Genomic DNA, 113,101 nt, shown 5'->3' on the forward strand with positions numbered 1-113,101 from the left:
CGCATGGTCAACCGGTTCAGGCAGCCACCGTGGTTACTGCCAGCCAACTACGCACTGAGCGGCACGCGGACGCAGGAACTGAAAGGGTTTCAGGCCAACCAGATCGTCGCCGACGACACGCCCGGCAAACTTCAGGTACAGGTCAGCAGCGACCATGCGCAGTCACGGCTGATCGTCGGCTACAACACGCGCATCGACGGCAACAAGGGGCGCACGGAAGCGCGGGGCGAAGGCTGGGAACTGGCGACAGACGCATGGGGCGTGGCGCGCGCCAACAAGGGCTTGCTGGTTACCACCGAGACGCGATCAGGTGCCACCGCTCCGGTAAAGGACATGGGCGAGACCGTGCAACGGCTCACGCAGGCGCGCGAACAGCATGAGGACCTGGCGCAGCTCGCGCAGCAGCACAACGCGCAGTCACCCGGCGCGAGCCAGCACGACGCCGCGAAAGCCATCAAGGCGCAGAACGATGCGATCCGGGGCGGCGAGGTCCGCACGCGTGAGAATCCGTTCCCCGAAATGACGCGGCCCGATCTTGCGCTCGCGAGCGCGGCGGGCATCGGCATGACCGCCACGCAGGGAACGCACATCGTGAGTGGACAGGATCATGCCGTGACGGCGGGCCGCGACGTGAGCGTGTCATCGGGTCGCTCCCTGTTCGCGTCGGTGCGCGGCGCGATCTCGATGTTCGCCTACCAGCTCGGGCTGAAACTGATCGCCGCGAAAGGCAAGGTCGAGATACAGGCACAGAGCGACCAGATGGCGCTCGCGGCCCTGAAGGACATCACGATCAGCAGTACGGACGGCAGGATTGTCATCACGGCATCGAAGGAAGTCTGGATCGGCGCGGGTGGCTCCTATATCCAGATCAACGGCAATGAGATTGTCAATGGTTCGCCGGGGCCGATTCTGGAGAAGGGGGCGAGCTGGGACGTACCGGGACCGGATTCGAGGCGCATGCCGTTGCCTGATCTGCCTGGCGAGAAAAGTTTCAGCGCGCAGTTCGTGATTCAGGATCGCAGCGGCGCCATCCTACGCAACTACCCGTATCGGCTCGATGCAGAGAACGGGCCAACCTGGTACGGCATCACGGACGAAAACGGCTTGACCCAGCGCGTCTGGACTGCCAGTGAGCAGAATCTCAGGGCGCATCCGCACGAGGCGCAGCAACCGGATGATGCCCCGCCTGACGACGATCCCCACGATTGCTGAGCATTCCCTCTCACCAGAGAAAAGGACGATAAATGACTGGCCCGAATCAAACCCCGATCGGCACCATGATGTGCGGACCGAACATGCCGACACAGACTGCGCAATGCATGACGCGCAAAGTGAGCTTTACTTTTTATTGCGCGCCGCGAGACGATTCTGGCAATCCTCTGTATAACGCTGTGTACCCTAATGACGACACGCACAAAGGTGTCACCGACTCCGCGCCGTACCTGAATGGAATGCCGTACGTGGTGGTCGATGCCGATACGCACGCGGTGATCTATCCGTACAACAGTACAGATGGCAGGACCGCAACCTTTCCGGCCAAGGTGTCGACGAACACCCTGCATGATGGACAGCGTTTCAAACATTCACTGCCCCCGATCAATATTCCTGATCACGTCACCCGCATTGCGCTGCACATTGCTAACGATGCCCATGCACAGCACCGCAACTTCCAGCTTTTTGCCTGGACAATGCCGGATGCCGCCCATACCAAGGTCCATGTTTACGAGGTCAGATCCGACCTGCAGGAGCGGTTTTCAATAGAAAACCATTTTGGTGCCCCGCCAGCCGAAAACACACTTGGACTCAAACCCGGAACAACTGACGAATATCAGGGATATCTGAACGGTGACCTGTGGCTGCGGATTAGCCATGAATTCACGGATGATGAAATTACCAGGCTTTGCCCACCGGAAACGCTGACGCGTTCCCTCCTTCCCGGACAACATCCGGCGGCCCCGCAGGGCAGTGCGGGAAACGCCATTCCGCCTGTGCCCCCAGCAGCAGCGCCGGGAACGCAGGGCGTGCAACCGAACCAGCAGACCTACGCCGGACCCGTCCCCGGCGGACCGCATCCCGCTTCTCCATTACCGCAGGCACAACCACAAACGTCGCTCCAGGCGGCCGGCAACACCCAGTCGCTGAATGTTAACTGGCGAGAGGTGCTTCAGCCTATCTATGGCGCGGGCGCGGGTTCCCGCTCAATGGCCGCTTTTAGCGTCCGGGTGGATGCGCTGGGCATCACTGTGAGGTTCACCGCGCGGGCCGTCGCCAATGCGGTGAATACCAGCAATCGCACGACCGTCCAGCAGGCGTTGCGCCGGACCTCTCCGCGCGCATTTGCAGCTGTTCTGAAGGCGGCGTGGCGCCTTCACATCAGTTCGGTTGATTTTTCCAGTTCATGGCGGCCCATGCTGGGTTCCAAGCTGCACAGGATGGGCGTTGCGCTGGATGTCACGCATTTTGATGATGCCGATGAGAACATTCATTTTACGGTTCACAATCACGACCATTACGATAGAAATCATCCGTTCCCGACTGATCCGGGAGGCCGGAAACTTGCAGCCCTGTACGGTGAGTTGAGAACGGACCAGCAAGTGACGCCAGCAGCGGTTTATACGCCATGGCTTAACTGGGTTATTCCGCATGACGCGCATATGCATGTCACAGTTAAATAATAATTAACGTTCTATAGTAGAAAAATGGATTGTTATGACTTTCAAAAAGGTAGGAATTTTTTTTCTTGCAGCATGTACCGTTTTGGGAATTTATCGCGTTGGCGTAACAGCCGAAAGAGCAGTATTTTATAACGGAACCAAGATACACTTCGATGATGATGCGGCTTATTTGCAACCACGATGTGCGTTGCTCCTCCGGCATCAACCTGCGGACTCGAAGAGTCGTTATGCGATGGTATCTAACGATGTATGTAAAAAATACCAAGCAACACAGGATGAAAACTACTCCTTTCCCGGCGCCCAAGGCGAGGCTCCCGTAAAGACTGCTAAGAGAGACTTCGTTACACTTGACGAAATCCCATTGTGGAAAGGGAAGCCCCCTGTCCGGGCTAAATTTAATATCAGCTTTGCGGTTGACGATCCCGATCCTGATATTAACCCGTCCTATCTACCCTATATTCGGACGAACAAAATCAGTGATTATATGTTGATAGACGAAGAAAACTATGAAACAAGTCTCGCAACGGGAAAGCGAACAGGCTACCGGTTTTATCAATTCGAGAACATGTGCTTTCTGGCAACAGAAAAGAAGCCACGGCTGTTTAAATTTGAAACCGCATGCGTGCATGCCGGAAATCTTAACTACGCGTTTCCAAAAGCTGTTGATACGGTCAGCCATCCTTGGATTAACATCATGGAGCGCAATACGATCGAACTGGATGAACGTATGCCAGCTGATAATGTAGAGATCGACGGTTCGTCACCCGTCAAGCCGCTGATTTACTCCGATTTCCCGATCAACGACAGTGGTCGGGTGACTCAAGGGCGTGCAATGTGCATGGCCGATTGTGCGCCGGGCATGCTGTTTCGGGTACTTCACAAAGGCCAGAGTATCTGGGGCGCTTCGGGCAAACCGCCTGCTGTCGAGCGATAAGGGACGGGCCAATGATTGATCTAATCCGACTCGGTGACACCACCGACCACGGCGGCGAAGTCATCACCGCCTCCGAGACCATGCGCTACGGTGGGAGGCGAGTAGCCCGCAGGGGCGACCATGTGAGCTGTCCGATGCATCCCCAAGTGAATCCGAACATTATCATCGAAGGCGACGACAAGATCACCGATCGCGGCGTTCCAGTCGCCCGGCAAGGTCATGCATGCCACATGCGGCTGCCACCTTATTTCGAGCCTGCTGTGATCAGGTCGCCGACGACATGGACACGACACTGACCGGCATTGCGCGGGCAAAGGAGGAGTCACCTGCCGGCCACCCGTTGCAGGCGCCGGGTCCCGCGCGAAAGCCGAAGGTCTATCGCAAGCCCGCGATACCGCAGCAGGAAGTGGAACACGCCCTTGCCGGCATCGATCCGCTGCGCCATCTGCCTGTACAACTGCACGGGCAGGCGCTCGCCTTTCTGGCATGGCTGGGCGCGATATCGGACAGCGAGCCGGACGGATGCCCGTACTGCGGCAGCACGAAACGCAAACTCCGTTTCCGCAAGGGGCCGAAAGCCCCACGCAACCTGTACGGCTGCCTGAACTGCCTGGGCGCATACAACGTGCTCACAGGTACACCGCTGGCGGGGATGCGCAATCCGCATCTGTGGCGCGCCTTCATGACGCTGCGTCTCGCGGGCTGGTCGATCTGGCCGATCAGTCTGCATCTTCATATCAGCACCCGGGGCGCCTGCGGCTGGGATCGCCAGTTTCTGCTCCTGATGGAGGAGCATGCCCCTGAACTGCAACGCTGGTGGCAGGCTCACCAGGATCGCATCGATATTGGGATGCCCGAGCCGTTGCAACGGCAGGCGGACCAGTTCGTCGCGTGGGTGGAGCGCATGTCGCGGACGCCCGGGCGGCTGGAAGGCACACCGTTCCAGTACATGGCCTTCCGGGCTGATTGGGCGCGCTATGCGCGCCTGCTGCTTCAGGGCGTGAGTGATACTGATGCCGCGAGCGAGCTGGGAACGAGTCACGCGACCGCGGGCAAGTGGAGACGGCGCTTCGAACAGGCACTTGAAAAGCGTCACCCCGAACTGACCGGATGGGTGCGATGGCAACGCGCACGGCGCTACAACGAGGTCAGCGAAAAGACGCGGCGCGAAGCTCACGAACAGGCATGCGCGGGGGCGACGACGAAGCGAACCGTACGACCTGTAAATCGCGGCGTCTGATTCTAGGCTGTGCGGCAGCGCTGGTTCGACTGTGCGTTCACCCTATCACCGCATCCCGTGGGGAATACCATGGCTTCACCCAGACGGCGCGCAGCGCAGCATGCACAAGTCACCTGTGCGAACTTTAGACAAGCCACTTGTCTTGTAAGTCCCCACGAGGGACCGCTGTTAGCTTGAATCTCAAACGAGACACATGTCTAATATGTAGGGCAGTCCCCAGGTGGGGGGACGAAGGTTTCCCCGCACCGCAGCGTATGGGGAAACGTGGGGGAATGGATGTTTGAGGGCGCGAGGGGAAAGAAATTTTCCCCACACGTCGCCCGGAAAGTCCTGTGCAGCGTGGCTGTTTATCACAGGGTGTGATTTGTCCACAGATTTGTCAACACAAACTGTGGATAAGTTTGTCTCGCGACGCACTGCAAACGAAGACTTTAGGCTGCAAGGATGTCCGGCAGCGGAGCGACACGCAGTACAAGGTCGAACGCGAGCGATCCCCACGCGGACTTGTCTCGCGCCGCCCGTGAGACAGGTTCATCCATGGCATTCACCGAGTGGTCAGGCGGAAGGACCGGCCAGCGGATGAAATCCCGCATCCGTGATCTCGTAGCCATCCTGCAGTGTCATGTTCGATTCACGCGGCAGTCCCAGCATGTTAAAAGCGGACAGCCTTGGGTAAAGGTTCTCAGTTCTGCACCGGAAGTTCTCCGGGTTGAACAGCGGGCTGATATGCCACCACAGCCTGTATCCCTGCTTCCACAGATATTCGATGAGCGCAGGCGAGTGGGCAACCTTGTCATTCTCGACGTACAGCACCGGACGATCACGGGCGAGAATCTGCTGCGCGCCTTGCAGTACCTGCAATTCGAATCCCTCAACGTCAATCTTCATGAGCCGCACGCCCCGTGCACCAGTCATGTCGTCCAACCGGACGCAGGGTACTTCGACACCTTCCGGTATTTCCTCTGCCTGTACGGAGATACCACCGAAGTTGTTCGAGCGGCTATAGTCCAGATGAGGGAGCCATACGGACCCTTCCTCTGCAGCACAGGCGAAAGGCCAGGCGGCTACATTGCTGATTCCATTCAATGCCAGATTCGCGCACAGATTCTGGAATACGAACGGTTGCGGCTCAAATGCCATGACGACGGCACCGACTGTTTTGGCAGTCTTTGCCAGAGCGATGGTCTGACTGCCGACATTCGCTCCGACTTCCAATATCGTACCTGGCCGGTTGATGAACTGCAGCAGAAATTGGGTTTCCAATTCGCAGTATTCGCCGTATTCGATCAGTGCGTGGCCAATGTAGACATCGTATCGATTGGCCAGCATCGTCCCGTGTCTCGTAGTCACGAGATCATACGGGTCAGCGATCTGCATCGTGTGGATAGTCTCATTCGTCACAGTCTGTTACCTCTTTCATTGCCATCGGATGGCGCGAATATATCACTGTGCTCATGGCGATCTCCGGAGCTCAATCGGGAAGCACCGGACTGCAACCCGCACGATCTGCTGCACGCCCCCCATCTTTTTGCTCATCTAGTCTCGTGTCAGTGCGCCCTAAACGTGCTGGGACGGGCAATGTGCCTTTTGCAGGCTGACGTCAGATGGATGACAGGCGTCGGGTTATTTTCCTACATCACATGTGGGCGTGGACGACGGCAAACATGTTCATGTGCAAGGCAGGCGTAATTTTAGGAATATTCGGATTTTCTGTTCATTGCAGTCCCGATAGAGGGCTCTGGCTCGAGCCAAGTACCACCAATCAGGATAACTATGAAAAGAAACAGAAGCAAAGAAACTGCAACTGGAATGGCGGCCCGCCTGCTGGCAGCATTCATGTTGCTCCTGGTGGCGTTCGGCGCCAATGCCGAGAGTGGAGACGGAGTTTGCGCCCCACTATATGTCAGGTCCGGAGCGATACAAGGAACCTCGACCTGTTTCGCAAATGCATGGGGAAACACACCCATCAATCTGTCCAACCACTATTGCGTCAACGAGCCGGCGCGAATCACGCGGTGGTGTGGGACGCCGCCGGACGACACGAGTGCAGATAATAGTTGTCCGGTGGCTGACCCGGTTTATGCAGCTTCAGGTGCAACGACGATCAGGGAAGTTGATTTTCATAGCGGCGACGACCGGCCTTTTATTTTCAGCCGCACTTACCGCGCTCGTCCGGTTGCGCGACCAGATTCCGGCTTTGGGTCTCTTTGGGTTCACAACTGGCAGCGCCAGTTAAATCTTGCGAACGTAAATGGTGTTCCGTCGCGGGTCACTGCTTACCGTGAAGATGGGAACCCGGTTGTATTTAATAAAGCTTCCGGCGGATGGCGGTCCGCGGACGGAAAACCGCTAACGTTGACGCAAAGCGCTTCATCGTGGACGCTTGATGACTTGACCAATGGCAACCGAGAAGCCTATTCCGCACAGGGAATACTGCTGTCTGTTACCCAACACGATGGTCGGGTGGCTACGCTGACATACAGCGATGCGAATACCCCCGTCTCCGTGGCACCGGCAGTGGGCCTGCTTGTCGCGGTTACCGAACACGCAGCCGGAACAAATTCCTACTACGATCTGACCATCCGTCTGACTTACGATGCGAAGTACCGTATTACTCAGTTCGCGGATTCGACCGGGAATGTAACGCAGTACGGTTATGACGGATTTAGCAACCTTGTTTCTGTTACCTGGGCAGATGGGAGCGTCCGCCGTTACGCCTATGAGGACACGCGCTTCACCAGTGCCCTAACTGGCGTGATTGACGAGACAGGCACTCGTGTTGCGACCTGGGCATACGATGCGATGGGCCGTGCCACGTCGGTAACCCATCCGAACGCGCAGCAGAATGTGTCATTTGCCTACGGTGCAAACACATCCACGGTGACCAGCAACCAGCGCGCGACGACCGTGAACTTCTCCTCGATCGGGGGAATGTCGCGCGCGACAGGAAGTGACGCTGGCTACAGCATGGGTTGGGACACTGGAGGCAAACTGACCAGTGACATCACACCATTTGGGAAGAACGTCCAATACAAATATGACGAGGCTGATCGTCCCATCCAGGCGACTTCGATCAGTAATTCAGGCGGTATAGCGATTACAACGGTGCGCTACGCTGATTCCGTGAGTCTGCGTCCCTATATGGTCGCAAAACCAGGATGGCTCCGCACATATGTATATGACGCGAACGGCAATGCGACGGGCGTCAGTGAGCGACGGACCACGGATGCAACAGGGGCGGATGGTTTGGCCGCGGCCTTGGCTGACGGCCCGACCCGTACCTACGGAATGGTGTATGACTCGTCGAACCGTTTGACGTTTGCCCAGATGTACGACGACGGGCAGTTGACGGGTGAATGGGGGATAACGCAAGACGCGACCGGCAACCTGCGATCGGTTAGCGACAGGAAGACTGGAAACATACTTATAGTTTCCCAGCGAGATTCAGCGCACCGGGCGATCAAGTTCAACAGCCCAGGCTTCACTGCGAATCCCTATTACGACGCACGTGGACGGCTGATCGGTTTCCAATACTTCGAAGATGCAAGTCCGCTAAACGGAAATGTTCAACGCGCCCTCAAAGTCAACTACACGTACGCTGCGGATGGAACTCTGGTGGCGCGTGCAGGTACTGTGTCGACAAATCTCGGCCCCGACTTTTCCATCAGTGATGATGAGATTGACAAGTGGCTTGAGAATGTCGAGTCTGGAGTCTTGCCCGCAGGGCCATCGCTTAACCTGCTCGGTATGGTTAGGGGGCTGCAGTTCGTGCAGGAGCCGGGACTGGAGCCGGTGTGTCCTGAGTGCGCAATCGCTGCAGGCGCTCGTTTTGCCTGGCTTGTATTCCAGCTTGCCAAAGACCCGATGTGGGCCAGCAAGCAAGGCATTCAGCAGGCGACGGAAGCGAAGCAGTGCAAGCCAACGGGCGTGAATAGTGCCGGAGACCTTACTTTCAAGACGGGTCACTATGCCTCCCGTTTGGAAGCGGAGGGTGTAAATGTCGCAAACGCAGAGGGCCAGGTTGCAGATGCTGTGACCGGTATGATGCCGGACATGCTTCCCAATACAAGCGCGGTTGGCAGAATGACCGTTGACGGCGTCCTGGTTGAGTACCGGGTGCGTATCCTGCCGAATGGCACAGCGAGTGTGGGAACTATTTTTCCTGTGAAAGGATACTGATGTGATTCGCGCACTTACCGACGACGAAAAATACTTCATCCGTGGCGTAGCATCACGGCTTGACAGTGAAGCGCGCAACAGGCTGATGAATGACCTGGCAATCGCACAGGTAGAAGCCGAACTGGCGGACGGAGAATTGATCCAAATCTGCCTTGAAGGATATCAGCATCCACATGGTGGCGGCCAGAGCCTATACCCGGTTGAGGGAGAAGTGAGCGACGAGGATGGCTCGTTGATATCCCTGCTTTTGTTCGCCGATCCGGCCGACCGTTTGTATGAGCTTGAATATTTGCGGTGGGGCGATGGACCATTGCAACAACCAAATTGGTCGACACTTAGGTTTATACCTGATGTGTCTCCTGCCGATCACAGCGCCGAGTAACGAGGATGCGAGCAACGAGGATCGACTTATCAGGACGTCTTCGCTCGCGCGCCAAAGCTGTTTGACGCACCCATCAAAATTGAGTCGCCTACTGACTACCCCTGAACAGGGCAAAATCGCCGCACGATATGCACCGGCCCGGCACGGGGGCACGAACAGGACTGTCTGGATTTTAGACAAGTCACGTGCTTTGTTGGTCGCCATTGAAGGACAGCGTTGGCTTGAATGGCAAACGAGACACAAGTCGCGGCGCCAACGCCGCTGCATCCACCGGCACCTCAAGCAACAAACCCCTTCGGCTCGAGCACTTAAGCGTGTAGCCCCGGAGTTATCAACAACCCTGTCAACCCAAACTGGGGATAACGTCGAGGCATCCCAGGTTCTTCGTTCCGTGAAAAAGCTACCGCTCCGGGCCTGCTGGTTCATTCCGTACCGCCTGCACAATTCCCCATGCGTTCAAGGTGTTAGCCTGCTTGTCAGATAGTTTTCAACAGGCTCATCAACAAAAAGTGGGGATAAGTCCGCGGCGATCAGTACGGAATCCCAGGTTTGGCTAGTCGGCGATGCCCGCGTTCGCTGCCCGAATCGCCGAGGCCGAGGCCGAGGCCGAAGTCGAAGCGGACGCGGATGACGCAGCCGGCTCCATCGGCGGATTCCCCATCGCCTGGAACAACGCCGCCGTATCCGTCAAACGCGCGCTCGTATAGCGAATCTCATCGAGTTGCGCGTTGCGAAACTGCTGCTCACTCGAACGCGCTGACGCGATAGGCAACGCGCCCAATCGATAGCGCCCCGAGGTTTCGTCGAAGATGCCTTGCGCCGAACGCGCGGCAACGTTCGCGGCGTCCAGCGCCTGCGAGTCGTGCTCCAGCGCGGCGAGCGTGTCGGCGACATTCTGGAATGCGGCGAGTACCGTCTGTTTGTACTGCGAGACCGTCGCATCGTACGTATCGACCGCTGCGCGCCGTTGCGCGAACAGGGCGCCGCCGTGAAACAGCGGCTGTGACAGCGATGCGCCGATGCTCCAGATCGCGCCCGCGCCGGACAGCGCCACCGGCCAGCTAAAGCCGCCTTGTCCCATCGACGCGCTCAACGACAGGCTCGGGAACATCTGCGCCGTGGCGACGCCGACATCGGCCGCCGCGGCCTTCAAGGCGGCGTCGGCGGCCTGAATGTCGGGACGCGCGCGCAGCAGTTCCGACGGCACCACCACGGGCACCTGTTCAGGCACATGCAACTGGGCGAGTTCGAGATCGTCCGGCGCGGCATCCGGTGTGCGGCCCAGCAGCACCGCGAGCGCGTGACGCGTGCTCAGCCATTGCTGCTTCAGCCCCGGCAAGCTCGCCGACAGACTCGCCGCGCTCTGTTGCGCGCTCAACTGGTCGGCATGCGAAACGGCGCCCAATGCATAGCGCCGCTGCGTGTCGCGAGCCTGATCGTTGGCGATCGTCACGAGCCGTTCGGTCGTTTCGATCTGCGCACGCAGCGCGGCGCTCGTGATCGCGGCGCTCACGATATTGGCGGCCAGCGCCCGGCGCGCGGCGTCGAACTGATACGCCTGCACGTTGACGCGCGCCGCGAGCGCCGCGTCGGCCAGACGCGCGGCGCCGAACAGATCGAACGTATAGTGCGCCTGCAATTGACCGACGAAGATGTTGTACAGAAACGTGTTCGGTCCGATCTCGGGGATCGCCAATGCGCGGTTGCGCGTCGCCTGGCCGCCGAGATCGACGGTCGGCAGCATCGAGCTGCCGATCTGCGCACGCAACTGCTCACGCGCGGCGGCAAGACTCTTGTCCGTCGCGGCGAGCGTCGGACTATTACGCAGGCCTTCGTCGACGAGCGCGTTCAGCGCGTCCGACTGATACAGCTTCCACCATTCGGGCACCGGCTTCGCGCCGACCACGAACTGCTGCGTGACGCCTTGCGCGGGCACGGTTTGCGTCGGCTGTGCTTCGGCGCCGTAGTGTGCTGGTTGCGGCATCGCGGGCGGCTCGCCGCTCGGCCCGAACGAGCAGGCGGCGAGCGCGCATGCCATGCCGGTGAGCGCGGCGATGCGCGGGTAAAGGGAGAGTGCGAAGGTGGCCATGCTCAATTCCCCGTATGCGTCGCGCCGGACGCGGACGGCGTCTGCGGCTCGCGTTCATCGACACGCACGCGGAACGACGCGGCGTACAGCGCAGGCAGATAGAACAGTGTGAGGATCGTGGCGCTCGTAATGCCGCCCATCAGCGCGGTGGCCATCGGCCCGAAAAAGTTCGAGCGCAACAGCGGAATCAGCGCGAGCACGGCGGCCGCCGCGGTCAGCGTAATGGGCCGGAACCGCCGCACGGTCGCGCCGACGATCGCATCGAAGCGCTTATGCCCCGCGGCAATGTCCTGCTCGATCTGATCGACCAGAATCACCGAGTTGCGCATGATGATGCCGAACATCGCGATCACGCCGAGCATCGCGACAAACCCGAACGGCTGGCCGAACAGCAGCAGCGTGAGCACCACGCCGATCAGCCCGAGCGGCGCGGTCAGCACGACCATCAGCACGCGCGCGAAGCTTTGCAACTGGACCATCAACAGCGTGAGCACGGCGATGATCATGATCGGCATCTGCGCATTGATCGACGTCTGGCCTTTGCCGCTTTCCTCGACCGAGCCGCCGATTTCGATCCGGTAGCCGACCGGCAGCGTAGCGCGAATCTGGCTCAGCGCTTTGTCCACCGCATGCGTGACGTCGATGCCTTGCGCGCCGGGCGCGACGTCGGACTGCACGGTGATGGTCGGCTGACGGTCGCGTTCCCAGATCACGCCGTATTCGAGGTCGTTGCGCAAATGGCCGAGCGTACCGAGCGGCACGGGACCGTTCGGCGTTGGCATGGCCAGCGTGACGAGCTGCGCGGGGTCGACGCGTTCGGCCTTCGGCGCGCGCAGATCGACGTTGATCAGTTTGTCGCGTTCGCGGTACTGCGTGACGGTGTAGCCGGAGAGCGTCATCGCAAGGAAGCTCGAAATGTCGTCGGAGCTCACGCCGAGTTCGCGCGCTTTTTTCTGATCGACTTCGAAACGCACCGAGCGCTCGGCGGGTTCGTCCCAATCGAACTGGACGTTGCTGGTGCCGCGGTCCGCACGCATGGTCGCGGCTACGCGATCGGCGATCGACCGCACGGTGGCGATATCGTCGCCGCTCACGCGGAACTGCACCGGATAGCCGACGGGCGGCCCATTCTCCAGGCGCGACAAACGCGTGCGAATCGCCGGAAAGTTGTTGCGCAATTCCGGTTCGAGCCATTGCGCGAGTTTTTCGCGATCCTTCACCGACTTCGCCGTGATCACGAACTGCGCGAAATTGGGTTGCGGCAATTGCTGATCGAGCGGCAGATAGAAACGCGGCGCACCGGTACCGACGAAGTCGACCGTATGATCGATTTCCGGGCGGCCCACCAGGACTTTTTCGAGCCGCTGGGCCTGGCGCAACGTGGCTTCGAACGATGCGCCTTCGGGCAGGCGCACGTCCACCAGCAACTCGGGACGGTCCGAACTCGGGAAGAACTGTTGCGGCACCAGCGTGAAGCCGGCCATGGCCAGCACGAACAGCACGACAGTGATCGCCAGCACGACGAAGCGCCGCTCGATACACCAGCCGACCCAGCCGCGCAGGCGCCGGTAAAAACGCGTGTCGTAAATGTCGTGCTCGTGATCGTCGGGCAGATGCGCTTCGTGCGCCTCGCGTTTGCGCTCGGGCAGCAGGTGATAGCCGAGCAGCGGAATCAGCACCACCGCGGCGAGCCACGAGGCGATCAGCGCGATCGCCGACACTTCGAAAATCGAGCGCGTGTATTCGCCGGTGCTCGACTTGGCCAACGCGATTGGCAGAAAGCCGGAGACGGTGACGAGCGTGCCGGTCAGCATTGGAAACGCGGTGCTGGTGTACGCATAGGCCGCCGCGCGCGTGCGGTTCCAGCCTTGCTCCAGCTTTACCGACATCATCTCGACCGCGATGATCGCGTCGTCGACGAGCAGTCCCAAGGCGAGCACCAGCGTGCCGAGCGACACCTTGTGCAGGCCGATATCGAACAGATACATGCACAGCGCGGTGACGGCGAGCACCACCGGGATCGAAATCACGACCACCATGCCGGTGCGCACGCCGAGCGAAACCAGGCTCACCACCAGCACGATCGCCACCGCTTCGGCGACGGCTTCGAGGAAGTCGTCGACCGAACGCGCGACCGCGTCCGGCATGCTCGACACTTCGACTAACTGCAAGCCGGCGGGCAGCGCCCTTCGCAACTGCACCATCTGCTGATCGAGCGCCTTGCCGAGGCGGATCACGTCGCCGCCCGGCTGCATGGTCACGCCGATGCCGAGCACGGCCTTACCGCCCGCCCGCATCTGCGTGACAACCGGATCGTCGTAGCCGCGTTTGATCGTGGCGATATCGCCGAGACGAAACGAACGGTTGTTGATGCGGATCAGCGTGTCGGCAAGCGCGTCGACGTCCTTGAACTGGCCGGTGGGGCGCACGAACACGCGGTCGTCGGTGGTGGTCAGCGTGCCGGCCTGCGACACGCTGTTCTGCGAATTGATGGCCTGGCCGAGCTGCTGCGGCGAGATCCCGAGGCGCGTGAGTTGCGTGTTGGCGATCTCGATGTAGATGTGCTGATCCGGGTCGCCGAAATAATCGACCTTGCCGACGCCCGGCACGCGCAGCAACACCGTGCGCAACTGGTCCGCGTAGTCGTGCAGTTGCGCGGGAGAAAAGCCGTCGCCTTCGAGCGTGTAGATGTTGGTGTAGACGTCGCCGAATTCGTCGTTGAAGAACGGGCCTTGAATACCTTGCGGCAGCGTCGCCGCAATGTCGCCGACTTTCTTGCGCACCTGATACCAGGTCTCGGGCACGTCCTTGACCGGCGCCGAGTCCTTCATGGAGAAGAACATCAGCGATTCGCCGGGGCGCGAGTAGCTGCGCACGAAATCGATGGCGGGCGTCTCCTGCAATTTGCGGCCGATGCGGTCCGTGACCTGTTCCTGCATCTGGCGCGCGGTGGCGCCGGGCCAGAAGGTGCGGATCACCATCACGCGGAACGTGAAGGGCGGGTCTTCGGATTGCGCGAGACGCGTATAGGCGAGGATGCCGAAGACGGTCGCGAGCGCGATCAGGAAAACGACCAGCGCCTGGTGGCGCAGCGCCCATGCGGACAGGTTGAAGCGTCCTTCTTCATGCGTGGTGCTCATGAAGCGAAGTCCTCGGGATGCAGCGGTGCGATCGCGCGGACTTTTTCGCCGGCGGTCACCGTATGCACGCCTTGCAGCACGACGCGTTCGCCGTCCTTGAGGCCGTGGCCGATCACGATGGTGCGTTCGTTGTAACGCGTCACGGTCACGCGGCGCAGTTCCAGCGCGTTATCCGCGGCGCGCACGATCCACACGGCGGGTTGCGTGCCGTCGTGGAACAGCGCGGTGGCGGGCACGGTGAACGAGCCGTGCTGAGTAGCCGAGGCATTAGCTTGCGCGGCGAGTTCGATATCCGCGGTCATGCCGAGGCGCACGTCCGGGCCGGGATTCTCGAGCGTGAGTTTGGCTCGATAGGTGCGGCTTTGCGGGTCGGCGGCGGGCGACAGTTCGCGCACGCGCGCGCTGAACTTGCGTCCCGGCAGCGCGGCGAGCGTGACATTGGCGGTTTGCCCGACCGAGAGCGCGGCGAGCGCGCTTTCCGGCACGTCGCACACCACGTCGATGTCGCCGCTCCACGCGAGGTTGTAGACGGCCTGGCCCGCGGAGACGTTCTGGCCGGTGTCGGCCTGTTCGGCGGTAATCACGCCGGCGTGATCGGCGGCGAGCGTGGTGTATTGCAACTGATCTTTCGACAACGCGGCCTGCTGCGCGGCCTGATCGCGCTGCGCGACGGCGGATGCATACGCATTGGTGGTCTGTTCGAGTTGCGCGGGCGCGATCAGATTTTCCTTGGCCTGCGCCTGATCGCGATCGAGCTGCTGCTTCGCATACACGAGCGCGTGCTGCGCGGCGGCGAGCTGCGCCTGCGCGCTCGCGGCGTTCTTCTGTTGATCAGCCGGATCGAGGCGGGCGACGATCTGCCCGTTCTTCACGACATCGCCGAGACGCACGCGCCGCTCGACGATCTTGCCGCCGACGCGAAACGACAGCGGCGTCGAATAGCGCGCCTGCACCTCGCCGGGCAAGGACGCCGCCTGCGTGGCGCTGCCGTCCGCATGCACGGCGACGGCCACCACCGGACGCGGCTCGGGCGCCGCGGCTTCTTTCTTCGAACACGCGGCCAGCGTGACGACGCCGGCCAGAACCAGCACGAATGCGGCGCGGCGCAGGCGCGCGCGATGACGATACCGATGGGACTGCGGACGCAGCGCGAACGATGCGGGAAGACCGGGACGCTTCACAATTACCCCAACTCGAGACAGCGAACGAACAGGGCAAGCCGCAGCGGCCCGCCAGCGAAGACGCGCCGGCCGTTCATGCAATTGGCATACGCGACTGATTCAGAATGACGATGTGCATTCTAATACACACCTGTATTTGAATGTTGGGGTGAATTGGAATTCTTTTCAGTGCTAGACTTGCGCCCATGAAACGGCAACGACTGACACGCGAGCAGAGCAAGGACCAGACGCGCGAGCGTCTGCTCGACGCTGCGCAAGCGATTTTTATGAAGAAAGGCTTTGTCGCGGCGAGTGTCGAGGACATCGCCGGGGCGGCGGGCTATACGCGTGGCGCGTTCTATTCGAACTTCCGCAGCAAGAGCGAGTTGTTTCTCGAACTACTGCGGCGCGACCACGAGATCATGCAGGCGGGGCTGCAGGCCATTTTCGCAAGCGCGGCATCGCGTGAGGAAGCGGAGGAGCGCGTGCTGCGCTACTACAGCAACCTGCATCGCGAGAACAAGTGTTTCCTGCTGTGGGTGGAGGCGAAGCTGCTCGCGGTGCGCGACGGCCGCTTCCGGATCCGCTTTAACGCATTCGTGCACGAGAAGCTCGAGCAAATGAGCGCGTATATTCGCGAGTTTTCGGCGCGAGTCGGCACGCCGATGCTGATGCCGCCGGAGACGCTGGCGATCGGCTTGATGGGGTTGTGCGACGGCGTGCAGTTTTTCTACACGGTCGACCCGCAGAACGTCCCGGCGGAGATGGCTGAAACGGTGCTGGCGGGATTTTTCGCGCGCGTGGTGTTCGGGCGCGACGCGTAAGCGCGTTGAAACGCGCGATCAGTTGGTCGGCAACTGGGTGCAGGCGTCGGCAACCGGCGTCGCGCACACGTACGAATACTGACCGCTGTAGCGCAGCACTTCTTTGCCCACGTGCAGGACCACCTTGATGTCGGGGCAGCGTTCGTAAGCGATGAAGGCCGAACAGGCGGCGGCGGACCAGCAGACCAGCGAGAACGCGATTTTTTCGAAAAGCTGAAAACGGTGTGTCATAGCGATAGCGATTGATTACTTTCGGGCGCTATGTTACCAGAGTACTAGGGTTTATACCTAGTCAAAATTCGCAATAATGCTCGCAATAAAACCCGCCATAAGTCCGCGAAGGTGACGTGAACGCCTCGCAAACCTGTCCGGATTGTCATGTTCAGGTCAGGGTTGGGACATGATCGGGTCGATACAATCGGATCGTTGGGCAAACCCGCGCGCGCCTTGCCGCACGGGTCGACACAGGCGCGAGGGGTGCGCCGGCCCGGCTTTACCGAGGCAGGAGTCGTCCAATGAACCAATTGCAGTCGATGCGCGTATTCGTCAAAGTGGCCGACCTCGGCAGTTTCGTTGGCGCGGCCGGCGCGCTGGACCTTTCCACCGCGGTCGTCACACGCCATGTCGCCGATCTGGAAGCGCGCCTCGGCACGCGCCTGCTCAATCGCACCACGCGCCGCCTGTCGCTGACGGAGTCCGGCACGACGTATCTGGAGCGCGTGCGCCACATTCTCGATGACCTCGAAGGCGTGGAGCAGATGGTGGTGGCGCGCAATCACGAGCCGGTCGGCACTTTGCGCATCGTCGCGCCGGTGGTGTTCGGGCTGCACAGCCTCGCGCCCGTGGTGCAGTCTTATGCCGCGCGTTATCCGGATGTCGTGCCCGATGTCACGCTCGCGGATCGCCATGTCGATCTGGTGGAAGAGGGCTTCGACGTCGGCATTCTGGTGGCGCGGCACATGCGCAGCGCGAGCATCGTCACACGGCGGCTGACCACCGGTTACTTGACGGTTTGCGCGACGCCTGCCTACCTGGCGCAGCACGGCACGCCGACCCGGCCCGAGCATCTGCTCTCGCATCCGTGCCTGAGCCGGCCGGCCGAACAGGGTGGCGAGGAGCGTGTGTTCACCGGGCCGAACGGCGAAGTCCGCGTGCGCCCCACGAATGCGATCGTCGCGAACAATACCGAGATGCTCAGGCAGTTCGCGCTGCTGGGCATGGGCGTGGCGATCCTGCCGAGCTATCTGATCGGCCGTGACCTGGCGTCCGGGCGACTCGTGCCGCTGCTGCGCGACTACCGTTTGCCGCAGATCGAAATCACGATCGCCTATCCGAGCCGCCTGCATTTGCCGGCGAAGGTGCGCACTTTCATCGATCACCTCGTCGAGTATTTCCAGCAGCCGGGCCGGCAGGCGCGCGATCCGCGTACCGTGGCGCCGGCGCGTTCCGTGACCGAGTCGGCAAAGGTTGTTGCGGACATGGACGACCTGTCGCTGCCGGAATTGGCCGCCGACGCGGCACGTCCTTCGCACAAGTCCGCGCGCTCGCGGATCGCGGCGTCGTCGCCGTTTTGATTTGGCGCGCGAGGGGCGTTGGCGTGTGAGGTGCGGCGTTAGGGTTTTCGGCTGAGACGTGCGCGACTGGGTTATCTTCTTCGATTCGAGGCTCGTGCAGCCGCACGAGTTCGATAACGATAAGACTACCCGGAGAGCCGAACCGCATGAACCTGAGTTTCGCCGGCACGACGTTCGCCGACATCGACACGCTCGTGCACATCCGCATCGCGGCGATGCGGGAAAGCCTGGAGCGTGTTGGCCGCTTCGATGCGGTGCGCGCTCGCGAGCGCTTCGTTGCATCGTTCGATCCGGCGTTTTGCCGGTTCATTCTGATCGACGGCGCGCAAGCCGGATTCGTGCTGTTCAGGTCCCTGGCCGATCACCTCGTGCTGGACCATCTCTACATCGTCCCCACGCAGCAAGGCAGGGGAATCGGGCAAGCGGTACTAGCCGAACTGTTCGCGCAGGCGGATTCGAAATCGCTGCCGATCAAAGTAGGCGCGCTGCGCGACAGCGACTCGAACCGTTTTTATCGCCGCCACGGCTTCGTCAAAACCGGCGAAAGCAAATGGGACATTTATTACGTGCGCGAGCCGCGCGGACGAATCTCGTAGATGAGCCACGTGCCGGCCGACGCCGCGGCGAACTGCGAGATTGATTGCCTAAATCCACACGTCGTTCGCCGCCGTCCGTTCGCTGACTTCCTCGCCGGTATTCTTCACACCGCGCGGCTCGATCAGCAGCAGCTTCACCTCGCGTTCGGCGTACGGTTTGTGCTCGGTGCCCTTCGGCACCACGAACATCTCTCCCGCCGAAATCAGCACGAAACCATCGCGCAGGTCGATGCGCAATTGCCCGTCGAGCACGATGAAGGTTTCATCGGTATCGGCGTGCTCGTGCCAGATGAAATCCCCTTCGATTCGCACCAGCTTGAACTGATAGTCGTTCATTTCAGCGACCACGCGTGCTTGCCACTGGTCGTTGAAGAGCCGCAGTTTTTCGGCGAAGTTGATGGCCTGATACGGCCGTTGAGTGATCTGTGCGTCGGACATCGCAGTGCTCCTCCTGAGCGGTTGTGTCAGGCAGGAGCGTACGGCGCAAGCCGGAGCCGGGTCTTGAACGTTTGTGCGCGCTTGTGCGGCGCGGTACGATCCGGCGCGCCTTCGCTCAGCGCGCGCCGGGCGCCGGCGAGCCGAGCATCTTCAGCCACTGCGCCGGCGCGACGCCCCAGGCGTGCTTGAAGTGCCGCGTCATGTGACTCTGATCGGCAAAGCCGCTTGCCGCCGAGGCGTCGGCGAGCGACACACCCTTGAGCACCAGTTGCCGCACGAGATCGAGACGCCGCATGGTCAGATAGCGATGCGGACTGGTGCCGAACAGCGCGCGAAAATCGCGCGACAGACTCCAGCGGTCGCGGCCCGCGGCGGCGGCGAGTTCGTCGAGCGTGACGGCGCGATCGAGCGACGCAAGCAGGTAGTCGCGCGCCAGCGTCGCCGCGCGGTAATCCACCGGACGTGGTGTATCGGGCGCGCCTGCCACGGTGTCGAGTGCGACGGCCAGATCGTAGAGCGCGCTGTCCTGTTCGAGCGGGTCGATGGCGCTGTCCATCGCGCGCAACAGGCTCTCGGTGGCGGCGAACAGGCGCGGATCGTTCGACAGGCCGCCTTCCAGGAACGGCAGCGGCTTGCCGTCGAGCGCCTGCTGGAACAGCGCCGGATCGACATAGATCATGCGGTAGTGAAAACCGTCGCCGGTGCCGGCCTGGCCGTCGTGCGGTTCGTCAGGATGCAGCACCATCGTGCCGCCCGGCAAGCTGTTGCGGGTGCTGCCGCGATAGCGAAAGCTCTGCACCCCGGCCAGCGTGCGGCCGATCGCATAGGTATCGTGCCGGTGCATCGCGTAGCCGGCCTGATGAAAGAAAGCCTCGATCCGTTCGATTCCGCTCACACCGGCCGTCTGCGGCGAGCGATAAATCCAGTCGGAACCGCGCTTCTGCCCTGACGAAAGCGAAAGCGGAAGGGACGGCGGGGGCGAACCAGTCGGCGATGAAGCCGGTTCCTCGCTCATGCACCGAGCCCCGGACCGTAATTGCCGCTGATGAGGCGCGTCACCGAAGCCACGTCGGCGTAATCCTGTTCCGGCAAGCCGTCGAGCATCGACAGCACTTCGTTGCTCGCGCCGGCTTCGCGCGCGGCGTCGACCAGCGCGTCCTTGTAGGTCGGAAACTGGACTTCGCTCAGAAGGTCGGTGATTTGCAGGTCAATCGATTCGCCGGGAATAGCCGATGCGTTCATGCAAGCGCTCCTGTTGATACGGTTGGACGTGATGGGAACTGGGGACGTGAGTGTTGCCGCTGAATGAGGAGCCACAGCCTGCGCGACCCGTTACTTATCGCTTTAGAAAGTGCACAGCCGCGCTCGCCATCGTCGCCGTTTCAGGGCCACGAAGTCTCACGCATACAACCGGCGCGTACATCTGCGCATGCCGGCGTCAGGTCTGCAAATGCTCGTTCTGTCCGGTAAAGCTTCGATCGAGATGCCGCGATTTGGGCAGCGCGATATGTTGCCATTGTTGCGGACGATTATCGTCCGTGGCGGCGACGTCCGGCGCCGCGGGGGCGACGGGTGCTGCGTTGGCGCGTTCGGCAAGACTATTGGCGTTCGTGCCGTCCGGCGCGGTGTGAACCGGCGCGGCAAAACACGAGGCTGACAGCGTCACCATGGTCAACAGTGTCGAGGTTTTCATCGCCCGACCTCCTAAGCTCATGCGGCGCTGACAGTTGAGCAAGCGCTGTGCCGTCCCCGCGTCGAAAGGACGGCGCATGCTACACGCGGTGTTGCCGAGGTGTCGCAGTGGGCGGCTAACTCGCATCTTCCATCTTAGATGCGCAAACTCTGCAGGGCGCGCACATTTGCGGCAAAACGGTATTGTAGATTTCAGATAATGGCAGAAAGCCGGCAACAACGCAGCAGCGCCGTCGCGAACGGTCGTACTACGGCATGTTGCAGTGCGGCGGACGCCGTTCTAACGCAATATGTCGAAGCGCGTCCACGGCCACGACGGCCGGTCGCGCATATAACCGTTCAGCCAGTTCCACTGCGGATGCCGCTTCATGAACGCCTGCGCGTCGAACGGCCGCCCGCACGGATGTCCCCAGCGCGCGCTGAACGCCATCTCGCGCGCCATTTCGCTGTCGACCACTTTGCCGTCGTTGGCGCCCCACGGATTGAACGGTCCGTGATCGGTGCCGCCAAAGCGCGCGTCGTCCAGTTCCAGATGCCCGCAGATGGTGCGCGAGCAGGGGTTGTCGTTGCGGTCGAGGTAGACGTCGTGATGATCGGCGATCATCTCCTTGGCCAGTTCCACGTCGATCTTGCCGTGATGCATTTCTTCGAGCTGCATGAAGCGCAGGCGCCGCGCGCCGTTCTTACGCACGTCCGTATAGTCCTCGCCTTCGCCGAGGCATTCCTGATTGCGGATCTTCAGGTCGGTCGCGGTGTTATAGCCGCTGTAGAAACCGTCCTTGGTGCTCTCGAATCCGGAGAAGTGCAGGCCCAGTTCGTAGCGCGCGATCTCGCCGGTCTTGGCGTCGCCAAGCAGCCAGCTATTCGCATAGCCGCCGTTGTTGGCGATGGCGAACATTTCGCACCATTCGCCGATGCTGTTCGCGTACTGCGACGCGCGCCGCGAACGATAGAACTCGGGCGCGCCGGCCGCGTTGTAGCCGACGAAGTTGGAGATGGTGGTTTCCGTCACCATCAGCCCGGCGGCGGTGACCCAGAAATCGGTAAGGCTGGAAATGCAGCCGGGCAAGCCTTGCATGAGGATGCGATTGCCCTGGTCCGGCACGATGTCGAAGATCACGTTGAACGCGTCGCCGGCGGCGTAGCGGTCCCACGAGTTATGCGCCATCACGATGCGGCCGTCGCGGGTCGCGCGGCCGGTGGCGATGAACGCGCTGCAATGATGCCCGCGCCGTCCGCGCCACGGCTTCACGCCGAGGTTCGGCTGCTTCTGCGACGCGTGGGTCGGCCACCAGCTTTGCAGCAGATCCATGTAGCCGTTCCACGCCAGCACTTCGGCGAACGGCAGTTGCGCGCCGTCGGCGATGCCCTGGATTTCGTCGGCGAATTCGGTGTCGAGCTTGTTGGCGAACTGGGAGACGGCGGCGTTGACGAAGGTCTCGAAGTCTTCGCCGGTGTCCCACTTCGCGAGATAGCGGGCGGTGTGGATCGCGTTGCGGATTTCGCCGGCGAGCAACTGGCCGTGTTGCTCGCCGCGATCGTACGGCTCGCCTTCAAGGTGCAGGAAAATCCAGCCCGCCTGATCACGGCGCACGGCATCGGGGGACGGTTCGCTCATCTTCGCTCCGATCGAAGGACGGGCGTCTCGGTGCGCCCGTTTTGGCGTAACGCGCGCTGTCGGCGTTCGCCGCAGCGGTCTGTCCATTGTAGAAAATCTGGCGCGCTTTGCACGCGCGCCAAAGGCAGCGCGGGCGCTGCGCGAAGGCGAGTTGTGCGTGGCGACTAACGCGTCGGATTCATGCGGAAATACGCGTCGAGCAGCGAGGTTTTATAGACCACGCCGGCGAGCGTCGGATGCGCGGCGCTTTCGATCACCGGCAGCCGTTCGCCCTGAAACGCGAGGAAGTGCTGCAACGCCACGCCGAGCGGCATGTCCGGCGTGAGCACGTCGAAATGCGGCTGTAGATAATCCGCCGCGGTCTTCGCCGACGTGTCGCTGCCGTCGAGCAGATCGGAGGTGATGTCCTTGAGCGCGACCACGCCGAGAAACGCGCCGGACTCATTGGCCACATAGAGATACTTCACCGGATATTCGAGGAACACGCGCGTCATGTCCTGCACGCTCGCGTTGGGCGGCACGACGGTTTCGGCGGGACGGATCAGCTCGCGCATCTGCGTGGCGCGCAGGCGCGAGCGCTCCTGTTCCTCGTGATTGCGGCGCAAGGTGATTTCATACATGGAGGTCTTGCCGATCGCGCGCGAGACGAAATAGGCGACCACGCAGGAGAGCATCAGCGGCAGGACGACCTGATAGCTGAGCGTCATCTCGAAGATCATCAGGATCGCCATCAGCGGCGCCTGCGTGGCGCCTGCCAGAAACGCGCCCATGCCGACCATCGCATAGGCGAACGGCGCCGACGTGCCGTGCGGCCACAGCGCGTGCATGCCCTGGCCGAACAGCGAGCCGACCACCGCGCCGACGAACAGCGTCGGCGTGAACACCCCGCCGACCGCGCCGGAGCCCGCCGTGGCCGCCGTGGCGACGAGCTTGAACACCAGCACGAGGACGAGCGCGGTCCACGTCCACGGCGAATGCAGAACCGAGTTGACGACGCTGTAGCCGTTGCCCCACACCTCGGGTGTCCAGACCGACAGAATGCCGACCACGAGACCGCCGAGCGCGAGCCTCACGGGCAGCGGCACCGGCAGCTTGCGAAAGCTTTTCTTCGACACGTCGAGCAGCCGCAGAAACTGCGGAGCCGCCGCGCCGCACAGCACGCCGAGCGCGACGAACAGCAGCACTTCGACGCCGGCGACCGGCGGAAACACCGGCATTTCGTACGGCGGCTTGTAGCCGGCGAATTCACGCATGGTGATGTTGGCCACCACCGCCGAGACCACCACGGGCCCGAAGCTTTCCATTGCGATCGAGCCGAGCACGATCTCGGTGACGAAAAACGCGCCCGCGATCGGCGCGCTGTACGCGGAAGTGATCCCGGCCGCCGCGCCGCACGCCACCAGCAGACGCAGCCGCGACGGATCGAAATGCACCCAGCGTCCGATCAGCGACGCGGCGAGCGCCGCCAGTTGCACCATCGGACCTTCACGGCCGATCGACCCGCCGCTCGAGATCGTGAACAGCGACGACACGCTGCGCCACAAGCTCAGCTTCACCGGCACCACGCCGTCGCCGATCGCGACCGCTTCCATGTAGTCGACGTGATTGCATTTGTCCGCGTGACGCTGCGCGATCAGCAGAAAGAAGCCGGCGATCAGGCCGCCCGCCGCGGGCAGCCAGATCCGCACGGTCCACGGCAAACCGCGCGCCATTTCGACGAAGCTGCCGGACTTGCCGACCACCGCGAATTGCAGGAGCGCAATGCCCTCGCGAAAGGCGATCGTCGCGAAGGCGCCCGCGACGCCGACGACGACCGACCAGATCAGCATCGTGTGGGCTTCGGAGAGACGGAACAGATCTTGGGCGCGGGTGCGCAGCTTCAGCAGGAATGAAAGCACGTCGTCGGTACGGGGCGTGAAAGCGGGTGGATAAGCGCGCACGGCAACAGCATCGCGCCCGCTTTGGACGGCGGGCGCGAGACGGTGAGTGAGCGAGGGAAGAAGGCGTGGCTCAAGTCGCCGCCTTGTCGAGTTCAGGGTAGTGCCGGAAGATGCAGGCCTCGTTGTGTTCGATGCGCCGCTCGGACTGCAGATACGCGGCGATGTTGGGCCGCTCGATCACCGCGTCGTGCAAGGCGGCGAGCCGCGGGTAGTGTTCGCCGAAACGCTTGAGCGCGCGCGGAAACGCATACAGCAAGCCGTCGATCAGCTGGAACATCGACAGGTCGACGTAAGTGAGCGCGTCGCCCACCATGAACTGATCGCCGGCGGGATTCTGTTTGAGCACGCGCTCGAAGTACGACATGAATTTCGGAATGCGGTTGTCGATGAAGTCGTGCGCGCGCACTTTGGCGGCGTCTTTCTGGTCTTCGTAGTAAAGCGCGCTGGCGAGCGGATGGTGCGTGTCGTGCGCTTCGGTGACCATGTCGGCGATGGTCAGCTGCAGGCCGTTGCCTACATAGCGCAGGCTCTCCACCGTGGGCGCAAGGTTCAGCCGCGGACCGAGGTAGAACAGGATGTTGGCGGTCTGCGCGATCACCAGGTCGCCGTCCTTCAGAAACGGCGGCGCGAACGGCGGATACGGCTCGTCCTTGCTCTTCATCACCGACATCATCGCGTTCGTGCCGAGACCCTCCGACCGTTCGCCGCGCGCTACTTCCACGTAGTCGGCGCCCGCTTCCTCCAGGGCGAGCCGCACGAATTCGCCGCGGCCTTGCAGGCCATCCCAATAGTAAAGTTCCAGGCTCATCGATCGATCCTCATTCCGGTTGCATTGACACAGACGCAAAGACGGCGCGCAGAAGCGGGCCGCGCAAGCATGCTGCATGAGCTGACGACGCCAGCAACCAGTATGCCGCGCGAGCGCGACGGATGGGTCTCCAGAATGCGCAAAACCCCGCACGCGGCGGGGTGGGTGTGAAGGCGAGGGCGGCTTAGCCGAACAGGTGCTGGACGGTCCATGTAATACCCAGTCCGCCGGCAATCAGCCACACATACAGGATGAAGCCCGTGGTCAGTGCGCGAGGGCCGGCCTGACGGATTTGCGAAATGCGTGTTTCGATGCCGAGCGCGGTCATGGCCATGGTCAGCGCGAAGGTGTCCAGCATGTTGAGCGTGCTGGTCGCGCTTTCCGGCAGCACATGCAGCGAGTTGATCACGACGAAGGCGAGGAAGCCGAGCGCGAACCAGGGAATCGCCAGCTTGCGCGGCGCGTTGCCGTGGGCGCCGTCCATGCCGCCCGCAGCTGAATCGCGGCGCGCCGAGCGGTTCACCCACATGCCGACCACCAGCAGCACCGGCACCAGCAACATCACGCGGGTCATCTTGACGATGGTGGCGATATGCGTCGCTTCCGGGCTCACATTGCTGGCCGCACCGACCACCTGCGCCACTTCATGGATCGTGCCGCCGAAAAAGAGGCCCGCGCCGACCGTGTCCAGATGCAGCCAGCCTGCCTTGAACAGAACCGGGTAAAGGAACATCGAGAGCGTGCCGAACAGCACCACGCTGCCCACGGCCATCGCGCTTTTGTGCGGCTTCGATTGCAGCGTCGACTCGAAGGCGAGCACGGCGGCGGCACCGCAGATCGCGCTGCCCGCGGCGGTCAGCAAGGCGGTGTCGCGGTCGAGCTTCATGATTTTCATGCCGGCCCACGTACCGATCACGAGGGTGCTGACCACGATCAGGACGGATTCCGCGAGGCCGGGCACGCCGACCTGAGCGATTTCCTGCAGGCTCACGCGCAGCCCGAAAAAGGCCACGGCGATGCGCAACAGCTTGCGCGCCGAAAAATTGACGCCGGCAGCCCAACTGGCGGGCATGCCGTCGCGCAGCGCGTTGCCGTAAATGGCGCCGGCCACGATGCCGACGATCAGCGGGCTCAAGCCCAGTCCGGCAATGGCGGGAATCGCGGCGATGCGCGTGACGGCAGCGGCAAACAGCGCGACGAACAGAATGCCGTTGAGCTGCCCGCGGGTGGAAAACCCGGCAGGCGTCGTACTGGCGGCGGTGAGATGAGCGGTGGACATGGAACAGCCCTTTTCTGTGACTGACTAAGATTCGATGGGCTAATCCTAAATTAGATATATCGATATGAAAAATCATGATTTAGAATGTAAGGTATCGCCTGAGCTGATACTTTGACCGTCATGACCCCAGACCAACTTATAACGTTCGCTGCAGTCGCCGAGCATCGCAATATCAGCCGGGCGGCTGTGGCGCTGCATTTGTCGCAGCCCGCCGTGTCCGGCCAGTTGCGGCAGTTGCAGGACGAATTCGGCGAGCCGCTGTATCAGCGCGACGGCCGTGGCGTGCGCCTCACGCCTGCCGGCGAGCAACTCGCCAGCTACGCCACGCGGCTGCGCGACACCTGGCGGCAGGCGCATGCGTACCGCGACGCCTTGCGCGGCCTGGAGCAGGGCACCTTGCGGATCGGCGCGAGCACCACGCCCGCAAGCTATTTGTTGCCGTATCTGATCGCCGACTTCCATCGCCGCTATCCGGACGTCACATTGCATACCGCTGACGGCAACACCACGGAGATCGTCGGTGCGCTGGATTCGGTGGACATCGCGATGATCGAGGGGCCGGTCGGCGTGGATCTGCCGCCAGACACGGCGGTGCATGCGTGGCGCGAAGACGAGATCGTCGCGATCATGCCGCGCTCGCATCCGTTGGCGCAGTTGGGCGACGGCGGCCCCGCAGACCTGGCGGCCTTCGGCGAGCATCCACTGGTGTTGCGCGAGGCAGGCTCGGGCGTGCGGCAGATCGTCGAGCGGGCGTTTGCGCGGGCGGGTGTGCCGATGCGCGTGGCGCTGGAGATTGCCGGCGTCGAAGGCGTGAAGGAAGCGGTGCGGGCGGGTATGGGCATCGGCTTCGTGTCGGCGATGTCGATGCGGCACGAGGACCGCGCGCTGTGCCTGCTGTCGCTCAGCCCGGAGCCGCTCACGCGGCGGCTGTCGATCCTGGTGCCCCATGCGAGCGCGCCATCGCGGGTAGTGGAGCAGTTTCTCGCACTGTGTCTAGCCGAGGGACCTTGAGGCTCGAGGTCCGAGCGCCGTGCCAACCGCGCCTGGGGATTTCCACTATGGTGCATGTCGGCGGCCTCGGCGACTATTCGGGCATCGCAAGCGCCTCGGCGCTTTTTTTCGAAGTGTGTTTGGAACCGGTTCCAAATGCCGATCAAGAAACAGATTTGAGTAAATTCGACATGGCTGACGCAGTGGACGTGGTGATCGTCGCAAGCGCATTCGGGATGGAAGCGGTCCGCACGGACGGTCATCTGAAGTGGGCGCGAGCGAGCAAACAGGCCGGCGCGGCGGGTTTCGAAGTGCGCCGCGAACTGTTCGCCGACGAAACCGACGCCGCTCCGCACAACCTGCGCGCGCTCGGCAAGCAGATCGCGGAACTGGGCTTGTGGTCCGTATACTCCACGCCGGCTGCGCTGTACACGGCGCAGGGCAAGCTCGATGCGGACGCGTTGCGCCTCTCGATCGAAGAGGCGCTTGCGCTCGGCGCGCGCTTCGTCAAGTTGCAGCTCGGCGGTTTCGCCGCCGACGCCAATGCCACTGTGATCGCCGATCACCTGCGCTGCGCGCAATTGCGGCTCGTCGTCGAAAACGGGCAATTGGCCGAGGGCGGTTCGCTCGCGCAGTTCACCGGCCTGTTCGACGCGTTGGCGCGCGAAGGTCACGCCGACGTGCTCGGCATGACCTTCGACATCGGCAACTGGGCCTGGCGCGAGGTCGCGCCGCTCGAGGCCGCCGCGCCGCTGGCGGCGCATGTGGAATACATCCATTGCAAGACGACGATGGGCGAGGGCGCACGACGCTTTCCCGCCGCCCCGGCCGCCGACGATACGCAGTTCGCCGCGGTGCTCGACAAGCTGCCGCGTCATGTGCCGCGCGGCATCGAGTTTCCGTTCGATACGAGCCGTGTCGACACGGACGCGGCGCATTACGTCGCATGGCTGGCCGTCGCGTGAGCGGCAGCAGGACCTGAGAGAAGGCAGCGACACCGGAGACAGCACGCGGCAAGCAGCACGCGGCGAACGGTAAGCGGCAAGCATCCACGCAAAACTCGCAAAACAGGCAGCAAGAGAGATTACGCAGGAGCGAAGCATGAGCAAGACAAGCGCAGCACTCGATGTCATCACCTACGGCGAAGCTATGGCCATGTTCGTGGCCGCCGAAACCGGCCCGCTCGCGGGGGTCGGGCAGTTCACGAAGCGCGTCGCCGGCGCCGATCTGAACGTGGCGATCGGTCTGTCGCGCCTCGGCTTCAAAGTGGGCTGGATGAGCCGCGTCGGCAACGATTCGTTCGGCCAGTACGTACGCGACACGTTGACGAAAGAGGGCATCGACCAGGGCTGCGTGACGACCGACGAGCGCTATCCGACCGGCTTCCAGCTCAAGTCGAAAAACGACGACGGCAGCGACCCGGCGATCGAGTATTTCCGCAAGGGTTCGGCGGCGAGCCATCTGTCACTGGCCGACTACTCGGCGGACTATGTGCTGCCGGCGCGTCATCTGCATCTGACCGGCGTGGCGCCCGCGATTTCGGCGACCTCGCGCGAACTCGCGTTCCATCTGGCGCGCGAAATGCGTGCCGCCGGTAAGACGATTTCCTTCGACCCGAACCTGCGTCCGACGCTGTGGCCGTCGCGCGCCGCGATGGTCGAAGGCCTGAACGCGCTCGCCGCGCTGGCCGACTGGGTGCTGCCCGGCATCGGCGAAGGCGAGATTCTGACCGGCTACACGCAGCCGGAGGACATCGCGAAGTTCTATCTGGATCAAGGCGCGCGCGGCGTGATCATCAAGCTCGGCGCGCAGGGCGCGTACTTCCGCACCGCTGACGATGCCGCCGTGATCGCCGGCCAGCCGGTCGCGAATGTCGTGGACACGGTCGGCGCGGGCGATGGTTTCGCGGTCGGCGTGGTGAGCGCGCTGCTCGAAGGCAAATCGCTGCCGCAAGCCGTGGCGCGCGGCAACCGCATCGGCGCGCTGGCGATTCAGGTGATCGGCGATTCGGAAGGACTGCCGAGCCGTGCCGAACTCGACGCGCTGGAAGCGGCCGGTGCGCCGTCCATCGCGGCCGCGGCCTGAAGATCCGCGAGCGAGGTCCGCAACCGGCCGCGTTCCGTCAAGCTGCCTCGATAACAGCAAGAGCGCTCGAACAGAGCGCCCCATGACCGTTCATCATTGTTTCGGGAAGCCGTCCAAGGAGACACCCCATGACCTCATCGCTTGCGATTCGCCGTTGGTGGACGATCATGCCGATCGTATTCATCACCTACAGCCTCGCTTATCTGGACCGCGCCAACTTCGGTTTCGCGTCGGCCGCCGGCATCAACCAGGATCTCGGCATCAGCAAGGGACTGTCGTCGCTGATCGGCGCGCTGTTCTTCCTCGGCTACTTCTTCTTCCAGATTCCCGGTGCGATCTACGCGGAACGCCGCAGCGTCAAGAAGCTCGTGTTCTGGAGTCTGATTCTGTGGGGCGGTTGCGCGTCGCTCACCGGCATGGTCAGCAATATCCCGTCGCTGATGGTGATCCGCTTCGTGCTCGGCGTGGTTGAAGCCGCGGTGATGCCGGCCATGCTGATTTTCATCAGCAACTGGTTCACCAAGAGCGAGCGTTCGCGCGCCAACACCTTTCTGATTCTCGGCAATCCGGTGACGGTGCTGTGGATGTCGGTGGTGTCGGGCTATCTGGTGCACTCGTTCGGCTGGCGTCACATGTTCATCGCAGAAGGCGCGCCCGCGATTCTCTGGGCCGTGTGCTGGTGGTTCATCGTGCAGGACAAGCCGCAGCAGGTGTCGTGGCTCACGCAGCAGCAAAAGGACGACCTCGCCGAAACGCTGCGCGCCGAGCAGGCCGCGATCAAACCGGTGCGCAACTATAGCGACGCGTTCAAAACGCCCGCGGTGATCAAGCTGTGCGCGCAGTATTTCTGCTGGAGCATCGGCGTGTATGGTTTCGTGCTGTGGCTGCCGTCGATCCTGAAGAACGGTTCGACGCTCGGCATGGTCGAAACCGGCTGGCTCTCGGCGCTGCCTTACCTCGCCGCGACCATCGCGATGCTTGCAGCTTCGTGGGCATCGGATAAACTCAATCGCCGTAAAGTATTCGTGTGGCCGTTCCTGCTGGTCGGCGCGGTGGCGTTCGCGGCTTCGTACGCGCTCGGCTCCACGCATTTCTGGCTCTCGTACGCATTGCTGGTGATCGCCGGCGCCGCGATGTACGCGCCGTATGGCCCGTTCTTCGCGATCGTGCCGGAACTGCTGCCGAAGAACGTCGCGGGCGGCGCGATGGCGCTGATCAACAGCATGGGCGCGCTCGGTTCGTTCGTCGGCTCGTATGTGGTCGGCTATCTGAACGGCGCGACCGGTTCGCCCGCGGCGTCGTATGCGTTCATGAGCGTGGCGCTGATCGCCGCCGTGATTCTGACGCTGATCGTCAAACCGCAGCCGCAAGCGCAGAACAACGCGCCCGCCGCTCGCCACCCCGTTGCAAGGAAAATAAGCTGATGAAGAAGATCGTCGCCTGGAAGTCGCTGCCCGAAGATGTGCTCGCGTATCTGCAACAGCATGCGCAAGTCGTGCAGGTCGACGCCACGCAGCACGACACGTTCGTGGCCGCGTTGAAAGATGCGGACGGCGGCATCGGTTCGAGCGTGAAAATCACGCCGGCGATGCTCGAAGGCGCGACGCGGCTCAAGGCGCTCTCAACTATCTCCGTTGGCTTCGACCAGTTCGACGTGGCCGACCTCACGCGCCGCGGCATCGTGCTCGCGCACACGCCGGACGTGCTGACCGAGTCCACCGCGGACACGGTGTTCTCGCTGATCCTCGCGTCGGCACGGCGCGTGGTCGAACTCGCCGAGTGGGTGAAGGCGAGGCATTGGCAGCACAGCATCGGCCCGGCTCAGTTCGGCGTCGACGTGCAGGGCAAGACGCTCGGTATCGTCGGGCTCGGACGGATCGGCGGCGCGGTGGCGCGGCGCGCGGCGCTCGGCTTCAACATGAAGGTGCTGTACACCAATCGCAGCGCGAACCCGCAGGCCGAAGAGATGTACGGCGCGCGGCGCGTCGAGTTGGCGGAACTGCTCGCCGTGTCTGACTTCGTTTGCCTGCAAGTGCCTTTGACGCCGGAGACAAAGCACATGATCGGCGCGGCTGAGTTGAAGTCGATGAAGAAGAGCGCGATCCTGATCAACGCCTCGCGCGGCGCGACCGTCGACGAAAAGGCTCTGATTGAAGCGCTGCGGAACGGCACGATCCACGGCGCCGGTCTCGACGTGTTCGAGACCGAACCGCTGCCGGCCGACTCGCCGCTGCTGAAACTCGCGAATGTGGTCGCGTTGCCGCATATCGGTTCGGCGACGCTTGAAACCCGTCACGCGATGGCGCGCAATGCGGCGGAGAACCTGGTCGCCGCGCTCGACGGCACGCTGACCAGCAATATCGTCAACCGCGACGTTCTCGCCAAGTGAGGCGCTCAGTGAGCCGATTGATGAGCCGATTGATGAGCCAATCCACGAGCAGCCGATGAGCACGACGCCGCAGGCCACGCCGCGCCGCGCGACCATCACCGACGTCGCGCGCGAAGCCGGCACGGGCAAGACCAGCATTTCGCGCTATCTGAACGGCGAGATGAGCGTGCTGTCGCCCGAACTGCGCGCGCGTATCGAGGCCGCGATCGCGCGCCTCGACTATCAGCCCAACCAGATGGCGCGCGGCCTCAAGCGTGGCCGCAACCGCCTGATCGGCATGCTGCTCGCCGACCTGACGAATCCCTACACGGTCGAAGTGTTGCAAGGCGTGGAAGCGGCATGCCACGCGCTCGGCCTGATGCCGCTGATCTGCCATGCGGCGAACGAAGTCGAGATGGAGCGGCGCTATCTGCAACTGCTCACCACGTACCGCGTGGAAGGCGTGATCGTCAACGCGCTCGGCGTGCGCGAGGAGACGCTGCGACCGGTGGGCGGCGGCGGGATTCCGGCGGTGCTGGTGGACCGTTCGGTGGATGGGCTCGTCGCGGATATGGTCGGTCTCGACAACCGGGCGGCGGCCGAACTCGGTACGCGGCATCTGCTGGACAATGGTTTCGACGATATCTGGTTCGTCGTTCAGCCTTTCGAGCAGGTGAGCTCGCGGCAATTGCGCGAAGCGGCTTTTCGTGAGGCGATGAGCGAGCAGGGTGGGAACGGCGCCGCACGCGGTCACACGCTAGTGCTGAATCTCGCGGATGCCGTCGACGTCGAGCGCAGCCTCGCCGAACTGGACCGCGCGATCGACGCGGCCGCCCACACGCGCGACGCCGGCGCCACGGGCAACGCCGCGCGCGTCGCCTTGTTCGCGGCCAACGCGCCTGTCGCGCTGTGTCTCGCGTTGCATCTGAAAGCGCGCTACGGCGCCGACTGGCAAGCCCGCGTCGCGCTGCTTTCCATCGACGACCCCGAATGGGCCGAATTGACCGGCGTCACCACGATCCGTCAGCCGACTTACGAGATCGGCTACCGCGCGGTCGAGTTCCTGCACGAACGCATCGAAGGCGTTCAGACCACCGCGCGCGACTGCCTTTTGCCGGGCGAATTGATCGTCCGCGCCTCCACTTTGCGCTGAATTCTCGCCGATCTGCGATCATTCGGGCTGCGGCGCGCAGCGGGTGCGCGCCGGACATCGCAAGGAAACTCATGGTTGTTGCACCGCTTACCCTCTCGAGCCTCGCCGTCGCGACGCTGCTCGTCGCCGCATTACCCTTTCTGATCTACCGCCGTCTGCGCCGTCCGCTCGCGCTCAAGCCGCGTGACGCCATCACCGGCATCGCCGTATTCGCGCTGTTCGCCATGGTGATCGAGCGCGCGCTGAACGACTACGTGCTGCATCGGAACGAAGCGACCGCGAGCTTCCTGTCGAATCCGCTCGCCTTCGTGGTGTACGGCGCGCTGGCCGCGGGTATTTGCGAGGAAGTGGGGCGGTTCATCGGCATGCGGCTGTTGCTCAAGCGCGCGGCGGCGAAGTCGGGCTCGACATCGCTCGCGGCGGGAACGAACGACGGCACCGCGCTGACCTACGGCCTTGGCCACGGTGGCGCCGAAGCGTGGCTCGTCGGCGTGCTGGTGCAGATTCAATGGATCCTGTTCGCGGTCTTCGAAAACCGCGGCGAACTGGACGGCTATCTGAGCAATCTGCCGACCGATGCGGTGATGCGCATCCACCTGATTCTCGCCAGCCTGACGCCGCAGACCGCCGGCATTTTCGCGCTCGAACGCGTGGCCGCGCTGGTGTTCCAGATCGGCTTGTCGGTGTTGATGTGGCGTGGCCTGCGAGCCGGCTGGCGCGGCATCCTGCCGCTCGCGATTGCGCTGCATGCGCTGGTGGATGTGCCCGCCGCGTTGTTCCAGGCGCAACTCGTGCCGCTCGCCGCGGTGGACGCCGTGTATGCCGTGGGAGCGGTGATCGTGACGGGGTTGCTGTTCCGGGCGTTCAGGCGTCCCGCGGTGCCCGCATGACGGCCGCACTTGACGGCGCCGCATGATGCGCATGTCACTTTGAACTGTCGACCGTTCTCTACAATCGGCCTCTTTTCGAGGCCACCCTTTCGGCACACTTCAATGGAAGAAGCTTACCAATACGACTGCGCCAATCCCGAGTTCGAGGAGCTGGCGCGCGTCATCAGCGATCTCTTTCCCGAGCAGACACAGTTCATCCAGCGCGCCGCGGAAGACGGCACGCCGACGCTGGCGATTCACTGGGTGGCGATGCGTTTCGGCGCGACCGCGCGCCGTATCGTGATGACCGTGGTGATCGCGCCGGCCGCGTTGGCGCGTTATCGCGCGCTGCCGGCACGGCTGCGCGGCCGCAGTTTCGCGGTGTTGCGCGCGTATGTCGAAGCGAGCATCGGTTCGCTCGAGGAGCAGTATGCGAACGGCGAAGCGGTGCCGCGCGATGTCACCGTGGATCTCGGCGACGCGTTCGCTTAATGCACTGGCGGATACGGCTCAATCGGCGAGCCGGTAGACCTTCGCGAAGCGGGCGGCTTGCACCACGCCGTAGTCGCCCGGCGCGTATTGCATGACCCAGTCGCCGGCGGCGCCGCGCAGCACGTCGCCGCCGTTTGCCGAGCGCGCGAGCGTGAACGCTTCATGCATCTGTTTGGCCAGCACGACGGCGGGGCGGTTGCGGTACGCGCCGGCTTCGCCGTGGGAGACGGCGGCATCGGCGGGAACGTATTTGGCGTCGAAGCGTTCGCGCGAAACGACCCAGCGGTCGCCCGTCGAGCCCGTGATCAGCGCGTCGCCGCGCACATAGCGGTTGGGGCCTTCGAGGCTCATCAGTTCGCCTTCGGCGGCGGCGAATTCGACGCTGACCGTTTCGTCTTTGACGACACGGCGGGCGTTGGCGTCTTGACTCAGGTCGAGATTTTTCAGTTCGGTCATGAAGCGAGCAGGTGTGGAGAGTTTTACGGCGGTGCCCGACTTCAGGTGTTCGGGCCGCGTACGACTCGCATCATGCCAGATGCATCTGGCGACCGGTTTCTTTTGCGATGGACGGCGGCGCGCATCGTCTGTCGACGACACGATCGACGCGCTCGGGGAACGCGGCCATATGCCGCCGCCCACAGCAAAAAAAACCGGCGCGCCGCGCGGCAAATCCGCGCTGCGCGCCGGCGGTTTCTTACGCTTACGGCTTCACCGTGGCGTCGCTTGCCGGGGCCGGCGCGGACTTGCCGCCTTTGCCCTTGCCTTTGCCATGATGACCGTGGCCTTCCACGCCGCCCGGCTGATGGAAGGTCACGTCAGCCAGCTTCTTCTGTTCTGGCGAGAAGCTGTTGTACAGCGGATCGAACGCGTCGACGAGCTTCTTCATGCCGTCCGCATGCGCTTGCGCGATCGTCGCGTATTGCTTCATGTCGTCGAGCGCCGACACGTTGGTGGCGGCCCGGCGTTGCTGGAACAACTGGCCCATCGTTTGACCGTTGCTGCGCATCACGTCGGCGAAGGTGTTCCACTGCGATTCCTGCGCCGAGGTGATCTTCAGTTGCGAATGCAGGTAGGCGATGCGGTCTTCGACGTTGCGCTCGTGGCCGGCCTTGCCGGCGGGTGCGGAAGCGGCGCTCACCGGTGCCGACGCCGGCGCGGGTGTTTGTGCGAACGCGCCGCTCATGGCGACTGCGGTGGCCAGCATTACCAGTGCTTTTTTCATCGAAACTCCTGATTCTATTCGAATTGGGACAAGGCTTGCGTGCGAGCGGCCCGTCATGCAGTGGTCATGCGCGGGTCATGATTATGCACGGCGGCCGGCTGCCCACTTTGCCGTCGCCGCTATTAGTATCACGATATCCCTACAATGCGGCTCTTATGCGACAAACGCTTACAACCGAAACGAACAGGAAATAGCGGGTGGATAAATTCGTCAGCATGGAGATCTTCGTCGCCGTGGTCGAGGCGGGCAGCCTGACGGCCGCGGCCGAGCGCTTCGACATATCGTCGGCGATGGTGGGCAAGCATATCCGTTCGCTCGAAGCGCGGCTCGGCACGCGGCTGTTGACGCGCACCACACGTCGGCAAAGTCTGACGGAGATCGGCCGGCAGTATTACGAGCAATGCCGGCGCATCCTGGCCGACGTCAAGGATGCGGAGTCGCTCGCCGAGGCGATGGCCGCCGCGCCGCGCGGCGTGCTCAAGGTGACGGTGCCGCTCACCTATGGCGTCGAAGTCTTCGCCCCGGCGATGACCGAGTTCCTCACCGCCTGGCCCGACATCACGCTCGAACTCGATCTGTCGAACCGTATGATCGACCTGGTGGAAGAGGGCTTCGACGCGTCGGTGCGCATCGGCCAGTTGCCTGATTCGAGTTTCGTCGCGCGGCCGTTGAAGCCGTACCGGATGCGCGCGTGCGCGTCGCCGGCGTATCTGGCGCGCGCCGGTACGCCGCGCACACCCGAGGATCTCATGCAGCATGAATGCCTGGGATTTCTGCATTGGGGCCGCGAAGGTTTGTGGCGCCTCGGCGGCGAGAGCGCGACCGAGTGTCAGTTGCGCGCCGGCCGCTTTCGCGCGAACAACGGCCAGGCGCTCAAGGTGGCCGCGTTGCACGGCTTCGGGCTGGTGTTGCAGCCGGAGGCGCTGCTTGCCAGGGAGATTGCCAGCGGCGAGTTGGTGTCGGTACTGGAAGATTATCTGCCCGAGGGCGCGCCGGTCCATCTGTTGTATCCGCGCGATCGGCGCGCCACGCCCAAGCTCACCAGCTTCATCGATTTCGTGATCGAGCGGTTCGGCGCATGAGCTTGGCGGCTAACGCGACGCGCCCGTGACTCGCGCAACGCCTGCCATTTCGCTCATGATGATGTTCAAGGCGATTGGGTTGGGTGACTTCTCCATTTGCCGCGGAAGACGCGCGATAATCCGCCTCATCTGAGCCACTTCCTTTTCTCTCGATGAGACCTCCGCGCCTCGACCAACTCGACGACCTCGACCGCAACCTCGTTGCGCTGCTGCAAACCAACGCTCGTGAGAGCGTTGCCAATCTCGCTCGTCAGCTCGGCGTGGCGCGCACCACGGTGATCGCGCGCATCGCGCGGCTCGAACGCAGCAATGTGATCGCCGGATACAGCGTGCGGCTTGGCCAGGACGTGCTCGACTCGAGCATCGTGGCTTACGTCGGCATCATCATCGCGCCGAAGCATGGGCCGGCTGTGCAGAAGCGCCTCGGCAAGATGCCCGAGGTGCAGTTGCTGTGCGCGGTGAGCGGCGAGTTCGATTACGTCGCGTGGCTGCGTGCCGATTCGCCCGATCGCCTGAACGATCTGCTCGATCAGATCGGCGGGCTTGAAGGCGTGGAGAGGACCACGACTTCGATCATCCTCGCGCGCAAGATCGATCGCGGCATGGTGTGAGCGCCACCCCGCGTTTACGCCGTTTTAACAACTTTCAGACATATCGACTAAAAAGTTCGTCATAACGTCGAAGTTCATGGTCATAGCGCAGCATTTTGCGCGTATGAACTGTTTTTGCTTCTCCCTAAACTGTTGCTCAAGGGTTCAGCCCGCCGGGCGCCGCGCCACGAGCGCAGCGCACTTCCCAAGCTGGAGACAGCACACAAAATGGGACCGGAGTAAGCGCTAAAGCGCTGACATCGGTCGATAAAGGAGAAGCGCAATGAAAATAGCCATTGTTGGTGCAGGTTTGATCGGTCACACCATCGCTCACATGTTGCGCGAAACCGGCGACTACGACGTCGTCGCGTTCGACCGCGACCAGCACGCGCTCGACAAACTTGCCGCCCAGGGTATTCCGACCCGCCGCGTGGATTCCGCCGATGCCGCCGCGCTGCGCGCCGCCGTGCAAGGCTTCGACGCGCTCGTCAACGCGCTGCCGTACTACCTCGCGGTGAACGTGGCGTCGGCGGCCAAGGGCGCGGGCGTGCATTACTTCGATCTGACGGAAGACGTGCGCGCCACCCATGCGATCCGCGCGATCGCCGACGACGCCGATCACGCCTTCATGCCGCAGTGCGGTCTTGCGCCGGGCTTCATCGGCATCGCCGCGCATGAACTGGCGAACCGCTTTACGGAAATCCGCGACGTCAAGATGCGCGTGGGCGCGCTGCCGGAATTTCCGACCAACGCGCTGAAGTACAACCTGACGTGGAGCGTGGACGGTCTGATCAACGAGTACTGCCAGCCGTGCGAAGCGATCCGCGACAGCCGCACGCAGTGGGTGCAGCCGCTCGAAGGCCTCGAACATTTCTCGCTCGATGGCACCGAATACGAAGCCTTCAACACCTCCGGCGGCCTCGGCACGCTGTGCGAAACGCTGTCGGGCCGGGTCGAGTCGCTCGATTACAAGTCGGTGCGCTATCCGGGCCACCGCAACCTGATGCAGTTCCTGCTCGAAGACCTGCGTCTTGCCAGCGACCGCGACACGCTCAAGAACATCATGCGCCGTTCGGTGCCGTCCACCGCGCAAGACGTGGTGCTGGTGTTCATCACGGTGAGCGGCATGCGCGACGGTCAACTGGTGCAGGAAGTGTTCACCCGCAAGATCTTCGCGAAGACGGTGTGCGGCGTGCCGATGAGCGCGATCCAGATCACCACGGCCGGCGCGATGTGCGCGGTGCTCGATCTGTTCCGCGAAGAGAAGCTGCCGCAGAAGGGCTTCGTGCGCCAGGAGCAGGTGTCGCTGCGCGACTTCCTCGCGAACCGCTTCGGGCAGTTGTACGAAGGACAGTCGCTGGAGACGATGGCTACTGTCTGAAGGACCGGCATCGAGGGCCGTGCGACAAGGCGGCAGCTGGCATGAAACGTCTGCCGCGAGCAGCAAAGACGGCTCCGCAGAGAGCCGAGGAAACGCCCCGACATTCGGGGCGTTTTTTATTGACGCCGCTGCTACACAGGTACCGGCGGCATGATCGTCGCCGCCTGCGGCTCGCCCACGATGCGCGCGAGCAGGGTTTCATGATCCGCCGAAGTAGGCGCGGTATTGTCGAACATCAGCAGATCGCCGCAGATATCGCCACTGGGCACGAAACGGCGCTGCCGATACTCGTCCCAGTGCGCGAGTTTGTATGCGTCGTTCGGATTGGCGCGCGCGAGGATCCGCTGCCGCGCCGTCTCTTCCGACGTATAGACCCACACGACCCGTAGTACCACGTCCGCAGCGACCCCCAGCCACGCGCGATCGAACAAACGCCGCTCGCGCACTTCGCGCGAGAGCGGCCCGACCACCATCGCGCTGACGCCGAGTTCGAGATTGTCGCGGGCGGTATCGAGCAGGCCGCGATACTCGGGATCGCGCAGATGCTGCAGAAACAGCGGGCTGTCGCGGTCGTTCGGGTCGCCGGTCAGCATGGCCATGGCGGCCGCGCTGTAGCCGCCGTAGAGCGTGTCTTTATCGAGCAGGCAGAAGGGCGTGGCGCTCGCTTTCATCAACGGGCTGAGCAGCTTTCTCGCGAGCGTGGTCTTACCCGTGCCCGCGTGGCCGCAGAAGAAAACCAGATGGGTCACGAAGGCGTGTCCTCGGGCGTGGCGGATACGGCGCGCTCCGGGTCACGCGCGAACTTGCCTCCGGCTTCCAGCCACATCACGTTGATGATGCCGAAGCCCAACGCCACGCCGATGCCGAGAATCCAGGTGAAATACCACATTGCAGTCTCCTTGGTCGTATGTCCGGCAAGGCCGGCCCCGAAGCGCGGCGCATAGGCTGAACAGGGAAGCCGGCATGTCCGCGGGCAAAGTGGCATGCGCTGGAACCGAGGGTAAATCCGCAACGGGAACACAACGCGCGGCAGCCCACGGAACGGCCCTTTGCAGCGATCATGAAGAAGAACGCGGCGCCATGCAAGAGGCCGCGGGGTCGTCCGATCGGCCAGGCTGGCAGAACGACCGCGCGTAGCTATCATGCATGGCAAAGGTTGAGCGGGTGCCACGAACGTGAGCAATCAGGATGGCCAGGCATCGTCCCGCATACCGATCAGCAAGAAGAAGACCACAATCAAAAACACGGGAGCCCCAGCATGCCGACGCGTCCGGACCGTTACCGTCAAGCCGCGTGGGTCGTATTGGCGAAGCTGGGCGCGCTTGCCGCGCTGAGGCTCGGCGTGCTCGCCGGCTGCGCCTCGACACCCGCCGAGCCGGTTCCGTTCAAGCCAGTGCCGGCCGCTCGCATCGTCCAGCCAGGCTACACGGAGCCGGAGAGGGGCTCGTCGCCGTGGATGTCCGCCGTGAGCGTTCCCGTGACGTGATCGTCCGCTTTCGCGATGCCCTGGTGTATATCGACGGCGAGCAGGTCACCGACCTGATGAACGGCGAGCACGTGGTCTTCTATCTGAGTCCGGGCGTGCATCGCATCGCCGTGTCGACGCAGTTCGATCCGGTCGTCGAAATGCGCTTCACGGTGACGGCCGATACGCGCTACACGAACCGCGCCTCGGTCACGTTCGGCGACGATCACCGCATCGCGCTGCGCCGGGTCGCGCAATAGCGTGTTCTGTCTCACGGGCGTTGCGCACGGCGTCCGCGCGGCTTAACAATTCGATACATGAGCGGCGCGCATAGCCCTTAACATGGCGGCTAACGCCAATCCGTTCCTGCAGATGCGCCGCCAGGCTTACGTTTCGTAAGCGTCCGGCCGCTCTGTTCCGTTTTCAAGGTAATCCAAACATGCTGATCAATTGCGCCGCCTATCAGGACGGCCGGAAGCTGGCAGACATCGACATCGATAGCATCAGCGACTACGTGGCGCGGCCCGAGTGTTTTGTCTGGGTGGCGCTAAAAGACCCGGGCCCGGGCGAGCTGGCCGTGATGAAACACGAGTTCGGCCTGCATGAACTCGCGATCGAAGATGCGCAGAACGGCCATCAGCGTCCCAAGATCGAGGAGTACGGCGAGTCGCTGTTCGCCGTGATGCACACGGTGGAAATGGACGAAGAGGGCGAACTGCTGATCGGCGAAGTCGACGTGTTCGTGGGAAGCAACTATGTGCTGTCGGTGCGGCGCGGCACGCGCATCGGCTTTCAGAACGTGCGCGCCCGCTGCGAGCGCGAGCCGCAACTGCTCAAGGAAGGCGCGGCGTTCGTGCTGTATGCGCTCGCCGACGATATCGTCGATCGTTACTTCCCGATCATCGAGGCGCTGAACACCGAGATCGAAGCGCTCGAAGACCGCATTTTCGACCGCAACAATTCGGCGGCGTCGCGCGCGATCATCCAGGATCTGTATTCGTTGAAACGGCGCCTCGTGATTCTGCAGCACCATATCGCGCCATTGCAGGAAGCGATCAGCAAACTGACGGGCGGCCGCATTCCGAGCGTCTGCGGGGGCATGCAGGCGTACTTCCGCGATGTCTACGACCATCTCGAGCGGATCGTCAGGATCATCGACGGGCGGCGCGAAATGGTCGTCACCGCCGTGCAGGTCAATCTCGGCATGATTTCGCTGGCCGAGAGCGAGGTGACCAAACGGCTCGGCTCGTTCGCGGCGCTGTTCGCGGTGCCGACCATGATCGCCGGCATCTACGGGATGAACTTCCAGACCATCCCCGAGCTGCACTACAAGTACGGCTATCCGATCTGTCTCGCGGTCATGCTGACCGTCGACCTGGTGCTGTACTGGCGCTTCCGCAAGGTCGGCTGGCTTTGATGAGCGGGCGGGGCGGCGTCCGTCGGCGCCGCCATCCATCCGCTCAAACTGGCCGGACTGAGCAACAGCGCGCCCGCAGCAAACCCACCGCTGGCCGTCCGGCGTTCTCCACGCTTGCACCGCGCGCAATAAAAGTCCAGCATAGGCGGCCCGCCGGCCGTTGATCTTGCAGCCGGCGGCAAATCTGCCACGCACGGACCAAGCGAGGAACCCTTTGCAATACGCCGCCTGCCGGCCCGCTACAACAGCGCGCCGCTCCGATTCGACCCGGTGCACAGCACGCCAGCGCATCGCCGCGCGCCGATGCACTGCAACACCGCGCATCGTTGACAATCGGAATGGACTGCGCTGAGAATGGGCCTCGCAAACGTTTGCGCACTAATTAAAAATAAGGCTCCGTTGCGAGCCTGACAGACCCTGGAGATATGCATGAGCCAACGCATTCGCCGCCGCATCCTGGCGGCCGCCGTCCTCGCCACCGCTACCGCCGCCTTGCCGTTTTCCTCCGCGTACGCGCAGAGCGCGCCTGCTCATAAGCCTAAGGTCGCGCTGGTGATGAAGTCGCTCGCCAACGAGTTTTTCCTGACCATGGAGACCGGCGCGAAGGACTATCAGAAACACAACCCGTCGCAGTTCGACCTGATCACCAACGGCATCAAGGACGAGACTGATACCGCGAACCAGATCCGCATCGTCGAACAGATGATCGTCTCGAAGGTCGACGCGATCGTGCTCGCGCCGGCCGATTCGAAAGCGCTGGTGCCGGTCGTCAAGAAGGCGGTGGACGCGGGCATCATCGTCGTGAACATCGACAACCGGCTCGACCCGGACGTGCTCAAGTCGAAGGACCTGAACGTGCCGTTCGTCGGACCGGATAACCGCAAGGGCGCGCAGAAGGTCGGCGACTACCTGGCGAAGAAGCTCAAGGCGGGCGACGAGGTCGGCATCATCGAAGGCGTCTCGACCACCACCAACGCGCAGCAGCGCACCGCCGGTTTCAAGGACGCGATGCAGAAGGTGGGCGCCAAGGTCGTCTCGGTGCAATCGGGTGAATGGGAGATCGACAAGGGCAACGCGGTGGCGTCGGCCATGCTCAACGAATACCCGAATCTGAAGGCGCTCCTCGCCGGCAACGACAACATGGCGATCGGCGCGGTCTCGGCCGTGCGCGCGGCAGGCAAGCAGGGCAAGGTGTTGGTGGTCGGCTACGACAACATCAACGCGATCAAGCCGATGCTCAAGGACGGCCGCGTGCTCGCCACGGCGGATCAGTACGCCGCCAAGCAGGCCGTGTTCGGCATCGACACTGCGCTGAAGGCGCTCAGCGAACACAAGAAGCAGGCGGATCTGTCCGGCGTGGTGGAAACGCCGTGCGATCTGGTCACGAAGTAAGCATCGCCCGGTCAGCCCGGGGTAAGTCGGGTACGCGGGTTTGCGCCGGCGTCGTTTCGTGCTCAATGCATGACATACGCTCGCAAACCCGCGTGTATTCAATAAACGCTCAAGAAACCTGCCGCGCCGCCGTTAATTCCAGAGGTAAGCGTCATGACGGTGCCGCGCGACGGGAGGGTGCGTGGCTTTTAGCGCCTGCGCATTCCGCGCATTGGGCCGGCATGACACGGGGCGCACGGGCCGCAACTTCAAGCGAGCGAATCGCATGAGGCCACGGCCCGGCGCCCCGGAACCAGGATTGCGATGGACTCAACCGATCACGACGCCGTGCCTGCCGTCCTTTCTGTCAGCGGCATCGGCAAGACCTACGCCGAACCGGTGCTCGCCGACATTTCGTTGTCGCTGCGCGCCGGCGAGGTATTGGCGCTGACGGGCGAGAACGGCGCAGGCAAGAGTACGCTGTCCAAAATCATCGGCGGGCTGGTCGACCCGACCACCGGCACGATGCAGCTCGGCGGCGCGCCTTATGCGCCGGCGAGCCGCACCGAAGCCGAGGCGCTCGGCGTGCGCATGGTGATGCAGGAGCTGAATCTGCTGCCGACCTTGTCGGTGGCCGAAAATCTGTTCCTGAACCGCTTGCCGCGGATCGGCGCGTTCAGCTTCGGCTGGATCGACCGGCGCAAGCTGCGCGAGGATGCGCGTCACGCCATGGCGCAGGTCGGCCTCGACGCGATCGATCCGGACACGCTGGTCGGCGAGCTCGGCATCGGCCATCAGCAGATGGTGGAAATCGCCCGCAATCTGATCGACGACTGCCGCGTGCTGATCCTCGACGAGCCGACCGCGATGCTGACCGCGCGCGAAGTCGATCTGCTGTTCGAACAGATCGACCGGCTGAAGGCGCGCGGCGTGGCGCTCGTCTACATCTCGCACCGGCTCGAGGAGCTCGCGCGGGTGGCCGAGCAGATCGCGGTCCTGCGCGACGGGCGGCTGGTGCATGTCGACGCGATGGCCAACCTGACCAGCGACGAAATCGTCACATGGATGGTCGGCCGGGAGCTCGGCGAGCGGATCGATCTGGGCGTGCGCAACATCGGCGCGCCGCTGTTGGAGGTGGACAGGCTCACGCGCGGCAAGGTGGTGCGCGAGGTGTCGTTCGAAGTGCGCGCGGGCGAGATTTTCGGCATCAGCGGCCTGATCGGCGCGGGCCGCACGGAGTTGATGCGGCTGATTTACGGCGCCGATCCGAAGGACGGCGGCACCGTGTCGCTGGCGCAAACGCCGGGCGCGCCGCCCACGCCGGTACAGATCGCGTCGCCCTCGGACGCGGTGCGCGCGGGCATCGCGCTTATCACCGAGGACCGTAAAGGCGAAGGCCTGTTGCTGCCGCAGCCGATCGCGGCCAATGTGTCGCTTGGCAATATCGGCAGCGTGGCGCGGCACGGCATCGTCGATGCGAAGCGGGAGAATGCGCTCGCGCAGACGCAGATCGCGGCGATGCGGATCCGCACGTCCGGGCCGGGGCAGATTGTCGGCGAGCTGTCGGGCGGCAACCAGCAGAAGGTCGTGATCGGCCGCTGGCTGGCGCGCGACTGCCGCGTGCTGTTATTCGACGAACCTACGCGCGGCATCGACGTCGGCGCGAAGTTCGATATTTATGGCCTGATGGGTGCGCTGGCCCGTGAAGGGCGCGCGCTCGTCGTGGTGTCGAGCGACCTGCGTGAGCTCATGCTGATCTGCGACCGGATCGGCGTGATGTCCGCGGGCAGCATGACGGGTGTGTTCGAGCGCGATAACTGGTCGCAGGATGCGTTGCTGGCCGCGGCTTTCGCCGGCTACCGCAGCCGCGAAGCGTTGCTGCACGCCGCCCCCGACGCCAGCGAAGCAGGGAGTCTGTCATGAACGATCAACCGTTGCGGGAAGCATCGGGCGACAAGCCGGGAACGGGTAGCGGCACTGGCACAGTTGCGCCGCCGGCCGATCCGTCGGCGCCACTCGCGAGCGGCAAACCGGCCGGCACGCGGCTGGGCTTTTCGAATTATCTCGGGCTCGCCGGCGCGTTGCTGGCGATGATCGTGCTGTTCTCGCTGCTGAGTTCGCACTTTTTGACGTACGACACGTTCAGTACGATCGCCAATCAGATTCCCGATCTGGTGGTGATGTCGGTCGGGATGACCTTCGTGCTGATCATCGCCGGGATCGATCTGTCGGTGGGATCGGTGCTGGCGCTGGGCGCGTCGGTGGTGAGCGTGGCCGCGCTGAAGTGGGGCTGGGGGCCGTTGCCGTCGGCGTTGCTCGGCGTCGCCGCGGCGGCGCTGACCGGCACCATTACCGGCGCGGTGACGGTGGGCTGGCGGATTCCGTCGTTCATCGTCTCGCTCGGCGTGCTCGAAGCGGCGCGCGGCATGGCGTATCAGATGACGAATTCGCGCACCGCCTATATCGGCGACGCGTTCGACTTCCTGTCGAACCCGATCGCGGTCGGCATCTCGCCGGCGTTCCTGATCGCGGTGGCGGTGATGGTGATCGCGCAGCTGGTGCTCACGCGCACGGTGTTCGGCCGCTATCTGGTCGGCATCGGCACCAACGAGGAAGCGGTGCGGCTCGCGGGCGTCAATCCGCGTCCGTACAAGGTCATCGTGTTCGCGCTGATGGGCGCGCTCTCGGGGCTAGCCGCGCTGTTCCAGATATCGCGTCTGGAAGCGGCCGATCCGAACGCGGGTGTCGGCCTGGAACTGCAAGTGATCGCGGCCGTGGTGATAGGCGGCACCAGCCTGATGGGCGGGCGCGGCTCGGTGATCAGTACCTTTTTCGGCGTGTTGATCATTTCCGTGCTGGCGGCCGGCCTCGCGCAGATCGGCGCGAACGAGCCGACCAAGCGCATGATCACCGGCGCGGTGATCGTGGTGGCGGTGGTGCTGGATACGTATCGCAGCCGCCGCAAGCGCGCCTGAGCGGTGGCCGGCACCGCAAGCCGGCAGAGTAACGCAACCAGGGCGGTTGCGGCGTCATGAGCGGTAAAGCGTAAGAATTCATGGGTTTGGTCTGTCTTCGATGAAGACGTCCGGTGGGTCGCCAGATGGCGCGGCCGGCGGGTAAAACAGGCGGGAGAGCAACAGGTTATGGCGACGATCAAGGATGTAGCGGCTGTGGCAGGCGTGTCGTTCACGACGGTATCGCACGTGGTGAACAACTCGCGGCCGGTGTCGGCGGACGTGCGCGCGAAGGTCGAACACGCGATCCGTCAGCTCCACTATGTTCCGTCGGCGGTGGCCCGCTCACTGAAGGCACGGGCGACCGCGACGATCGGGCTGGTCGTGCCCAACACCACGAACCCGTATTTCGCGGAACTGGCGCGCGGCATCGAGGACGGTTGCTCGCGTAACGGCTACTGCGTGTTCTTCTGCAATTCCGACGACGATCCGGCCAAGCAGCGTAACTATCTGCGCGTGCTGCAGGAAAAGCGGATCGACGGCCTGATCGTCGCTTCCGCCGGCGACGACGCCGTGCTCGCGCAAACGCTCGCGGACTCGCACGAGCCGCTGGTCATTCTGGATCGCAATATCGAAGGGCTGAACGCGGATCTGGTGCAGATCGATCACGAGAAGGGCGCGTATCTCGCGACCCGGCATCTGCTCGAACTGGGGCACGTGCGGATCGGCTGCATCACCGGGCCGGTTCAGACGGCGGTCAGCGCGATGCGCGTGCACGGCTTTATCCGCGCGATGACGGAGCGCGGCATCGAGATTCCGCCCGATGCGATCGTGGAAAGCGATTTTTCGGGCACCGGCGGCCACCGTGCGGCCGCGCAACTGTTCGACACGGTCAAACCGTCGGCGATTTTTGCCGGCAACGACATGATGGGCATCGGCGCATTGCGCGCCGCGGCGGAACGCAATATCAGCGTGCCGCGCGACTGCTCGATCATCGGTTTCGACGATATCGAGCTGGGGCGTTTCACCTATCCAGCGCTCTCGACCGTCGGGCAATCAGTGCGCGCGCTCGGCGATATGGCTGCGCAGACGCTGATCGAACGGATTGCCGGCACGTCGTCGGGCACGCCGCGCGCGCCGGGGCGCCGGCGCGTGGTGTCGCCGCGGCTGATCGTGCGCGAGTCGACCGCGACATGGGCCGGCGCGGCCAAGCGCGATCTGGCGGCGTGATTGATTCGATGCGCTGATACATACGCGCATTTGTGGCTAGCGGCGCGGCCGCGCGCGTCATCGGGCGATTTGCTTGGCGTAACACGTAGCCTTTGATTCTCGCCCGCAGCGGCGTTGAACATTTCTTCAGATCTGGCAGGCGTTGTCGAGCGAGGCGCTGAAATCGCGCGCATGTCCTAACGCTCAACAGCGTTGCGGTGCAACGCTTGCTCTCGTCGTAGCAAGAACGCAGACGATCAAATTCAGCCTTGTGGCGCGCTCGCTGCCGTCGCGGTATTCAACACCTGTGGCGCGACGCCGTCAGCACATTCCCAGCGGTCGCAATGTCGCGCGGTCTCTCACTTCCATCTGCAGGCACCGGCACGCCCGTTCCGCATCACCGGTGCGCAAATCCGCCGTCTGTCAGCACCTTGTAATTTATTCCGGTTGCTTACAGCGCCTTTCGTCATACCATATAAATCCTTCAAGTACGCGGTCCGCAGGCCGTAAACAGGACTATTAGAGCGACGTATCGAAAAAGCGCCATTACGCAGACGCCACACGCAAAACCGCGCTGCGTACGCAGCCTCTCATTTTGTAAAGCACAGGAACAAGCATGTTGAACAAAGGCATTACGATCAAGGCGCGGATAGGCCTCACGATGGCTTTTCTCGCCGCGCTGCTCGTCGCCATCGGCGTCTTCGGTTTGTTCGGCATGAGCCGTTCGAACGACGCCTATAAGGACACCTTCACCAACGCCATGCCGAGCGCGGTCAATATCGGCAACGCCGAGCTATTCGCGGCGCGTGAGCGGCTGGCGCTCGACCGTGCGGCGTTCATGATCGGCACGCCGGAAGCGACGCCGACGCTCGAGCGCGCGCGCGGCATGCGCGCCACCTCCGACACGTGGTGGAAACAGTACATGGACCTGCCGCGCGACCCGGACGAAGACCGCCTCGCGCAGGACGTCGTCGCCAAACGCGACGCGCTGCATCAGCAGATGGACACCTTTGCGGCGATCGTCGTCGCGAACGAACCGCCCAAGCTGGTCGAGGGCGCCAAGCGTCTGCAAGTGGCCTACAACGACCTCGCCAATGCCGACGACGCGCTGCGCAAATACCAGTTCACCTCGGCGAAAGAGGGTTACGACGCCGCGCAAGGCAGCTTCGATGTGTTCCGCATGGTCAGCGTGGGCGCCTTGCTGATCGGCGTGCTGGCTGCGGCGATTTCGTACCTGACGCTTAGCCGCGCGATCGCCCGGCCGCTCGATGCCGCCCTCGAACATTTCGACGCGATCTCGGCCGGCGATTTACGCCGCCCGGTCGTCGTGACATCGCGCGACGAAATGGGGCAGTTGCTCGAAGGCATCGCCAAAATGCAGCACAGTCTCACCGAAACGGTGCGTACCGTGCGCAGCGGCAGCGAATCGATTGCGACGGCTACGCGCCAGATCGCGGCCGGCAATATCGACCTGTCCTCGCGCACCGAAGAGCAGGCTTCCGCGCTGCAGGAAACCGCGTCGAGCATGGAAGAGCTGACCGGCACGGTCAAGCAGAACGCCGACAACGCCCGCCAGGCGAGCTCGCTGGCGGCCAATGCGTCGGAGATCGCCAACAAGGGCAGTGCGGTGGTCGGCCAGGTGGTCGGCACGATGGGCGACATCAATCAAAGCTCGGCCAGGATCGCCGACATTATTTCGATCATCGAAGGGATTGCGTTCCAGACCAACATCCTCGCATTGAACGCGGCCGTGGAAGCGGCGCGAGCCGGCGAAGAAGGGCGCGGTTTCGCGGTCGTGGCCGGTGAAGTGCGCAGCCTCGCGCAGCGCTCGTCAGCGGCGGCGAAGGAAATCAAGGAACTGATCGACACCTCGGTGGAGCGCGTGCAGTCGGGCTCGGCGCTGGTCGACGAAGCCGGCCGCACCATGACCGAGATCATCGGCGCGGTGCAGCGCGTGACCGACATCATGGGCGAAATCGCCGCGGCGTCGGAAGAGCAGAGCAGCGGTATCGATCAGGTGGCGCGCGCTGTTACGCAGATGGACGAAGTCACGCAGCAAAACGCCGCACTGGTCGAAGAAGCGGCGGCAGCAGCGTCGTCGCTCGAAGACCAGGCCGGCAAACTGCGTACCGCGGTAGCCGTGTTCCAACTCGAAGAAGGCGGTTACAAGGCGCCCGTGAGCGCGCCGCCGAAGCGCGCGGCTACGCCGCCACGTACGGTGGTCGCACGCAAGGTCGCGCACGCTCGTGCTGCGCAACCCGCCGTGCAAGCCGCAGCCGCGACGAACGCGCCGGCCGCGACGGCACAGCCCGTTGCCGCAGCGGCACGCGCGCCTGCTAAAGCGATAGCGACCGCTAGCGCCGGCAGCGATCAGGATTGGGAAACGTTCTGAGCGGAAGTCAGTTGCAACATTCATTCCCGGCGCCGCAGCCAATCCCATTAGATGGGTAGATGCCGCGAGAGGATGACGGCCTCGCTTCAAAAAGACCTCGATTGCGCACGCATTCGCGGTCTTTTTTTATGGTGTGCGCATTAAGTAACGTTTGCGACCGCAGTCGGTCCCCTGGCAAGCGTCGTGATCCGGTACATTGACGGACGCACCGAAGCAACTCCCCTTGGGGGACGCTATCCGCCATGGTGCGGCAATCGCCGACGCGGCCCGTTAGCCCACGAGCGCGGCTCCGCCGCCTTCGAGCGCAGCAACGCATGCCCCAAAGCACGGCCACCACCCACCAGCACGCCACAACCAACCGCTCAATGCGCCAGCCACAAAGGACCGACATGACGCCATACGACCTCGCGAACCGCCTCGTCGAAGCACGCCGGCAGCATCGCCCGATCGATGCGCCCGCACCCGACAGCCTGCCGCCCGATGCGGCGACCGCGTATGCGATCCAGCAGGCGGTCATCGCAGGTCTCGGCGACTCGACGGGCGCCTGGAAGATCGGTGCCAAAGCGCCCGGCGGCGCCGCCGCGGGCGCGCCGATTCCGGCCTCGCTGGTGCTGCGCTCGCCGGCGCGCGTCGCGCATGACGGTTTCTTCCGCGTGCTGGTCGAGCTGGAAATCGCCTTCCGCTTCGCCGAGGCGATCGAACCGCGCGGCCGGGCCTATGCGCGCGACGAGGTGCTCTCGAAGGTCGGCGTCGTATTGCCGGCCATCGAGATCGTCGACAGCCGCTTCGCCGAATGGCCGAATGTCGCGCCGCTCGCGCAACTGGCCGATGCGCAGAACAACGGCGCGTTGATCACGGGCCATCCGGTCGCTTATGCGGGTCTCGCGCGCGGCTTCGATTTCGTTTCACCCGAACTGGAACTGAGCTTCGACGGCGCTTCGCTGCTGCCGGAAGCCACCGGCAATCCGGCAGGCGACCCGCGCGAGCTGCTGGTCTGGTTCGTCAACCATTGCGCCGCCATGGGTATCACCATCGAACCGGAGTGGACTATCACCACCGGTTCGTACGTCGGCGCACACAGGCTGGATAAAGCGGGCATCGTGCGCGGACACATCGACGGCCTTGGGGAAGTGGAGATTGAACTGACCTGAGAGGGCGCACGCTTGTAACAGCGTATTACGAAGCTTCATTCAAACGGCTGCCTGCGGGTGGCCGTTTTACATTGTTCGCATCCGTACCGGCGGCTTTGCCGTATACACCTATTGAAGCAATGCATGGCGTTGTCGTCATTCAGTTATACATGCGGCTAACCATGCTCACGACGCGGTTAATGCCTGCGTGTCGCTCACGACAATGCATGACACGCTTGCTAATGACGGAACAAAAACGTTCGTGATTTGACGAACCGCATGAAGCTGCACGGACCTTGCTTATGTGTGAAACCGCGCGTGCATCGCGCACGAACATGTAACAGGCATGTGTCGCTGTAGACCGAACGCTTGGGTCGCGCGTTGAGGAAAAAGGTGACGGACACAGAAAGCAGGCAGACGTCAGCGCTTTTCAGCAACAAAGTGTGTGTGTGCAGACATGCCGTCCGGTACAGCAGTGGGATCGTTCGATGAACGTAACGGCTTTACGCAAGAGAGTATTGCAGGACAGGAAGAGAGGAACACTGAGCAGCACTGCAGTAGAGTGCTGATGAGGCGTCAAGGCGGCAGCGCAAAAGGCAGGGACGTATGACTGCAATCGCTGCGATATGAGTGCAAGATTGTAGGTGGTCGAAACTTTGTTTCCAAGTGAGGAATGTCGGGAGGCGAATGCGGCGCGATTTTCGCAACGTAGTTCGTGAAAAAAAATTTAAAAGGGTTTAGGATGAATTCGAGCGATGTCGTTTCCGAATAGCGCGCCGCGCACGACATCGGTCTAGACTTCGGCGAGGAGGTAGCATGGATATCTACAGCAGTTTCGCGACCCGCTTCGAGAAAACGCGAGAAGATGAGCTCTCGCTCGAGGAGTATCTCGCGCTCTGCAAAGACAATCCCGCCGCGTACGCCACGGCTGGCGAACGCATGTTGACGGCGATCGGGGAGCCGGAACAGATCGACACTCGTAACGATCCGCGCATGTCGCGCATCTTCGCGAACAAGGTCATCAAGGTATACCCCGCATTCCGTGAGTTCTACGGAATGGAGGAGGTGATCGAGCAGGTGGTCGCCTACTTCCGGCACTCGGCCCAGGGGCTCGAAGAAAAGAAGCAGATTCTGTATCTGTTGGGCCCGGTCGGCGGCGGTAAATCGTCGATTGCGGAACGTCTGAAGCAGCTTATGGAACGCGTGCCGTTCTACTCGATCAAGGGCTCGCCCGTGAACGAGTCGCCCCTCGGTCTGTTCGATTACGAGGAAGACGGCCCGATTCTCGAAGAACAATACGGCATTCCACGCCGCTACCTGAAAAGCATTCTGAGCCCGTGGGCGGTCAAGCGCCTGCACGAATTCAACGGTGACATCCGCAAGTTCCGCGTGGTGCGCCGCTATCCGTCGATCCTTCGCCAGATCGGTATAGCCAAAACCGAGCCGGGCGACGAAAACAATCAGGACATTTCGTCGCTGGTCGGTAAGGTCGACATCCGCAAACTCGAACAGTACGCACAGGACGACGCGGACGCATACAGCTACTCCGGTGGCTTGTGTCTCGCGAATCAGGGCCTGCTCGAGTTCGTCGAAATGTTCAAGGCCCCGATCAAGGTCCTGCACCCGCTCCTGACTGCGACCCAGGAAGGCAACTTCAAGGGCACGGAAGGCTTCGGTGCGATCCCGTTCGACGGCGTGATTCTGGCTCACTCGAACGAGTCCGAATGGAAGGCGTTCCGCAACAACCGCAACAACGAAGCACTGCTCGACCGGATCTTCGTGGTGAAGGTGCCGTACTGCCTGCGCTACGGTGAAGAGGTCAAGATCTACGAGAAGCTGCTGCGTAATTCGTCGCTGGCGAATGCGGTGTGCGCGCCGGGCACGCTGAAGATGATGGCGCAGATGTCGGTGCTTACGCGTTTGCAGGAGCCGGAGAATTCGAGCCTGTTCTCGAAGATGCAGGTGTACGACGGCGAAAATCTCAAGGACACCGATCCGAAGGCCAAGTCGTATCAGGAGTACCGCGATTTCGCGGGCGTGGATGAAGGGATGACCGGCGTGTCGACCCGCTTCGCGTTCAAGATCATGTCGCGCGTATTCAACTTCGACTCGACCGAGGTCGCGGCCAATCCGGTGCACCTGATGTACGTGCTCGAACAGCAGATCGAACGCGAGCAGTTCCCACCAGAAACCGAGCAGAAGTATCTGTCGTTCATCAAGGACGTGCTCGCCTCGCGCTATGCGGAGTTCATCGGCAAGGAAATTCAGACCGCGTATCTGGAGTCGTATTCCGAGTACGGTCAGAACATCTTCGATCGCTATGTGACGTACGCGGACTTCTGGATTCAGGATCAGGAGTTCCGCGATCATGACACCGGCGAGAGTTTCGATCGCGCGGCGCTGAACGCCGAACTGGAGAAGATCGAGAAACCCGCGGGCATCAGCAACCCGAAGGACTTCCGCAACGAGATCGTGAACTTCGTGCTGCGTGCGCGTGCTGCCAACGGCGGAAAGAACCCCGCCTGGGTCAGCTACGAGAAGCTGCGCGTCGTGATCGAAAAGAAGATGTTCTCGAACACGGAAGAGCTGTTGCCGGTGATCTCGTTCAACGCCAAGGGCTCGGCGGAGGAACAACGCAAGCACGAAGACTTCGTCAATCGCATGGTGACGAAGGGCTATACGCCGAAGCAGGTGCGCTTGCTGTGTGACTGGTATCTGCGCGTGCGCAAGTCGTCATGATGCGCATTGCGTGCCGCCCGCGCGGTCCGACCGCGCGGGCACCCTGCGAGGCGCAAGCTGCATGGACATAGCGTGGGCTTAAGCAGCAAGCGTCTCGCGCACCGGAAATTAGTGCCGCTGCATGGGGTCTGGGTAAGTGCTAAAGCGCCAACTCTGATCGACATGCGGTGCATGGGATGGGCGTAAGCGCTAAAGCGCTAACGCCCATCGATACGGGAGACCGGGCGTGCTTCATCAAATCATCGACCGCAGGTTAGCAGGCAAGAACAAAAGCATTGCGAATCGCGAACGTTTTTTGCGTCGCGTTAAGAACTATATTCGTCGCGCCGTTTCGGAAGCCGTGCGCGATCGCAGCATCAAGGACATTCAGAACACCCAGAGCATCACCATCCCGCGCAAGGACATTGCGGAACCGTCGTTCCGGCATGGACCCGGCGGCAAGCGGGAAATGGTGCATCCGGGCAATTCCGACTACATCCGTGGCGACAAGATCCAGCGCCCGCAAGGCGGCGGTGGTGGAGGCGGGGGCAACCAGGCCAGCAATGAAGGCGAGGGTCAGGACGACTTCGTGTTCGAGCTGAGCCGCGAAGAATTCATGCAGTATTTCTTCGACGATCTCGAGCTGCCGCGTCTCGTCAAAACCCATCTGATGGCCGTGCCCACGTGGAAAAGCATCCGCGCGGGCTGGGCTGCGGAAGGCACGCCGAATAACATCGACGTGGTCCGTTCGTTGCGCAGCGCGCTCGGCCGCCGCATTGCGCTCGGTGCGCCGCTCGTCAACCAGTTGCACGAGATGGAACGGCAACTGGAAACGATGAAAGCCGATCCCGACGATCGACGCGAAGAGATCAAAGTGCTCGAAGAAGAGATTCACCATTTGCGCGGGCGCATCTGGCGGATTCCGTTCATCGATCCGTTCGATCTGCGCTACGTGAATCGCGTGAAGCAACCCACGCCCTCCAGCCAGGCGGTCATGTTCTGTCTGATGGATGTGTCCGGTTCAATGGACGAGCAGCGCAAGGACCTCGCCAAGCGCTTCTTCATCCTGCTGTATCTGTTCCTCAAGCGTAACTACGAGAAGATCGAAGTGGTGTTCATCCGCCACCATACGCGTGCTGAAGAGGTCGACGAAGACACGTTCTTCCACTCGACCGAAAGCGGCGGCACGGTGGTGTCGAGCGCGCTGGAGCTGATGCAGAAGGTAATGGACGAGCGCTATTCGCCAACTGAATGGAATATTTACGGCGCTCAGGCGTCGGACGGCGACAACTGGACCGACGACTCGCCGAAGTGCCGCAAGATACTCTCGGATGACATTCTGGAGAAGGTGCGCTATTTTGCGTATATTCAGGTGACGCCGGAAGAGCAGAATCTGTGGCTCGAATACGCGCAGTTGGCCTTGAGCCAGCCGCACATGGCGATGAAGAAGGTCGAAACCGCGGCCGACATCTATCCGGTATTTCGCGAGCTGTTTGAGAAGCAGGTGGCGTCTTCATGACAAAACACCTGCACAACGAAGCGCGCGGCTACCAGCCGGAGCGCGGGAAAGGCGTGCCGCAGCAGCAACAGTCGGGGCATGCCGAGGCGAAGGCGGACGATACGGGAGCCGCCGCAGCCGGAGCAGTCGACACCGCTGCAGCACGGGGACACACCGGAACGCCCACTGAGGGGCAAAGGGAAGTCCGTATGAACGTAGCCGATAGACGGCCTCTGCCGTGCCCGTCCGACTGGACCTTCGAATTGATCGAAGAGTATGACTCGCATATTGCCCGTGTTGCAGAGCAATATGAACTCGACGTGTATCCGATCCAGCTCGAACTCATCAGCGCCGAACAGATGATGGATGCGTACGCGTCCGTCGGCATGCCGGTGAACTACCGTCATTGGTCGTTCGGCAAACACTTTCTCTCCACCGAAAAAAGCTACCGTCGCGGGCAGATGGGGCTGGCGTACGAGATCGTCATCAATTCGAATCCCTGCATCGCGTATCTGATGGAAGAGAACACGATGACGATGCAGGCGCTCGTCATCGCCCACGCGGCCTATGGGCACAACTCGTTCTTCAAGGGCAACTATCTGTTCCGGCTGTGGACGGATGCGCACGCGATCATCGACTACCTGGTCTACGCGAAGAATTACATCGCGGAGTGCGAGGAGCGTTTCGGGCTCGACCGGGTCGAGGAATTGCTCGATTCGTGCCACGCGTTGATGAACTACGGCGTGGACCGTTACAAGCGCCCGCAGAAGTTGTCGCTGGAAAAGGAGTTTGCGGCGCGCCGCGAACGCGAAGCGTATCTGCAGTCGCAGGTCAATGAACTGTGGCGCACCTTGCCGACCCGGCATACGCCGTTGCCGGAGGAAATCGAGGAGCGCTATCCGCCGGAGCCGCAGGAAAACCTGCTGTATTTCGCGGAGAAGAACGCACCGCTGCTGGAGCCGTGGGAGCGGGAAGTGATCCGCATCGTGCGCAAGGTCGGCCAGTATTTTTATCCGCAACGGCAGACCCAGGTGATGAACGAGGGTTGGGCGACGTTCTGGCATTACACCTTGCTCAACACCATGTACAACCAGGGCAAGCTGGAAGACGGCTTCATGATGGAGTTTCTCCATTCGCATAGCAATGTGGTCTACCAGCCGCCGGTGACGAAACCGTACTACAGCGGCATCAATCCGTACGCGCTCGGTTTTTCGATGATGAGCGACATTCGCCGCATCTGCGAGGCGCCAACGGACGAAGATCGCAAGTGGTTCCCGGAACTGGCGGGCAGTCCGTGGCTGCCCGCCATGCACTACGCGATGCGTAACTTCAAGGACGAGAGTTTCGTCGCGCAGTATCTGTCGCCGCATCTGATCCGTGAGATGCGCCTCTTCTCCGTGCTCGACGACGACATGCGCGACGCGCTCGAAGTCTCGGCGATTCATGACGACAGCGGCTATCAGTACGTGCGTCAGGCGTTGTCGCGCCAGTACGACATGCATCACCGCGAGCCGAATATTCAGGTGTGGGCGGTGAACACGCGCGGCGACCGGAGTTTGACGCTGCGGCACTTCATGAGCGACAACCGGCATCTGTCGGGCGATAGCGAAGAAGTGCTCAAGCACATGGCACGGCTGTGGCAGTTCGACGTGTATCTGGAAAGCGTCGATGAGAACGGCACGGTCCGCAAGCGTTATGAGTGCCGCTATGTACCGCCCGCGGTGAGAGTGTGATCGGCGGGTTGCGACGCAACGCGATCGATACAATGTGAAAAAGCCAGCTTTCGAGCTGGCTTTTTTCTTGGCCGCTCAGTCGCAATCAGGACAAGACATCAGCGCTGCCGCGCCGCAACATCGACATGCCCCCCGTCTGGCGCCCCCTAACAAACCCCCATCTTCTCCTTGCGATTCTGTAAAATTCGCGCACGCACGCGCCGACTGCCTCTGCGGCATGTCGGTTCGCGGGTGATGAAGGCGGCGCCACGACCGCTACCTCCGTTCAAAGACAAGGAAAGAGAACAGCATGACCGACCTAACCGACCAAACCGTGGCCTCGGCTCACGACACACGGCGCCGCATCTTCGCGATCGTTGGCGCTTCATCGGGCAATCTCGTCGAGTGGTTCGACTTTTACGTGTATTCGTTCTGCGCGTTGTACTTCGCGCCGGCGTTCTTCCCAAGCGGCAATACCACCACGCAGCTGCTCAATACGGCGGGCGTGTTCGCCGCCGGCTTCCTGATGCGCCCGATCGGCGGCTGGTTCTTCGGCCGCCTCGCCGACAAGCACGGCCGCCGCACGGCCATGATGGTGTCGGTGTTCATGATGTGCGGCGGTTCCCTCGTGATCGCCTTGCTGCCCACGTACGCACAGATCGGCGCGCTGGCGCCGGCGCTGCTGCTGGTCGCGCGGTTGTTCCAGGGCTTGTCGGTGGGCGGCGAGTACGGCACCAGCGCGACCTATATGAGTGAGGTCGCGCTCAAGGGCCGGCGCGGTTTCTTCGCGTCGTTCCAGTACGTCACGCTGATCGGCGGCCAGTTGTGCGCGCTGCTGGTGCTGGTGGTGCTGCAACAAACGCTTTCCACCGAAGAGCTGAAGGCATGGGGCTGGCGCGTGCCGTTCGCCATCGGTGCGGTCGCGGCATTGGTCGCGCTGTATCTGCGTAAATCGCTCGACGAAACCACCACCGCCGAAACGCGTCAACGCAAGGAAGCCGGCACGCTGCGCGGGCTGTGGCTGCACAAAGGCGCGTTCATGACGGTGCTCGGTTTCACGGCCGGCGGCTCGCTGATTTTCTACACGTTCACCACCTACATGCAGAAGTATCTGGTCAACACGGCCGGCATGCATGCGAAGACGGCCAGCAACGTGATGACCGCCGCGCTGTTCGTCTACATGGTGATACAGCCGGCGTTCGGCGCCTTGTCGGACCGCATCGGCCGCCGTCGTTCCATGCTGTTCTTCGGCTTCTTCGCGACTATCGGCACGGTGCCGCTCCTGCACGCGCTGAAGGATGTGACGAGCCCGTATGCGGCCTTCGGTCTGGTGGTGGTGGCGCTTGCGATCGTCAGTTTCTACACGTCGATCAGTGGTCTGATCAAGGCGGAAATGTTCCCGCCTGAAGTGCGCGCGCTCGGCGTGGGGCTCTCGTACGCGGTGGCGAATGCGATCTTCGGCGGCTCGGCCGAGTATGTGGCGCTGTGGCTGAAGTCGGTCGGCAACGAATCGATGTTCTACTGGTACGTCACCGCGCTGTGCGCGATTGCCGGCCTCGTGGCTCTGCGGATGCGCGATCCGTCGAAAGAAGGGTATTTGCGCCTCGAGCCTTGAGTCTTTGAGGCTCGTCGAGCAGCGCAGTTAGGCGCTGCTTGAAAACGGCGGTCCGGGTCAATCCCGGCCGCCGTTTTTTTATGGGCCCCGGCGATGCGAACCCACTGTGCAGCGAGGGCAGGGCGCATGCTCACGCCACGACGATCTCCGTGCCCAATGCGTGCAGCAGATCGCGCAGCTGCTCGGCTTGCGCCATTTTCGCGTCGCTGCGTAAATGAATCTGCAGCGCTCGCCCCGCGATTCCATCGACGGGTTGCGCGAGCCACAACTCCACCGCGAGGCCCAATCCTTCAGGCTGGTTGACGACGACCGGTTCGATCACACGCGGCTTGAAACAGGCACTGTCGGACATGGTGTATCACCTCGGGGCTGGTGAAGGGGCGTCCTTATCGTAATCAGCGCACCGCGCCGGACCAAGCAACAAATCCGCGTTTGCTTAGCAGAGGATGCTTAGCAGAAAACACGCTTATTGCGCGAAGGCTTGCCGGCGTTCAGCGCCGGCGTTGCCACGTCAGACTTGTTCCGAATGATCGCTTACCAGTTCCGAGACGAGCTCCTTCACCACGGCGGCCGGATCCGCGGCAACGACAGGCGCGGCCGCTACCGCGGCAACCGCCGCGGCGACGGGCTGCTGACGCGCGCTCAATGCACCACGCGCAAGCAACAGAAGATGGTAGTAAAGCCGCGCCCTCAGGCCATAGTTGTACGCATACAGATGGGCGAGGGCGACCTTGAAGCCGGTGAGCGCCTGACGATTTTTTGCATGAACCGACACCACGATCGGCGCGAGACGGCGCAATGCCAGCGTGCGCGACGGCTCGAGCTGCGCTGGCAGCCTCAACGCCTTGACGAACGCATACGCGCTGACCGTTGCCGCGACCGCCGTGCCGCGCGTGCTATGCGAGATCGAGCTGGCCGTCTTTCGATACACCGAGACATAGTCATGCAGATAGAACACCTCGCGCGCGGCGAGACACAGTTCGGTGCCGAACACGAAGTCGCAGCACACACCATATTCTTCCTTGTAGCCGATCCGTTTCACGAGTGCGGCGTTGGCCATCCAGCCGTTGTTTGGAAACATCTGGATCAGGCCGGTTCTGCCCGGCAGAGATTGCAGGCCTTCGGCATCTTTCGTACGCCGAAACGCGGAGTTCAGGTTCGCGCTCGCTTCGAAGTCGATGGCGCCGCTGTGATCGGCTTCGTACTGGTCGCCGAATGCCGCATCGAGTTGCGGGTGAAGCGTCCATAGCGACACGAGCTTTTCGACGCCGTCCGTAGTGAGCAGGTCGTCGTCGTGGATCAGCAGGATCTTGTCGCCGCTCGCGCGTTGGAACAGCCTCGCGACATTGCGCGCCTGGCCGAGCGGCGGCTGATTCTTCGCATAGCGCACGCGCGGCTCCCGCGCATAACGGGCCGCGATCAACTGCTCGGTGCGCGCGTCCTTCGAGTCGTCGCCGATCACGATCTCCAGATCGTCGTAGCTCTGCGCGAGGCACGAATCGATGCACGTTGCGATCAGATCGGGACGATCGCAGGTCGGCAGACAGATGGAGACCCTGGGACGGTGGGTGAGAGTCGAGGAGATGGACATGAGCGTCGCCTTTGTTATCTGTTGAGGGGCGGCAGCTGGTCCGCTTGGCGCACACGTCGCTGCAAGCAGAAAAATAGTCCATCATGCAGAAAAAATAATCGGTAAAAATTAGGAAGAAATGTTTGGCTTATGAAAGTCGTTGGAAGGGAAAAATTTATACGGCTTCGCCGCGAAAATGCAGCAAAGCCGCTCCTGGATGGGCTTCTAATATTTCAACTGACCGACGGCTCGCCCTCGCCGGGTTTCTTGCCCGGACGGTCCGCGGGTGACTGATCGCGTCCTTCATCGTCGCGTTCAGGCAGCTTGCTCTTTTCGTTGTCGCTATGCGTGGCGGGCTGCGGATGTTCGATGTCGTCCGGCTTGCCCTTGGCGGGTTCTTTGGTCTGGCTCATGGTCCTCTCCTGGTTGGATGACACGAGCTTTGCAGCAAGCGGCAGACCTGGGCTCTTGATTCGCGTATTGAGCCGGTCTCTCGCACATCATTGACTGATCCGGACTCGAAAACCCCGCCCTGACCCGACAACGGCGAGCCCGCTCCGCCCGCCTGCAAAAACCCCTTGACCCGTTCCCCCATTCAGCGCACCGTGGAAGGAGAACCCTATATCCCGGGAGTACGAAATGTCCCTCAACTTCCCGAATCCCAGCCGCAGCTACGACGCGTCTCACCACTGCGTCAATTTTTGGGGCTACGACAATGCGCGCGAAATCGCTTTTACCGTCAACCGTTCGGTGATTTCGAATCTGAGCCCGAGCGTGGGCTCCGACGAACCGGCCGTGCTCGCCGCGTTCGACCGGCATCGCGAGCAGATCCTCACGCTCGCGCGCGGCCTGTACCTCGGCGGCCCGCAAAACCGTTACACGATTTCCTGACGCAGCGCAGCGCCTTTCGCCGGCGCGCGGACGTCGCGGACCGCCGACTCAAGCCGCCGGTTCGCGCGGCGCGGCGCCCGTGAGCGACACGATGAAATCGTAAAACGCCCGCACCTTCGCCGGCGGATGATGCCGCGAAGGATAGAGCGCATACAGCGGATAAACCTCGTCGCCCCAATCGGGAAATAGCTCGACGAGTTTTCCGCTCGCCATCAACGACTCGGCGCCGAGCGAGAGAATCTGCGCGACGCCTTGGCCCGCTGTACAGACGCTATGCAAGGTGCCCACGTCGTTCACGGTCAAACGGCCGTGCGGCGTGATCGCCATCTTCTTGCGGCCGCGATGAAATTCCCAACTGAACGGGTAGCCCGTGAGCGGATCGCGAAACTTGATGCAGACGTGCTTGCCGTTTTCGAGCTCGGCCGGGTTCACCGGGTGTCCATGCTTCTTCAGATACGGCGGCGCGGCCACGGTGAGAATCCGCGTGTCCAGCAGCTTGCGAGCGATCAGCGTCGACACCGGCGGATCGCCGAAACGGATCGCGAGATCGAAACCGTCGGCGACCAGATCGCCCATCTGGTCGCGGGTGATCAGTTCGAGCTGCAAATCGGGATGCTTGTCGATAAAGCCGCCCAGCCGCGGCCCCAGCACGAGGCGCGAAAAGAACGGATCCATGTTCACGCGCAAACGTCCGCGTACGGCGCTCGCGCCCTCTGCGGCGCTAGCCGCGGCTTCTTCGAGTCCACCCAGCAGCGGCACGATCTGTTCGTAGAAGCGCCGGCCTTCGTCGGTCAGCGTGACCGAGCGCGTGGTGCGGTCAAAGAGCCGGATGCCGAGACGCGCTTCGAGCCGCGCGACCGAACGGCTCACCCCGGATTGCGACATGTCGAGCGCAACGCCTGCCGCCGCAAAACTGCCGCAATCGACAATCGCCGTCAAGACGCCCATGCCGTTCAGCACGCGCTCGTCAAATGGCATGTGATAGTCCTTTGTTATTCATTAATGCGTGACATGCTAACGCGAAAGTCTGTTTGAAATCACGTGCCGACGCCGGGAAAACGCCGCCAGGCAAGGCGGCGAATGATGTCATGTCATGAGTGGAATGACAGCCAGGCTATCGCGTCAATCACGCGGCGGACGTTAATCTGCTGACGTTCGCTCGAAGCACCAAGACATGCGATTCTCGTCATGCATCGGGCATATTTGAACTGAATAACGGAGAACGCCCCATGTCGCGTATTTTTATTACCGGTTCCGCCGATGGTCTCGGTCAGATGGCCGCGCGTCTGCTCGTCGATGCCGGCCATCAGGTGGTGCTGCATGCGCGCAGTGCCGCGCGCGCCGACGAAGCGTTGCACGCCGTGCCGCAAGCGGAAGCCGCGCTGGCCGGCGACCTGTCGAGCATCGCGGCCACGGTCGCGCTCGCGGAGCAGGTCAATCGGCTAGGCCGCTTCGACGCGGTGATCCACAACGCGGCCGTCGGCTATCAGGAGCCGCGCAGGATCGCCACGGTCGACGGCTTGCCGCACGTGTTCGCGGTCAATACGCTCGCGCCGTACGTTTTGACCGCCTTGATCGAGAAGCCGAAGCGGCTCGTCTATCTGAGTTCGGGCCTGCATCGCAGCGGCGACGCGAGCGTCGCCGATCTGGCCTGGGAGCAGCGCCCCTGGCGGGGCACGGCGGCGTACTCGGACTCGAAACTGCACGATGCATTGCTGGCGTTCGCGATCGCGCGACGTTGGCCTCAGGTGTTATCGAACGCGCTGGAACCGGGCTGGGTGGCGACGAAAATGGGTGGTCCGGGCGCACCGGACGATCTGCGGGCCGCTCCGAAAACCCAGGTATGGCTTGCCGCCAGCGACGAACCGGCGGCCACCGTCAGCGGCGCGTACTTCTATCACATGAAGCCGTGCGAGACGCACCCGGCGGTGCGCGACGTTGCCGTGCAGGAGCGTTTGATCGAAGCGTGCGAGGAGTTTTCCGGCATTCGCTTGCCGGACTGAAGCAAGGCAAAGCCGGGGTTAGCGGCCGGCGGTCTGTGTCGCTTGCCCGTGCACCGCGCGCGAGGCAGGCGCTTCGTCGAGGTGGCGAAACACCCACGCCGACACCAGCGTGATCACGCCGACGCACACGAAGGCGAGGCGAAAGCCGAGCGCTGCCGATCCCACTTGCGCCGAGAAGAGATTCACCAACCCGCCGCCGATCGATACACCCAGCCCGATGGCGAGCATCTGCACCATCGAAAAGAGGCTGTTGCCGCTGCCCGCATCTTCATGCGAGAGGCCTTTGAGCGTGACGCTGTTCATCGCCGCGAACTGCATGGAGTTGGCCGCGCCGAACACGGCCAGAATCGCGATCTCGACCACGAGCGGTGTGCCGCGCGTAATCAGTGCGAACGCAACGATCGACGAACCGACGATGATCGTGTTGACGAGCAGAAACGTGTCGTAGCCATAGCGGCGCACGAGCGGCGCGATCCAGCGTTTGGCGACAGTGCCGGCCAATGCCGCGGGCAGCATCATCAGGCCCGAATGCAACGGCGAGTAGCCTAGTTGCAATTGCAGCAGCAAGGGCACGAGAAACGGCACGGCGCTCGAACCGATGCGGCACACCAGGTTGCCGATCAGGCCGACGCTGAAGTTCGGCTCGCGAAAGAGCGACAGCTTGAAGAGTGGATTGACGCGGCGTCTTGCATGCGGAATGTAGGCGAGCGCGCTCACGGCGGCGAGCGCGAACAGCGCCACCGACCATGCCACGCGATGCGTGGGCACCGGCGCGTCGACGGCGAGCGAGAACGCGATCATGCACAGCGAGAGCAGCCCGCAACCGACGAAGTCGAACGGTGGCGCCTTTGCTTCGCCATGCGATGGCAAGAAGCGCTGCACCGCGTACAGGCCCACGGCGCCGATCGGCACGTTGATCAGGAAAATCCAGTGCCACGTGATCGCCTGAACGAACCAGCCGCCGAGCGTCGGCCCGGCGATCGGCCCCAACTGTCCGGCAACCGAAATGAACGCGAGCGCCGCCACGTACTGTTCTCCCGTGACGCTGCGCAGGACGGCGAGCCGTCCGATCGGCAGCAGCATCGAGCCGCCCAGACCTTGCAGCACGCGCGCCATCACCAGTTGGCCGAGCGTATGGGCGCTCGCGCAGCAGATCGAGCCGAGCACGAACACGAGAATGGCGGCGAAGTAGACGCGCCGCGTGCCGAAGCGGTCGGCGAGCCAGCCGGAGGCGGGCGTGAGCATCGCCATGGTCAGGGTGTAGGCGACCACGATCGGCTGCATGGCGAGCGGCGCGACGTGCAGGCTGTTCGCAATCGAAGGTAGCGCGGTGTTGACGATCGTCGTGTCGAGCGACTGCATGAAAAAGCCGGCGGCGACGATCCAGAGCAGAGCGGTCTGGGAAGAATCCTTGGTCATCTTTAACGGAGCGGCGGAGTGGCGGCACTGGCGGGCGGCCGCCCCGGCTCTAAGCATTCATTGGGGGCAATTCCGTCATCATATTGACATCCTCGTCAATCGGGAACCCCACTAGGGACGCTGACTGTTATCGACTTTGCCGATAAGCGGCGCGACAATGCCCCATGCTCAATCCTATCTGGCTCAAGACCTTTGCGACCGTCGCGGCCTGCCACAGCTTCACCGAGGCGGGGCGGCGGCTCGACCTGACGCAATCGAGCGTCAGTGAACACATCCGTCGGCTCGAGGAGAGCGTGGGCCGGCGCCTCTTCGTGCGCGACACCCATTCGCTTGCCATGACGCCTGACGGCGAAGCCATGCTCGCGCACGCCAGCGTGATTCTGCAGGCGCTCGCGCGGGCCGAATCGCAGTTTCGCGCGCCGCGTCTGAAAGGCCGCGTGCGGCTCGGTTCGTCGGACGATGTCGCGCTCGGCCCATTACCCACCGTGCTGGCGGCGTTTCGCGACGCGCATCCGGATGTCGAGCTGGAAATCACCATCGGCATGACCGGCAAGCTGTATGAGCTGCTCGACGCCGGCGCGATCGATCTGCTGGTCGGCAAGCGGCGGCTCGGCGACCGGCGCGGCGTGCCGCTTTTCACCGGACGGCTGGAGTGGCTGGCGCGTGCCGGCACGCTGGTCGATCTGAGCCAGCCGTTGCCGCTGATTCTGGTCGCCGAGCCGAGCGTGACGCGGGCCGTCGTGCTCGACGCGCTCGCCGAGGCGGGCTTCAGCTGGCAGTTGGTGTGCACGAGCAGCAGCCACGCCGGTTGCATCGCGGCCGCGCGCGGCGGGCTCGGCATTACGGTTCGTCCGCAGTATCTGGCGGCGCGCGGCCTTGCGGCGCCGCTGAACATGGCGAGTCTGCCGGTGCTGCCGTCGGTGGAATTCATCGCGCTGGCGGCGAAGCGGCTTAGCCGGCCGGCGGGCACGCTGCTGCAATTGCTGCACGACAGCGATCTGCGCGGGTCGTGGATCGGGGAATAGTGGCGAGGGCGTACGGCGCCGGGATCTGCGCCACGAATGACGTGGCTACGACGGTTTGCGCATCGGCATAGAGGATCCATGCGATGCGTGCCATATAGATAGGATCCCAGAATGATCCACTGCGACGTGCCGTTGTTTGGCAATTCGTCAATCGAATCGATTCAAGCCGGGCGCCGCCGCCCATTGGCAGAACAGGCGCGCCCCCGGCCTGTTGCGCGTTTACCGCGCCCGCCAAATTTTATTCTTTCGCCAGTGAGTGAATCGCTATACTTTCCATATACGGTTCATTGTTCCATATAAGGAACGTTTAATCGTTCACGTGCGCGGGGGCCGCACGTCATAAGCCAGAGCGCCAAACCAGCCAGAGCGATAAAAACCACGATGACCAAGAACCTCACCATCAATCTACGGATCGCGATCACCATCGCGTTTCTCGGCGTGCTGCTGATCGCCACCGGCGTGCTCGGCATTCTCGGCATGAACGAAAGCAACGAGGCGCAGCGCGACGCCTACACGATCCATTTCGCCTCGGTCGTTGCGCTCGGCAAATCGGGCACGGCCATGTCGCGGGCGCGCTTCGGACTCGATTGGGCGATGAGCAATCCGCACTCGCCGCAACTGAATGCGCAACTCGAGCGTGCGCGCATGCTGCTCGGCGATTCGGACAAATGGTGGACCAGCTTTCGTGATCTGCCGAAAACGCCCGAACTGCAGCACCTCACCGACGACCTCGACACGAAGCGCACCGCCGTGCGCCGCGACGCCATCGACAAACTGATCGAGGCGATCCGCACAGGTGACGCGAGCTGGATGGACGAAAGCCGTGCGAATCATCTGATCGGTCTGTACACGGCAATGAACACGAGTCAGGGTGCGCTGGAGGACTATCTGAACCAGCAGGCGAGCGACGCGAGCGAGCGCTCGGCCACACTTTTTCATACGCTGCTATACGCGTGCATCGGCAGCATTCTGCTGGGGCTGACGGTCGCGTTCATTAGTTGGCGCACGTTGCGCCGCGCGATCATGGCGCCGCTGAACGACGCGCTGCGCCAATTCGACGCGATCGCCGCCGGCGAATTGACGACCCACGTGCCGATTCGTTCGAACGACGAAATGGCGACGCTCTTGCGCGGCGTCGCGTCGATGCAGGACAAACTCGGCGCCACCGTCACCACCGTGCGGGCCGGTTCGCATTCGATCGCGTCGTCGACCCAGCAGATCGCCGCCGGCAATCTCGATCTGTCGCAACGCACCGAGGAACAGGCGGCATCGCTCGAAGAAACCGCGGCGGCGATGGAGCAGCTCACGTCGACCGTGCAGTTGAACGCGGAGAACGCGCATCACGCGAGCGAACTGGCGTTGCGTGCCTCGGAGATGGCCGCGCGCGGGCGCACGTCGGTCGGCAGCATGGTCGAGACGATGCGCGTGATTCACGCGGGTTCGTCGAAAATGACCGGCATCATTACCGCGATCGAAGGCATTGCGTTTCAGACCAATATCCTCGCGCTGAACGCGGCCGTCGAAGCGGCGCGCGCCGGTGAAGAGGGGCGCGGTTTCGCGGTGGTGGCGGGCGAGGTGCGCAGTCTCGCGCAGCGTTCGGCGGCGGCCGCGAAGGAGATCGGCGCGCTGATCGCGGAGTCGACCTCGCGCGTCGAGGGCGGCGCGGGGCTCGTCAACGAAGCGGGCGATACGATGCAGGAAATCGAAGCCGCGATCGGGCGCGTGGCGCGTATCGTCGGCGAGATCGCGGCGGCGTCGAAAGAGCAGAGCGAGGGCATCAAACAGGTGAGCCTAGCCGTCACGCAGATGGACGAGGTCACGCAACACAACGCGGCGCTGGTCGAGGAAAGCGCGGCGACCGCGAACTCGCTCGCGGATCAGGCGCGGCAATTGAGCGACTTGACCGCGGCCTTCAAAGTCGCGAGCGATGCGGCGCAGCGCGAGGCGTTTTTCTAAAGTGAACTGAACTGCCTTCGAGCGCGTGACCTCAGGCAGGCAGCTTGCGGAACGAAATCGCGAAGCGGTTCCATGCATTGATCGCGGAGATCAGCAGCGTCAGATCGACCAGTTCCTCATCGCCGAAGTGCGGGCGCACCGCTTCCCAGACGGCGTCGGGCACATGGTCTTGCGACACCAGCGTCAGCGCTTCGGTCCATTCGAGCGCGGCGCGTTCGCGGTCCGTGAAGAACGGCGTTTCGCGCCAGACCACGACGGTCGCCAGACGGCGGTCGGTTTCGCCACCCTTGCGGGCGTCGGTGGTGTGCATGTCGACGCAGTATGCGCAGCCGTTGATCTGCGAGGCGCGCAGACGAACCAGTTCGGTCAGCGATTTTTCGAGGGCCGATTTGCCGATGCGTTCTTCAACGCCGATCATGGCCTTGATCGCGGCAGGGTTGGCTTTGTAGAAGTCGAGACGTTGTTGCATGATTCACTCCTGAGGTGGGCAGAACGCATTCCGTGATGCGATGAGTGAAGATTAGACCCCTGACTGGCTTTGGAAAATGACCGATTTTGGCTATTTTCAGGTAACCACTTCGACTCGGTAATGGCGAACGCATGCGGCCCGCCGAGCGTCCTTACCGGTGGTAATGGCATCGTTGCCGCGCATCGGGCGATTCGGTATGGTGGGTTATCCCTCCATCCACCCATCCGACGAGATCGCGCATGACTTCCGCCACAGACCAACAACCGCCGCCCATCCGCACCGACGTCCTGATCGTCGGCGCCGGCCCTGTGGGGCTTTTCGCCGCTTTCGAGGCGGGCGTGATCGGCCTGTCGTGCCAGATCGTCGACGGGCTCGACAAGGTCGGCGGCCAATGCATCGAGCTCTATCCGGACAAGCCGATCTACGATATTCCCGCCATTCCGTCGTGCACCGCGCGTGAACTGGTGGAGCGCCTGCTGGCCCAATGCAAGCCGTTCGATCCGCCCATTCATCTCGAACAACGGGTCGAGTCGGTCGAGCAGGGCGGCGACGGGCGCTGGACTATACGTACTGATCGCGGCCTCGTGTTCGATGTCGCGGCGATCCTGCTGGCCGCCGGCAACGGCGCGTTCGTGCCGCAAAAGCTGGCGCTGGCCGAGGCCGTGCCGCTAGAGTCGCGCCATGTGCACTACAGCGTGCAACGTCTTGCCGACTTCGCCGGCAAGACTGTGGTCGTGGCGGGCGGCGGCGATTCCGCACTCGACTGGGCACTGGCGCTGCGCAAGGTCGCGCGCCGGGTGACGCTGGTGCATCGGCGCAGCGGTTTCAGCGCGGCCGATTCGAGTGTCGAGTTGATGCGGCGCGCGGTCGAAGCGGGCGAGATGGACTTTATTGTCGGCGCGATTGCGGGGCTCAATGTCGAAGGCGATGCATTGAAGTCGATCACGTTGCGGCATATCGAGGGCGAGACACAACTCGCGGCCGAGCATCTCGTCGCGCTGTACGGACTTGTTGCCGACCTCGGGCCGATCGCGCAATGGGGATTGTCGATTCATGGCGGGCGCGTCGATGTCGATACGTCGAACTACGAGAGCTCGCGGCCCGGCATCTTCGCGGTTGGCGACATCGCCAACTATCCGAACAAGCAGAAGCTGATTCTGTCGGGTTTTCATGAGGCCTCGCTGGCGCTGCGCCGTGCATATTCGTACGCCTATCCGGACAAAAAGCGCGTGCACGTACACTCCAGTTACGACGCGAAGCTGGCGGAAAAGGTCAGCGCTGCCGGGTGAGTTCCTGATTGATCGAGCCGGTAGTGATTCACAGGTCGCTACCGGCTCTTTTCTACATGCCACTCATTTCCCGGCGGGTTGACTCGTGGCCGCGGCCGCGCTAGCTTCCTTGTCCTTCTTCTTGGCCTCGTGATGGCCGACCGCGCAGCCGGCGGCCGCGCCCGCTACGCCGTGGCCGCCCGCGACGTGGCCGGCGACGCCGCCCACGACCGCGCCTTTCGTACAGCCTTCGGCCTGCGCGGCACTGTGGGTGAGTGCCAGCGCTGCGGCGAGAGCGAAGGTGGTGAATGCTTGTTTCAATTGCGGCTCCTGGTTTCTGATGAGTGTGCGATCAGCGAGTAGCAATTGCGGGGCCCGGCGATTGCCCTCGCGCTTTTGTCGGCGCGGAAGACGGCGCCGGACTTTTCGCGTAGGCCTCAGGTAAAACCATAAGCGAAGCGGACGGTGACTGGCGGTGTATGCTTTTGGACGTAGCCTTTATTCCGGACCACCATGAAACAGCTTGATGTTCCCTCTGCCGGCGAAAACGGCAAGCCTGCCAAGGCCCCGACCGTGGCCCGCCCGAGTGCGATTGCCGACGTCGACTACTGGACGCTGGTGCAGGCGATCGAAGACTATGCGATCTTCCTGCTCGACGCGACCGGGCGGATCGTTAGCTGGAATGCCGGGGCACAGAAGCTGACGGGCTACACGGACGAGATCGTCGGCCGGCACTTTTCGTGTTTCTATCCCGATGAAGCGGTGGCGCGCGGCTGGCCCGCCTACGAACTGCAACAGGCGTCGCTGACCGGCCGCTTCGAGGACGAAGGCTGGCGGGTCCGCAAGGACGGCACGACCTTCTGGTCGAACGTCGTGATTACGTCGATCCGCAACGACGCGGGCATTCTCACCGGCTTCGCCAAGATCACGCGCGATCTGACCGCGCAACGCGAGTATCTGGAAGCGCTGCGGCAAAGCGAGGAGCGGTTCCGCTTGCTGGTCGACTGCGTCAAGGACTATGCGATCTTCATGCTCGATCCGCAAGGCCACGTGGTGAGCTGGAACGCCGGCGCTGCGCGCATCAAAGGCTATTCGCGCGAGGAAATCGTCGGCCAGCATTTCTCGGTTTTCTACGCGCCTGAGGAAGCGGCGGCAGGCAAGCCCGCGCGCGAACTGGCAATCGCCCGGCAGATCGGACACGTCGAGGACGAAGGCTGGCGCGTGCGCAAGGACGGCACGACCTTCTGGGCCAACGTCGTGATCACCGCGATGCATGACGAGTCGAACCGGCTGCGCGGCTTCGCCAAGGTTACGCGCGATCTGACCGAGCGGCGTCAGCGCGAGGAACTGGAGCGTTCCGGCGAACGCATGCGGCAGTTTCTCGCGACCCTCGCTCATGAATTGCGCAATCCGCTCGCGCCGGTCCGCAATGCGATTGGCGTGATGCAACTCGAAACCGGTGTCAGTCCCACGCTGGCGCGTTCGCGCGACCTGATCGATCGCCAGGTCACGCACCTCACGCGGTTGGTCGACGATCTGCTGGACGTCGGCCGGATCATGTCGAACAAGGTCGAGTTGCGCCTCGGCCGTGTGGATCTGGCCGAGGTGATGGCGCGCGCGATCGAGGCAGCCCGGCCGTTCACCGATGCGCACGAGCAGCGGGTCGTGCAGCATATGCCGGACGAGCCGGTGATCGTGCGCGGCGACATGACGCGTCTCGTGCAGGTGTTGCAAAACCTTTTGCACAACGCGGCAAAGTTCTCGCCGGTGAGCAGCACCATCGACGTCGTGGCGCGTATCGATTACCACATGGCCGTGCTCGAAGTGCGCGATGCCGGTTGCGGCATTCCTGTGCGCTCGCTCGACAAGATCTTCGAGCTGTTCGCTCAGGAGAAGGAAGGGCAGAATGCCGGCGAGGGCGGTCTCGGCATCGGCCTCACGCTGTGCAAGTCGCTTGTCGAGATGCACGGCGGCAGCATTATCGCGAGCAGCGAAGGGGCGGGTTGCGGCAGTACCTTTACGCTGAGTCTGCCGCTGGCCGCCGCGCCGTCCGAAGCGACGGGCGATGAGGCGAACGCGGCGAACACCCAGGTCGCACCACTGCGCATTTTGCTGGTCGATGACAATTGCGATTCGGCCGACAGTCTCGCGATGCTGCTCGAACTCAAAGGCCACGAGGTGCGCATCGCCTACGAGGGCGAGCAGGCGGTCCAGGTCGCGCCGCGCTTTGCGCCCCACCTCGCTGTGATCGACCTTGCCATGCCGAAGATGGACGGCTACGCGACCATCGCGGCGCTGCGCGCGATGCCCGAGCTTGCCCACACCCTGTACGCCGCCATGACCGGCTTCGGCCACTCGAGCGATCGCGAGCGCACCCGTGACGCCGGTTTTCATGCGCATCTCGTGAAGCCGGTGGAGCTCGAGCTGTTCGATGCCTTGCTGGCCGAGGTGGAAGCGCGGCGCAGCGGGCGCGACCCCGGCTAGCCGTTCGAGCAACGCACGCTTCCTTCATACGAGAGCAGTGTGATGGCTGGCTTGCATCGGCATTCCTGATTCCCGAAGAAAGGTGTCACGTGTCCAGGCGTTTCAGCGCCTGCGGCACGCCGCTTGCTGAGCGTCTTTTGTGCGCGGCGGCCCTTGAGAGTCCGCCGGCACTCGATCGAACAGCTTCAGGGAGGCACGATGCTCGATACGCGTGATCGTGCGGCCGGCGTCAACGCGCGGCCGCCGCAAAGTTCCGGCATGACCGCGTCTCGCGATTCCCATACAGCGGCGAGCAGGGCCCGGAAAAATGCGCAACCTGCCGGGTCGCTTGAAAATTTTCTGCGTGACACGCGCTTCGATCCCAATGACCCCGCCGCGCTCGGCGATGTGTTGCGGGCGCTGGTCGAACACGGGTATGACCGCGCGCCTTTTGTGCCCTTGCCGGGTCGCGGCGAGACGCGCTCGCGCTGGCGCGCCCTCGCAGCAGTGGCCGCGTGCGATCTCGGACTCGTCAAGCTGTTCGAAGGCCACACGGACGCGCTTGCGATTCTCGCCGAATTGCATGGGCCCACGCCGCCTGTGGGAAGCCGGTGGGGTGTCTGGGCCGCCGAGCCGCCCGATGCGCGCGTGCAAGCGACCAAAGTAGGAATCCGAAGCGATGGCGAGGGCCTTCGTCTGGTAGGCACAAAAGCCTGGTGCTCGGGCGCTGGTGTCGTCACGCATGCGCTGGTTACCGCGTGGCTGGACGATGAACCGGTGCTGGCGGCTGTCGCGATGGATCAGCCATCTATCTCTATCGACACGTCGAAATGGCAAGCGGTCGGCATGCAGGCCACGGCAAGCGCTGACGTGACCTTCGACCAGGCGTCGGCGACGCTCGTGGGCGGCGCGCATTCCTATGTGCGGCGTCCAGGCTTCTGGCACGGCGGCGCCGGTATTGCCGCGTGCTGGTATGGGGCCGCCGCGCAGATCGGCCGGATGCTGCGCGACGCATCCACGCAGCGCGCGGATCCACATCGGCTCGCCCATCTCGGCGCGGTCGACGTGGCATTGGCCGCGGCGGCCGCGGTATTGCGCGAGACCGCCGCGCGCATCGACGCCAATCCGTCGACTGACTCGCAACGCGAGACGATGCGCGCGCGCCTCGTGGTCGAAGAGGCCGCGATTGCCGTGATGACTCACGCAACGCGTACCCTCGGTGCCGGCCCGTTGTGCCGCAACGCGCGCTTCGCGCGTGCGCTGGCGGATCTGCCGGTGTTCCTGCGGCAGAGCCACGCGGAGCGTGATCTGGCCGCGCTCGGTGAACTGGTTGCAGCGGCGGGACAGGGCGACGGTCGTGACGATCACGATGCCGGAGGTGCCCCGTGGACGCTTTGACGCCATGCACGGAGGGCCGCTGACATGAGCTCTCCGGTCACATACTTCGATGAACTGTATCAACAGAGCGACGATCCGTGGAAGTTGCGCGAAGGCTGGTACGAGAGCCGCAAGCGCTCGCTCACGCTCGCGTTGCTGCCGCGTCCGCGTTACCGGAACGCGTTCGAGCCCGGTTGCGCGAACGGCGAACTGACCGTCGAGTTGGCGAAGCGCTGCGATACGCTGCTTGCCGCCGATCTGCACGAACGCGCGGTGCAGCTTGCGCGCGAGCGGGTCGCGGGCGCAGCGCACGTCCGCGTCGAACAGCGCACGGTGCCGCGCGAATGGCCGACGGAAGCCGGACCGTTCGATCTGATCGTGATCAGCGAGTTCGCGTATTACCTCGATTCGGCGGAGCTCGAATCACTGGCTTCACGAATCGCCGCTTCGCTCACTACAGACGGCACGCTGCTCGCATGTCATTGGCGCCGTCCCTTCGCCGAAGCGCTCGAATCCGCCGATGCCGCGCATGCGCTGTTCGATACGCGCTGCGGCCTCGCGCGTCTCGCGCATCATGATGAAGCCGATCTGCTGATCGACGTCTGGTCGCGCGACGCACGGTCGGTCGCGCAGCGCGAGGGGCTCCTATGATCGGCGTGATCGTTCCGGCGCATAACGAAGAGGCGTTGCTGGCGCCTTGCCTCGCGGCCTTGATCGCTGCCTCCCGCCATGAGGACCTGGCGGGCGAAACAGTGCGCATTGTGGTCGTGCTCGACGCTTGCGACGACTTCACCGGCGCGATCGCGCGTGCCTACGGCGTCGAGACGCTGGCGCTGAAAGCGCGCAATGTCGGTATTGCGCGCGCAACCGGCGCGGACTTCCTGCTGGCGGATGGCGCGCGCTGGCTCGCGTTCACCGACGCCGACAGCCGCGTCTCGTCAGGCTGGCTGGTCGCGCAGCTTTCGCTGGATGCGGACGCGGTGTGCGGCTCGATTGCCGTCGACGACTGGACCGCGCACCCGCACAGCGTGCGCGAATACTTCCGCAAGACTTACGTCGATGCCGACGGTCATCGTCACATTCACGGTGCGAACCTCGGCGTGTCGGCCGACGCCTACCGGCGCGCGGGCGGCTTTCCACCGCTCAAGTGTAGCGAGGATGTCGCGCTGGTCGACCGGTTGATCGCGATCGGCGCGCGCATCGCGTGGAGCGCGGCGCCGCGCGTGATTACGAGCGCGCGCGCAGCGGCTCGCGCTCGCGGCGGCTTCGGCGATACGCTGGCGGCGTGGGCGGCCGCCGGGTAAGGGGACGCCGCCGGCTGTCGCTGCCAAAGGAGGGCGACATGATGGACGCGATCTTGCTGCTATTCGGTCAAGGCAGAACGCTCGATCCGCTGCAGATGGCCATGCGCGCGATCGTCGTGTTTCTGATCGCGCTAGTGCTGATCCGGATCTCGGGCCGGCGCTCGTTCGGACAACGCTCGCCGTTCGATTCGGTGGTGGTGATACTGCTCGGCGCGACGTTGAGCCGGGCCATTGCCGGCGCGTCGCCGTTTATCGCCACCGTGGTCGCGTCGTTCATGATCGTTGCGTGTCATCGGCTGTTGGCGTGGGCGTGCATGCGCTCGCCCGGGCTGGAGCGGCTGGTGGGGGGCGTCGAACGCGAGGTGTTCAGCAACGGCGCATTCAATACGCGCGAGTTGGATGCGGCGCTCATTACCCGAACCGACGTGCACGAAAGCGTGCGGCAGAAAACCGGCTCACGTTCGATGGACGACGTGGCCGCGGCAATTCTCGAACGCAACGGCGAAGTGAGCGTGATCCGCAAGAAGGCTTGAGGCGACCGGTCAGCCCCGGCCGCCGCGCGAGATTTCCTCACCCGCGCCGTGAGGCATGCGCAGCGTGACCGGAATCGACGCGAACGAGCACAGGCCGACCACCAGAAACGCCGGCCAGAAATCCGACCATGTGATGCCCGGATGCCCATGCAGCACGCGCGAGATCTGCAGCACGATACCGCCGATCGTCACGCCGAGGCCGAGCGACATCTGCTGCACGACGCTGCCGAGACTCGTGGCGCGGCCCACGTCGCGAGTGGCGATTTCCGCGTAGGTGAGCGAGTTCAGACTGGTGAATTGCAGCGCGGGGAAGAAGCCGCCCAGCAACACGACCACCCAGATGATCCAGGTCGGCGTGCCGGGGAAAAATAGTCCGCAGGCCGCAATCGAAAGCCCCGACAACGCGGCGTTGACTACCAGCACCGAACGGAAGCCGAAGCGGTGCAGCACGCTTGAGGCGACCGTGCGCATGAACATGCCGCCGAACGCGGACGCGCACGTGATCAGGCCGGATTCGAACGCGCTCATGCCGTGGCCTTCCTGCAGCATCAGCGGCAAGAGGAACGGCAATGCGCCGAGGCCGATCCGAAACAACGAACCGCCGAGCACGCTCGCCTGGAACGTCGGCACCTTGAAAAAGCGCAGGTCGAGCAGCGGCAGTGGGACGCGCTGCGCGTAGGCGACATAGGCCGCGAGCAGAACCGCGCCGCACGCGCACATGCCGAACGCGTCGCGATTCGAGATCAGTTCGCCGCCGACCAGTGACAGCCCGAGCAGAAGCAGCACCGCACCCGCCGCCGACAGAAAAAAACCGACCCAGTCGAGCGGGCCGGGGTCCGGTTCGCGCGTATTGGCGATGTGCTTGTTGGTCAGATAGATGCCGAGAATGCCGATCGGCACGTTGATGAAGAAAATCAGGCGCCAGTGCAGATAGGTGGTGATAAAGCCGCCGAGCAGCGGTCCCGCGGCGGGGCCGAGCATCGCCGGGACGCTCAGATAGTTCATCGCGCGGATGAAGTCGGACTTGTGCACCACGCGAAAGATGATGATCCGCCCGACCGGCACCATCATCGCGCCGCCCACGCCCTGCACGAAGCGCGCAAGCGTGAAGGTGGCCAGAGAATTCGACGCGGCGCACAGCAGCGAGCCCGTCACGAAGATGCCGATCGCCGTGCGAAAGATCGTGCGCGCGCCGAACCGGTCGGCGAGCCATCCGCACACGGGAATGAAGACGCCCAAGCCCAGCACATAGCTGGTTACCGCGATTTTCAGCGTGACCGGATCGCGCCCGAAGTCGCGTGCCATGGCCGGTAGCGCGGTGACGATCACGTTCGCATCGACGCTTTCCATGAACATCGCGCACGCGACGATAAGGGGCGCAATCAGAGCTTTCTGGACGGCGGTCATGACGGCGGGCTGCGGCGAACGGCCGCGGGCAAAGGGGCCATTATTGCACCTGTACGGTGCGGATTGTTAACAGCGCACAAGCCGATGCCGCCCTTTTTAAGATCGTGTCGTTGTAATTGTGACCGTCGCGCAACAGTCTGCGGTTTTATTGATATTTGTTGCAGTGCGGCAGGAGATGGCTATAATCGGGTTATTGCCTAGGTATAAACCCTATACAGGAGTCCCGCCATGAACACCGCTTCCAACGCTTCCGCTGTCCGCGCTACCGTCGCCGCCAACAACACCTTCTTTGGCAAGCTGCGCGCCTTGGCATTGCATGCACTGAATCTGCACCTGCAAAACTGCGCTGTGATCGCGGAAGCGCATCGCCGTCCGGAGTAAGACAAAAAGCCGCGCGCCACACGCGCAGACCGATACAGCAGGGCGCAGACATGCGCCGCGTCTGTCATGCGCACGGCGCCACGGTTTAGCGTCGTTTTTGCGTGATTCATGCCCGCCTGGCCGCGATATCACCGCGGCCCGCCGGCACGTGCAGCGAACGCTGTGCGATCTGGTTTCATCATTCAAGCTTCTTTGCAGCGGCGGCACGCGTGCAGTTCGCACCGTGTGAGCGTCATTCGTGACGCCGCTCGTGTTTCCGACCTCGTACGGCAACCGCCCGTACTTTACGGCTCGGTTTAGTCGCGGGCGCGGCTCGACACCCTCACTACGGCCTTGCGCTCCATGGTCGCTCGCGTGGCCAGTGCGCTCATCAACAGCGCCATCGACACCAACCCGACCAGATACACGCCCGCCATCATCCAATCCTGTTCCGCCATCTTCATTCTCCTTCGAGTACCTGATTTCACCCGGCAAGTGCGCCGCGTTTCACTGAGCTATTGCTCTCGATTACGGCACGCGAAGAGAAAATCTTGATGCCGCGTTTCAACGCTTCGAGCGATAGGCCATGCCGCGCGCAATCGACGCCACGTCGAATCTTCATTCGCCGCGCGCAAATAGCGTTTAAACTTCAGCCCCCTGTCGACAAGCCGGCGCGCCTCATCGCGGCCCAATCGGCAATATCGACCGTTTTTATGCACGCGGATTGCTGCGCCACGTCGCGCAGTGCATTCAAATTCAATGGGCGGGCCAGGTTAAACCCCTCGATACGGCTGACGCTGTCAACCTTTTTACCCCTGTGCCGTTATCCATTTGTAATCGCCAATAACCGGCGACGCCGCGAAGGACAATCCGTCGCGACAGTTCCACGCAAGGCCCTGCATTGACCATGTTCCATCGATATAACTATAAATTCGACCGGCTAGGCGCGATGTTCGACCGTGCATCGAAAACGCTCAGCAGCAGGGGATTTCTCTCGCCTGTGCTCGCGCTCGTGATTGGCGCGCTGCTGCTGGTCGTTTTGCAACACCTGTCGCAAGCAGTCGACTATCGCTCGGTGATGCGTCAATTGCGTCAGCTGACGGCCAGCGAGTGGACCGCCGCGCTCGGCGCCACCGCGCTCAGCTATGTGGCGCTGGTTGGCCGCGATGCCGTCGGTTTGCGCTATCTCGGCGCGGTCGTGCCGCGTGTGGCGCTGTGGATCGGTGCGACCGCCGGCTCGGCACTCGGCAATGCCACCGGCTTCGGCGCGCTCACTGGCGGGGCCGTGCGTGCGCGCGTCTACGGCGTCGCGAGCATCACGCCCGCGCAGATCGGCCGCATGACGGTGTTCACGAGCGTGTCGCTCGCGCTCGCACTGGTGTTGATGACGGCGCTCGGCATGGTCGGCGTGGCTGGCACGCTCGCGCCGATGCTGCATCTCGAACCCGTCACGCTGCGTTGGATCGGCATGGCGCTGCTCGTCGTACTCGGATTGGCGGCCGCCGCCTGCCGCAGCGAAACGCGCCCGATGCGCACGCGCTGGGAGTGGCTCTCGTTCGATATTCCCGCGCGCCGCGACCTGCTTGCGCAAGTGGCGCTCGCGGTGCTCGACGTGGTGGCCGCCGGCCTCGCGTTGTGGGCATTGCTGCCGCATGCGGACGTGAGCTTCGTGACCTTCATCACGGTCTACGCCGCGGCCATGCTGCTCGGCATGATCGGCCACACGCCCGGCGGCGTCGGCGTGTTCGAAGCGGCGATGGTCTTCACGCTGAACGGCAGCGTGCAAACGCATCAGATGGTTGCCGCCTTGCTCGCGTATCGCGCGATTTACTTCGGTGTCCCGTTGATCGTCTCGGCTGCGCTGCTCGCCGGCTTCGAAGGCCGCGCGCTAAAAAGCCGGTTGCCGCTGCAACATGCCGCTGCGGCGTCGAAGCTCGCGCCGCTGTTCCTGAGTCTCGTCACGTTCGTGGTCGGCGGCATGCTGGTGATTTCCAGCGCGACGCCCGCGTTCTGGCAACGCATTCACATGCTGCGCGATGTGCTGCCGCTGTGGGTGCTCGAAAGTTCGCAGATGCTCTGCAGCGTGCTCGGCGTGGCGTTGTTGTTCGTTGCCCGTGGTTTGCTGCGGCGGCTGGACGCCGCGTGGTGGATGACGCTTCTGCTGGCAGTGCTGAGTCTCGCGTTGTCGCTGACCAAAGGTCTGGCGTTCGTGGAAGCCGGGGTGCTCGGCATGCTGGTCGTGTTGCTGCTGTCCACGCGCCGGCGTTTCAACCGTCATTCGTCGCTGTTCGCGGAGCGCTTTACGGCCGGCTGGCTGGTGTCGGTTGCGATGGTGCTGATGCTCGCCACGTGGGTCATGCTGTTTGCTTTCCGCGACGTGCCATACACGCGCGACCTGTGGTGGCAATTCGCCTTCGACGAACGCGCGCCGCGCGCGTTGCGCGCGACGCTCGCCGCGAGCCTGTTCGCCGCGACGTTCTCGTTCTGGCAGTTGCTGCGTCCCGCGCCGGGACGCTTCGTCAAACCGGCGCCGGAAGATCTGCACGACGCGGCGCGCATCGTGCGAGCACAGGAACGCAGCGACGCCGGTCTCGCGCTGATGGGCGACAAGAGCTTTCTGTTCTCCGAGTCGCGCAAGGCTTTCCTGATGTACGCGAAATACGGCCGCACGTGGGCCGCTTTGCACGATCCGGTGGGTCCGCGCGAAGAGTGGGCCGGTCTGATCAGCAAGTTCGTCGCGCTTGCGCATACGCACGGCGGGCGCGCGGCGTTCTATCAGGTGCGCGCCAACGCGTTGCCGCTTTATCTCGACGCCGGTCTCACGCTGATGAAGCTAGGCGAGGAAGCACATGTCGTACTCGACGATTTCGACCTGAAGGGCTCGCATCGCGCGCACCTTCGCTACGCGCTCAAGCGCGGCGAGCGTGATGGCTTTACCGTCGAAGTGATCGATCAGGCGAACGTGCCCGCGTCGCTCGCAACGCTGCGCGAGATTTCCGACGGCTGGCTCGACAGCCGCGACGCGCGCGAAAAGAGCTTCTCGGTGGCCGCCTTCACGGACGAGTACCTCGCCGCGCAATCGGTGATGCTGGTACGCCAGAACGGTGAACCGGCCGCCTTCGTCACCTTTATGACGACCGACATGAACACCGAGGCGACGGTCGGCGTGATGCGTCATGTGGAAAGCGCGTCGCCGTATGCAATGGAATATCTGTTCACGCAGCTGGCGCTGCATCTGAAGCAGGCGGGTTTCCGCTCGCTCAGTCTCGGCATCGCGCCGCTCTCAGGCATGCAGCCCACACCGCTCGCATCGCGCTGGCACCGGTTCGCCGGCATCGTGTGGCGCTTCGGCGGCCATTTCTATAACTTCCGCGGACTGCGTGCTTTCAAGAGCAAGTTCCAGCCGCATTGGGAGCCGCGCTATCTCGCGGCGTCGGGTTCGGTGGGCGTGTTCTTCACGCTCGCGGACCTGTCATTGCTGGCAGGAGGCCGGCGTTCATGACATTGCATTCGTTGTTCAAGCTCGCCGTGGCGGCGAGCCTCGTGACCGGCGGCGCGCTCGCGCACGCCGCGACCACTACCGTGTCCGGTGGCCGTTATGGCGACGTCACGGTGACACAGCCGACTGGCCCGTTGCGCGGCTTCGTGGTGCTGTACTCGCAAGCGAGTGGCTGGAGCGCGGCGGATCAGCAGAGCGCCGACGCGCTCGCCAAGGCCGGCGCGTTGACCGTCGGCGTGGACACCGCGCGCTATGCCGCTAATCTAAGTGCGAAGAAGGAAGCCTGCCATCAACTGGTGGGCGATGCGGAAGCGTTGAGCCATCAACTCGAACGTCAATCGCAATCGAGTCATTATTTCGCGCCGATCGTCGCGGGTACGGGCCAAGGCGCGACGCTCGCCGTGCACGTGCTCGAACAGGCGCCGTCCAATACGATCGCCGGCGCGGTCTCGGTGGGCGCCGACCACACGCTCGATCCGCGCTTTCAGCCTTGCCCGCCGGACCCGACGATTATCCGCGACAAGGTGCCGGGCTTCGTCGAAAAGGCGGCCACGGGTAACGCCGATCGCACCCGCCTCGTCGCATTGGTCACGCCGCATTTGCAAGCGGTGTCGACGAGCGACGACGACGTCTCCGATCTGCCGCTCATCGAATTGCCGGCCGCGCATCCGAACGGCCTCATGGCGATCGTGATTTCCGGCGACGGCGGTTGGCGTGATCTCGACAAGACGATCGCCCAGGCGCTGCAGAAAGACGGCGTCTCCGTGATCGGCTGGGACAGCTTGCGCTATTTCTGGAGCGAAAAGCCGCCTGCGCAAACGAGCCGCGACCTCGCGCGCGTGATGCAAACCTACGGCACGCGCTGGAATGCGCAGCATATCGCGCTGGTCGGTTATTCGTTCGGCGCGGACGTGATGCCGTTCGCCTATAACCGTCTGCCGGAAACGCTGCGCGCGAAGGTGTCGCTGATCGCGTTGCTCGGCTTCGCGCCGGATGCCGATTTTCAGATTCGCGTGGGCGGCTGGCTCGGCATGCCGGCAAGCGACAAGGCGTTGAAGGTCCAGCCGGAATTGACGCGCGTGCCGCCGGCGATCGTGCAGTGCTTTTACGGCGAGAACGAGAAGGACACCTTGTGTCCGGCGCTGACCAAAACCGGCGTCGAGGTGATTCGCACCTCGGGCGATCACCACTTCGGTGGTGATTACAATTCGCTCGAAAAGCGCATTCTCAACGCTTTCAGGAAGCAAAGCGGCGTGCATTGATACTCATGCGCGACGTGGAGCGCAAGAGAGTCCAACTACGCTGATACATGTTTCACTCGACGAAGGATTGGACGCGCTCGAAATTTATTTCGGATCCCGTGGTAATCGCTCAGGCAAGTTGAAGAACATCGACGTGAAACCGGTCGGCAAGCTCGACCAGTTTCTACACGAGCGTGTGTTGAATACGCGGTGCTCGGCCGCCTTGCCGGATCCTGGTTTGCGCGCCGTCGAGCGCATTTCGCCGCCACGCAAAGAGCACGCCGCGGCGCGCATAACAATCGACAGGGATTGACAAAGCGCCCCAAGTCAACGAAGATCGGCCACATGAACTGCCTCGACATCCGTATTGCGCTGATTATTAGCATCATTCATCGAATGGTGGGTTAGCGCGCGTCTGATAGCAGTGACACATAACCCGCCCCACGAGGCGGGTTTTTTTTATATCCGCTTGCAGCCTGCCTCCTGGTGAACTCTCTGCTGATTCGTCCTTGCCGCACAGGAGCTTGCCTTGTCGTTACACCAACTCAAACAGGCCGCTGAAGCCGCCGATAGCGTCGCGCTTCGTCACGACTACCTGAAAAAAACCCTGACCGCGCGCGTCTACGACGTGGCCCGCGAGACCGAACTCGAACGCGCGCCGAATCTGTCGGCGCGTCTGCGCAATCCGGTTTATCTGAAGCGCGAGGACAACCAGCCGGTGTTCTCGTTCAAGGTGCGCGGCGCGTACAACAAGATGGCGCATATTCCGGCCGAAGCGCTGGAGCGTGGGGTGATTACGGCGTCGGCGGGCAATCATGCGCAGGGCGTGGCGCTGTCGGCGGCGCGCATGGGCGTGAAGGCGATCATCGTGGTGCCTGTCACGACCCCGCAGGTGAAGGTCGATGCGGTGCGCGCGCACGGCGGTCCCACTGTCGAAGTCGTGCAGTTCGGCGAATCGTATAGCGACGCCTACGGACACGCAGTGAAACTGCAGGAAGAGCGCGGTCTGACCTTCGTGCATCCGTTCGACGATCCGTATGTGATCGCCGGCCAGGGTACCGTCGCGATGGAGATTCTCAGCCAGCATCAGGGCCCGATTCACGCGATCTTCGTGCCGATCGGCGGCGGTGGACTGGCCGCGGGCGTCGCCGCGTACGTGAAGTCGGTGCGCCCGGAGATCAAGGTGATCGGCGTGCAGACCGATGATTCGTGCGCGATGGCGGCGTCGCTGAAAGCCGGTGAGCGGGTCACGCTGAACGAAGTGGGTCTGTTCTCGGACGGCACGGCGGTGAAACTGGTCGGTGAAGAAACCTTCCGCCTGTGCAGCGAATATCTCGACGACGTGCTGCTCGTGAACACCGACGCGCTATGCGCCGCGATCAAGGACGTCTTCCAGGACACCCGCAGCGTGCTGGAACCCGCCGGCTCGCTCGCAGTGGCTGGCGCGAAACAGTATGCGGAACGCGAAGGCATCGAGAACCAGACGCTGATCGCGATCACGTCGGGCGCGAACATGAACTTCGACCGCATGCGCTTCGTGGCCGAGCGCGCCGAAGTCGGTGAAGCGCGCGAAGCGGTGTTCGCCGTGACGATTCCCGAGGAGCGTGGCAGTTTCCGCCGTTTTTGCGAACTGGTCGGCACGCGCAGCGTCACCGAATTCAATTACCGCATTGCGGACGCGAACTCCGCCCATATCTTCGTGGGCGTGCAGATCAGGAATCGCAGCGAGTCGGCGCAGATCGCGGGCGCGTTTGAAGCGCACGGCTTCGCCACCGTAGACCTGACGTTCGATGAACTCTCCAAGCAGCACATCCGCTACATGGTCGGCGGGCGCTCGCCTTTGGCACACGACGAACGTCTGTTCCGTTTCGAGTTTCCCGAGCGTCCGGGTGCGCTGATGAAATTCCTCTCGTCGATGGCGCCGAACTGGAATATCAGCCTGTTCCACTATCGCAACCAGGGCGCGGACTATAGTTCGATTCTGGTCGGCATCCAGGTGCCGGACAGCGAGAATGAAGCGTTCAACAAGTTTCTCGCCACGCTCGGTTATCCGAACTGGGAAGAGACGCAGAATCCGGTGTATCGGCTGTTTCTCGCGTCCTAGAGCGGCTCGGGGTTTACCTTGAGGTAGCGCAACGCTGTGCGAAGGATGAGGCGTCGGGTGAATGGGCCATAAGCCCCGTCTGGACAGCGTTTGGGCGCGATTTCGCCGATCGGCTGCATGTGCCCGAGCAAGGCTGCTATCTCAAAACTGGATACAGCCTATCCACCATATCGCGTTGCGCGATACAGTGCGTGATCGTCAAACTGAGTGCAAATCTAACGCTGCATTCAGGAGACAACTCATGCGCACCCAAGTTGGCATCATCGGTGCCGGGCCTGCGGGCCTGCTTCTTTCCCATCTTCTTCACCTGCGCGGTATCGACTCCGTCGTGCTCGAGTCGCGCAGTCGCGATCAGATCGAATCCACCATTCGCGCCGGCGTGCTTGAACAAGGCACGATGGACCTGTTGACCGAAGCCGGCGTCGGCGCACGGATGAAAGCGGAAGGCGCACTGCATCACGGCTTCGAACTGGCTTTCGACGGCAAGCGGCACCGCATCGACCTGACCGGACTCACGGGGCATTCGATCACGGTCTACGCGCAGCACGAAGTCATCAAGGATCTCGTCGCGGCACGCGTGGCCGACGACGGCAAGCTGCGCTTCGGCGTCTCGGAGACGTCGATTCACGGCATCGATACCGACACGCCGTCGATCCGCTATCGCCACGAGGGCGAAGCGTACGAATTGCAATGCGACTTCGTGATCGGCTGCGATGGTTCGCAAGGCGTGTCGCGCGCATCGATTCCGCAGGCATTGCGCAAGGACTTTGAGCGGGTGTACCCGTTCGGTTGGTTCGGTATCCTGTGCGAAGGGCCGCCGTCATCGGATGAATTGATCTACGCGCGTCATGAGCGCGGCTTCGCGTTGATCAGCACGCGCTCCCCGAATGTGCAGCGCATGTACTTCCAGTGCGATCCGAGGGACTCCGTCGAGAACTGGTCCGACGACCGCATCTGGGCGGAACTGCATGCACGAGTCGATTCGCACGACGGCCAGACAATCGTCGACGGCAAGATCTTTCAGAAGAACATTGTCGGCATGCGCAGTTTCGTGTCGAACACGATGCAACATGGCCGGCTGTTTCTCGCGGGTGATGCGGCGCATATCGTGCCACCCACCGGCGCGAAGGGCATGAATCTGGCGGTGGCCGACGTGCGTGTGTTGACCGAGGCGCTGAACGCGTTCTACGTCGAGAATCGCACGGATCTGCTCGACAGTTACAGCACGACCGCACTCAAACGCATCTGGCGCGCCGAGCATTTCTCGTACTGGATGACCAGCATGATGCACCGTATCGAGGGCGCGTCGCCTTTTGAGCAGCAGCTTCAGGTGGCCGAACTCGAATACGTGACGACCTCGCGCGCGGCGGCCACGGTGATGGCGGAAAACTACGTCGGCATCGCGGGCGCGCATGCGTGAGCGGGCAGGGCGCGTTGCATTGGATGATATGGCGACGCCTTTCGGCGACGATCTGATCGCGCTGAAAGACGGCTAGCCCGCTGGCGATAAAACTCGCCATGTCCGATCACGGCCATCGCTTTTTCTCCAGAAGATCCGCGTGCCCGGCGAACCTCTGGACCCGCGCCGGGAATGCGAGCATATTGCTCATATTCCCATTCAGGAGTCACACTTGGCTACTCGCATTGCCGCGCCACGCGGCGCGATGCGCAAAGCCCCGCAGCAAGCGCGTTCGCGGGCCACCATCGACGCCATTCTCGACGCGGCGGCTCACATTCTCGGCGAGCGCGGCTGGGAAGGGCTTACCACTAACGGCGTAGCGGAAGCGGCGGGCGTGAGCATCGGATCGCTGTATCAGTACTTCCCGAACAAGCTGGCGCTGATCGAAGCCGTGCGTCGCCGGCACTTCGACGATGTGCTCGCAGTGCTGCATGCCGCGGCGAACCTCGAAACCCCGCGCGTGAAACGCATCACGGTGCTCGTCGACGGCATGATCGCGGTACACAGCCGGCACCCGGCGGCACACCGCGTGCTGCTGGAAGAGAGCCCGCGCGGCGAGGATTCGCGTAGCGCTCACGATCGCTTCGATGTGGAATGCACAAAGGCGTACGAAACGCTGTTCAGGGCCAACGTTCGCGGCGTTGCCGAACGCGGCTGCGTGGGTGCGCGAGTGCTCGCAGGCGCCCTTGCGGGCGCCGTCCACGAAGCGGCACGGCAGGGGCAGCTTGCGTCGCCCGTCTTGCCGCGGGAACTCATCGCGCTGGTGGATGGGTACCTGTCGAGGCTGCGGCCGCTCGGCGAGAAGCCGGTCAGTCGACAAGCGCGTTAACCCCGATGCGCATCAACTCAATTCCGGACCATCGCCATGAACCAGATCGTATCGCCCCGGCATGGCCCGATTGGACGCAGGTGAAGGGCTTCGAGAACTATTCATAAGGCCGCACCTCGCGCTGTCATTTTGCCAGGGTAAGCTGTGCCTTTGGTGCGTTCTTCAAATAAGGGGCAGAGGTCCATGCGGCGTGTCATATTCAACCAGAAGGGCGGTGTGGGCAAATCGACCATCGTATGCAACCTGGCGGCCATCAACGCCAGCGAGAACCTGCGTACGCTGGTCATCGATCTCGACCCGCAAGGTAACTCCAGCCAGTATCTTCTTGGCAAGCAGGCCAGCGAACTCAAGCCCAACGTCGCGGACTTCTTCGAAACGGCCTTGAGTTTCAGTTTCAGGCCGACGCCGGTCTCGACCTTCATTCACCCCACGCCGTTCGAGAACCTCGACGTGATGCCCTCCCATCCGGATCTCGACACGCTGCACGGCAAGCTCGAATCGCGCTACAAGATCTACAAGCTGCGTGACGCGTTGAACGAACTGGATGAGTACGACGCGATCTACATCGACACTCCGCCGGCGTTGAATTTCTACACGCGTTCCGCGCTGATTGCGGTCGAACGCTGCCTGATTCCGTTCGACTGTGACGACTTTTCCCGCCGCGCTTTGTACACGCTGCTCGACAACGTCAAGGAGATTCAGCAGGATCACAACGCCGGACTCGAAGTCGAAGGAATCGTGATCAACCAGTTTCAGCCGCGCGCGAGTCTGCCGCTTCAACTGGTCGAGGAACTGATCAGCGAGGGCTTGCCTGTGCTGGAGTCGCGATTGTCGACGTCCGTGAAGATTCGCGAGTCGCATCAGTACGCGAAGCCGATGATTCACTTCGATCCGCGTCACAAGCTCGCCCACGAATTCATGGCGTTGCATCGGGAATTGATTGGAGCGGGCGCCGCGGGGTAACACCGCCGTCACGAATCTCCAGCTAACCGAACACCCGTTTTGCGTGGATGCCGAGGCCGGTAGCCACGCTCGCTAGCGGGTCGCCGAACACGAGTTCGGCTTGCGCAAACGCACCCGCAATCGCGCGCGTCAAGGACGCGAGCCCGGTCGAACCGCCGGTGAAATACACGGCGTCGACTTTACCCGCAGCGATGCCGGCCAGCCGCGCAGTCTCCCGCGCGGCGTGAACGATCCGTGTTCTTTCTTCGCGCGTGGCTTCGGCGAGTTGCTGTTCATCGAAAGCGACGCTCAGGCCCGGCTCGATCGGGTCGATCTCGATGAGCGTGTCGCCCCCGGCCGCAATCGCAATCTTTGCCCGTTCCGCGCTCGCGGCGAGCGCATGGCCGAGCCGCCGGTCCACCACCCGCATCAGCCGGTCATGATGAACCGGGTTTCGATACAGATGGCGCATGAGCCGAAGCTCGGTTTGCCGTTTAGGCGTGTAGAGCGAGTTGATCAGATGCCAGGTCGCCAGATCGAAGTAGGCGCGATTCGGTATTTCGCGTCCTTCGGTGTCCAGACTACGATACCCGGCCTCTCGCAGAATGGCCGCCAATTCGACCCGCCGATCCACGTCCGTTCCGGCGACATGCACGCCGTGATGCGCGAGCACATCTTCCTTGCGATCCATCCTCGACATTCGCTGCGGACCCACCCGCACCAGTGAGAAATCCGAGGTGCCTCCACCGATATCGGCGACCAGCACGATTTTTTCTTCTCCGAGCCGCGATTCGTAATCGAAGGCGGCAGCAAGCGGCTCGTACTGAAACTCGATGTCGCGAAAACCCACCGAGCGGGCGGCCGCTTCGAGCTGCCGTTGCGCGCGGGCGTCGGCGGCGGGGTCGTCGTCGACGAAGAACACCGGGCGCCCGAGCACGGCCTGATCGATCGGCGCGCCGAGCCGCGTTTGCGCACAGCCCTTCAGATGGCCGATGAACATCGCGATCACGTCGAGATACGGGATTGCCGATCCATCGCCCAAGGCCGTGCTGGATTCCGCGATGCCCGTCCCGAGAATGCTTTTGATGGCGCGCATCAGGCGGCCGTCGAAGCCGTCGACGTAGGCCGCCAGCGCGGCGCGTCCAAATACGTGAACCCGTTCGTCATGGTTGAAGAAGATGGCCGTCGGCAGGGTGGTCGCGCCTTTTTCGACGGATGCGAGTGCGATGCGGTTGCCGTCAGGCACCGCCACGGCTGAATTTGAGGTGCCGAAATCTATTGCGCAGTAAGCCATATCGATGCTGTGTGTCAGGAAAACCCTGGGTGTGTAAAATGTTGACATTTATCATAAAACCTTCGACACTCCGTTTCAAGTTGTGACGCACCAGCGGAACCGGCTCTCACGGCAGGTTGCGTCGCCGGAGCAGGCAAGTGCGGAATTCGGCTGTAAGGCAGTTGAAGGTGGAGGTTCGAGGGCGCCGGTTGAGGCCGAAACCCGAAGCGAGGAATTCCTTTCAATCTGATATAAAAATTAGGAGACTTAAGTGAACACCCACAAGGCTCAGAAGCTGATGTGTGCCGTAGCAATAGGAGGGTTGGCTGGCGCGGCCCACGCGCAGAGCAGCGTGACTCTTTATGGATTGATCGACGCCGGCATCAGCTACGTCAATCATGCGGAGAACGCGTCCGGTGGCAGCTCCAGTCTCGTCAAGTTCGACGACGGCATTAACGGTGGCAACCGCTGGGGTTTGAAGGGTGCCGAAGACCTGGGCGGCGGTTACAAGGCCGTGTTCACATTGGAAAATGGTTTCGGTCTGGGCGACGGTACGCTCAGCCAGGGCGGCGCGCTGTTCGGCCGGCAGGCTTTCGTCGGTATATCCAAAAGCGGTGTGGGCGCATTCACGATGGGGCGCCAGTATCCGTTCTCGCACGACTATCTGAACCGGTATTCGACCGGCGGCCTGACGGCCGGCGATGCTTATGAATATCACATCGACACGCTCGATCTGCTGACGTCGGTGCGGATCAACAATTCGGTGAAGTTCGACAGCGTGCGGTTGTACGGCTTCAAAGTCGGCGCGATGTACGGTTTTTCCAATGCGGCGGGCGAGTTCGGCGGTTCGAACGGCGACAACGGCAACGGCGGTTCGTCGCGGACGTACAGCTTCGGCGTCGACTATCGCAACGGGCCGTTCAGCATGGCCTTTGCCTATACCGACATCACGTATCCGTTGCAGGAAGTGCCGCCGCTCAAGCTGACGCTCGCCAATCTGGACCCGCTCGGCGAGCGTGATCTGCGAACCCTCGGCATCGGCGCCAAATATCAATTCGGCTCGGTGCTCGGTTACGCGCTATGGACCAACACGCGGCTCGAGAATCTGGACCACAGCGCCGCGACGCTCAACATCTACGAAGGCGGCGTGGTGTATCAGGTCAATGCGCCGCTGGTGGCCGCGCTGGGCTACACGCGCACGCAGGTTCGAGGATCTGCCACGGGCACGTGGAACCAGATCAACAGCAGTGTCGAGTATTCGCTGAGCAAGCGCACCAGCGTTTATGCGCTGGCGATTTACCAGAAAGCGTCCGGAACGAATGACGGCGTGCCGGTTCAGGCGATGATCGGCAAAACGACGAGTTACTTCGGCAACTCGGGCAGCGACGCACAAAACCAGTTGGCTTTCCGGATCGGGATGCGGCACCGGTTTTGAGGGGCAGGGCAGAAGCACGTCGGTGGGTGTCAGGTTGGTCTGAGGTGAAAATGTCAGTGAGATGGCAGGCGCGTCAGGCCCGCCGCACGGGCGTTTCGCAAGAATGAAATCGTGAAAAGTAAAGTGTTGACATTTTTCAGGGCGCCACCTAGACTCGTTTTCATGGACACTGATCACATCTCCCCTACCGTCTCTCTAGCTGATTTCCGGGCGCATACGCTGACCGGTGTCGTGCAGCACGAGATCGAGCGAATGATTCTGAGCGGCGAGTTGAAGCCGGGACAACGGCTCAATGAGAAGGCAGTCGCGGACAAGCTTTCGGTGAGCCGCGGGCCTGTGCGTGAGGCATGTCGCGCGCTGGCTGAACTGGGCCTCGTGTATCTGATTCCGCAGCGCGGCGTATTCATTCAGCGCGTCACGCGAGACGATGCAATCGAAGTCTACGATCTGCGCGCAGGTCTCACGGCATTGTCGGCGTCGTTGCTCGCGCCGCTCTTGACGGACGACATGGCAACCCAGCTCGACGCGTATGTCGACGAGATGCAGGAAGCCGCGCAGAAAGGCGATTTTTCGCGATTCGATCCGTTGAACCTCGAGTTCCACGACTACATCGTGCGATCAACGGGGAACTCGCGATTGATCAAGCTGTATCGCGGTTTCGTCAAGGAATTTCATCTGTTCCGGGTGCATGGAATGGTTCAGCGCGGCGCGCTGCTTCAGTCGAATGAAGAGCACCGCGAGATCGTCAATGCGCTCAAATCGCGCAACGCGAGCCTGAGCTACGAGATGAGTTTCAGTCACGTGTCGAAGGGCAAGGAGCGCATGCTTGTCGCGTTGGACGGCATGGTGAAATCCGGCGAGGAAGCTGCAGCGCCGCCGGCCACGGATCAGATCGCCTGACCAGGCCGGTTACCAGAAAAACCGAAGCACCTCCGCGTTTAACGAGCGCGGATTGATGGGCACCCAACGTCGAGTCGGGCGCAGGAGTATTAGTTTGCACTGCGAAATACGTAAGCGTTTTTCAGATTTATTTTTGAGCACTCTTCCCCAGTTTATATACCAGCCTACGGCGCTTTACTTCTATGCTTGAACTATCGCTGGCTTGTCAGATTACCGACCGCACACGTGCGCTGATCGACGGAAAGGTCGCGATCGACGGATGCAAGGTCAACTTCGTGAATGGGCCTGCCGAAGAACTCTTTCAACGTGCGTTCCGCCACGGCGAATTCGATATCTCGGAACTCTCGCTCGGCACGCATCTTTTGACCACCGCTCGTGGGCAAACCAGTTACATCGGCGTGCCGGTGTTTCTGTCACGGTCGTTCCGTCATTCGGCGATCTATATCCGTACCGATCGCGGCATTGATTCTCCGCAAGCGCTAAAGGGCCGCCGCATCGGCGTGCCCGACTTTCAGCAGACGGCGGGCATCTGGGTGCGCGGCATGCTCGCCGATGAATACGGTGTGAGCAGCCGCGACGTGAAGTGGGTGATCGGCGGCCTCGAGCAGGCTGGCCGCGAGGCGCGGGTGCCTTATAACCTGCCGTCCGCTATCCAGGTGGAACCGATTGCGTCGGACCAGACACTCGCGCGCCTGCTCGACAGAGGCGAGATCGACGCGTTGATCGCGCCGAAACCACCATCGTGCTTCGGCCGCAATGAACACGTGCAGCGCCTTTTTCCCGCTTTCCGCGAAAACGAGGAAGCGTGGTTCCGCAAAACACGGCTGTTCCCGCCCATGCACATGGTCGGCATTCGCCGCTCGCTCGTCGAACAGCATCCGTGGCTGCCGGTCAATGTGTTTGCCGCGTTCAGGAAGTCGCGCGATATCGCGCTCGGCGAGCTCGCGATCACCGACACGCTGCGCGTAATGCATCCGTGGATCACATCCGAATACGAGTGCGTCAAATCACTGATGGGCGATGACTACTGGCGCTACGGTCTGAAAGAGAACCGTACCGACCTCGACACGTTGCAGCGCTATGCGAAAAGCGACGGCCTGATCCAGGACGAGGTGCCGATGGAGAGACTCTTCGCCGCCAGCACCTTCGACGCATTCAATTTTTAAACCGTCATAGACCACCATAAACAGGAGACGAAGTGATGAGGAGGAGGCTTGAGACATCGAGTGTCGCACGTGGCATCTGTGTTGCGTTGCTTGCAGCGTGCGCGACGCTCGCGAATGCCGCGGACGCATGGCAGCCTCGACGGCCGGTCGAGATCGTGGTGCCGAGCGCGCCGGGTGGAGGACTCGACCTGGTCGCGCGCACGCTGCAGAGCGTGATTCAGCAGGAGAAGCTCTCGACCAAACCGGTAACGGTCATCAACCGTCCGGGCGGCGGAGGCACCGTCAGTATCGCGTACATCAATTCACACGAAGCCGACGGCCATTTCGTCACGGTTCAGGCGCTACCGCTGATCACCAACCGGATCACGGGCCTTTCCACGGTAGGCATCGACGACGTGACGCCGCTCGCCGTATTCGTCACCGAACAGGTCGTGTTCTCGGTGCCGGGCAATTCGCCGATCAAATCGGGCAACGATCTCGTGCAGATGCTCAAGAAAGACCCGACCACCGTGACGCTGGGCGTGTCGAGTTCGCCCGGCGGCCAGAGTCACGATGCCGCGGCGCTGGTCATGAAGGGCGCCGGGCAGGATCCGAAGAAGATCAAAGTCGTGTTCTTCGATTCAGGCGGTGAAGCATTGACGGCGCTGATGGGCGGCCACGTGACCGCGGCTGCGACGCCCGCCGGCGTGGTGCTCGGACCGAGCAAGTCGGGCAGCGTGCGCATGATCGCGATTCCCGGCGGCACGCGTCAAGGCGGCGAACTGGCGAACGTGCCGACGTGGAAAGAGCAGGGCATCAATGTGGACTTCACGACATGGCGCGTGCTGGTCGGTCCGAAGAACATGACCCCCGCCGAAATTGCATGGTGGGACAACGTATTGCAGAAGGCCACTGCGTCACCGGAATGGGCGGCAGCCGTGAAGCGCAATCTGTGGACCGCCGACTACAAGAACAGCACTCAGACGCGTGCTTTCCTTCAGGGCGAGCGCAATCGCCTGACCCCTCTGCTTGGCGAGCTTGGCATCGCGAAGTAGCGAATTTTTCTTTTAACCCGCAGTACCTATCGACATGGAGATCCATATGTCACGCATCGTTCACCTCGCAGTCAAGGTCGACGACCTCGAGCAGGCCACGCGTTTCTATACCGAAGTGTTCGGCTTCAAGGAAGTGAAGACCGGGCGCAACCGCGAACACATTTCGCGTCACATGACCGATGGTCACATCGACTTTACGCTGATGAAGTACGACAGCGAAGACTCGCACGAAGCGCAGATCGCGGGCGCCGGTCCGCGTCTGCACCACTGGGGCGTCACGGTCGACGACCAGGAAGCCGCTGCCGAGAAGATCAAGCAGTACGGCGGCGAGATTCTCTCGGCAAAGGGCGAGGGCGCACTCAAGTTTCGCGCACCGGACGGCACGATCGCCGAAGTGGTGAAGCCGGGCCGCTACAACGAGAAGTGATGCGGCGCTGTCGTTGCTGACAGGTAGTGGCGCACGGGGGCAACCCGGCGCAAGCGGCGCGCGCGGCATGCCCGGCATGGCGCGCACGCGGATCAACGAGCACGACTACGCGAGTCCGCGCGGACTGTGCGAACCGTCGGTGGTCGCTGCGTTTGGCGACCACCAACGGAGTCGAACTCTGGAGGAGACATGAAAAGCATCAGAAGCGACGTATGGCTCGCATTCTGCGTGATGGCGCTCGCCGCCGTGTACCTGTACATGGACATGCGTTTGCCGGAAGTCCGGCTGAGCGATCCGCTCGGGCCTAAAGCGTTTCCGGCTCTCGTCGGCGTGGGATTGATCGCCTCGGCGCTCGTCCTTCTACTCGAAGGGCGCGGCAAGGCGCATGCGCAAGCGGCCGAACCGGTTCCCGCACCAACAGTGGCCGATGCGGAGCATGGCCACGTGGACCATGCCGTGCCGGAGCCGAAGCAACGTCCGTTCATTCTGATCAGCATGGTTGTCTGGACTGCCATCTATTACCTGTGTTTCGAGCCTGCCGGGTACGTACTCTCGACCTCGGTCTTTCTGTTTGGCTTGCTCAGCTATTTCAATCGCCAGCGCCACAAAACCAATCTCGCCATCGCGCTCGGCGTGACAGTGGTTTTCGATCTGCTGTTTTCCCAGCTTCTCGGCGTTCCGGTGCCGACCGGCCTTCTCCCATTCTGAGGCGTTCGCATCATGGACAGTCTGCATGGCATTCTGCACGGACTCGCGGTTGCCGCGACGCCGATGCATCTCATGTATACGCTTTTCGGCGTTTTCATCGGCACGATGATCAGCCATTTGCCGGGCATCGGCCCGTCGGCGGGGATTGCGTTGCTGATTCCGGTGACCTTCGGCATGGATCCCATTTCCGCGCTCATGATGCTCACCGGCATTTACTACGGCTGCATGTACGGCGGCGCGGTCACGGCGATCCTGCTCAATACGCCGGGCGACGCCGCAGCGGTGATGACGGTGCTCGACGGCTATCCACTGGCGAGGAAAGGCAGAGCGGCCGCGACGCTGGCGATTGCCGCCGTCAGCTCGTTCATGGCCGGCATGATGGGTGTGACCGCGCTCGCGTTCGTGGCGGCGCCGCTCGCTGCCGTCGCGCTGCATTTCGGACCCACTGAATATTTCGCGCTGATCTGCTTCGCGTTGTCGACGGTCGGTGCGCTCACCGGCGACTCGCTGGGCAAGGGCATGATGGCGGTGTTCATGGGACTCGGTCTCGCGACCGTGGGCATCGACCTGCAAAGCGGGGTGCCGCGTTTTACGCTCGGTCTCACGCAATTGCAGGATCGCGTGAATTTTCTGGTGGTCGTGGTGGGCCTTTTCGCGATTGCCGAAGTCAGCCGGATGGTCGAAGGCACGTTGGGCGGCACGCTGCATACGGTGCGTGTCGAAGGCAAGCTGTGGTTCACTCGCGCGGAGTGGCGGCGCGCGCGGCCCGCGATCTTCCGCGGCTCGGCAGTCGGCTTTCTCTGCGGCGCGGCGCCGGGCCTCGGCGGCACGCTCGCGGCCATGCTCTCGTACGTGCTGGAAAAGAAAATCTCGAAGCATCCGGAAGAGTTTGGCCACGGCGCCATTGAAGGTGTCGCGGCGCCGGAAGCAGCGACCAACGCGGACACGTGCGGCGCGTTCGTGCATCTGCTGGCGCTCGGCGTGCCGGGTTCCGGGGCGACGGCGGTGATCATGGGCGCGTTCATCATGTACGGCATGCAGCCGGGCCCCATGCTGTTTCACACGCAACCGGATCTCGTGTGGGGGCTCATCGCGAGCATGTACGTCGGCAACATCATGCTGTTGCTGCTCAATCTGCCGCTCGTGGGCATTCTGTCGCGCATTCTGTACGTGCCGTCCGGCGTGCTGCTCTGTTTGATCCTGGTGATTGCGTCGGCGGGGGTGTATTCGTTCAGTAACGACGTGTTCGATCTTTTCCTTGCGCTGTTCTTCGGCATTGTCGGTTACGCGTTTCGCAAGTTCGATATTCCCAAGGCGCCGCTGCTGTTCGGGCTGATTCTCGGCCATACGCTCGAGCAGTCGTTCCGTCAGGCGTTGACCATTTCGAATGGCGATCCGAGCGTGTTTCTTCGCAGTCCGATTGCCGCAAGTCTGCTCGGCTGTGCTGCCATTAGTGTGGGGGCTTCGATCTGGAGCCGTCGGAGAAAGTCTTCGAAGCTCGTGCGGGAAGTAGAAGAGCAGGTCGCAGCCGCGCATCGGCTGGCGAACGAGCGGCATTGAGTTCCACCCCACGTTTTGCCGGGTTTTACTTATGCATGCAGCCGTCGCTGCCTGCGCCGCGATATGACCAGCAGAAGGAAAGCCCGCATGCAATCACTATCCGAGCGCAAGTCGAGCGACGTGTCGTTGCTGGAAATTTTTCTGCTGTTCGCGCGGGTCGGACTGACGAGTTTCGGCGGCGGACTGTCCGCATGGATTTACCGCGAGGTGGTCACGCAACGAGGATGGCTGGAAGAAGATGAATTCCTCGGCGCGCTGACGCTCGGCCAGATCCTGCCAGGCTCGAACGTGATCAATCTGTCGATCTATGTCGGCTACCGCATGAAAGGCGCGATCGGCAGCACAGTGGCCGTGTCGGCCTTGCTCGTCCCGCCCATGGTGGTGATCGTTCTGCTCGCCACCGTGTTTCATCAGTTCGCGCAACTCGCGTGGCTGCATGAGTTTCTCGAAGGTGTCGCCGCGGCGGCGATCGGCATGACCGCATCGGTGGGCTTTCGTACCGCGCGCTCGCTGCTCGCGATACAACGCTGGCCGCTGGTGATGATCGTCGCGGTTTTCGTTGCGGTCGGCGTACTGCGCTGGCCGCTCGTGCCGGTCGCTATAGTGGCGGGCGCGGCGGGACTATACGTTGCGTGGAGGAGCGGCCAGCGTGCGCGATAACATCTATCTGCAACTGATCGCGGTATTCGCGCCGTTGTCGCTTCTCTCGCTGGGTGGCGGGCAAAGTATCGTCGCCGATATCAACCAGCAGACGGTGGCGATCCACGGTTGGGTGACGCAGGCCGAATTCGTCGACCTGTTCGCGATCTCGCGCGCGGCGCCCGGACCGGGCGCATTGCTCACGACGTTGATCGGTTGGAAGGCGGCGGGCTTCCTCGGCGCGGTGATTGCGTCGCTCGCACTGTTCGTGCCGTCTTCGGTGCTCGCCTACGGTGCGACGCTGGCGTGGACGCGGCACAAACAGCACCCTTGGCATCGGACGGCGGAGCAGGGCCTCGCGCCGATCGCTACCGGGCTGATTCTCGCCGGCGCGTTTTCCGTGCTGCGAGCTTCTTCGTCGACGTGGACGATCTGGGCGCTTGCCGCCATCGCGTTGAGCCTCTTTCTTTCGCGGCCGAAGATGAATCCCTTGATCGTTCTGTTCGCCGCGGGTCTCGTGAATGTGATAATCGGCCACGTTCTCTAGCTAACGAGGTATGGCAATGCAGGTCTATGGCAGGCGCAGTTCGATCAACGTGCAGAAAGTGCTGTGGTGTCTCGCCGAACTGGGTTTCGAAGAGGGGCGGGAGTTTTCGCGCATCGACGCGGGACTGGAGTACGGTGTGATCGACACGCCGCAATATCGCGCGCTCAATCCGAATGGACTGGTGCCGACGCTCGTCGACGGCGAGTGCGTGTTGTGGGAGTCGAACACGATCGTCCGTTATCTGGCCGCGAAATATGATGCGCAGACGCTCTTGCCGTCCGACCCGGCTGCCCGTGCCGACGTCGAGCGCTGGATGGACTGGCAACTCGGCACGCTGTGGGCGACGTTGCGCGTCGCGTTCCTCGGGCTGACGCGTGTGCCGGAGGCGCAACGCGATTACGACGCGATCAAGCGTTCATATCGTGACGCAACGCGGCTCCTGGGCATTGCCGACGCGGCCCTCGAAAAGCACGACTATCTCGCGCAAGATCGCTTTACCGCGGCCGATATCGGCGTCGGGCTCGCGGCGCACCGTTGGGTGCAACTGGCTGAGCGCTTCCCCGAGAAGTTGGAGGCTCCGCCGCCGTTGCCTTCCTTAAACCGATGGCTTCAGGCGATCAAGGCAAGGCCGGCGTTTTCCGTGGCGGTCGCTCCTTAAGCGGCTATCTGGGCGGCGAATAGTTGCGCGTTCTATCGTCGCCTATCTCTTCCTTTGAAGAAATCCGGTACGTGCAGGGTTCTGTGGCCATAAGCAATCGACTGCGCGTGCCATGACCGCCGAATGATCTGATCATTTCCCGCCAGAATCCGCACCCGCCGCCCACTCGCCCGCCCGCTCGGGCATCTCCATCCATTCCTTCCGACAGTCCGGGTCAACCCGCATTGCCATCTCAAGTTCTTGCGACTATCTTTCTACATCATACGTATGACCTAGAGAGTGAATCGTGGCAACTTTGCACAGGCAGGTCCTGAACCAGATGGGCGAGCAGATCTGTTCAGGCAAGTTCATGCCCGGCGATATTCTTCCCGCCGAGCCCGTGCTTGCCGAACAGATGCAGGTGAGCCGCATCACCATCCGCGAAACGATGAAGTCGCTGTCCGCCAAGGGCATGCTTCAGGTGCGCCGCCGCTACGGCACCGTCGTGCTGCCGCGTTCGCAATGGCAGTTGTTCGACCCGGACGTGATCACATGGCGGGCGCGCGCGAGTGCCGTCGAGCCGGGCCTCATCGAAGATCTGATGGAGTTGCGTCTGATCATCGAGCCGAACGCGGCCCGGCTCGCCGCGAAACGCGCGAGCGCGGAAGATCGCGTCGCGGTCCGGCGCGCGTTCAAGCTGATGGAGCGCGCGGTCGCCGGGCACGGCGAATATGTTCCCGCCGACCTTGCGTTTCACGGCGCCATTCTCACGGCCTGCCACAACCAGTTTGTCCAGCAGATGCAGAACGCGCTGTCGGCGATTCTGCGTACCAGTTTCGAACTCAGCTCGGAGATCGAGGGTGGGCCGGCTCGTTCGCTGCCCATGCACGAGGCGCTGTGCGTGGCGATCGAGCAGGGCGATCCCGTGGCGGCGGAACAGGCCGTGCTTACGCTGATCCAGCGCGCCGAGCAGGACTTCGAGGACCGTGCCGCGCTCGATCGCAGCGCTAACGAGAAGCCCGTCTCACGAATCGCCTGAACCACGCAACACGACCACACGAGGCGGCCTCTTAGGCGGACCGTCCAGAAGCAGCGCCGTTGCATCCCCAACTCATTTATCGCGGCTGTCATGACGACACGCGAGGGGCGCACTCGCGCCTCGTTGCCGAACTTCGAGAGGACACTTGCATGACACAGTTATTCGATCTGAGCGGCCGCACGGCGCTCATCACCGGATCGGCGCGCGGCATCGGCTTCGCGTTCGCCGAAGGCCTCGCTGCCGCCGGCGCCGGCGTGATCCTGAACGGCACGCGCGCCGACACGGTGGCGCAAGCCGTTGAGCGGCTCAGCGCCAAGGGCCTGAAGGCACAAGGCCGCGCCTTCGACGTGACCGACGAAGCCGCCGTCGCCGAAGCCTTTGCGCAATGGGACAAGGACGGTGTGCAGATCGACATCGTGATCAACAACGCCGGCATCCAGTTTCGCAAACCGCTCGTCGACCTCGAACTGAGCGACTGGCAGCGTGTGATCGACACCAACCTCACGAGCGCATTCATCGTCGCGAAGCAGGCTGCGCGCCGCATGATCGCGCGCGGCACGGGCGGCAAGATCATCAACATCGGTTCGCTGACGAGCGAGGCCGGGCGAGCGACGGTCGGCGCCTATACGGCGGCGAAGGGCGGCATCAAGATGCTGACCCGCGCCATGAGCGCCGAGTGGGCGGCCGCGAACATTCAGGCCAATGCCATTGGTCCGGGCTACATCCTGACCGACATGAACAAGCCGCTGATCGAAAACGCCGCGTTCGATGCGTGGGTCAAGAACAGCAATCCTTCGCAACGCTGGGGCAAGCCGGAAGAACTCGTCGGCACGGCGGTGTATCTGGCGTCGCCGGCTTCGAGCTACGTGAACGGCCAGATCATTTACGTGGACGGCGGCTGGCTGGCCGTACTGTAAAGACCGATTCGCGCGGATAGAGCACAACCAAAACACCGCCCGCGCCAGATAGTGAGTATGCCGTACCGATCCGGAGACATCATGGAAAGCGTCAAACCCGTAGCACCCCAAAGATGGTGGTATCTGATGCCCATCATCTTCATCACCTACAGCCTCGCGTATCTCGATCGCGCGAACTACGGCTTCGCCGCCGCGGCCGGCATCGATCGCGATCTCGGCATCACGCACGGCACGTCGTCGCTGATCGGTTCGCTGTTCTTTCTCGGGTACTGCCTGTTTCAGGTGCCCGGCGCGATTTACGCGCAACGCAATAGCGTGAAGAAGCTGATCTTCTTTAGCCTGATTCTCTGGGGGCTGTGCGCGGCGGCCACCGGCATGGTCAGCAACATTCCGATGCTGATGGTGCTGCGCTTCGTGCTCGGCGTGGTTGAGGCAGCCGTCATGCCGTCGATGCTGATGTACATCAGCCGCTGGTTCACCAAGACCGAGCGCTCGCGCGCCAACACCTTCCTGATTCTCGGCAATCCGGTGACGGTGTTGTGGATGTCGGTGGTGTCCGGCTACCTGGTGCACAGTTTCGGCTGGCGCGAGATGTTCATCCTCGAAGGTTTGCCCGCGCTCGCGTGGGCGGTTGTGTGGTGGTTCACGGTGAAGGATCGCCCGGCCGACGCGCCGTGGATGAGCGATGCCGAAAAGACCGAACTCGACGCACGCCTGAAAGCCGAGCAGGCGCATATCGCACCGGTGCGCGACTACAAGGCCGCGTTCCGCTCGTCGATCGTGTTGAAGTTCTGTGCGATTCACGCGTTGTGGAGCATCGGCGTGTACGGCTTCATCATGTGGCTGCCGTCGATCCTCAAGACGGCGTCGACGATCGACATCGTCTCGGTCGGCTGGCTCGCCGCGGTTCCGTATCTCGCGGCGATCATCCTGATGCTGCTCGCGTCGTGGCTGTCGGACAAGACGCGCAACCGCAAGCTGTTCGTCTGGCCGCTGCTGCTGGTGGGCACGATTGCGTTCGTGGCGTCGTACCTGATCGGCGGCTCGCATTTCTGGCTCTCGTTCGCGCTGCTGGTCGTGGCGGGCGCAACGATGTACGCACCGTACGGGCCGTTCTTCGCCCTCGTGCCGGAGCTGATTCCGGGCAACGTGCTGGGCGGCGCGATCGGTCTGATCAACGCGTGCGGCGCGCTGGGCGCGTTCGCCGGCTCATGGGTGGTGGGATACCTGAACGGCGCGACCGGCAGCCCGGCGGCTTCCTATATTTTCATGGCGGGCGGCCTGCTGTCGTCCGTGATCCTGATGATGACGGTGCCGGCGAGTTCCGATGAACGTGCGAAGCGCGAAGCATCGCTGTCGCTGCATCGCACGTAACGCTAGTCGATCGAACTCATTGGCTGAAACCTGGCAGATACAACATGGCAACCCTGATTACCGATGTAAAAGTCATCCTGACCGCGCCGGAAGGCATCAACCTGATCGTCGTCAAGGTGGAAACGAACCAGCCCGGTCTCTATGGGCTGGGATGCGCGACGTTCGCCTACCGGCACGTCGCGGTGCAGTGCCTGATCGAGGAGTATCTGCGGCCGCTGCTGATCGGGCGCGACGCGGACGCGATCGAGGAACTGTGGCAACTGATGCATCAGAACGCGTATTGGCGCAACGGACCGATCGAGAACAACGCGATTTCCGGCGTCGATATGGCGCTATGGGACATCAAGGGCAAACTGGCGAACATGCCGCTATACCAGCTGTTCGGCGGCAAGTGCCGCGAAGGCGTGCCGATCTATCGTCACGCGGATGGCCGCGATCTGAACGAGTTGTGCGAGAACATCCAGAAGTATCGCGAGCAGGGCATCACGCACATTCGCTGCCAGAGCGGCGGGTACGGCGGAGGCGGCTTCGGCAAGGCGCCGGCGAGCGCGCCGCAAGGCGCCGCGGACGGCGTCTATCTCGACAGTCGGAAGTACATACGCGATACGCTCAAGCTGTTCGACGGCATTCGCAGCAAGATCGGTTTCGACGTCGCGCTGTGTCACGACGTGCACGAACGTTTGAAGCCGGTCGAAGCGATCCGCTTCGCGTGCGAACTGGAACGGTACGAGCTGTTCTTTCTCGAAGACGCGATCGCGCTGGAGGAGGGGGAATGGATGCGCCAGTTACGCGCCAAAACGACCACGCCGCTGGCACAGGGCGAGCTGTTCAACAATCCCTATGAATGGCGCTTCATGATCACGGAGCGCCTGATCGACTTCATCCGCGTGCATCTCAGCCAGATCGGCGGCATTACCGCCGGACGCAAGCTGCAGATCTTTGCCGAGCAATTCGGGGTTCGGACGGCGTGGCACGGCCCCGGCGACATGTCGCCATTGGCGCATGCGGCGAATATTCATATCGATCTGGCCGCGCGCAATTTCGGGGTGCAGGAATGGTCGGGCACCGAGCCGCCGAACTTCGTGATCCAGGACCTGAAAGGGCCGAGGGCAGCCTTGCTCGAAGTCTTCCCGGGCCTGCCCGAGTTCAGGCAAGGCCACGTCTACGCCAACGACAAGCCGGGTCTCGGCGTCGATATCGACGAAGCCGAGGCCGCGAAATATCCGTGCGAAAACAGCGTGACGACGTGGACACAAACGCGGCTGAAAGACGGTACGCTGCAAACGCCGTGAAGCACCCGAGTTTGTCTGGCACGTTAGCCCCACGACTGTGGCGCCGTAAAAAACGCGACTGTGCGCGCAAGGCACAACAGTCTCTCCATTGATGTCCGGGAAACGGCTGGTTTCGAGCAAATGAAATTTAAAAAACACTCGCTGAACAGCCGTTTTTCATTGTAGTGGCAGCAGCAACAGTGAATTCAGGATTGGCGGATTTATCCCGCCGCGCTGGCCACCTACACTCAAGCTACCGCTGCAACGACAGCCCTATCCGCAGCGCGTAGAAAGACAATCTTTGGAGGTGGTTTCATGAAGTCGCTCATTCAAACCGTGGCTATCGCCGTTGTTCTTGCCGCGCCGGTAGCCGCGTTTGCTCAGTCGTCCAACGAGCCTGTATCGCAAGGCGCGCAGGCTGCGCAAGCACAGGCCTCGAGCCAGCAAGGCGCGGCTCAAGCCGACAACAGCGGATATGGTTCAGCCAGCGTTGGCTCGTGGCAAGCAGGTCAGAGTAACAACACGACGGTCAGCTCGTACTCGCCGCCGATTCGCAACGCGCGTTAAGCGATTCACGAAGCGCGCGGCGAGCACATCGCCGCGCGCAAATCCTATTGTCTTTTTCTGTCTTCTATGACGTGCGCAACAGTGTCATCTCGTTGTGCAGCAACGCCAGCAAATCATCATCGCTAGGCCGCGTGCCCCAGTGCCGCGCGCCCGCCACTGACGCAATCGCGATCCACGAGTGAGGTGGAAACCATTCGCGCAACAGTGTGCCGTCCTGACGCAAACACAATTGACCGGTTTGTTCGCTATATTCGGCGCAGATCAGCGTGTTGTTGATTTGCGCGGTGACTCGTCTTGGATCGCTGCGTAGCAAATCGTCGCTCCTACAGAAGGTGTGGCGCGAATGCGTGCGCGGCACGGCCGCGTGATCGACGCGGCCGCGGCCTATGCATCAATGATCGCCGTGCCCGTGGCCGTGGTCGTCGCCATGACCATGCCAGCCGTTATCGTGACCGCGCCAGTCGCCGTGCGGACCACGCGCTTCATGCCACTCGCGTCCGCCGTGATGTCGATCTTCCCACTCGCGCCGTTCCCAGTAGCGGTGGCCGTCGTAATAGCGCTCGCCGTACCAGCCCGGACTCACCACGACCACCGGCGGAGCCGGCGCATAGACCGGCGGCGGCGGGGCATACACGGGTTCGGGCGCATAAGCGACGCCCGGAATGCCGATGTTCACGCCCACATCGACGTGGGCCAGCGCGACCGACGATGCGCCGATTCCGAGACCCGCGACAATCGCCATGGACAGCCAGCGGTTTTGTGATTGGTTCATGTTTTATTTCCGGCTTCTACGATGGTGAGTGGAAAGTCTTGCGCGGCTCGCGCTCAATAGCGATCGTGATAGTGGTTGTGGTAGCCGCCTTCCGGCACCACGATGCAACCGCCCAATGCACTGCCGAGCGTGACAGCCAGAATGACCAGCGCGAAAATTCTTTTCATGACATTGCTCCTGTTTCCTTGTGACCCGAACTCTACTGAGCCGCGGCATTTCCGGTGTGTTTGTGTGTAACAGGACGTGTCGATTGCGATGCATGCCGGCAAGGCGCGCGTCGCTTCAATAGCGTGCGTCAGCGCGCAGCGAGGAGGTAGGGCTCGGCGGGCAGTTGAGCGCGCAAGCCATTGAACGCGTTGCGGAAAAGACGGCGTGGTCGCGCGTCTCGCGTGTTGCGGAGCGCTGAATGGCGCGTGTAGTGGCAGCCGTTAAGCGTGTAGTGGCGCCTATCGTTGCAGCTATGCCGTACAGATACATTCGGTTGCAGACTAGCTGTGCCGACGGGCATCGTCGAGCGATTTTTGGACGCGACCGGTGCGTGTGCATGCGTTCGCGCGATGCGCGCGCCTCGATAGCGAACCTGAGCGGCAGCATCGCGGCGATATCGGCGCCATCGCGTCCATGCGCGATCCTCACGACGTCGCATGTGATAAGCACATGAAAAACAAGTGTTTTACGCGCGCCGCCAAGACTGGTTAGATCGCTGGGTCGGCTGTGTGTCAGTCCGCGCGCCGGCTGACACGCTGAGCCGCCTCGTCCTCGATCGTCCTCACACCAGGAGTTGCATAGCATGTCGAACCTCAGTCTCGCGACGTCCAACGCACTGGACATTCATCCCGTCACTGGCCGCATCGGCGCGGAAATTCGCGGCGTACGCCTGTCGAGCCAGCTTGAGCCGGCCACCGTCGAAGCGATTCGTGCGGCGCTGGTACGTCACAAGGTGATATTTTTCCGCGACCAGACGCACTTGCAGGACGCCGATCAGGAAGCCTTCGCCAAGCTGTTCGGCGAGCCGGTTTCGCATCCCACGGTGCCGGTGGTGGACGGCACGGACTATCTGCTCGAACTCGACTCGCATCGCGGCGGCCGCGCCAATTCATGGCACACGGACGTGACCTTCGTCGACGCCTATCCGCAGGCGTCGATCCTGCGCGGCGTGACGATTCCCGAAGTGGGCGGCGACACGGTCTGGGCCAACACGGCGACCGCCTACGACGATCTGCCGCCGCCGCTCAAAGCGCTCGCCGATCAGCTCTGGGCCGTGCACAGCAACGACTACGACTACGCGAATCACACCAGCGTCGGCGAGCGTGGCCGCGACGCTGAAGCGATCAAGCGTCATCGCGAGGCGTTCGTGTCGACGCGTTACGAGACCGAGCATCCGGTCGTGCGCGTGCATCCGGAATCCGGCGAAAAGACGCTGATTCTCGGGCACTTCGTAAAGAGCTTCGTGGGTCTCACGCCGAGCGCGTCGGCGCATCTGCTGGAACTGCTGCAAGGCTACGTGACGCGTCTGGAGAACATCGTGCGCTGGCGCTGGCAGACGGGCGACGTCGCGATCTGGGACAACCGCGCGACCCAGCACTACGCGGTCAACGACTATGGCGACGCGCACCGCGTGGTGCGTCGCGTGACGCTGAAGGGCGACGTGCCGGTGAGTGTGGACGGCCGCCGCAGTTTCACGCGCAGCGTGCAGCCGAATCCGGCGGCGAAGGCGGCCTGACGGCTCGTGGTTCAGCCCGGCTCGGCGGCGATCTGTTGCGGCGCCGGCGCTTGCCGATAACCGAGCCGTGTCGAGATCGCGAGGCCCGATTTCTTGAGCAGCGCGACATAGTGCGACTTCGTGTCGGCGCCGCAGCGCATGGTCGGAAACGAAATCGACAGGCCGGCGATCACGCGGCCGAAGCGGTCGAACACCGGCACCGCGAGACACCGCAGACCTTCTTCCTGTTCCTCGTTGTCCTCGCCGTAGCCTTGCTCGCGCACGTGCGGCAGGATGCTCAGCACGGCTTCGGCGGACGAGAGCGTCTTTTGCGTCGACTTGCGGAATTCGACGTGCGAGAGCACCTCGCGCGCGTCGGCCGGGTCCATCCACGCGAGCAAGACTTTGCCGATCGCGGTGCTGTGCAGCGGGTTGCGCCGGCCGATGCGCGACTGCATGCGCAGCCCGTAGTCGGCGTCGATCTTGTGAATGTAGATGATGGCGTCTTCGTCGAATGCGCCGAGGTGCACGGCCTCGCGCGTCGCTTCGCCGATGCGGCGCATCTCGACATCAGCCTCGCGCACCAGATCGACACTTTCCAGCGCCTTCGCGCCGAGTTCGAACAGACGGATGGTCAGCCGGTAGCGCTCGGTTTCCACTTCCTGCGTCACGTAGCCGAGCGCTTTGAGCGTCTGGATCACGCGGTGCACGGTGGTCTTCGACATGCCGAGCCGTTGCGACAGTTCGCTGATGCCGATCTGTCCGCTGTCGCCGATCGCGCCGAGAATCGCGAAGACGCGGCCGATCGACGAGGCCGATTCGCCGCGCTCGCCGCAGTCGGCATTCTCCGCGTCTTGCGCCTGTGCGGTGCCGTCGTCCTTGCGCTGTTTGCCTGTTGATGCCATTTCCGTCTTCCCTGTCTATCTGTACCCGCGACGTTCCCGCAATGCCGGCACACGCCGGCGAGGCGCCGAGAGCATACCGCGTCCGGCGCGCGCTGCCGAGTCAGCGCGCGAGCCAGCCGCCGTCCACCGCCAGTGTATGCCCATGCACGTAGTCCGAAGCCGACGACGCGAGGAACACCACCGGTCCCGCGAGATCGTCCGGCGTGCCCCAGCGGGCGGCCGGAATGCGGCTGAGAATCTCGTCGTTGCGCTGCGCGTCGTCGCGCAGCGCGGCCGTGTTCGCGGTCGCCATGTAGCCCGGCGCGATTGCATTGACGTTGATGCCTTGCGACGCCCATTCGTTCGCGAGCAGCCGCGTCAGTCCGAGCACGCCGCTTTTCGACGCCGTATAGGACGCGACGCGGATGCCGCCTTGAAACGACAGCATCGACGCGACGTTGATGATCTTGCCGCCGCTTTGCTGCTTCACGAACTGCCGCGCGGCGGCCTGCGAGAGAAAGAACAGGCTTTTCAGATTGACGTCCACCACGGCGTCCCAGTCGGCTTCGGTGAAATCGAGCGCGTCGTCGCGGCGGATGATGCCCGCGTTGTTCACCAGCACGTCGACGCGGCCGAAGGCTTCGACCGCGGCGCGCACGATGTCCTCGACCGGCGCGATCGAGCCGAGATCGGCGCGCACGTCGGCGAAGCGGCGTCCGCAGGCTTCGATGCGTGCTGCGGTGTCGCCGGCGTCGGCACGGCTTACGCCGACGATGTCGCAACCAGCGGCGGCGAGCGCGACCGCCATGCCGGCGCCGAGGCCCGTGTTGCTGCCGGTGACGATGGCGACGCGGCCGGTGAGATCAAAGGGGTTCACGATGTTCGAGCCCATGTCGTGCGGTCGTAGTGGCAGAGGTCAAAAAGCGGCGTAAAAAAGCGGCCCATCAACGCAAGTCCCGAACCGCGATGTGATCCATGTCGCTGAACACCTGGTTTTCACCGACCATGCCCCAGATGAACGTGTACGCCTGCGTGCCGACGCCCGAGTGAATCGACCAGCTCGGCGAGATCACCGCCTGCTCGTTGTGCACGAGAATGTGCCGCGTCTCGTTCGGCTCGCCCATCATGTGAAAGACGGCGGCGTCGTCGGCGACGTTGAAGTAGAAATACACCTCCATGCGGCGCTCGTGCGTATGGCACGGCATGGTGTTCCACAGGCTGCCGGATTCGAGTTTGGTCATGCCCATGGAAAGCTGGCAGGTGGGCAGCACCTCGGGAACGATGAACTTGTAGATGGTGCGGCGGTTGCTCGTGGCGGGGTCGCCGAGAGTTTGCGGCGAGGCCTGCGCGAGCGAGATCGTGCGGGTCGGATACGACGTGTGAGCAGGCGCGCAGTTCAGATAGAACTTCGCCGGACGTGCGGCGTCGTCGCTGCCGAAGGCGATGGCCTGCGCACCTTGGCCGATGTAGATCGCCTCTTCGTTGCGCACCGTATGGCGCGTACCGTCCACGTCGACCCAGCCGTCGCCGCCGATGTTGATCGCGCCGAGTTCGCGCCGCTCCAGCAGATAGCTCACGCCGATCGTCTTGCCGAGCGAACTGGGCACCTCGACCGCGCGCGCCACCGGCATCACGCCGCCGACGATGATCCGGTCGATATGGCTATAGGTCAGCTTCAGCGCATCGCGCTCGAACACCTGATCGACCAGAAACGCCTTGCGCAGCCCGTCGGTATCCAGCGTCTTCGCGTATTCGCTGTTGATGGCCTGTCTCACTTCCATTGTTCTTTCTCCGCTGGGGTTGTGGGCTCGACTGTAGCGCAGAAATATCGTTTCGGAACAGTGGTCCGAAAATATTGCGACGCCGCATCATGACTGGCAAGGCTTTTGAAGATCACACGGGTAAACGATGAGCGCTATTTCTAACAGAAACGGAACAGCGTTCCTTTCACGGTGCTATATTGCGCCGAAAGGGAGCAGCCCGGCGTCAGAACGGGGACATTACCCAGGGTGAATTACCCAATAACTGGACGCGAAGTCCATGGAGGAGGCATGAAGCTCAAGAAGGCCATCGACCGCATTCCTGGCGGCCTGATGTTGGTGCCGTTGCTGCTCGGCGCCTGCGTCCACACGTTTGCGCCGGGCGCGGGCAAGTACTTCGGCTCGTTCACCAATGGGTTGATCTCCGGCACCGTGCCGATTCTGGCGGTGTGGTTCTTCTGCATGGGCGCGACCATCGATCTGCGGGCGACCGGCACGGTGCTGCGCAAGTCGGGCACGCTGCTGGTGACGAAAATGCTCGTGGCGTGGATCGCGACGATCATCGCGTCGCACTTCATTCCGCTCGACGGCGTCAAGGCGGGGCTCTTCGCCGGCCTTTCGGTGCTGGCGATCACGACGTCGATGGACATGACCAACGGCGGTCTCTACGCGGCTGTGATGCAGCAATACGGGACCAAGGAAGAGGCGGGCGCGTTCGTGCTAATGTCGATCGAATCGGGGCCGCTCGTCAGCATGATCATTCTCGGCGCGACCGGCGTGGCGTTCTTCGAACCGCGTCTGTTCGTCGGCGCGGTGCTGCCGTTTCTGGTCGGCTTCACGCTGGGTAACCTGGATGGCGAATTGCGCGAGTTCTTCGGCCGTTGCGTGCATCCGCTGATTCCGTTCTTCGGCTTTGCGCTCGGTAACGGCATCGACCTCAGCGTGATCGCGAAGAGCGGCTTGCCGGGCATCGTGCTGGGTCTCGGCGTGATCGTCGTGACGGGCATTCCGCTGATTCTCGCGGACCGCTGGATCGCCGGCGGCAATGGGGCGGCGGGGCTGGCGGCGTCGTCGACGGCGGGGGCCGCGGTGGCGAATCCGGCGATCATCGGCGAAATGATTCCGAGCTTCAAGCCGCTGGTGCCGGCCGCGACCGCGATGGTCGCGACGGCCTGCCTCGTGACCGCCATTCTGGTGCCGATCCTCACGGCGATGTGGGTGCGCCGGCATCATGCGCGCGATGCGTTACGCGAGGAGTTCGCGGCGGCCAACACGCCGCCGCTGAATGAGCGGGATGTGCATGTGTAGAGCAGGGTGAAGGCGGCTCGCTTGCGCTTTTCAGAAGCGTGAGCGGGCCGCGCGCTGGTTGGCTTTACCGCGCCAGCTTTGCCTCGAGCATCGCCTTCACCTCGTCCCATTCCTCGTCGATGATGCTAAAGCGCACCGAGTTGCGCTTACGCCCATCCGGCATGATGCGTTCGTGCCGGACCACGCCTTCCTGTTTCGCGCCGATGCGCAGAATCGCCGCGCGCGATTTCTCGTTGAGTTCGTCGGTGGTGAATTGCACGCGCACGCATTGCATCGCTTCGAATGCGTGGCACAGCAGCAGATACTTCGCCTCGGTATTCACCGCCGAGCGCTGCACCGATTCGCTCAGCCACGTGTGGCCGATTTCGAGTTTGCGATTGACCCGGTCGATCTTCCAGAACCGCGTGCTGCCGACCAGCGCGCCAGTGTCGCGCCGCACGATCACGAATGGCATCACGGTGCCGGCCGCGCGGCCTTCGAGCGCCGTTGCGATATAGCTGTCGATGCTGCCGGGTCCGGGCACCACGGTCAGCTTCATATTCCACAGTTGCCCGTCCGCGGCGGCGTCGAGCAAACCTTGCGTGTGTTCCCGCTGAAGCGGTCGCAGCTCCACGGTCTTGCCGGTCAGCGTGGCTTGCATGAGTTGTTGGGTGGTGTCGTTCATGGCAATAAAAAAGGTCCGCGAGCGACGGCTCGCGGACCCGGTACGGTGGTGTAAAAAGAGGCGGCCGGTGAGCCGCCTCGGTCCGTCTTAAACCGACATCACCGATACCGCCTTGGTGACCAGATAGCCTTCCATCGCTTCCGGGCCGCCTTCCGAACCGTAGCCCGAATCCTTCACGCCGCCGAACGGCATTTCCGGCGACGGCGTGGCCGGCTGGTTGATCCACAGCATGCCGACTTCCAGCTGCTGCGACAGCAGATGCACGTTGGTGAACGACTTCGTGAACGCGTAACCCGCCAGACCGTACGGCAGACGGTTGGCTTCGGCGATCGCTTCCTCGAGCTTGTCGAAGCCGCGAATCGCGGCGATCGGGCCGAACGGCTCGTTGTTGAACACGTCCGATTCGAGCGATACGTTGGTCAGCACGGTCGGCGCAAAGAAGTTGCCTTCCGAGCCCACGCGTTCGCCGCCGGTTTCGACCTTGGCGCCGGTCTTGCGCGCGTCGTCGAGCACCTTGCTCATCGCGGTGAGACGGCGTGCGTTGGCGAGCGGGCCGAGCGTGGTGCCTTCGACGAGGCCGTCGCCGAGCTTGAGGCCTTCAGCGTGCTTGACCAGCGCCGCGGCGAATTCTTCACGGATGCTGTTGTGCACGAGGAAGCGCGTCGGCGAGATGCAGACCTGACCGGCATTGCGGAACTTCGCGCCGCCCGCGGCTTTCACGGCGAGCGCCACGTCGGCGTCTTCGGCCACGATGACCGGCGCATGACCGCCCAGTTCCATCGTCGCGCGCTTCATGTGTGCGCCGGCCAGTGCCGCCAGTTGCTTGCCGACCGGCGTCGAGCCGGTGAACGTGACCTTGCGGATCACCGGATGCGGAATCAGGTAGCTCGAAATTTCAGCCGGGTCGCCGAACACGAGGCCGACCGTGCCCGCCGGCACACCGGCTTCGACGAAAGCCTGCAGCAGCGCAGCCGGCGATGCCGGGGTTTCTTCCGGCGCCTTGACGAGGAACGAGCAGCCGCACGCGAGCGCGGCGCTCAGCTTGCGCACCACCTGGTTGACCGGGAAGTTCCACGGCGTGAAGGCGGCTACCGGGCCGATCGGTTCCTTGAGCACCAGTTGCTGCGCCGCGAGATTGCGCGACGGCACGATCCGGCCGTAGACACGGCGGCCTTCGTCGGCGAACCATTCGATGATGTCCGCTGCCGCCAGCACTTCGACGCGTGCTTCGGCAAACGGCTTGCCCTGTTCCAGCGTCATCAGGCGGCCGATGTCCGAGGCGCGCTCGCGCACCAGCGCGGCGGCCTTGCGCATGGTCGTGGCGCGCTCGTTGGCCGGCACTTTGCGCCAGGCTTCGAAGCCGCGCTGCGCGGCGGCCAGCGCCCGGTCCAGATCGGCGATGCCGGCGTGCGCCACTTTGCCGATGGCCTTGCCGGTGGCAGGGTTGATGACGTCGAGGGTCTTGCCGCTGGCGGCGTCGCACCACTCGCCGTTGATCAGAAGTCGGGTATCCGTATAGTTCGAGGTGGCCATGCTGGGGTTCCTGTATAGGGGAAAACGACAGGTCGCGCGGTCGTGAAACATTGGGCTGGACCTGCGCGGCCATGGGTGGACTGCCGATAACCAAACATCTTATCTGATTGTGTGAAATCGCACCGGCGGCCTGCCCGGACTTGGTGCGCGGCACGCGTCTTGCGACTCGGCTGTTGCGGCGGCGGAAAACCGGGCGAAGCAGCGCCGCGTAAAGAAGCGTAGAGTCGAGCAGCGGTGACAGGATCCGGCGCACACCCGCGGCGGCGGGCGAAGCTCGGCGAATGCAGCCCAATCAACCCAGATGCACAGAGGAATCGACATGCCAACCGGTACAGTGAAATGGTTTAACGACGCAAAAGGCTTTGGTTTCATCACCCCCGACGACGGCGGCGAAGATCTGTTCGCCCACTTCTCGGAGATTCGTTCCGAAGGTTTCAAGTCCTTGCAGGAAAACCAGAAGGTCAGCTTTGAAATCAAGCAGGGGCCGAAGGGCAAACAGGCGGCGGATATCAAGCCGGTCTGACGTCATGGCCGGTTCGCGCGCGCAACGCGTGCGGCCGGCCATCAATCTGCATGATCCCCACATCGAAAAAAGCGGCTCGTTCACACGCTTGACATGAAGCGCCGTGAGCCGGATTTTGCCCGCTCGATCCTGGCTGCCGCACGTGGTCCGACGCCAGTTTCCAGGCACATGGAACAGCGCCGCGGGTATCGTCAGCGTCCGTATTTTCCTTAAGGTTTCCTTCAGCTTTGCTCCGTAGTATTTGCGCGATTCCCCCGCCGGGTGGCGGGCAATAGTTCCGATAGTTTGGCGACAGAGAACTGAAAGCGCCGATACAAGGCTTGCTGGAGCATCCATGAAAACCCTGTTCTTGCAGGCGCCGTCGTATGACGGCTTCGATGGTGGCGCGGGTTCGCGCTATCAGGCCAAGCGTGAAGTCCGCTCATTCTGGTATCCGACGTGGCTCGCGCAGCCCGCCGCACTCGTGCCCGACAGCCGTGTGCTCGACGCACCCGCCGACGGCCTGTCCGTCGAGGCATCGCTCGACATTGCGCAGCAATACGATCTGGTGTTGATCCACACCAGCACGCCGTCCTTTCCCACCGACGCGCTATTCGCCGAAGACCTGAAAAAGCGCAAGCCGTCGCTGCTGATCGGTATGGTCGGCGCGAAGGTGGCGGTCGATCCGCACAATTCGCTGACCGCGAGCGAGGCGATCGACTTCGTCTGCCGCGAGGAATTCGACTTCACCTGCCAGGAAATCGCCGAGGGCAAACCGTTCGCGCAGATCAAAGGGCTCAGCTATCGCAACCGCGACGGTTCGATCGAGCACAACGAAGCGCGCCCGATTCTCGAGAACATGGACGAACTGCCGTTCGTGGCGCCCGTGTACAAGCGCGATCTGAAGATCGACAACTACTTCATCGGCTATCTGAAGCATCCGTATGTATCGATCTATACGGGCCGCGGCTGCCGTTCGAAGTGCACCTTCTGTCTGTGGCCGCAAACCGTGGGCGGACATCGCTACCGCACGCGTTCGGTCGGGAACGTGCTGGCCGAAGTGAAGTGGATTCGCGACAACATGCCTGAAGTCAAGGAGATCATGTTCGACGACGACACCTTCACCGACTTCAAGCCGCGCGTCGAGGAAATCGCTCGCGGCCTCGGCAAACTGGGTGTGACGTGGTCGTGCAATGCGAAGGCGAACGTGCCGTACGCCACGCTCAAGATCATGAAGGAAAACGGCCTGCGCCTTCTGCTGGTCGGCTACGAATCCGGCGACGACCAGATCCTGCTGAACATCAAAAAAGGTTTGCGCACCGACATCGCGCGCCGTTTCAGCGACGATTGCCGCAAGCTCGGCATCAAGATTCACGGCACTTTCATTCTCGGTTTGCCGGGCGAAACGCAGGACACGATCCAGAAGACGATCGAGTACGCCAAGGAGATCAATCCGCACACGATCCAGGTGTCGCTCGCCGCGCCGTATCCGGGCACGACGCTCTACAACCAGGCGGTCGAAAACGGCTGGCTCGAAGAGAACAAGGTGATCAATCTCGTGAGCAAGGAAGGCGTGCAGTTGGCCGCGATCGGCTATCCGCATCTGTCGCGCGACGAGATCTACCATCAGCTCGAAAACTTCTATAAGCGGTTCTATTTCCGCCCATCGAAGATCTGGGAAATCCTGCGTGAGATGTTGACGAGCTGGGACATGATGAAACGGCGCTTGCGTGAAGGCGTCGAATTCTTCCGGTTCCTGCGCGCCCACGAGGCGTGAACGCCGCGCACCTGCTCGAAGTCACGCTGGCCTATGCGTGCGCGGCGGGCGCCGTTGTCGGCGTCGGCTACACTGTGCTCGCCGGCGCGTTGATCGGACGATTCTTCGCGCGAGCGGTGTCCGAGCCGAGCACCTTTCCGCCGGTCACCATCGTCAAACCGCTGCACGGTAACGAGTGGGCGTTGCTCGCCAATCTGTCGAGCTTCTGCCGGCAGGATTATCCAGGCCCCGTGCAATTCCTGTTCGGCGTGCACGACTCCGCCGACCCCGCGCTGCAAACCGTCGACGATCTGCGGCGCCACTTT

The 113,101-nt window shown here is 62.9% G+C and carries 104 protein-coding genes and 2 pseudogenes (1 of these 106 cut by a window edge); 72 read left to right on the plus strand and 34 right to left on the minus strand.

What is annotated here, in order from left to right:
• From ACQKRQ_RS12295 to ACQKRQ_RS12315, 5 genes and pseudogenes are all read left to right on the plus strand, one after another.
• Positions 1 to 1,212, plus strand: a 1,212-nt coding sequence (locus ACQKRQ_RS12295; RefSeq protein ID WP_427477187.1) for a DUF2345 domain-containing protein, incomplete at its 5' end; no start/stop codon positions are given.
• Between the two features lie 32 nt (positions 1,213 to 1,244).
• Positions 1,245 to 2,675: a hypothetical protein gene (locus ACQKRQ_RS12300; RefSeq protein WP_427477189.1), complete on the plus strand. Its 1,431-nt coding sequence runs from the start codon at positions 1,245 to 1,247 to the stop codon at positions 2,673 to 2,675.
• A 34-nt stretch (positions 2,676 to 2,709) separates the two neighbouring features.
• Complete coding sequence (locus ACQKRQ_RS12305) at positions 2,710 to 3,609, plus strand: hypothetical protein (RefSeq protein ID WP_427477191.1); 900 nt, start codon at positions 2,710 to 2,712, stop codon at positions 3,607 to 3,609.
• Positions 3,610 to 3,620: 11 nt separating this feature from the next.
• Positions 3,621 to 3,873 (plus strand): annotated as a pseudogene (locus ACQKRQ_RS12310) (PAAR domain-containing protein).
• Between the two features lie 16 nt (positions 3,874 to 3,889).
• On the plus strand, positions 3,890 to 4,849 hold the full coding sequence (locus ACQKRQ_RS12315; RefSeq protein WP_427477193.1) for a hypothetical protein: 960 nt from the start codon (positions 3,890 to 3,892) through the stop codon (positions 4,847 to 4,849).
• 555 nt (positions 4,850 to 5,404) lie between these two features.
• Here ACQKRQ_RS12315 and ACQKRQ_RS12320 read toward each other — a convergent pair.
• Entirely contained in the window at positions 5,405 to 6,178 is a 774-nt protein-coding gene (locus tag ACQKRQ_RS12320; protein WP_132374203.1) for an FkbM family methyltransferase, read from the minus strand.
• 444 nt (positions 6,179 to 6,622) lie between these two features.
• Here ACQKRQ_RS12320 and ACQKRQ_RS12325 point away from each other — a divergent pair, with 444 nt between their 5' ends.
• Positions 6,623 to 9,028, plus strand: a complete 2,406-nt coding sequence (locus ACQKRQ_RS12325) for a DUF6531 domain-containing protein (protein WP_427477195.1) — start codon at positions 6,623 to 6,625, stop codon at positions 9,026 to 9,028.
• Between the two features lies 1 nt (position 9,029).
• Positions 9,030 to 9,410: a DUF6984 family protein gene (locus ACQKRQ_RS12330; RefSeq protein WP_132374205.1), complete on the plus strand. Its 381-nt coding sequence runs from the start codon at positions 9,030 to 9,032 to the stop codon at positions 9,408 to 9,410.
• A 553-nt stretch (positions 9,411 to 9,963) separates the two neighbouring features.
• Here ACQKRQ_RS12330 and ACQKRQ_RS12335 read toward each other — a convergent pair.
• Genes ACQKRQ_RS12335 through ACQKRQ_RS12345 form a run of 3 tightly spaced genes read right to left on the minus strand, consistent with a single transcriptional unit; the run spans position 9,964 to position 15,787 of the window.
• On the minus strand, positions 9,964 to 11,499 hold the full coding sequence (locus tag ACQKRQ_RS12335) for an efflux transporter outer membrane subunit (protein WP_427477197.1): 1,536 nt from the start codon (positions 11,497 to 11,499) through the stop codon (positions 9,964 to 9,966).
• 2 nt (positions 11,500 to 11,501) lie between these two features.
• Entirely contained in the window at positions 11,502 to 14,639 is a 3,138-nt protein-coding gene (locus ACQKRQ_RS12340) for an efflux RND transporter permease subunit (protein WP_427477199.1), read from the minus strand.
• The gene (locus tag ACQKRQ_RS12345; protein WP_427478306.1) at positions 14,636 to 15,787 is read right to left on the minus strand and encodes an efflux RND transporter periplasmic adaptor subunit; all 1,152 of its coding nucleotides are present in this window, start codon (positions 15,785 to 15,787) and stop codon (positions 14,636 to 14,638) included. The genes ACQKRQ_RS12340 and ACQKRQ_RS12345 overlap by 4 nt, the downstream gene beginning before the upstream one ends.
• 218 nt (positions 15,788 to 16,005) lie before the next feature.
• On the opposite strand from ACQKRQ_RS12345, the gene ACQKRQ_RS12350 reads away from it, so the two are divergent.
• Positions 16,006 to 16,623 carry a TetR/AcrR family transcriptional regulator gene (locus tag ACQKRQ_RS12350; RefSeq protein WP_132374208.1) on the plus strand — a complete coding sequence of 206 codons (618 nt, stop codon included), beginning with the start codon at positions 16,006 to 16,008 and terminating at the stop codon, positions 16,621 to 16,623.
• A gap of 18 nt (positions 16,624 to 16,641) precedes the next feature.
• Here ACQKRQ_RS12350 and ACQKRQ_RS12355 read toward each other — a convergent pair whose 3' ends face one another.
• Positions 16,642 to 16,854, minus strand: coding sequence for a hypothetical protein (locus ACQKRQ_RS12355; RefSeq protein WP_132374209.1), 213 nt, complete (start codon positions 16,852 to 16,854; stop codon positions 16,642 to 16,644).
• A gap of 284 nt (positions 16,855 to 17,138) precedes the next feature.
• On the opposite strand from ACQKRQ_RS12355, the gene ACQKRQ_RS12360 reads away from it, so the two are divergent.
• Both ACQKRQ_RS12360 and ACQKRQ_RS12365 read left to right on the plus strand, forming a co-directional pair.
• Positions 17,139 to 18,197, plus strand: coding sequence for a LysR family transcriptional regulator (locus ACQKRQ_RS12360; RefSeq protein WP_408287384.1), 1,059 nt, complete (start codon positions 17,139 to 17,141; stop codon positions 18,195 to 18,197).
• Positions 18,198 to 18,343: 146 nt separating this feature from the next.
• Entirely contained in the window at positions 18,344 to 18,793 is a 450-nt protein-coding gene (locus tag ACQKRQ_RS12365; protein ID WP_427477202.1) for a GNAT family N-acetyltransferase, read from the plus strand.
• A gap of 48 nt (positions 18,794 to 18,841) precedes the next feature.
• On the opposite strand, the gene ACQKRQ_RS12370 is transcribed toward ACQKRQ_RS12365, so the two are convergent.
• The 8 genes from ACQKRQ_RS12370 to ACQKRQ_RS12405 all read right to left on the minus strand — a co-directional run bounded on the left by ACQKRQ_RS12370 (position 18,842) and on the right by ACQKRQ_RS12405 (position 26,568).
• Positions 18,842 to 19,231 carry a cupin domain-containing protein gene (locus tag ACQKRQ_RS12370; RefSeq protein ID WP_132374212.1) on the minus strand — a complete coding sequence of 130 codons (390 nt, stop codon included), beginning with the start codon at positions 19,229 to 19,231 and terminating at the stop codon, positions 18,842 to 18,844.
• 115 nt (positions 19,232 to 19,346) lie between these two features.
• A complete protein-coding gene (locus tag ACQKRQ_RS12375) occupies positions 19,347 to 20,246 on the minus strand; it encodes an AraC family transcriptional regulator (RefSeq protein WP_427477204.1) in 900 nt (299 codons plus the stop codon).
• Positions 20,243 to 20,473, minus strand: coding sequence for a DUF2795 domain-containing protein (locus ACQKRQ_RS12380; protein WP_427477206.1), 231 nt, complete (start codon positions 20,471 to 20,473; stop codon positions 20,243 to 20,245). The genes ACQKRQ_RS12375 and ACQKRQ_RS12380 overlap by 4 nt, the downstream gene beginning before the upstream one ends.
• Positions 20,474 to 20,669: 196 nt before the next feature.
• Complete coding sequence (locus tag ACQKRQ_RS12385) at positions 20,670 to 20,924, minus strand: hypothetical protein (RefSeq protein WP_132374214.1); 255 nt, start codon at positions 20,922 to 20,924, stop codon at positions 20,670 to 20,672.
• Positions 20,925 to 21,203: 279 nt separating this feature from the next.
• On the minus strand, positions 21,204 to 22,541 hold the full coding sequence (locus ACQKRQ_RS12390) for a C45 family autoproteolytic acyltransferase/hydolase (RefSeq protein WP_427477208.1): 1,338 nt from the start codon (positions 22,539 to 22,541) through the stop codon (positions 21,204 to 21,206).
• A gap of 164 nt (positions 22,542 to 22,705) precedes the next feature.
• Positions 22,706 to 24,439: a ClcB-like voltage-gated chloride channel protein gene (locus ACQKRQ_RS12395; RefSeq protein WP_132376878.1), complete on the minus strand. Its 1,734-nt coding sequence runs from the start codon at positions 24,437 to 24,439 to the stop codon at positions 22,706 to 22,708.
• A gap of 112 nt (positions 24,440 to 24,551) precedes the next feature.
• Positions 24,552 to 25,289 carry a glutathione S-transferase gene (locus ACQKRQ_RS12400; RefSeq protein ID WP_427477210.1) on the minus strand — a complete coding sequence of 246 codons (738 nt, stop codon included), beginning with the start codon at positions 25,287 to 25,289 and terminating at the stop codon, positions 24,552 to 24,554.
• Positions 25,290 to 25,473: 184 nt separating this feature from the next.
• Positions 25,474 to 26,568, minus strand: coding sequence for a YeiH family protein (locus ACQKRQ_RS12405; protein ID WP_132374217.1), 1,095 nt, complete (start codon positions 26,566 to 26,568; stop codon positions 25,474 to 25,476).
• A gap of 120 nt (positions 26,569 to 26,688) precedes the next feature.
• Here ACQKRQ_RS12405 and ACQKRQ_RS12410 point away from each other — a divergent pair, with 120 nt between their 5' ends.
• The 8 genes and pseudogenes from ACQKRQ_RS12410 (at position 26,689) to ACQKRQ_RS12445 (ending at position 34,525) form a co-directional block, all read left to right on the plus strand.
• Entirely contained in the window at positions 26,689 to 27,579 is an 891-nt protein-coding gene (locus ACQKRQ_RS12410) for a LysR family transcriptional regulator (protein WP_408180770.1), read from the plus strand.
• A 170-nt stretch (positions 27,580 to 27,749) separates the two neighbouring features.
• On the plus strand, positions 27,750 to 28,523 hold the full coding sequence (locus tag ACQKRQ_RS12415; protein ID WP_427477213.1) for a sugar phosphate isomerase/epimerase family protein: 774 nt from the start codon (positions 27,750 to 27,752) through the stop codon (positions 28,521 to 28,523).
• 136 nt (positions 28,524 to 28,659) lie between these two features.
• Positions 28,660 to 29,643 carry a sugar kinase gene (locus ACQKRQ_RS12420; protein ID WP_427477215.1) on the plus strand — a complete coding sequence of 328 codons (984 nt, stop codon included), beginning with the start codon at positions 28,660 to 28,662 and terminating at the stop codon, positions 29,641 to 29,643.
• 128 nt (positions 29,644 to 29,771) lie between these two features.
• Positions 29,772 to 31,062 (plus strand): annotated as a pseudogene (locus tag ACQKRQ_RS12425) (MFS transporter).
• Between the two features lie 4 nt (positions 31,063 to 31,066).
• A complete protein-coding gene (locus ACQKRQ_RS12430; protein ID WP_427477217.1) occupies positions 31,067 to 32,032 on the plus strand; it encodes a 2-hydroxyacid dehydrogenase in 966 nt (321 codons plus the stop codon).
• A gap of 55 nt (positions 32,033 to 32,087) precedes the next feature.
• Positions 32,088 to 33,164 (plus strand): LacI family DNA-binding transcriptional regulator, encoded by a 1,077-nt coding sequence (locus ACQKRQ_RS12435; RefSeq protein ID WP_427477219.1) that lies wholly within the window; start codon positions 32,088 to 32,090, stop codon positions 33,162 to 33,164.
• Between the two features lie 71 nt (positions 33,165 to 33,235).
• Positions 33,236 to 34,054: a YhfC family intramembrane metalloprotease gene (locus tag ACQKRQ_RS12440; RefSeq protein ID WP_132374224.1), complete on the plus strand. Its 819-nt coding sequence runs from the start codon at positions 33,236 to 33,238 to the stop codon at positions 34,052 to 34,054.
• Between the two features lie 102 nt (positions 34,055 to 34,156).
• Complete coding sequence (locus ACQKRQ_RS12445) at positions 34,157 to 34,525, plus strand: DUF3022 domain-containing protein (RefSeq protein WP_427477222.1); 369 nt, start codon at positions 34,157 to 34,159, stop codon at positions 34,523 to 34,525.
• 18 nt (positions 34,526 to 34,543) lie between these two features.
• Here the strand turns inward: ACQKRQ_RS12445 and ACQKRQ_RS12450 are convergent, their stop codons facing one another.
• The gene (locus tag ACQKRQ_RS12450) at positions 34,544 to 34,981 is read right to left on the minus strand and encodes a PGDYG domain-containing protein (RefSeq protein ID WP_408180762.1); all 438 of its coding nucleotides are present in this window, start codon (positions 34,979 to 34,981) and stop codon (positions 34,544 to 34,546) included.
• 244 nt (positions 34,982 to 35,225) lie between these two features.
• The gene (locus tag ACQKRQ_RS12455; protein ID WP_132374227.1) at positions 35,226 to 35,747 is read right to left on the minus strand and encodes a Spy/CpxP family protein refolding chaperone; all 522 of its coding nucleotides are present in this window, start codon (positions 35,745 to 35,747) and stop codon (positions 35,226 to 35,228) included.
• 197 nt (positions 35,748 to 35,944) lie between these two features.
• Here ACQKRQ_RS12455 and ACQKRQ_RS12460 point away from each other — a divergent pair, with 197 nt between their 5' ends.
• The 3 genes from ACQKRQ_RS12460 to ACQKRQ_RS12470 all read left to right on the plus strand — a co-directional run bounded on the left by ACQKRQ_RS12460 (position 35,945) and on the right by ACQKRQ_RS12470 (position 38,800).
• Positions 35,945 to 36,829, plus strand: coding sequence for a LysR family transcriptional regulator (locus ACQKRQ_RS12460; protein ID WP_132374228.1), 885 nt, complete (start codon positions 35,945 to 35,947; stop codon positions 36,827 to 36,829).
• A gap of 152 nt (positions 36,830 to 36,981) precedes the next feature.
• Positions 36,982 to 37,440 carry an Lrp/AsnC family transcriptional regulator gene (locus tag ACQKRQ_RS12465; RefSeq protein ID WP_132374229.1) on the plus strand — a complete coding sequence of 153 codons (459 nt, stop codon included), beginning with the start codon at positions 36,982 to 36,984 and terminating at the stop codon, positions 37,438 to 37,440.
• 262 nt (positions 37,441 to 37,702) lie between these two features.
• Positions 37,703 to 38,800: a saccharopine dehydrogenase C-terminal domain-containing protein gene (locus ACQKRQ_RS12470; RefSeq protein WP_427477224.1), complete on the plus strand. Its 1,098-nt coding sequence runs from the start codon at positions 37,703 to 37,705 to the stop codon at positions 38,798 to 38,800.
• Positions 38,801 to 38,931: 131 nt separating this feature from the next.
• Here ACQKRQ_RS12470 and ACQKRQ_RS12475 read toward each other — a convergent pair whose 3' ends face one another.
• The gene (locus tag ACQKRQ_RS12475; RefSeq protein WP_132374231.1) at positions 38,932 to 39,549 is read right to left on the minus strand and encodes an AAA family ATPase; all 618 of its coding nucleotides are present in this window, start codon (positions 39,547 to 39,549) and stop codon (positions 38,932 to 38,934) included.
• Entirely contained in the window at positions 39,546 to 39,689 is a 144-nt protein-coding gene (gene cydX, locus ACQKRQ_RS12480; protein ID WP_132374232.1) for a cytochrome bd-I oxidase subunit CydX, read from the minus strand. Before cydX ends, ACQKRQ_RS12475 begins: the two co-directional genes overlap by 4 nt.
• Before the next feature lie 369 nt (positions 39,690 to 40,058).
• On the opposite strand from cydX, the gene ACQKRQ_RS12485 reads away from it, so the two are divergent.
• From ACQKRQ_RS12485 to ACQKRQ_RS12545, 13 genes are all read left to right on the plus strand, one after another.
• Entirely contained in the window at positions 40,059 to 40,286 is a 228-nt protein-coding gene (locus tag ACQKRQ_RS12485) for a hypothetical protein (protein WP_427477227.1), read from the plus strand.
• On the plus strand, positions 40,253 to 40,525 hold the full coding sequence (locus ACQKRQ_RS12490) for a hypothetical protein (protein ID WP_427477228.1): 273 nt from the start codon (positions 40,253 to 40,255) through the stop codon (positions 40,523 to 40,525). Before ACQKRQ_RS12485 ends, ACQKRQ_RS12490 begins: the two co-directional genes overlap by 34 nt.
• A 179-nt stretch (positions 40,526 to 40,704) precedes the next feature.
• Positions 40,705 to 41,682, plus strand: a complete 978-nt coding sequence (gene corA, locus ACQKRQ_RS12495) for a magnesium/cobalt transporter CorA (RefSeq protein WP_132374233.1) — start codon at positions 40,705 to 40,707, stop codon at positions 41,680 to 41,682.
• Between the two features lie 429 nt (positions 41,683 to 42,111).
• Positions 42,112 to 43,074, plus strand: a complete 963-nt coding sequence (locus tag ACQKRQ_RS12500; protein ID WP_427477230.1) for a sugar ABC transporter substrate-binding protein — start codon at positions 42,112 to 42,114, stop codon at positions 43,072 to 43,074.
• Between the two features lie 303 nt (positions 43,075 to 43,377).
• A complete protein-coding gene (locus ACQKRQ_RS12505; protein ID WP_427477232.1) occupies positions 43,378 to 44,976 on the plus strand; it encodes a sugar ABC transporter ATP-binding protein in 1,599 nt (532 codons plus the stop codon).
• The gene (locus ACQKRQ_RS12510; RefSeq protein WP_132374236.1) at positions 44,973 to 46,028 is read left to right on the plus strand and encodes an ABC transporter permease; all 1,056 of its coding nucleotides are present in this window, start codon (positions 44,973 to 44,975) and stop codon (positions 46,026 to 46,028) included. Before ACQKRQ_RS12505 ends, ACQKRQ_RS12510 begins: the two co-directional genes overlap by 4 nt.
• A 168-nt stretch (positions 46,029 to 46,196) precedes the next feature.
• Positions 46,197 to 47,237, plus strand: a complete 1,041-nt coding sequence (locus tag ACQKRQ_RS12515; RefSeq protein ID WP_408180754.1) for a LacI family DNA-binding transcriptional regulator — start codon at positions 46,197 to 46,199, stop codon at positions 47,235 to 47,237.
• Between the two features lie 595 nt (positions 47,238 to 47,832).
• The gene (locus tag ACQKRQ_RS12520) at positions 47,833 to 49,608 is read left to right on the plus strand and encodes a methyl-accepting chemotaxis protein (protein WP_427477234.1); all 1,776 of its coding nucleotides are present in this window, start codon (positions 47,833 to 47,835) and stop codon (positions 49,606 to 49,608) included.
• Between the two features lie 389 nt (positions 49,609 to 49,997).
• The gene (locus tag ACQKRQ_RS12525; RefSeq protein WP_132374239.1) at positions 49,998 to 50,759 is read left to right on the plus strand and encodes a hydratase; all 762 of its coding nucleotides are present in this window, start codon (positions 49,998 to 50,000) and stop codon (positions 50,757 to 50,759) included.
• Positions 50,760 to 51,554: 795 nt separating this feature from the next.
• The gene (locus ACQKRQ_RS12530) at positions 51,555 to 53,477 is read left to right on the plus strand and encodes a PrkA family serine protein kinase (protein ID WP_132374241.1); all 1,923 of its coding nucleotides are present in this window, start codon (positions 51,555 to 51,557) and stop codon (positions 53,475 to 53,477) included.
• Positions 53,478 to 53,703: 226 nt separating this feature from the next.
• Positions 53,704 to 54,975, plus strand: a complete 1,272-nt coding sequence (locus ACQKRQ_RS12535; protein ID WP_132374242.1) for a YeaH/YhbH family protein — start codon at positions 53,704 to 53,706, stop codon at positions 54,973 to 54,975.
• Positions 54,972 to 56,687: a SpoVR family protein gene (locus tag ACQKRQ_RS12540; RefSeq protein ID WP_207915627.1), complete on the plus strand. Its 1,716-nt coding sequence runs from the start codon at positions 54,972 to 54,974 to the stop codon at positions 56,685 to 56,687. Before ACQKRQ_RS12535 ends, ACQKRQ_RS12540 begins: the two co-directional genes overlap by 4 nt.
• 289 nt (positions 56,688 to 56,976) lie before the next feature.
• Positions 56,977 to 58,281, plus strand: coding sequence for an MFS family transporter (locus tag ACQKRQ_RS12545; protein ID WP_132374243.1), 1,305 nt, complete (start codon positions 56,977 to 56,979; stop codon positions 58,279 to 58,281).
• A gap of 130 nt (positions 58,282 to 58,411) precedes the next feature.
• On the opposite strand, the gene ACQKRQ_RS12550 is transcribed toward ACQKRQ_RS12545, so the two are convergent.
• The 3 genes from ACQKRQ_RS12550 to ACQKRQ_RS12560 form a co-directional block, all read right to left on the minus strand.
• A complete protein-coding gene (locus ACQKRQ_RS12550; protein ID WP_427477238.1) occupies positions 58,412 to 58,633 on the minus strand; it encodes a hypothetical protein in 222 nt (73 codons plus the stop codon).
• 159 nt (positions 58,634 to 58,792) lie between these two features.
• Complete coding sequence (locus ACQKRQ_RS12555) at positions 58,793 to 59,872, minus strand: glycosyltransferase family 2 protein (RefSeq protein ID WP_427477240.1); 1,080 nt, start codon at positions 59,870 to 59,872, stop codon at positions 58,793 to 58,795.
• Positions 59,873 to 60,084: 212 nt separating this feature from the next.
• Positions 60,085 to 60,264, minus strand: a complete 180-nt coding sequence (locus ACQKRQ_RS12560) for a hypothetical protein (RefSeq protein ID WP_132374245.1) — start codon at positions 60,262 to 60,264, stop codon at positions 60,085 to 60,087.
• A gap of 226 nt (positions 60,265 to 60,490) precedes the next feature.
• Between ACQKRQ_RS12560 and ACQKRQ_RS12565 the strand changes: the two genes are divergently transcribed.
• Entirely contained in the window at positions 60,491 to 60,742 is a 252-nt protein-coding gene (locus tag ACQKRQ_RS12565; protein WP_132374246.1) for a DUF1488 domain-containing protein, read from the plus strand.
• Between the two features lie 48 nt (positions 60,743 to 60,790).
• Here ACQKRQ_RS12565 and ACQKRQ_RS12570 read toward each other — a convergent pair whose 3' ends face one another.
• Positions 60,791 to 61,720, minus strand: coding sequence for a LysR family transcriptional regulator (locus tag ACQKRQ_RS12570; RefSeq protein WP_427477242.1), 930 nt, complete (start codon positions 61,718 to 61,720; stop codon positions 60,791 to 60,793).
• Between the two features lie 251 nt (positions 61,721 to 61,971).
• Here ACQKRQ_RS12570 and ACQKRQ_RS12575 point away from each other — a divergent pair, with 251 nt between their 5' ends.
• Positions 61,972 to 62,745 carry an SDR family NAD(P)-dependent oxidoreductase gene (locus ACQKRQ_RS12575; protein ID WP_427477244.1) on the plus strand — a complete coding sequence of 258 codons (774 nt, stop codon included), beginning with the start codon at positions 61,972 to 61,974 and terminating at the stop codon, positions 62,743 to 62,745.
• Between the two features lie 18 nt (positions 62,746 to 62,763).
• Here ACQKRQ_RS12575 and ACQKRQ_RS12580 read toward each other — a convergent pair whose 3' ends face one another.
• Positions 62,764 to 64,164, minus strand: a complete 1,401-nt coding sequence (locus ACQKRQ_RS12580; RefSeq protein WP_408310929.1) for a DHA2 family efflux MFS transporter permease subunit — start codon at positions 64,162 to 64,164, stop codon at positions 62,764 to 62,766.
• 164 nt (positions 64,165 to 64,328) lie between these two features.
• Here ACQKRQ_RS12580 and ACQKRQ_RS12585 point away from each other — a divergent pair, with 164 nt between their 5' ends.
• Positions 64,329 to 65,189 carry a LysR family transcriptional regulator gene (locus ACQKRQ_RS12585; RefSeq protein ID WP_427477247.1) on the plus strand — a complete coding sequence of 287 codons (861 nt, stop codon included), beginning with the start codon at positions 64,329 to 64,331 and terminating at the stop codon, positions 65,187 to 65,189.
• A 381-nt stretch (positions 65,190 to 65,570) separates the two neighbouring features.
• Positions 65,571 to 67,145, plus strand: coding sequence for a methyl-accepting chemotaxis protein (locus ACQKRQ_RS12590; RefSeq protein ID WP_427477249.1), 1,575 nt, complete (start codon positions 65,571 to 65,573; stop codon positions 67,143 to 67,145).
• Positions 67,146 to 67,176: 31 nt separating this feature from the next.
• Here ACQKRQ_RS12590 and ACQKRQ_RS12595 read toward each other — a convergent pair whose 3' ends face one another.
• The gene (locus tag ACQKRQ_RS12595) at positions 67,177 to 67,614 is read right to left on the minus strand and encodes a carboxymuconolactone decarboxylase family protein (RefSeq protein WP_132374251.1); all 438 of its coding nucleotides are present in this window, start codon (positions 67,612 to 67,614) and stop codon (positions 67,177 to 67,179) included.
• Between the two features lie 239 nt (positions 67,615 to 67,853).
• Here ACQKRQ_RS12595 and ACQKRQ_RS12600 point away from each other — a divergent pair, with 239 nt between their 5' ends.
• Complete coding sequence (locus ACQKRQ_RS12600) at positions 67,854 to 68,903, plus strand: NAD(P)/FAD-dependent oxidoreductase (RefSeq protein WP_427477251.1); 1,050 nt, start codon at positions 67,854 to 67,856, stop codon at positions 68,901 to 68,903.
• A gap of 63 nt (positions 68,904 to 68,966) precedes the next feature.
• On the opposite strand, the gene ACQKRQ_RS12605 is transcribed toward ACQKRQ_RS12600, so the two are convergent.
• Positions 68,967 to 69,203 (minus strand): hypothetical protein, encoded by a 237-nt coding sequence (locus ACQKRQ_RS12605; RefSeq protein ID WP_427477253.1) that lies wholly within the window; start codon positions 69,201 to 69,203, stop codon positions 68,967 to 68,969.
• Positions 69,204 to 69,395: 192 nt separating this feature from the next.
• Here ACQKRQ_RS12605 and ACQKRQ_RS12610 point away from each other — a divergent pair, with 192 nt between their 5' ends.
• The 5 genes from ACQKRQ_RS12610 (at position 69,396) to ACQKRQ_RS12630 (ending at position 74,559) form a co-directional block, all read left to right on the plus strand.
• Positions 69,396 to 71,366, plus strand: a complete 1,971-nt coding sequence (locus ACQKRQ_RS12610; RefSeq protein ID WP_427477255.1) for a hybrid sensor histidine kinase/response regulator — start codon at positions 69,396 to 69,398, stop codon at positions 71,364 to 71,366.
• 198 nt (positions 71,367 to 71,564) lie between these two features.
• Entirely contained in the window at positions 71,565 to 72,743 is a 1,179-nt protein-coding gene (locus tag ACQKRQ_RS12615; protein ID WP_427477257.1) for an acyl-CoA dehydrogenase, read from the plus strand.
• Positions 72,744 to 72,767: 24 nt separating this feature from the next.
• Positions 72,768 to 73,373 (plus strand): class I SAM-dependent methyltransferase, encoded by a 606-nt coding sequence (locus tag ACQKRQ_RS12620; RefSeq protein ID WP_132374255.1) that lies wholly within the window; start codon positions 72,768 to 72,770, stop codon positions 73,371 to 73,373.
• A complete protein-coding gene (locus ACQKRQ_RS12625; protein WP_132374256.1) occupies positions 73,370 to 74,026 on the plus strand; it encodes a glycosyltransferase in 657 nt (218 codons plus the stop codon). The genes ACQKRQ_RS12620 and ACQKRQ_RS12625 overlap by 4 nt, the downstream gene beginning before the upstream one ends.
• A gap of 38 nt (positions 74,027 to 74,064) precedes the next feature.
• A complete protein-coding gene (locus ACQKRQ_RS12630; RefSeq protein ID WP_132374257.1) occupies positions 74,065 to 74,559 on the plus strand; it encodes a DUF421 domain-containing protein in 495 nt (164 codons plus the stop codon).
• Positions 74,560 to 74,568: 9 nt separating this feature from the next.
• Here the strand turns inward: ACQKRQ_RS12630 and ACQKRQ_RS12635 are convergent, their stop codons facing one another.
• Complete coding sequence (locus ACQKRQ_RS12635) at positions 74,569 to 75,966, minus strand: MFS transporter (protein WP_427477260.1); 1,398 nt, start codon at positions 75,964 to 75,966, stop codon at positions 74,569 to 74,571.
• Between the two features lie 228 nt (positions 75,967 to 76,194).
• On the opposite strand from ACQKRQ_RS12635, the gene ACQKRQ_RS12640 reads away from it, so the two are divergent.
• Positions 76,195 to 76,347 (plus strand): hypothetical protein, encoded by a 153-nt coding sequence (locus ACQKRQ_RS12640; protein ID WP_165923831.1) that lies wholly within the window; start codon positions 76,195 to 76,197, stop codon positions 76,345 to 76,347.
• 296 nt (positions 76,348 to 76,643) lie between these two features.
• Here ACQKRQ_RS12640 and ACQKRQ_RS12645 read toward each other — a convergent pair whose 3' ends face one another.
• Positions 76,644 to 76,784, minus strand: a complete 141-nt coding sequence (locus ACQKRQ_RS12645; protein ID WP_165923832.1) for a hypothetical protein — start codon at positions 76,782 to 76,784, stop codon at positions 76,644 to 76,646.
• Between the two features lie 491 nt (positions 76,785 to 77,275).
• On the opposite strand from ACQKRQ_RS12645, the gene mprF reads away from it, so the two are divergent.
• From mprF to ACQKRQ_RS12680, 7 genes are all read left to right on the plus strand, one after another.
• On the plus strand, positions 77,276 to 79,828 hold the full coding sequence (gene mprF, locus ACQKRQ_RS12650) for a bifunctional lysylphosphatidylglycerol flippase/synthetase MprF (RefSeq protein WP_427478308.1): 2,553 nt from the start codon (positions 77,276 to 77,278) through the stop codon (positions 79,826 to 79,828).
• Positions 79,825 to 81,087 carry a virulence factor family protein gene (locus tag ACQKRQ_RS12655; protein WP_408289994.1) on the plus strand — a complete coding sequence of 421 codons (1,263 nt, stop codon included), beginning with the start codon at positions 79,825 to 79,827 and terminating at the stop codon, positions 81,085 to 81,087. The genes mprF and ACQKRQ_RS12655 overlap by 4 nt, the downstream gene beginning before the upstream one ends.
• Before the next feature lie 67 nt (positions 81,088 to 81,154).
• Positions 81,155 to 81,379: a hypothetical protein gene (locus ACQKRQ_RS12660; protein ID WP_427477263.1), complete on the plus strand. Its 225-nt coding sequence runs from the start codon at positions 81,155 to 81,157 to the stop codon at positions 81,377 to 81,379.
• Positions 81,380 to 81,595: 216 nt separating this feature from the next.
• A complete protein-coding gene (gene ilvA, locus ACQKRQ_RS12665) occupies positions 81,596 to 83,170 on the plus strand; it encodes a threonine ammonia-lyase, biosynthetic (protein ID WP_408180734.1) in 1,575 nt (524 codons plus the stop codon).
• Between the two features lie 241 nt (positions 83,171 to 83,411).
• Positions 83,412 to 84,590 (plus strand): 4-hydroxybenzoate 3-monooxygenase, encoded by a 1,179-nt coding sequence (locus ACQKRQ_RS12670; protein ID WP_427477265.1) that lies wholly within the window; start codon positions 83,412 to 83,414, stop codon positions 84,588 to 84,590.
• A gap of 211 nt (positions 84,591 to 84,801) precedes the next feature.
• Positions 84,802 to 85,458, plus strand: a complete 657-nt coding sequence (locus tag ACQKRQ_RS12675) for a TetR/AcrR family transcriptional regulator (RefSeq protein WP_427477267.1) — start codon at positions 84,802 to 84,804, stop codon at positions 85,456 to 85,458.
• Between the two features lie 183 nt (positions 85,459 to 85,641).
• A complete protein-coding gene (locus ACQKRQ_RS12680) occupies positions 85,642 to 86,421 on the plus strand; it encodes a ParA family protein (protein WP_427477269.1) in 780 nt (259 codons plus the stop codon).
• 22 nt (positions 86,422 to 86,443) lie between these two features.
• Here ACQKRQ_RS12680 and ACQKRQ_RS12685 read toward each other — a convergent pair whose 3' ends face one another.
• A complete protein-coding gene (locus tag ACQKRQ_RS12685; protein ID WP_427478310.1) occupies positions 86,444 to 87,694 on the minus strand; it encodes an Hsp70 family protein in 1,251 nt (416 codons plus the stop codon).
• 277 nt (positions 87,695 to 87,971) lie between these two features.
• Between ACQKRQ_RS12685 and ACQKRQ_RS12690 the strand changes: the two genes are divergently transcribed.
• From ACQKRQ_RS12690 to ACQKRQ_RS12760, 15 genes are all read left to right on the plus strand, one after another.
• Complete coding sequence (locus ACQKRQ_RS12690) at positions 87,972 to 89,108, plus strand: porin (protein ID WP_342960346.1); 1,137 nt, start codon at positions 87,972 to 87,974, stop codon at positions 89,106 to 89,108.
• Between the two features lie 162 nt (positions 89,109 to 89,270).
• Positions 89,271 to 90,008, plus strand: coding sequence for a GntR family transcriptional regulator (locus tag ACQKRQ_RS12695; RefSeq protein ID WP_408180728.1), 738 nt, complete (start codon positions 89,271 to 89,273; stop codon positions 90,006 to 90,008).
• Positions 90,009 to 90,190: 182 nt separating this feature from the next.
• Positions 90,191 to 91,174, plus strand: coding sequence for an ABC transporter substrate-binding protein (locus tag ACQKRQ_RS12700; protein ID WP_132374266.1), 984 nt, complete (start codon positions 90,191 to 90,193; stop codon positions 91,172 to 91,174).
• A 35-nt stretch (positions 91,175 to 91,209) separates the two neighbouring features.
• Positions 91,210 to 92,208 carry a tripartite tricarboxylate transporter substrate binding protein gene (locus ACQKRQ_RS12705; RefSeq protein WP_132374267.1) on the plus strand — a complete coding sequence of 333 codons (999 nt, stop codon included), beginning with the start codon at positions 91,210 to 91,212 and terminating at the stop codon, positions 92,206 to 92,208.
• A 46-nt stretch (positions 92,209 to 92,254) separates the two neighbouring features.
• Positions 92,255 to 92,635: a VOC family protein gene (locus ACQKRQ_RS12710; protein ID WP_132374268.1), complete on the plus strand. Its 381-nt coding sequence runs from the start codon at positions 92,255 to 92,257 to the stop codon at positions 92,633 to 92,635.
• A 189-nt stretch (positions 92,636 to 92,824) separates the two neighbouring features.
• A complete protein-coding gene (locus ACQKRQ_RS12715) occupies positions 92,825 to 93,343 on the plus strand; it encodes a tripartite tricarboxylate transporter TctB family protein (protein ID WP_132374269.1) in 519 nt (172 codons plus the stop codon).
• A gap of 12 nt (positions 93,344 to 93,355) precedes the next feature.
• A complete protein-coding gene (locus ACQKRQ_RS12720; RefSeq protein WP_408289975.1) occupies positions 93,356 to 94,903 on the plus strand; it encodes a tripartite tricarboxylate transporter permease in 1,548 nt (515 codons plus the stop codon).
• Between the two features lie 87 nt (positions 94,904 to 94,990).
• Complete coding sequence (locus ACQKRQ_RS12725) at positions 94,991 to 95,563, plus strand: chromate transporter (RefSeq protein ID WP_427477272.1); 573 nt, start codon at positions 94,991 to 94,993, stop codon at positions 95,561 to 95,563.
• On the plus strand, positions 95,553 to 96,089 hold the full coding sequence (locus ACQKRQ_RS12730) for a chromate transporter (RefSeq protein WP_132374272.1): 537 nt from the start codon (positions 95,553 to 95,555) through the stop codon (positions 96,087 to 96,089). The genes ACQKRQ_RS12725 and ACQKRQ_RS12730 overlap by 11 nt, the downstream gene beginning before the upstream one ends.
• Positions 96,090 to 96,105: 16 nt before the next feature.
• Entirely contained in the window at positions 96,106 to 96,747 is a 642-nt protein-coding gene (locus tag ACQKRQ_RS12735) for a glutathione S-transferase family protein (protein ID WP_408430544.1), read from the plus strand.
• Positions 96,748 to 97,033: 286 nt separating this feature from the next.
• Positions 97,034 to 97,765: a FadR/GntR family transcriptional regulator gene (locus ACQKRQ_RS12740; RefSeq protein WP_427477275.1), complete on the plus strand. Its 732-nt coding sequence runs from the start codon at positions 97,034 to 97,036 to the stop codon at positions 97,763 to 97,765.
• A 149-nt stretch (positions 97,766 to 97,914) separates the two neighbouring features.
• Entirely contained in the window at positions 97,915 to 98,682 is a 768-nt protein-coding gene (locus ACQKRQ_RS12745) for an SDR family oxidoreductase (protein WP_132374275.1), read from the plus strand.
• Between the two features lie 81 nt (positions 98,683 to 98,763).
• On the plus strand, positions 98,764 to 100,056 hold the full coding sequence (locus ACQKRQ_RS12750) for an MFS transporter (protein ID WP_427477277.1): 1,293 nt from the start codon (positions 98,764 to 98,766) through the stop codon (positions 100,054 to 100,056).
• A gap of 44 nt (positions 100,057 to 100,100) precedes the next feature.
• Positions 100,101 to 101,348 carry an enolase C-terminal domain-like protein gene (locus ACQKRQ_RS12755; RefSeq protein WP_427477279.1) on the plus strand — a complete coding sequence of 416 codons (1,248 nt, stop codon included), beginning with the start codon at positions 100,101 to 100,103 and terminating at the stop codon, positions 101,346 to 101,348.
• Positions 101,349 to 101,642: 294 nt separating this feature from the next.
• The gene (locus ACQKRQ_RS12760; RefSeq protein WP_427477281.1) at positions 101,643 to 101,894 is read left to right on the plus strand and encodes a hypothetical protein; all 252 of its coding nucleotides are present in this window, start codon (positions 101,643 to 101,645) and stop codon (positions 101,892 to 101,894) included.
• A gap of 64 nt (positions 101,895 to 101,958) precedes the next feature.
• Here ACQKRQ_RS12760 and ACQKRQ_RS12765 read toward each other — a convergent pair whose 3' ends face one another.
• Both ACQKRQ_RS12765 and ACQKRQ_RS12770 read right to left on the minus strand, forming a co-directional pair.
• Positions 101,959 to 102,207, minus strand: a complete 249-nt coding sequence (locus ACQKRQ_RS12765; protein ID WP_132374279.1) for a hypothetical protein — start codon at positions 102,205 to 102,207, stop codon at positions 101,959 to 101,961.
• A 78-nt stretch (positions 102,208 to 102,285) separates the two neighbouring features.
• Positions 102,286 to 102,666 carry a hypothetical protein gene (locus ACQKRQ_RS12770; protein ID WP_427477283.1) on the minus strand — a complete coding sequence of 127 codons (381 nt, stop codon included), beginning with the start codon at positions 102,664 to 102,666 and terminating at the stop codon, positions 102,286 to 102,288.
• Between the two features lie 790 nt (positions 102,667 to 103,456).
• On the opposite strand from ACQKRQ_RS12770, the gene ACQKRQ_RS12775 reads away from it, so the two are divergent.
• Entirely contained in the window at positions 103,457 to 104,389 is a 933-nt protein-coding gene (locus ACQKRQ_RS12775; protein ID WP_427477285.1) for a TauD/TfdA dioxygenase family protein, read from the plus strand.
• An 11-nt stretch (positions 104,390 to 104,400) separates the two neighbouring features.
• On the opposite strand, the gene kdgR is transcribed toward ACQKRQ_RS12775, so the two are convergent.
• The 3 genes from kdgR to kduI form a co-directional block, all read right to left on the minus strand.
• Positions 104,401 to 105,273: a DNA-binding transcriptional regulator KdgR gene (gene kdgR / locus ACQKRQ_RS12780; RefSeq protein WP_132374282.1), complete on the minus strand. Its 873-nt coding sequence runs from the start codon at positions 105,271 to 105,273 to the stop codon at positions 104,401 to 104,403.
• A gap of 100 nt (positions 105,274 to 105,373) precedes the next feature.
• Positions 105,374 to 106,144 (minus strand): 2-dehydro-3-deoxy-D-gluconate 5-dehydrogenase KduD, encoded by a 771-nt coding sequence (gene kduD, locus ACQKRQ_RS12785; protein WP_427477287.1) that lies wholly within the window; start codon positions 106,142 to 106,144, stop codon positions 105,374 to 105,376.
• 52 nt (positions 106,145 to 106,196) lie between these two features.
• Positions 106,197 to 107,033 (minus strand): 5-dehydro-4-deoxy-D-glucuronate isomerase, encoded by an 837-nt coding sequence (gene kduI, locus ACQKRQ_RS12790; RefSeq protein ID WP_427477289.1) that lies wholly within the window; start codon positions 107,031 to 107,033, stop codon positions 106,197 to 106,199.
• A gap of 270 nt (positions 107,034 to 107,303) precedes the next feature.
• Here kduI and kdgT point away from each other — a divergent pair, with 270 nt between their 5' ends.
• On the plus strand, positions 107,304 to 108,320 hold the full coding sequence (gene kdgT / locus ACQKRQ_RS12795) for a 2-keto-3-deoxygluconate transporter (RefSeq protein ID WP_427477291.1): 1,017 nt from the start codon (positions 107,304 to 107,306) through the stop codon (positions 108,318 to 108,320).
• A gap of 64 nt (positions 108,321 to 108,384) precedes the next feature.
• On the opposite strand, the gene ACQKRQ_RS12800 is transcribed toward kdgT, so the two are convergent.
• Positions 108,385 to 108,984 (minus strand): GNAT family N-acetyltransferase, encoded by a 600-nt coding sequence (locus ACQKRQ_RS12800; protein ID WP_427477293.1) that lies wholly within the window; start codon positions 108,982 to 108,984, stop codon positions 108,385 to 108,387.
• 87 nt (positions 108,985 to 109,071) lie between these two features.
• Entirely contained in the window at positions 109,072 to 110,517 is a 1,446-nt protein-coding gene (locus ACQKRQ_RS12805; RefSeq protein ID WP_427477295.1) for an NAD-dependent succinate-semialdehyde dehydrogenase, read from the minus strand.
• Positions 110,518 to 110,836: 319 nt separating this feature from the next.
• Here ACQKRQ_RS12805 and ACQKRQ_RS12810 point away from each other — a divergent pair, with 319 nt between their 5' ends.
• The 3 genes from ACQKRQ_RS12810 to hpnI all read left to right on the plus strand — a co-directional run.
• Positions 110,837 to 111,040 carry a cold-shock protein gene (locus tag ACQKRQ_RS12810; protein ID WP_007181784.1) on the plus strand — a complete coding sequence of 68 codons (204 nt, stop codon included), beginning with the start codon at positions 110,837 to 110,839 and terminating at the stop codon, positions 111,038 to 111,040.
• A gap of 334 nt (positions 111,041 to 111,374) precedes the next feature.
• The gene (gene hpnJ / locus ACQKRQ_RS12815; RefSeq protein WP_427477299.1) at positions 111,375 to 112,796 is read left to right on the plus strand and encodes a hopanoid biosynthesis associated radical SAM protein HpnJ; all 1,422 of its coding nucleotides are present in this window, start codon (positions 111,375 to 111,377) and stop codon (positions 112,794 to 112,796) included.
• Positions 112,793 to 113,101, plus strand: the 5' portion of a protein-coding gene (gene hpnI / locus ACQKRQ_RS12820) for a bacteriohopanetetrol glucosamine biosynthesis glycosyltransferase HpnI (RefSeq protein WP_132374289.1). Its footprint extends 852 nt past the window's final position; the window shows 309 of its 1,161 coding nt (coding positions 1-309); its start codon is at positions 112,793 to 112,795; the stop codon falls past the right edge of the window. Before hpnJ ends, hpnI begins: the two co-directional genes overlap by 4 nt.

The organism is Paraburkholderia sp. NPDC080076 (assembly GCF_050281145.1).
Classification (GTDB): domain Bacteria; phylum Pseudomonadota; class Gammaproteobacteria; order Burkholderiales; family Burkholderiaceae; genus Paraburkholderia.

What these genes read in the sequence shown, in the direction of transcription:
- ACQKRQ_RS12550 (WP_427477238.1), bottom strand. Translation starts at nt 58,633, where the DNA reads ATGTCCGACAGTGCCTGTTTCAAGCCGCGTGTGATCGAACCGGTCGTC.
- ACQKRQ_RS12565 (WP_132374246.1), top strand. Translation starts at nt 60,491, where the DNA reads ATGTCCCTCAACTTCCCGAATCCCAGCCGCAGCTACGACGCGTCTCAC.
- ACQKRQ_RS12755 (WP_427477279.1), top strand. Translation starts at nt 100,101, where the DNA reads ATGGCAACCCTGATTACCGATGTAAAAGTCATCCTGACCGCGCCGGAA.
- ACQKRQ_RS12410 (WP_408180770.1), top strand. Translation starts at nt 26,689, where the DNA reads ATGACCCCAGACCAACTTATAACGTTCGCTGCAGTCGCCGAGCATCGC.
- ACQKRQ_RS12575 (WP_427477244.1), top strand. Translation starts at nt 61,972, where the DNA reads ATGTCGCGTATTTTTATTACCGGTTCCGCCGATGGTCTCGGTCAGATG.
- ACQKRQ_RS12385 (WP_132374214.1), bottom strand. Translation starts at nt 20,924, where the DNA reads ATGAAAACCTCGACACTGTTGACCATGGTGACGCTGTCAGCCTCGTGT.
- ACQKRQ_RS12630 (WP_132374257.1), top strand. Translation starts at nt 74,065, where the DNA reads ATGATGGACGCGATCTTGCTGCTATTCGGTCAAGGCAGAACGCTCGAT.
- ACQKRQ_RS12350 (WP_132374208.1), top strand. Translation starts at nt 16,006, where the DNA reads ATGAAACGGCAACGACTGACACGCGAGCAGAGCAAGGACCAGACGCGC.
- ACQKRQ_RS12680 (WP_427477269.1), top strand. Translation starts at nt 85,642, where the DNA reads ATGCGGCGTGTCATATTCAACCAGAAGGGCGGTGTGGGCAAATCGACC.
- ACQKRQ_RS12510 (WP_132374236.1), top strand. Translation starts at nt 44,973, where the DNA reads ATGAACGATCAACCGTTGCGGGAAGCATCGGGCGACAAGCCGGGAACG.
- ACQKRQ_RS12555 (WP_427477240.1), bottom strand. Translation starts at nt 59,872, where the DNA reads ATGTCCATCTCCTCGACTCTCACCCACCGTCCCAGGGTCTCCATCTGT.
- ACQKRQ_RS12705 (WP_132374267.1), top strand. Translation starts at nt 91,210, where the DNA reads ATGAGGAGGAGGCTTGAGACATCGAGTGTCGCACGTGGCATCTGTGTT.
- ACQKRQ_RS12440 (WP_132374224.1), top strand. Translation starts at nt 33,236, where the DNA reads ATGGTTGTTGCACCGCTTACCCTCTCGAGCCTCGCCGTCGCGACGCTG.
- ACQKRQ_RS12750 (WP_427477277.1), top strand. Translation starts at nt 98,764, where the DNA reads ATGGAAAGCGTCAAACCCGTAGCACCCCAAAGATGGTGGTATCTGATG.
- kdgT (WP_427477291.1), top strand. Translation starts at nt 107,304, where the DNA reads ATGAAGCTCAAGAAGGCCATCGACCGCATTCCTGGCGGCCTGATGTTG.
- ACQKRQ_RS12320 (WP_132374203.1), bottom strand. Translation starts at nt 6,178, where the DNA reads ATGCTGGCCAATCGATACGATGTCTACATTGGCCACGCACTGATCGAA.
- ACQKRQ_RS12340 (WP_427477199.1), bottom strand. Translation starts at nt 14,639, where the DNA reads ATGAGCACCACGCATGAAGAAGGACGCTTCAACCTGTCCGCATGGGCG.
- ACQKRQ_RS12720 (WP_408289975.1), top strand. Translation starts at nt 93,356, where the DNA reads ATGGACAGTCTGCATGGCATTCTGCACGGACTCGCGGTTGCCGCGACG.
- ACQKRQ_RS12595 (WP_132374251.1), bottom strand. Translation starts at nt 67,614, where the DNA reads ATGCAACAACGTCTCGACTTCTACAAAGCCAACCCTGCCGCGATCAAG.
- ACQKRQ_RS12300 (WP_427477189.1), top strand. Translation starts at nt 1,245, where the DNA reads ATGACTGGCCCGAATCAAACCCCGATCGGCACCATGATGTGCGGACCG.
- ACQKRQ_RS12610 (WP_427477255.1), top strand. Translation starts at nt 69,396, where the DNA reads ATGAAACAGCTTGATGTTCCCTCTGCCGGCGAAAACGGCAAGCCTGCC.
- ACQKRQ_RS12670 (WP_427477265.1), top strand. Translation starts at nt 83,412, where the DNA reads ATGCGCACCCAAGTTGGCATCATCGGTGCCGGGCCTGCGGGCCTGCTT.
- ACQKRQ_RS12640 (WP_165923831.1), top strand. Translation starts at nt 76,195, where the DNA reads ATGAACACCGCTTCCAACGCTTCCGCTGTCCGCGCTACCGTCGCCGCC.
- ACQKRQ_RS12745 (WP_132374275.1), top strand. Translation starts at nt 97,915, where the DNA reads ATGACACAGTTATTCGATCTGAGCGGCCGCACGGCGCTCATCACCGGA.
- ACQKRQ_RS12485 (WP_427477227.1), top strand. Translation starts at nt 40,059, where the DNA reads ATGCCGACGCGTCCGGACCGTTACCGTCAAGCCGCGTGGGTCGTATTG.
- ACQKRQ_RS12405 (WP_132374217.1), bottom strand. Translation starts at nt 26,568, where the DNA reads ATGTCCACCGCTCATCTCACCGCCGCCAGTACGACGCCTGCCGGGTTT.
- ACQKRQ_RS12450 (WP_408180762.1), bottom strand. Translation starts at nt 34,981, where the DNA reads ATGACCGAACTGAAAAATCTCGACCTGAGTCAAGACGCCAACGCCCGC.
- ACQKRQ_RS12560 (WP_132374245.1), bottom strand. Translation starts at nt 60,264, where the DNA reads ATGAGCCAGACCAAAGAACCCGCCAAGGGCAAGCCGGACGACATCGAA.
- corA (WP_132374233.1), top strand. Translation starts at nt 40,705, where the DNA reads ATGCTGATCAATTGCGCCGCCTATCAGGACGGCCGGAAGCTGGCAGAC.
- kdgR (WP_132374282.1), bottom strand. Translation starts at nt 105,273, where the DNA reads ATGGCATCAACAGGCAAACAGCGCAAGGACGACGGCACCGCACAGGCG.
- ACQKRQ_RS12635 (WP_427477260.1), bottom strand. Translation starts at nt 75,966, where the DNA reads ATGACCGCCGTCCAGAAAGCTCTGATTGCGCCCCTTATCGTCGCGTGC.
- ACQKRQ_RS12390 (WP_427477208.1), bottom strand. Translation starts at nt 22,541, where the DNA reads ATGAGCGAACCGTCCCCCGATGCCGTGCGCCGTGATCAGGCGGGCTGG.
- ACQKRQ_RS12760 (WP_427477281.1), top strand. Translation starts at nt 101,643, where the DNA reads ATGAAGTCGCTCATTCAAACCGTGGCTATCGCCGTTGTTCTTGCCGCG.
- ACQKRQ_RS12530 (WP_132374241.1), top strand. Translation starts at nt 51,555, where the DNA reads ATGGATATCTACAGCAGTTTCGCGACCCGCTTCGAGAAAACGCGAGAA.
- ACQKRQ_RS12360 (WP_408287384.1), top strand. Translation starts at nt 17,139, where the DNA reads ATGAACCAATTGCAGTCGATGCGCGTATTCGTCAAAGTGGCCGACCTC.
- ACQKRQ_RS12525 (WP_132374239.1), top strand. Translation starts at nt 49,998, where the DNA reads ATGACGCCATACGACCTCGCGAACCGCCTCGTCGAAGCACGCCGGCAG.
- ACQKRQ_RS12800 (WP_427477293.1), bottom strand. Translation starts at nt 108,984, where the DNA reads ATGAACGACACCACCCAACAACTCATGCAAGCCACGCTGACCGGCAAG.
- ACQKRQ_RS12435 (WP_427477219.1), top strand. Translation starts at nt 32,088, where the DNA reads ATGAGCACGACGCCGCAGGCCACGCCGCGCCGCGCGACCATCACCGAC.
- ACQKRQ_RS12370 (WP_132374212.1), bottom strand. Translation starts at nt 19,231, where the DNA reads ATGTCCGACGCACAGATCACTCAACGGCCGTATCAGGCCATCAACTTC.
- ACQKRQ_RS12655 (WP_408289994.1), top strand. Translation starts at nt 79,825, where the DNA reads ATGACATTGCATTCGTTGTTCAAGCTCGCCGTGGCGGCGAGCCTCGTG.
- ACQKRQ_RS12690 (WP_342960346.1), top strand. Translation starts at nt 87,972, where the DNA reads ATGTGTGCCGTAGCAATAGGAGGGTTGGCTGGCGCGGCCCACGCGCAG.
- ACQKRQ_RS12545 (WP_132374243.1), top strand. Translation starts at nt 56,977, where the DNA reads ATGACCGACCTAACCGACCAAACCGTGGCCTCGGCTCACGACACACGG.
- ACQKRQ_RS12735 (WP_408430544.1), top strand. Translation starts at nt 96,106, where the DNA reads ATGCAGGTCTATGGCAGGCGCAGTTCGATCAACGTGCAGAAAGTGCTG.
- ACQKRQ_RS12600 (WP_427477251.1), top strand. Translation starts at nt 67,854, where the DNA reads ATGACTTCCGCCACAGACCAACAACCGCCGCCCATCCGCACCGACGTC.
- ACQKRQ_RS12375 (WP_427477204.1), bottom strand. Translation starts at nt 20,246, where the DNA reads ATGAGCGAGGAACCGGCTTCATCGCCGACTGGTTCGCCCCCGCCGTCC.
- hpnJ (WP_427477299.1), top strand. Translation starts at nt 111,375, where the DNA reads ATGAAAACCCTGTTCTTGCAGGCGCCGTCGTATGACGGCTTCGATGGT.
- ACQKRQ_RS12415 (WP_427477213.1), top strand. Translation starts at nt 27,750, where the DNA reads ATGGCTGACGCAGTGGACGTGGTGATCGTCGCAAGCGCATTCGGGATG.
- ACQKRQ_RS12775 (WP_427477285.1), top strand. Translation starts at nt 103,457, where the DNA reads ATGTCGAACCTCAGTCTCGCGACGTCCAACGCACTGGACATTCATCCC.
- ACQKRQ_RS12380 (WP_427477206.1), bottom strand. Translation starts at nt 20,473, where the DNA reads ATGAACGCATCGGCTATTCCCGGCGAATCGATTGACCTGCAAATCACC.
- ACQKRQ_RS12620 (WP_132374255.1), top strand. Translation starts at nt 72,768, where the DNA reads ATGAGCTCTCCGGTCACATACTTCGATGAACTGTATCAACAGAGCGAC.
- ACQKRQ_RS12580 (WP_408310929.1), bottom strand. Translation starts at nt 64,164, where the DNA reads ATGACCAAGGATTCTTCCCAGACCGCTCTGCTCTGGATCGTCGCCGCC.
- ACQKRQ_RS12355 (WP_132374209.1), bottom strand. Translation starts at nt 16,854, where the DNA reads ATGACACACCGTTTTCAGCTTTTCGAAAAAATCGCGTTCTCGCTGGTC.
- ACQKRQ_RS12770 (WP_427477283.1), bottom strand. Translation starts at nt 102,666, where the DNA reads ATGAACCAATCACAAAACCGCTGGCTGTCCATGGCGATTGTCGCGGGT.
- ACQKRQ_RS12520 (WP_427477234.1), top strand. Translation starts at nt 47,833, where the DNA reads ATGTTGAACAAAGGCATTACGATCAAGGCGCGGATAGGCCTCACGATG.
- ACQKRQ_RS12335 (WP_427477197.1), bottom strand. Translation starts at nt 11,499, where the DNA reads ATGGCCACCTTCGCACTCTCCCTTTACCCGCGCATCGCCGCGCTCACC.
- ACQKRQ_RS12505 (WP_427477232.1), top strand. Translation starts at nt 43,378, where the DNA reads ATGGACTCAACCGATCACGACGCCGTGCCTGCCGTCCTTTCTGTCAGC.
- ACQKRQ_RS12695 (WP_408180728.1), top strand. Translation starts at nt 89,271, where the DNA reads ATGGACACTGATCACATCTCCCCTACCGTCTCTCTAGCTGATTTCCGG.
- ACQKRQ_RS12315 (WP_427477193.1), top strand. Translation starts at nt 3,890, where the DNA reads ATGGACACGACACTGACCGGCATTGCGCGGGCAAAGGAGGAGTCACCT.
- mprF (WP_427478308.1), top strand. Translation starts at nt 77,276, where the DNA reads ATGTTCGACCGTGCATCGAAAACGCTCAGCAGCAGGGGATTTCTCTCG.
- kduI (WP_427477289.1), bottom strand. Translation starts at nt 107,033, where the DNA reads ATGGAAGTGAGACAGGCCATCAACAGCGAATACGCGAAGACGCTGGAT.
- ACQKRQ_RS12810 (WP_007181784.1), top strand. Translation starts at nt 110,837, where the DNA reads ATGCCAACCGGTACAGTGAAATGGTTTAACGACGCAAAAGGCTTTGGT.
- ACQKRQ_RS12625 (WP_132374256.1), top strand. Translation starts at nt 73,370, where the DNA reads ATGATCGGCGTGATCGTTCCGGCGCATAACGAAGAGGCGTTGCTGGCG.
- cydX (WP_132374232.1), bottom strand. Translation starts at nt 39,689, where the DNA reads ATGTGGTATTTCACCTGGATTCTCGGCATCGGCGTGGCGTTGGGCTTC.
- ACQKRQ_RS12325 (WP_427477195.1), top strand. Translation starts at nt 6,623, where the DNA reads ATGAAAAGAAACAGAAGCAAAGAAACTGCAACTGGAATGGCGGCCCGC.
- ACQKRQ_RS12615 (WP_427477257.1), top strand. Translation starts at nt 71,565, where the DNA reads ATGCTCGATACGCGTGATCGTGCGGCCGGCGTCAACGCGCGGCCGCCG.
- ACQKRQ_RS12645 (WP_165923832.1), bottom strand. Translation starts at nt 76,784, where the DNA reads ATGGCGGAACAGGATTGGATGATGGCGGGCGTGTATCTGGTCGGGTTG.
- ACQKRQ_RS12305 (WP_427477191.1), top strand. Translation starts at nt 2,710, where the DNA reads ATGACTTTCAAAAAGGTAGGAATTTTTTTTCTTGCAGCATGTACCGTT.
- ACQKRQ_RS12805 (WP_427477295.1), bottom strand. Translation starts at nt 110,517, where the DNA reads ATGGCCACCTCGAACTATACGGATACCCGACTTCTGATCAACGGCGAG.
- ACQKRQ_RS12420 (WP_427477215.1), top strand. Translation starts at nt 28,660, where the DNA reads ATGAGCAAGACAAGCGCAGCACTCGATGTCATCACCTACGGCGAAGCT.
- ACQKRQ_RS12465 (WP_132374229.1), top strand. Translation starts at nt 36,982, where the DNA reads ATGAGACCTCCGCGCCTCGACCAACTCGACGACCTCGACCGCAACCTC.
- ACQKRQ_RS12445 (WP_427477222.1), top strand. Translation starts at nt 34,157, where the DNA reads ATGGAAGAAGCTTACCAATACGACTGCGCCAATCCCGAGTTCGAGGAG.
- ACQKRQ_RS12470 (WP_427477224.1), top strand. Translation starts at nt 37,703, where the DNA reads ATGAAAATAGCCATTGTTGGTGCAGGTTTGATCGGTCACACCATCGCT.
- ACQKRQ_RS12430 (WP_427477217.1), top strand. Translation starts at nt 31,067, where the DNA reads ATGAAGAAGATCGTCGCCTGGAAGTCGCTGCCCGAAGATGTGCTCGCG.
- ACQKRQ_RS12365 (WP_427477202.1), top strand. Translation starts at nt 18,344, where the DNA reads ATGAACCTGAGTTTCGCCGGCACGACGTTCGCCGACATCGACACGCTC.
- kduD (WP_427477287.1), bottom strand. Translation starts at nt 106,144, where the DNA reads ATGGGCTCGAACATCGTGAACCCCTTTGATCTCACCGGCCGCGTCGCC.
- ACQKRQ_RS12585 (WP_427477247.1), top strand. Translation starts at nt 64,329, where the DNA reads ATGCTCAATCCTATCTGGCTCAAGACCTTTGCGACCGTCGCGGCCTGC.
- ACQKRQ_RS12715 (WP_132374269.1), top strand. Translation starts at nt 92,825, where the DNA reads ATGAAAAGCATCAGAAGCGACGTATGGCTCGCATTCTGCGTGATGGCG.
- ACQKRQ_RS12570 (WP_427477242.1), bottom strand. Translation starts at nt 61,720, where the DNA reads ATGCCATTTGACGAGCGCGTGCTGAACGGCATGGGCGTCTTGACGGCG.
- ACQKRQ_RS12500 (WP_427477230.1), top strand. Translation starts at nt 42,112, where the DNA reads ATGAGCCAACGCATTCGCCGCCGCATCCTGGCGGCCGCCGTCCTCGCC.
- ACQKRQ_RS12590 (WP_427477249.1), top strand. Translation starts at nt 65,571, where the DNA reads ATGACCAAGAACCTCACCATCAATCTACGGATCGCGATCACCATCGCG.
- ACQKRQ_RS12700 (WP_132374266.1), top strand. Translation starts at nt 90,191, where the DNA reads ATGCTTGAACTATCGCTGGCTTGTCAGATTACCGACCGCACACGTGCG.
- ACQKRQ_RS12725 (WP_427477272.1), top strand. Translation starts at nt 94,991, where the DNA reads ATGCAATCACTATCCGAGCGCAAGTCGAGCGACGTGTCGTTGCTGGAA.
- ACQKRQ_RS12455 (WP_132374227.1), bottom strand. Translation starts at nt 35,747, where the DNA reads ATGAAAAAAGCACTGGTAATGCTGGCCACCGCAGTCGCCATGAGCGGC.
- ACQKRQ_RS12540 (WP_207915627.1), top strand. Translation starts at nt 54,972, where the DNA reads ATGACAAAACACCTGCACAACGAAGCGCGCGGCTACCAGCCGGAGCGC.
- ACQKRQ_RS12685 (WP_427478310.1), bottom strand. Translation starts at nt 87,694, where the DNA reads ATGGCTTACTGCGCAATAGATTTCGGCACCTCAAATTCAGCCGTGGCG.
- ACQKRQ_RS12515 (WP_408180754.1), top strand. Translation starts at nt 46,197, where the DNA reads ATGGCGACGATCAAGGATGTAGCGGCTGTGGCAGGCGTGTCGTTCACG.
- ACQKRQ_RS12710 (WP_132374268.1), top strand. Translation starts at nt 92,255, where the DNA reads ATGTCACGCATCGTTCACCTCGCAGTCAAGGTCGACGACCTCGAGCAG.
- ACQKRQ_RS12400 (WP_427477210.1), bottom strand. Translation starts at nt 25,289, where the DNA reads ATGAGCCTGGAACTTTACTATTGGGATGGCCTGCAAGGCCGCGGCGAA.